A 109,998-nucleotide genomic window follows, 5' to 3' on the forward strand; every position below is an offset into this window, starting at 1 on the left:
CGCTGCCCGCCAACCACCCCTTGGGCGCGCAGAAGTCCATCTCCGCGGCCGAACTCAAGAGCGAGACCATGCTGCTGCTGGGTGCGGGCCACTGCTTTCGCGACCATGTGCTGGAGGTGTGCCCCGAGTTCGCGCGCTTTGCCAGCAATGCCGAAGGCATCCGCAAGTCCTTCGAGGGCTCGTCGCTGGAGACCATCAAGCACATGGTGGCCGCCGGCATGGGCGTGACCCTGGTGCCGCGCCTGTCGGTGCCGCGCGATGCGCTGCTCACGGTGTCGCGCAGGCGCAAGAGCGACGAGAGCTACATCCGCTACGTCCCCATCCGCGAAGACGATGGCAGCCCGCCGCCCATGCGCCGCGTGGTGCTGGCCTGGCGGCGCAGCTTCACGCGCTACGAGGCCATCGCGGCGCTGCGCAACGCGATCTACGCCTGCGAGCTGCCGGGGGTCACGCGCCTGTCCTGACAGCCCTTGCCGGACGCCCTGGCGCAAGGGGCCCCGGCAGCGATACACTTTCGCCGCGCGAGGCCCGCCGGCATTCCCGTACACGGGGCCCGGTGCTGCGGAGTTGCGCCACATGCAGCCCGCGCTTGTCCCGCGCTCCCCCATTCCCAAGGAAAGCTACAGAGATGAAGAAGATTTTGATGGCCGCAGGCCTTGCCGTGGGCCTGACCGCCTGCTCCAGCGTGGCGACCAACGCGCCGCAGGCGACTACGATCAAGAAGGCCCAGATGGACCGCCTGGTGGCTGCCTTGCCGGCCGCTGCCCAGGGCAGCTTTGACGAATTCCTGGCGCAGGCCGCGCGTGAGAACCCCCTGCTGCAGGCCAGCGTGGCCGGCTACAAGGCCAAGGCCCCGCTGGCCGGTGACGACCTGGTCAACATCAGCCGCCTGCTGGGCCTGTACAACCGGCTGCGCAACCAGGCTGCGGTGATCGATGCCACGGCGCGCATGGTGGCCATTCCCACCTTCCGCAGCGACAAGGTGCCGCCGCACGAGGACAAGGCCATCATCGCCTTCGGCGCACTGGTCGAAGGCATGGCCAAGGATTTCGGCCTGGAGTACCGCAACGTGGACAACCGCATCTTCGAAGTGAAGCTGCCGGGCACGGGCAAGGAAGAATTCGGCATCCTCACGCATGCCGACGTGGTGCCCGTGGTGGCCGACGAATGGGTGCTGGACGACGGCACGCGCCTGGACCCCTTCAAGCTCACGCGCGTCGGGGGCAACCTGTACGGCCGCGGCTCCATCGACGACAAGGGCTCCATCGCCACCGTGCTGTATGCAATGAAGGCCGTGAAGGAAAGCGGCCTGCCGCTGTCGCGCACCATCCGCCTCATGATCGAGACCACGGAGGAAACCGGTGGTGACGCCATGAAGTACTACCGCACCAAGACCGAGCTGCCCGAGTACAACATCGTGCTCGACAGCAAGTACCCCGCTGTGGTCGCCGAGAAGGGCTCTGGCGCCCTGCGCACCTCGTTCCCGCTGCAGGACGCACCGGCCGGCTACACGGCCATCACCGCGATGACCGGTGCCGCTTCCACCAATGCCGTGCCGCAGACCGCGACGATGCGCCTGGAGGGCGGTGACCTGGCCGCCGTGGCGGCCAAGCTGAACGGTGCCAAGGCCGCCTTCATCGCCAAGTACACGCCGCAGGGCGGGGCCTTCAAGGTCGACGTGGTGCAGGAAGCTGGCGCGGTGCAGATCAAGGTCACCGGCACCTCGGCCCACGGCTCGCGCCCCGAAGAGGGTGTGAACCCGCTGCCCCGCCTGGCACTGTTCCTGCGCGAGTCCGGCGTTGCGGTGGCGCCCACCGGCTACGCCAATGCCGTGCGCTACATCGCTGAACTGTATGGCACGGACTACCTGGGACGCACCATCGGCATGGCCTACAGCGATGATTTCATGGGCCCGCTGACCATGTCGCCCAACCTCGTGCGCGAAAAGGACGGCATGGTCGATGTGCTGGTCAACGTGCGCATGCCGCGCGGCATGACGCCCGACGCACTGGTCCATTCCGGCAAGGTCAAGATCAACGATTGGGCCGCCCAGGCCTCCGTCCCCGTGATCATCGACCACCAGCAGGGCAACTGGATGGCGCGCGATCCCAAGGGCGCCTGGCTGTCCACGCTGCTCAATACCTTCGGTGACACCACGGGCCTCGAAGCCAAGCCCGTGCCCACCGCTGGCAGCACCACGGCCAAGCTCATGCCCAACGCCATCAACTTCGGCCCCGCCATGCCGGGCAAGAAGTACACGGCCCACAACGCCAAGGAATTCAAGGAAGTCGTGGACCTCGACGCCGACATGCAGATGTTCACCGAGATGCTGGTGCGCATCGGAAACTTGGACCAGATGCAGTAAAGGGATTGGGGCTTGCGCTAAAGTGAACGTGAGCCGCCGCGCCAGTGCCCGGAGCCATCCGGCGCACACCGGCGCGGCGCATCCATCGATTGACTGCCATTCCAACGAAGGAGCCTCCATGGCCAAAGCCGCCAAGTCCACCGCCCCCAGCATCAACATCGGCATCAGCGAAAAAGACCGCGCTGCCATCGCCCAGGGCCTGTCGCGCCTGCTGGCCGACACCTACACGCTGTACCTGACCACGCACAACTTCCACTGGAACGTGACGGGGCCGATGTTCAACACGCTGCACACCATGTTCATGGCGCAGTACACCGAACTGTGGAACGCCGTGGACCCGATCGCCGAGCGCATCCGCTCGCTGGGCCACATCGCTCCCGGCTCGTATGCCGACTTCGGCAAGCTGGCCACCGTGGCCGATGCACCGAGCAAGCCGCCCAAGGCGCTGGACATGGTGCGCGTGCTGGTCGAAGGCCACGAGGCCGTGGCCCGCACGGCGCGCAGCCTGTTCCCCCTGGCCGACAAGGCCAGTGACGAGCCCACGGCCGACCTGCTGACCCAGCGCCTCACGGTGCACGAGCAGACCGCCTGGATGCTGCGCTCGCTGCTCGAGGAGTGAACTGGACGGGGCCGCAAGGCCCCGTTTCTTTTTGTGAGGGAGCCTCCTTTTTGGGGAGGCGTGCCGCACTTGGCATCCCGTCCTACAGGCGATGCCCCTGCTTTCCTGAATGATCCGGGCTGGTATTCCCGTCTCCTCTTTTCGCCACGCTCCGCCTTCCAGAACACGACCATCCCTATGCGAATCCTTTATGTGGAGGACAACCCCGAACTGCGCGAAACCATCGGCATGCTGATGGAGGGGGAGGGGCGCACGATCGTGACCTGTGCCACCGCCGAGGAGGCGCTCGAACTGGAGCGCGATGGCGTTTTCGACCTGCTGGTCACCGACGTGAGCCTGCCCGGGCTGTCGGGCACGGACCTGGCCCGCCAAGTGCTGGCCGTGGACCCCGGGCGCTGGGTGGTGCTGTGCACCGGCTATGACCTGGGTGCGCACCCCTCGGGCTGGGGCCCCCATGTGCGCACGCTGATGAAGCCCTTCGAGCTCGAAGACCTGGAGGCCTTGCTGGTCCAGGTGCACTCCACCCTCGACGATTCACCCTCCGGGCGCTGATCCGGCAACGCCGGGCCGTCGCTCAACCCGCCGCCGTGGGGTGGCGCGGTAGAACCACGTGGAAGCGGGTGGTGCCGTCTTCGGACTGCACATCGATCCGGCCTCCGTGCGAGCGCACGATCTGCTGCACGATGAACAGGCCCAGCCCCAGGCCCTGGTGGCGCCCCGGTGCCTGGTCACGCCCCCGGAAGGGACTGAACAACTGCGGCACAAGTGCCGGTGGAATGGTGCCACCGTTGGTCACGGTCAGGGCCAGGGTGTGCGGATCGCTGCCATCGAGCGCCACATGGATCGCCACCGCAGGGTCGCCATGGTGCACCGCGTTGCCGATGAGGTTGATTGCCAGCTGGCACAGCCGTTCTTCGTCTCCCATGCCGGCAAGATGGCCCTGGTCGCTGGTGCTGATCACATGGTTGGGAAAGCCCGTGCGTATCTCCTGCAGCGAGCGCTGCAGCACGGCACGCAGGTCCACGGGGGCCATGCGCATCGCCAGGCCGGTGCCCTGGCGGATGCGCGTCACGTCCAGCAGGTCCTCGATCATGCGCCCCATGCGCTGGCTGCTGCTGAGCACGCGGCCGGCCAAAGCCTGCGCCTTGTCGGGCGCCAGGGGCTGGCGTTGCAGGGCCGTGGCCGCCGCGCCGATGGACATCAGCGGCGTGCGCAGGTCGTGGCTGAGCACCGCCATGAACATCTCGTTGATGCGCAACGCCTCGGTGCGCTCGCGCAGTTCGCGGGCCAGGGTGCGCTTCTGGCGGAACAGCTCGAAGAACACGCCGGCCTTGGAGGTCAGCATCTGCGGATCAATGGGCTTGTACAGAAAATCCACGGCCCCGGTCTCGTAGCCGCGGAACTGCCAGTTCTGGTCGCGCGAGCCGGCGGTCATGAAGATCAGCGGGATGTGGCGGGTGCGTTCGCTGCCGCGGATCAGTTCGGCCAGCTCGAAGCCGTTCATCTCGGGCATCTGCACGTCCAGCAGGGCCAGCGCCACGTCGCCGTGGGAGAGCAGCAGCTCCAGCGCCTCGGGGCCTGACTGGGCCTTGAGCACCTCGATGCTGTCGCTGTGCAGCAGGGCCTCCACGGCCACGAGGTTTTCGGGCACGTCGTCCACCACCAGGCATTTGATGCGTTCGGTCGGAGCTGGCTGTGCAGGGAAGGTGGTGGGGCTCACAGGATTCTCCGCATTTGCAGTTCGGTCAGCAGGGATGCGATCTCCGAAGGGGGAAGGACGTGGTGCGGTGCCATCAGGTCCAAGGCGGACTGGGGCATGGCGGACATGGCGGCGCTGCCAGGGGATTGCACGATGGTGAGCCCTCCCGCAGCGCCGATGGCAGCCATGCCCCGCGCGCCGTCCTGGTTGGCACCGGACAGGAGCATACCGATCAAACGCTCACCATAGGTGTCTGCGGCCGATTCGAACAGCACGTCGATGGACGGGCGCGAGAAGTGCACGGGCTCATCGACCGAAAGCGCCAGCCGGGGGCCGGCGTCCACCAGCAGGTGGTAGTCGGGCGGCGCGAAGTACACCGTGCCCGCCTCGATGGGCTCCTTGTCCTGCGCCTCTGCCGTGCGCAGCGCGCAGCGGGGGCGAAAGATCTCGGGCAGCAGGCTCGGGGCCTCGCGCGGCAGGTGCAGCGTGACCAGCACCGCCACGCGGGTGTGTGCCTGCAGGGCCGGCAAGATGGTGGAGATGGCATCTATGGCGCCTGCCGAACCCCCGATCACGATGGCATCGAAGCCGCGCGGGCCGCGCTGGTGCACCGGGACAGCGGCCATCACGTGCCCACCTTCTTGCGGTAGATGCGGTCCTCGAGAACGAAGTCGTCGAAGGCCGGGGCCTGTTCGGTGAAGCGCATCGACTCCTTGGAGCCCAGCCCGAGGAAGCCGCGGTGGCACAGCGCCTCCTTGAACAGACCCAGGGCGCGGTTCTGCAGCTCGCGCTCGAAATAGATCAGCACGTTGCGGCAGGACACCAGGTGCACCTCGGCAAACACGGTGTCCGTGGCCAGGCTGTGGTCGGAGAACACCACCTGCTTGCGCAGCGCGCGGTCGAACACCACGCGACCGTACCCGGCCGAGTAGTAGTCCGACAGCGAGGTCTTGCCGCCCGAGCGCGCATGGTTCTCGGTGAAGGAGGCCACGCGGGAGAGGTCGAACACGCCGGCCTCGGCGGCCTGCAGGGCCTGCTGGTTGATGTCGGTGGCGTAGAGGATGGTGCGCTCAAGCAGCCCTTCCTCGTGCAGCAGGATGGCCAGTGAATACACCTCTTCGCCCGTGCTGCAGCCCGCCACCCAGACCTTGAGGGAAGGATAGGTGCGCAGGATGGGCAGCACCTGCTCGCGCAGCGCCTTGAAATAGCGCGGGTCACGGAACATCTCGCTGACCTGCACGGTGAGGTACTCGAGCAGTGCCGGGAACACGGCGGCGTCGTGCAGCACCTTGTCCTGCAGCTGAGACAGCGTCTGGCAGGAGAAGCGCGAGAGTGCCGTCTGCAGCCGCCGCTTGAGCGAAGCCTGCGCGTAGCCGCGAAAGTCGTAGTGGTAGCGGTAGTAGATCGCGTCGAGCAGCAGGCGCTGCTCGATATCGCCGATGCGGGCCGTCTTCAGGTGGTGCAAGCGGGGCTCCGGCGTGCTCACTTGGGCATCCACACCCGCACCAGCGAGAGCAGTTTCTCCACGTCCAGCGGCTTGGCGATGTAGTCGTTGGCACCGGCGGCCAGGCACTTGTCCTGGTCGTCCTTCATGGCCTTGGCCGTGAGGGCGATGATGGGCAGCCTGCGCCAGGCAGGCTGCTTGCGGATCTCGCGCATGGCGGTGTAGCCGTCCATCTCCGGCATCATGATGTCCATCAGCACCAGGTCCACGGCGGGGCCGGCACCGCCTGAGCGCTCGAGGAAGTCGAGCGCCTCGCGGCCGTTGCGCGCGATCTGCACCGAGATGCCCGTGGGCTCCAGGATGCTGGAGAGTGCGAACACGTTGCGCACGTCGTCCTCCACCACCAGCACGGTGCGGCCCTCGAAAGCCGCGTCGCGGCTGCGCGCCACCTGCAGCATCTGCCGGCGCTCCACCGACAATTCCGATTCCACCTGGTGCAGGAACAGCGTGACCTCGTCGAGCAGCCGCTCGGGCGAGCGTGCGTCCTTGATGATGATGGACTTGGAGAAACGGCGCAGCTGCTGCTCCTCGTCGCGCGTGAGGGCGCGCCCGGTGTAGACGATGACCGGCGGGAAGGAGACCTCCTCCTGCTCCGACATGGCCTGCAGCAGCTCGTAGCCGCTCAGGTCGGGCAGGTTCACGTCCATCACCATGCAGTCGAAGGTGCTGCTGCGCAGGTAGTCCAGGGCCGCGGTGGCGTTTTCCACGCACACGATGTCCACGCCGTCCGTGGCCAGCAGGGCGCGCACGCTCTCGCGCTGGCGCTCATCGTCCTCGACCACCAGCACGCGGCGCATGCCCTGGGTGAACTTGGCCTCCAGGCGCTGCAGCGCCTGCACCAGCTCTTCGCGCTTGACGGGCTTGAGTGCATAGCCGATGGCACCGCGGCCCATGGCCTCCTGCGAGTAGTCGGCCACCGAGACCACGTGCACCGGGATGTGTCGCGTGGCAGGGTTGCGCTTGAGCTGGTCGAGCACCCCAAGGCCCGAGAAGTCGGGCAGGTTCACATCCAGCACTATGGCGCTGGGCTGGTGCAGCGTGGCGGCCGCCAGGCCCTCGCTGGCCGTGTGGGCCAGGATGCAGTGGAAGTCCATCTCGCGCGCCAGGTCGTTCAGGATGTTGGCAAAGCGCACATCGTCTTCGATCACCAGGATGTTGCGCTCGCCCTTCGGTCGCGCGGCCACGGGCAGGATGGCCGGGGCCACAGGGGCCGGCCGGCTGGGCGCAGCGGCGGAAGAGGAAAGCGGCGCACTGGCCGCGCTCTGGGGCGCCTGCAAGGCCCGGCCGGTCGAGGGCTCGGCGGACTGCACCGCGTGGCGCGGTACGGTCAGCGTGAACTCGCTGCCCTGGCCCGGCGTGCTGCGGATGGCGATGCTGCCACCCAGCAACTGGGCCAGGTCGCGCGAGATCGACAGGCCCAGGCCCGTGCCGCCGTACTTGCGGTGGGTGCTGCCATCGGCCTGGCGGAAGGCCTCGAAGACCAGCTCCTGCTGATGCTCGGGGATGCCGATGCCGGTGTCGCGCACGGCAAAGGCCAGCATGTCGCCGGGCAGGGGCGAAACATGCAGCGCCACGCTGCCCTGTTCGGTGAACTTCACGGCGTTGGAGAGCAGGTTCTTGATCACCTGGCCCAGGCGCAGCGCATCGGTGTCCATGGTGGCTGGCACGCCCGGGTCCATGGTGAGTGCCAGGGTCAGCCCCTTTTCCTCGGCAATGGGGCGCAGTGGGTCCACCAGCGACTGCATGGCGCGGGCGATGTCCACGCTCTCGATGTCGATGGTGGCCTGGCCGGCCTCGATCTTGGACAGGTCCAGGATGTCGTTGATCAGCGCCAGCAGGTCGTTGCCGGCCGACGAGATGGTCTGGGCGTACTTCACCTGCTCGGCCGTGAGGTTGCCGGCCTTGTTGTCGGCCAGCAGCTTGGCCAGGATCAGCGTGGAGTTGAGCGGGGTGCGCAGCTCGTGGCTCATGTTGGCCAGGAACTCGCTCTTGTACTGGCTGGTCTGCTCGATCTCGCGGGCCTTCTCGGTCAGGTCGCTCTGGGCCGCCAGCAGCTCCTCGCGCTGGTTCTCGAGCTGCTGGGTCTGCTCTTCGAGCTGGGCATTGGTCTGCTCCAGTTCGGTCTGCTGCAGCTCCATCTGCGCCTGCGACTCCTGCAGGATGCGGCTTTGTTGCTCCAGCTCCTCGTTGTTGACGCGCAGTTCCTCCTGCTGGGCCTGCAGCTCCTCGGACTGGCGCTGGGTTTCCTCGAGCAGGGCTTCGAGCCGGCTGCGGTCCTGGCCCGAGCGGATGGCCACGGCCAGCATCTCGGAGGCCTGCTTGAACAGGCGGTGCTCGAACTCGTCCACCGCGCGGTAGAAGCCCAGCTCGATCACGGCAAACACCTCGCCGTTTTCGATGGCCGGCGCCACCAGCAGCTCGGCAGGTGCCGATGCGCCCGTGCTGGAGGACACGGTCAGGTGGTCGGCCGGCACATCGCGCACGTGCAGCAATTCGCGCGAGCGCGCACTCTGTCCCACGAGGCCTTCGCCGTCGATGAGTTTCTGCGCCAGGCGCTCGCGCGGCAGCGCGTAGCCGCCGAACAGCGTGAAGCCGCCGCCATGTTCGTTGACCGCGTAGGCCGCGCCCACCTTGGCATTGAGGTAGGTGGCCAGGTATTCGAGCGCCAGCTCGCCGATCTCTTCCACGCGGCGGTCGCCCTGCAGGCGCTGGGCCAAGCCGCTCAGGCCCGTCACCACCCAGTTCTGGCGTGCCTTGAGGCGGTGCTCGCGTGCCGTCAGTGCAGCCGAAATGCAGATCAGCGCCAGCAGCAACAGCGAGCCGCCCCAGGAGTAGTAGGCCGACAGCGAGGTGGCCTCCTCCCAGCCGCGGCGGCGGTCTTCCAGCTCCTGGGTCTGCAGGCCCGCCAGGTCCGAGGCCAGGTCGCGCACCCGGTCCATGATGTTCTTGCCCGCATCGGTGCGCACCAGGGCCATGGCGCCTTCCACGTTGCCGGCCTTGCGCAGGTCCACGGTCTCGGCCAGTTCGCTGCGTTTTTGCTTGGTCAGATCCTCGATCTGGACCACCAGGCGGCGCTGGCCAGCGTTGCCCTCGGTGCTGGCCTTGAGGGCCGTCAGTTGCCGGTCCAGCACGTTCTGCGCGAGCAGGTAGGGCTGCAGGTAGGAGGCATCCCCCGTGAGCAGGTAGCCGCGCTGGCCGGTCTCCAGGTCCTTGAGCGCCGAGTGCACCAGCGACAGCTGGCGCATGGCCTGCGAGGTCCGGTCCATCGCGGCAACTGCGTCGGCCCGCACCTCGGAGGCCCGGTAGTTGACGAAGGCAATGACCAGGGTGGCCAGGGCCGCGACGATGAAGCCCGCCATCAGGCTCTTGGGGATGGCAAAGCGCTGGGCAGCCTGGGTGCTCGGTGATCGGGGCATGCGTGGCAAGGTCCGGGTGGGGGGCAACCGGACAATGTAACGGGTTTGTACAAATGGCCGGTGTAGGACATTTCCTGCACGGCGGCTGTCCTGCCCGGGGGGCGGGGGCGGCGCAGGGGCGCGCGGCTGCTACATTCCCGGTGCCGCCCGTCCGATGGGCCAACCTCCCCCGCATTCGCCGCTTTCCTTGCCATGTCCGCACCGCCGCGCAGCCGCCTGTCCCTGTACCTCGACCTGATCCGCTGGAACCGGCCCGCCGGCTGGCTGGTCTGCCTGTGGCCCACGCTGAGCGCGCTGTGGATCGCGGCGGACGGCTTTCCGGGCTGGCACCTGCTGGCGGTGTTCATGCTCGGTACCTTTCTCATGCGCAGCGCGGGCTGCTGCGTGAACGATGTGGCCGACCGCGACTTCGACCGCCACGTCAAGCGCACGGCGGCCCGCCCCGTGACCACCGGGGCCGTTTCCGTCAAGCAGGCGCTGGCCCTGGGCGCGGTGCTGGCCCTGGTGTCCTTCGGCCTGGTGCTGACCACCAATGCGGCGGCCATCGCCTGGTCCGTGCCCGCCGTGCTGGTGGCCATTGCCTACCCGTTCACAAAGCGCATCATCGCCATGCCCCAGGCCGTGCTGGGCATCGCCTTCAACTTCGGCATCGTGATCGCCTTCGCCGCCGTGCAGGGCCAGGTGCCTGCCGTGGCCTGGTGGATGTGGCTGGGCAACCTGTTCTGGGTGCTGGCCTACGACACCGAGTACGCCATGGTCGACCGCGACGACGACCTCAAGATCGGCATCAAGACCTCGGCCATCACCCTGGGCCGCTTCGACGTGGCGGCCATCGTGCTGTTCTACCTGCTGTTCCTGGGCATCTGGGGCATGGCGCTGGCACCCTATGCCCTGGGCCCGTTGTACTGGCTGGCCACGGCCGCCGCCCTGGCCCAGGCAGTCTGGCACTGGACGCTGATCCGCGACCGCAGCCGCGAAGGCTGCTTCACCGCCTTCCGCGTCAACCACTGGCTGGGCGCCACGGTCTTTGCCGGCATTGCCGGCAGCTACCTGTTGCGCCAGCTTGCCATCAATTGAGTAGCGGGCGAGGAATTACTTGCCAAACTCATCGCCCAGTTCGTGGGCGCGGTGCTCGGCGGCTTGCATCGCACGCTCGAAAGCTTCGCCCACGCCCTCCTTTTGCATGGACTGCAGCGCCGCATAGGTCGTGCCGCCCTTGGAGGTGACGCGCTCGCGCAGCACGGCGGGCGGCTCATCCGAGCGGCGCGCCAGTTCCGAGGCGCCCACGAAAGTGCCCACGGCCAGCCGGTGGGCCTGCTCGGCCGACAGGCCCATGGCCGTGCCCGCACGCGCCATGGCTTCGAGGAAGTAGAAGACATAGGCCGGGCCCGAGCCCGACAGGGCCGTGACCGCATCGAGCTGCTTTTCGCTCTCCACCCACAGGTATTCGCCCGTGGTGGCCATGATGGCTTCCACGCTCTGGCGCTCACCCTCGGATACGCCGGGGCGGGCGTACAGCGCGCTCATGCCCTTGCCCACCAGGGCGGGGGTGTTGGGCATGGTGCGCACGATGCGCTCGCTTGCGAGCCATTGGGCGATGCTGTCCGAGCGGATGCCGGCGGCCACGCTCAGGTGCAGGGCGTCCTGCGTGTGGGCACGCGCCTGGGCGGCGGCGTCCTTGAAGGTCTGGGGCTTGACGGCCCAGACCACGATGCGGGCGCGCTGCAGGGCCGGGCCGGCCTCGGTCTGGGCGTTGATGCCGTAATTCGTGCGCAGGGCTTCACGCGCCTGTTCCCAGGGTTCGACGACCTCGATCTGGCTGGCCGGGTGGCCCTGGCGGACCAGGCCGCCGATGATGGCGCTGGCCATGTTGCCGCCGCCGATGAAGGCGATCACGGGGAGGGAAGGGGAGGCGGTGGTCTGGCTCATGGTGTGCACAACAGGGAATCAAACAGCAGGGCCATGATGGTAGCCGCACCGCCTGCGGCCCCTGTTCCTGTCTGCCCCGGGGTCACTCTGCCGTGGTCTGGCGCACGGCCCGTTCCCAGCGCTCCATCAGTTCGTGTGCACGTGCCTTGCCCAAGGTCGGCAGAAAGCGCCGTTCGGCCCGCCACAGCTGCGACAGCTCTGCCGTGCTGCCGTACACCCCGCTGGACAGGCCCGCCAGGTAGGCGGCACCCAGCGCGGTGGTCTCGATCACGGCGGGGCGCACCACCGGGATGCCCAGCAGGTCGGCCTGGAACTGCATCAGCAGGTCGTTGACACAGGCGCCGCCGTCCACGCGCAGCTCGCTCACCGGCGCGCCGCCGGCGGCCACGGCATCGCGGCTCATGGCCAGCAGCAGGGCGGCACTCTGGTAAGCGATGCTTTCGAGCGCGGCGCGTGCGATGTGGCCCAGGGTGGAGCCGCGCGTCAGCCCCGTGATGGTGCCGCGCGAGTCGGGTTTCCAGTACGGGGCGCCCAGGCCGGTGAAGGCTGGCACCATCATCACGCCGCCCGAGTCGGGCACGCTCTGGGCGAGCGACTCGACCTCGCCGCTGGTGGAGATGGCACGCAGGCCGTCGCGCAGCCACTGCACCACGGCGCCGCCGACGAAGACGCTGCCTTCCATGGCGAACTCGGTCTGCGCGCCGGCCTGGGCCGCGCTGGTGGTGAGCAGGCCGTTCTTCGAGGTCTGGAAGGTGGTGCCCGTGTGCATCAGCATGAAGCAGCCAGTGCCATAGGTGTTCTTGGCCATGCCCGCGCTGAAACACGCCTGGCCGAACAGCGCGCTCTGCTGGTCGCCTGCCACGCCGCCCACGCGGATGGCGTGGCCCAGCAGATCGGGCGCCACGTCGCAGAAGTGCGAGCTCGATGGTTGCACCTGCGGCATCAGCGATTTGGGAATGCGCAGCAGCGCCAGCAACTCGTCGTCCCACTGGTTGGTGTGCACATTGAACAGCATGGTGCGCGAGGCATTGCTCACGTCGGTCACGTGCACCTGGCCGTGCGTGAGCTGCCACATGAGCCAGCTGTCCACCGTGCCGAAGGCCAGCTCGCCACGCTCGGCCTGCGCGCGCGCGCCGGGCACATGGTCCAGCAGCCACTGCAGCTTGGTGCCCGAAAAATAGGCATCGATGAGCAGGCCGGTCTTGGCCTGGATGGTCGCGGCCTTGCCCTGCTCGCGCAACTGGGCGCAGGCGGGCTCGGCCCGGCGGTCCTGCCAGACGATGGCATGGTGCACGGGCTGGCCGGTCTGGCGGTTCCACAGCACCGTGGTTTCGCGCTGGTTGGTGATGCCCACGGCGCGGATGGCGCTGGCCTTTAGGTTCGCCTTCTCCAGTGCCTCGCGGGCCGTGGCCAGCTGCGTGCGCCAGATCTCCATCGGGTCGTGCTCCACCCAGCCGGGCTGGGGGTAGATCTGCGGCAGCTCGCGCTGGGCCTGGGCCACGATGTGGCCCTGCTCGTCGAAGACGATGCTGCGGGAGCTGGAAGTGCCTTGGTCGAGTGCGAGCAGGTAGGTCATGGCGGGCAAGGATAAGTCAGGCGGGGTGCAGCCAGGCGCTGCGCGGGATCAGGCGGCGACGGTGCAGATGACCTCGGCGTCCTGGAGCAATACGGGAAAGGGCTCGGGCGGCGGCGCATCGGTGAACAGCCGGTCGATCTGCTGCAGCGTGGCCAGTTGCACCATGGCCGGGCGGTTGAACTTGCTCTGGTCGGCCGCCAGCCAGACCTCGCGCGACTGGGCAATGATGGTCTGCGCCACCTTCACCTCGCGGTAGTCGAAATCGCGCAGCGAGCCATCGGGCTCGATGCCCGAGATGCCGATGAGCGCGATGTCCACGCGGAACTGGCGGATGAAGTCCACCGCCGCCTCGCCCACGATGCCGCGGTCGCGCGCACGCACCACGCCGCCGGCCACGATCACCTCGCACTCGGGGTTGCCGCTCAGGATGGCGGCCACGTTCAGGTTGTTGGTGATCACGCGCAGCCCGCGGTGGTGCAGCAGCGCCTTGGCAATGGCCTCGGTGGTGGTGCCGATGTTCAGGATCAGCGAGCAGTCGTTGGGCATCTGCTCGGCCACGGCGCGTGCGATGCGCGCCTTGCCCTCGGCATGCAGGGTTTCGCGCTGGGTGTGGGCCAGGTTCTCCACGGTGGAGCTGGGCACGCGCACGCCGCCATGGAAGCGCGTGAGCAGGCCCGATTCGGCCAGGCGCTGCACGTCGCGGCGCACCGTCTGCAGGGTCACGCCCAGGGTCTCGGCCAGCTGTTCGACGCTGGCGGACTTGCGCGCGCGCACTTCTTCAAGGAGCAGGAGTTGTCGGGGGTTCGTATTCACGCGGTCAAGGCAGCAAGAAAGAAGCCAGAAGGAAGCGCCTACTTTAAATGGAACAAAAAGGAACCCATTAAGGGTAAACCTTGATTTGAAACGATCACAAAAGAACAAGAATGAACGCAATCGAAAACAAACGACCGCTGTGCGCCTGCGCCGGCGGTTTGGCATAACAGGCCCCGTGGGGGCACTACGGAAAGGCATGCGGGATGCAGCTGGCACTGGACAGCATCAGCAAGAGGGTGGGGGCGCAGACCTGGCTCCATGACATGAGCATGGCGCTGCACAGCGGCGCCGTGACGGTGCTGCTGGGCGCCACGCAGGCCGGCAAGACCAGCCTGATGCGCATCATGGCCGGGCTCGATACACCCACCGCCGGCAGCGTGCGGGTGGACGGTGCCGACGTGACCGGCATGCCGGTGCGCGAGCGCAACGTGGCCATGGTCTACCAGCAGTTCATCAACTACCCCTCGATGAAGGTGGCCGACAACATCGCCTCGCCGCTCAAGCTGCGCGGCGAAAAGAACATCGATGCCCGGGTGCGCGAGATCGCTGCCCGCCTGCACATCGAGATGTTCCTGGACCGCTACCCGGCCGAGCTCTCGGGCGGCCAGCAGCAGCGCGTGGCGCTGGCGCGGGCCCTGGCCAAGGGCGCACCGCTGATGCTGCTCGACGAGCCGCTGGTGAACCTGGACTACAAGCTGCGCGAGGAACTGCGCGAGGAGCTGACCCAGCTGTTCGCGGCCGGCCAGTCCACCGTGGTGTATGCCACCACCGAGCCGGCCGAAGCCCTGCTGCTCGGGGGCTACACCGCCGTGCTCGACGAGGGCCGGCTGCTGCAGTACGGCCCCACGGCCGAGGTCTTCCATGCGCCCAACTCGCTGCGCGTGGCGCGTGCCTTCAGCGACCCGCCGATGAACCTGGTCGCCGCCACCGTGGCTGCGCAGGGTGTGCAGCTGCAGGGCGGGGCGATGCTCGCCATCCCGCTGCCCCAGGGCACGCCGGCCGGCGCCGTCACCGTGGGCGTGCGCGCCAGTGCGTTGCGCGTGCAGGCCCGTCCTGGCGACGTGAGCGTGAGCGGCACGGTGGAGCTGGCCGAGATCTCGGGCTCCGACACCTTCGTGCACGCCTCCACCCCCTGGGGGGACCTGGTGGCGCAGCTCACCGGAGTGCATTACTTTGAACTGGGCACGCCCCTGGCGCTGCACCTGGACCCGGCACAGGCCTATGTGTTCGGTGCCGATGGCCGGCTGGTGTGGGCGCCCGCGCGCCTGGGAGGGCGTTGAGATGGCACGTATCAGCCTGGACCTGGCGCATTCCTACAAGCCCAATCCGCAGCAGGACGGCGACTACGCGCTGCTGCCCCTGAAGATGGAGTTCGAGGACGGCGGCGCCTATGCGCTGCTCGGCCCCTCGGGCTGCGGCAAGACGACCATGCTCAACATCATGTCGGGCCTGCTCGTGCCCTCGCATGGCAAGGTGCTGTTCGATGGCCGCGACGTGACGCGCGCCAGCCCGCAGGAGCGCAACATCGCCCAGGTGTTCCAGTTCCCCGTGATCTACGACACCATGACGGTGGCCGAGAACCTGGCCTTTCCGCTGCGCAACCGCAAGGTGCCCGAGGACCAGATCAAGCAGCGCGTGGGCGCCATCGCCGAGATGCTGGAGATGAGCGGCCAGCTCAACCAGCGCGCGGCGGGCCTGGCGGCCGACGCCAAGCAGAAGATCTCGCTGGGCCGCGGCCTGGTGCGCTCCGACGTGGCGGCCGTGCTGTTCGACGAGCCGCTCACGGTGATCGACCCGCACCTCAAGTGGCAACTGCGCCGCAAGCTCAAGCAGATCCACCACGAGCTCAAGCTCACGCTGATCTATGTGACGCACGACCAGGTCGAGGCACTGACCTTTGCCGACCAGGTGGTGGTGATGACGCGCGGCCGCGCCGTGCAGGTGGGCTCGGCCGATGCGCTGTTCGAGCGCCCGGCGCACGTCTTCGTGGGCCATTTCATCGGTTCGCCGGGCATGAATTTCCTGCCCGCGCAGCGCGACGGCACGAACCTGTCGGTGGCCGGGCACCGCCTGTCGGTACCCGTAGGCCGCACGCTGCCCGAAGGCCCCCTGCAGGTCGGCATACGGCCGGAGTACCTGGCCCTGGCGCAGCCCGAGGAGGCTGGTGCGCTGCCCTGCACGGTGGTGCAGGTGCAGGACATCGGGACCTACCTGATGCTCACCGCCAAGGTGGGCGAGCACACGCTCAAGGCGCGCTTTGTGCCCGAAACCCGCCTGCCATCGGCCGGCGACACGGCGTGGCTGCAGGTGCTGGGCACGCACACCTGCTTCTACCAGAACGAACAATTGCTGGCCGCGGAGGTCACCCCATGAGCACCACGACCAAGCCCGTGAACCAGAAGGCCTGGTTCCTGATCCTGCCGGTGATCCTGTGCGTGGCCTTCTCGGCCATCCTGCCGCTGATGACGGTGGTGAACTACTCGGTGCAGGACATCATCTCGCCCGAGCGGCGCGTGTTTGTCGGCACCGAATGGTTTGCCGCCGTGATGCGCGACGAGGAGCTGCACGCCGCGCTGTGGCGCCAGATCACCTTCTCGCTGGCGGTGCTGGCCGTGGAGATCCCGCTGGGCATCATGCTGGCGCTGTCCATGCCCGCGCAGGGCTGGAAGTCATCGGCCGTGCTGGTGGTGGTGGCCCTGTCGCTGCTGATCCCCTGGAACGTGGTGGGCACCATCTGGCAGATCTACGGCCGGGCCGACATCGGGCTCATGGGCCGCATGCTGCAGGTGATGGGCATCGAGTACAGCTACACCGGCAATGCCACGCAGGCCTGGCTGACGGTGCTGCTGATGGACGTCTGGCACTGGACGCCGCTGGTGGCGCTGCTGGCCTTCGCCGGCCTGCGTTCCATCCCCGACGCCTACTACCAGGCCGCCCGCATCGACGGTGCCAGCAAGTTCGCGGTGTTCCGCTACATCCAGCTGCCCAAGATGCGCGGCGTGCTCATGATCGCGGTGCTGCTGCGCTTCATGGACAGCTTCATGATCTACACCGAGCCCTTCGTGCTCACAGGCGGCGGGCCGGGCAATGCCACCACCTTCCTGAGCCAGTACCTGACGACCAAGGCCGTGGGCCAGTTCGACCTGGGCCCTGCCGCAGCGTTCTCGCTGATCTATTTCTTCATCATCCTGCTGCTGTGCTTCATCCTCTACAACTGGATGCAGCGCGTGGGCACCGCCAGCAACGAAGGGGCCGGCCATGAATGAAAAGCGCTTTCACAAGCGGTCGCTGTTCCTGGCGGCCTACCTGGTGTTCGCCGTGCTGCCCATCTACTGGATGGTCAACATGAGCTTCAAGACGAACGCGGAGATCCTCTCCACGTTCTCGTTCTTCCCCCAGCACTTCACCTGGGACAACTACAAGACCATCTTCACCGACGAGTCCTGGTACTCGGGCTACATCAACAGCCTGATCTACGTGGGCATCAACACGGTGATCTCGCTCACCGTGGCGCTGCCGGCGGCCTATGCCTTCTCGCGCTACCAGTTCATGGGCGACAAGCATGTGTTCTTCTGGCTCCTGACCAACCGCATGACGCCACCGGCCGTGTTCCTGCTGCCCTTCTTCCAGCTGTACACCACCGTGGGCCTGATGGACACGCACATCGCCGTGGCGCTGGCGCACCTCTTGTTCAACGTGCCGCTGGCGGTGTGGATCCTGGAGGGCTTCATGAGCGGCATCCCGCGCGAGATCGACGAGACGGCCTACATCGACGGCTACAGCTTCCCGCGCTTCTTCGTCACCATCTTCCTGCCGCTGATCAAGGCCGGCGTGGGCGTGGCGGCGTTCTTCTGCTTCATGTTCAGCTGGGTGGAACTGCTGCTGGCGCGCACGCTGACCAGCGTCAACGCTAAACCCATCGTGGCCACCATGACGCGCACCGTGAGCGCCTCGGGCATGGACTGGGCGACGCTGGCCGCGGCCGGCGTGCTCACCATCGTGCCGGGCGCCATCGTGATCTGGTTTGTGCGGCACTACATCGCGAAGGGTTTCGCGATGGGCCGGGTGTAAGGAGGTATCGACATGTTCGAGTGGATGGCCTGGACCCTGCCCGTGGCGGTGTTCTTCACGTGCATCGTGCTGATGCTGATCGGCATGGCGGTGTGGGAAGTGAAATCCCCCACCACCCTGCGCAAGGGCTTCCTGCCCCTGGAGACGACGCGCGGCGACCGCCTGTTCATCGGGCTGCTCTCGGCAGCCTACGTGAACCTGATCTTTGTGGGCGTGAGCGGCAAGCTCGCGCAATGGTTCGGGCTGGGCGAGGACCCCTCGATCTGGTTCAGCTTCGTGCTGTCCATGCTGCTGCTGGCGCTGGTCATGCGCAAGGGCTGACAGCGCCTGGAAATGTTCCCGTTGCACGGCTCAACCCTTCCCCGGAGCCGGGCGACCCATGTGCATCCAAAGGGGAGTGATTAATGAGGAGACAGGCACTATGAAGACGCGGTATACAGCGCTGGCACTGGCGGTAGCGGTCCTGGCCGGGCAGTCGGCCATGGCCGGCGAGGCCGAAGCCAAGAAGTGGATCGACAGCGAGTTCCAGCCCTCCACGCTGAGCAAGGACCAGCAGATGGCCGAGATGAAGTGGTTCATCGAGGCGGCCAAGAAGCTCCAGGGCAAGGGGGTCAAGGAGATCTCCGTGGTCTCCGAGACCATCACCACCCACGAATACGAATCCAAGACCCTGGCCAAGGCCTTCGAGGAAATCACCGGCATCAAGGTCAAGCATGACCTGATCCAGGAAGGCGACGTGGTCGAGAAGCTGCAGACCTCGATGCAGTCGGGCAAGTCGATCTACGACGGCTGGATCTCGGACTCGGACCTGATCGGTACCCACTACCGCTATGGCAAGGTCATGAGCCTGACCGACTACATGGGCGGTACGGGCAAGGAATACACCAACCCGGGCCTGGACCTCAAGGACTTCATCGGCACCAAGTTCACCACGGCGCCCGATGGCAAGCTCTACCAGTTGCCCGACCAGCAGTTCGCCAACCTCTACTGGTTCCGCGCCGACCTGTTCGACCGCAAGGACATCAAGGACAAGTTCAAGGCCAAGTACGGCTACGACCTGGGCGTGCCGCTCAACTGGAGCGCCTACGAGGACATCGCCGAGTTCTTCACCAACGACGTGAAGAACATCGACGGCAAGCCGATCTACGGCCACATGGACTACGGCAAGAAGGACCCCTCGCTGGGCTGGCGCTTCACCGATGCCTGGCTGTCCATGGCCGGCACGGCCGACATCGGTGCGCCCAACGGCCTGCCGATCGACGAATGGGGCATCCGCGTGGCCGACGACAAGTGCACGCCCGTGGGCGCCTCGGTGGCCCGCGGTGGCGCGACCAACTCGCCTGCCGCCGTCTATGCGCTGACCAAGTACGTGGACTGGATGAAGAAGTACGCGCCCAAGGAAGCCACGGGCATGACCTTTGGCGAAGCCGGCCCCGTGCCCGCCCAGGGCCAGATCGCGCAGCAGATCTTCTGGTACACCGCCTTCACGGCCGACATGACCAAGCCCGGCCTGCCCGTGGTGAACGCCGACGGCACGCCCAAGTGGCGCATGGCCCCTGGCCCGAACGGCCCCTACTGGAAGCAGGGCATGCAGAACGGCTACCAGGACGTGGGTTCCTGGACCTTCTTCAAGGACCACGATGCCAACAAGACCGCTGCCGCCTGGCTGTACGCCCAGTTCGTGACGGCCAAGACCACCTCGCTCAAGAAGACCCTGGTGGGCCTGACCCCGATCCGCGAAAGCGACATCCAGTCCAAGGCCATGACGGACGCCGCGCCCAAGCTCGGCGGCCTGGTGGAGTTCTACCGCAGCCCGGCGCGCGTGGCCTGGTCGCCCACCGGCACCAACGTGCCCGACTACCCCAAGCTGGCCCAGCTGTGGTGGAAGAACGTGGCCCAGGCGGTCACCGGTGAGAAGACGCCCCAGGGCGCGATGGACACGCTGGCCGACGAGATGGACCAGGTGATGGCCCGCCTCGAACGCGCCGGCATGGCCAAGTGCGCGCCCAAGCTCAATCCCAAGAGCGCGCCCACCAAGTGGCTGAGCGACAAGCAGGCCCCATGGGCCAAGTTGGCCAACGAGAAGCCGAAGGGCGAAACCATTGCCTACGACAAGCTGCTGCAGGCCTGGAAGGACGGCAAGGCGCGCTGAGCGGCTGCCAGTCCAGGGAGGCCGGCCTTTCTCTCCATGTACATAGCTAGCCAGGAGAGGAGGGCGCAGGCCCCCGTTTCTTTCCCTCGAACCTGCGGCGGCGGATGGTCCACAAGGCCAATCCCGCTCCGCAGGTGTCAAGAATTTCAGGGTTAACCCTAGGCCCAACCCCGTGCCTGTGGACAATCGCTACCTATGACCCACGTTTCTTCCCCCCTGCCCACGCGGCGCTCCGATCTCCTCGACCGCCTTGCCGAACCCCGCCAGTACGACCTGGCCGTGATCGGAGGCGGTGCGACGGGCCTGGGCGTGGCGCTGGACGCGGCGGCCCGGGGCTTCAGCGTGGTGCTGGTCGATTCGCACGATTTCGCCAAAGGAACCTCCTCGCGTGCCACCAAACTGGTGCACGGGGGCGTGCGCTACCTGGCCCAGGGCAACATCGCGCTGGTGCGCGAGGCCCTGCACGAGCGCACCACGCTGCTGAACAATGCCCCCCATCTGGCCCAGCCGCTGGCCTTCGTGATGCCGTCCTACAAGGCCTGGGAGACGCCGTTCTACGGCATCGGCCTGATGATGTACGACGCCCTCGCGGGCAAGGCAGGCCTCGGGTCCACCCAGTTCCTGGGCCGTGCCAAGACCCTGCAATGCCTGCCCAATGCGCGCCAGGACGGGCTCAAGGGCGGCGTGAAATACTGGGATGGCCAGTTCGACGATGCCCGCCTGGCCCTGGCACTGGCCCGCACGGCCGCCACCAAGGGTGCGCTGCTGGTGAACTACTGCCCGGCGACTTCCCTGGTCCATGAAAACGGCAAGGTGGCGGGTTTCGTCTGCGAAGACAGCGCCAGCGGCCGCCAGTTCACCGTGCGCGCCAAGGCTGTGGTCAACGCCACCGGTGTCTGGGTGGATGCCCTGCGCCAGATGGACGGCGAGGCCATCGGCCGCCCGGTCAAGCCCATCGTGGCGCCCAGCCAGGGCGTGCACATCGTGGTGGACCGCGAATTCCTGCCCTCCGACCACGCCCTGATGGTGCCCAAGACGGCCGATGGCCGGGTGCTGTTTGCCGTGCCGTGGCTGGGCAAGCTCATCCTGGGCACCACCGACAGCCCGCGCCAGGATGTGGTGCGCGAACCCCTGGCCTTCAAGGAAGAGGTGGCCTTCATCCTCGACGAGGCCGCCCGCTACCTGACCCGCGCCCCCCAGGCGGCCGACATCCGCAGCATCTGGGTGGGCCTGCGCCCCCTGGTCAAGCCGCAGGACGATGACGGCGACAACACCAAGAAGATCAGCCGCGAGCACACCGTGCTGGCCAGCCGCAGCGGCCTGGTGACGGTGACCGGCGGCAAATGGACCACCTACCGTGCCATGGCCGAGGATGTGTTGCAAAAATGCTTCACTGTCGGCCTGCTGCCGGACAAGGCCGCTGGCGTCACCAACCGCCTGCCCCTGGTGGGCACGCCCGCCGAACCGGTGCGCCACCGTATCAGCGACGCCCAGGGCCTGCATTCCTACGGCAGCGAAGCCGCCGTCGTGCGCGAGCTGCAGGGCGCCGGGGTGGACCTGGGTGGCGGATTGACCGAGGCCATGGTGCGCTTTGCCGCCCGCCATGAATACGCCTGCACGGTGGAAGACGTGCTGGCGCGCCGCTCACGCATGCTGTTCCTGGACGCCCGCCAGGCCATCGCCACTGCCCCCCTGGTGGCAGCCCTCCTGCAGGAAGAACTGGGCACCGATCCACAACTGGATGCGTTTTTGTCACTGGCCGACCAGTATTTGCACGCTCCAGTGTGATAGGCGCTTGACTTCGGGTTTCCCCTTTGCAATAATCGAGGGCTTCGCGTTTCCTACGTGAAGTTTCTGCCCAGCGGGAAGTGCTGCAAATGGTTTGCGGTGCGGACGACGGGCCCAAGACTGACTGGCTGATCTGCAGCCCTTGAGAAGTTCTCTGGGGCCGTGGTCTTCTGGTGCAAGTTGGGAATATTGAAATGATCCAGACAGAATCTCGGTTAGAGGTTGCCGACAATACCGGCGCCAAGTCCGTCCTTTGCATCAAGGTGCTGGGTGGCTCGAAGCGTCGCTATGCAAGCGTTGGCGACATCATCAAAGTGAGCATCAAAGAAGCCGCTCCGCGTGGCCGCGTCAAAAAAGGCGAGGTTTACAGCGCAGTGGTCGTTCGCACCGCAAAGGGCATCCGCCGCGGTGACGGCTCGCTCGTCAAATTCGATGGCAACGCTGCAGTGTTGCTGAATGCAAAGTTGGAGCCTATCGGCACCCGCATCTTTGGACCCGTGACGCGTGAACTGCGTACCGAGAAGTTCATGAAGATCGTGTCCCTGGCTCCTGAAGTTCTCTAAGGACGCGCCATGAACAAGATTCGCAAGGGCGACGAAATCATCGTGCTGACCGGGCGCGACAAGGGCAAGCGCGGCACGGTGTCGCTGCGCAAGGATGACTCCTACCTCGTCATCGACGGCATCAATTTGGTCAAGAAGCACGCCAAGCCGAACCCCATGAAGGGTACGACGGGCGGCATCGTGGAAAAGGCAATGCCCATCCATCAGTCCAACGTTGCCATCTTCAATGCGGCCACCGGCAAGGCTGACCGCGTGGGCATCAAGGTGCAGGCTGACGGCGCGCGTGTTCGCGTGTTCAAGTCCAGCGGCGCCGAAATCAAGGCGGCCTAAGGGGCAAACATGGCACGACTCCAAGAAATCTACCGCGACAAGATCGCTCCCGAACTGACCAAGCAGTTCGGCTACACCTCGCCCATGCAGGTCCCCCGTCTGACCAAGATCACGCTCAACATGGGCGTGAGCGAGGCAGTCTCGGACAAGAAGGTGATGGACAACGCTGTGGCTGACCTGACCAAGATCGCTGGTCAGAAGCCTGTGGTGACCAAGGCCAAGAAGGCTATCGCCGGTTTCAAGATCCGCGAAGGCCAAGCCATCGGTTGCATGGTCACGCTGCGTGGCGTGCAGATGTATGAGTTCCTGGACCGTTTCGTGACCGTGGCTCTGCCCCGCGTTCGTGACTTCCGTGGTATCTCCGGTCGCGCTTTCGACGGCCGTGGCAACTACAACATCGGCGTCAAGGAACAGATCATTTTCCCTGAAATTGAGTACGACAAGGTCGACGCCCTGCGCGGTCTCAATATCAGCATCACCACGACGGCCAGGTCCGACGAAGAAGCCAAGGCTCTTCTGGCTGGTTTCCGTTTCCCGTTCAAGAACTGAGGCAGGGTATGGCTAAAGTAGCTTTGATCCAGCGCGAACTGAAGCGCGAAAAACTGGCCGCCAAGTACGCAACGAAGTATGCGGAACTGAAGGCGATCGCCGGTGACGCCAAGCGCAGCGATGAAGAGCGTGATGCAGCCCGCCTGGGCCTGCAGAAGCTTCCACGCAACGCGAACCCCACGCGCCAGCGCAACCGTTGCGAAATCACCGGTCGCCCACGCGGTACCTTCCGTCAATTCGGTCTGGCCCGCGCCAAGATCCGTGAACTGGCTTTTGCAGGCGACATCCCCGGTGTCACCAAGGCCAGCTGGTAAGCAGGCAGGAGAATTACAACATGAGCATGAGTGATCCTATCGCTGACTTGCTGACCCGCATCCGTAATGCACAGATGGTCGCCAAGGCCACGGTTCTGGTGCCTTCTTCCAAAGTGAAGATTGCCATCGCCCAGGTGCTGAAGGACGAGGGTTATATCGACGGATTCCAGGTCAAGACCGAATCCGGCAAGTCCGAACTCGAAATCTCCCTGAAGTACTACGCTGGTCGTCCGGTGATTGAGCGCATCGAGCGCGTCAGCCGCCCTGGCCTGCGTGTGTACAAGGGCCATGATTCCATTCCACAAGTCATGAACGGTCTGGGTGTGGCAATTGTCACGACGCCCAAGGGCGTGATGACCGATCGCAAGGCGCGTGCTACCGGTGTCGGTGGCGAAGTGCTCTGCTACGTGGCCTAACCCGCGGCATTGAGGAGAAACTGAAATGTCCCGAGTAGGAAAAATGCCCGTGACCATCCCCGCAGGCGTGGATGTGTCCGTTAAAGATGACCAGATCTCCGTCAAGGGGACTGGTGGTTCGCTGTCGCTGGCGCAGAACGTGCTGGTGAAGGTGTCGAGCAACGACGGCAAGCTCAGCTTTGAGCCCGTCAACGACTCCCGCGAAGCCAATGCCATGAGCGGAACGATCCGCCAGCTGGTCAACAACATGGTTGTTGGCGTGAGCAAGGGCTTCGAAAAGAAGCTGACCCTGATCGGTGTGGGCTACAAGGCCGCCGCATCCGGTGCCAAGCTCAACCTGGCTGTCGGTTATTCGCACCCCGTCAACATCGAGATGCCTGCTGGCATCACGGTGGCCACCCCCACGCCCACGGAAGTGGTCGTGAAGGGCGCCGACCGCCAACGTGTTGGCCAAATTGCCGCTGAGATCCGTGCTGTTCGTCCACCCGAGCCCTACAAGGGCAAGGGCATCCGCTATGCGGACGAGAAGATCACGATCAAAGAGACCAAGAAGAAGTAAGGAGCTGCAGCATGTTGACCAAGAAAGAGCAGCGTCTTCGTCGTTCGCGCCAGACCCGCATCCGCATTGCACAGCAAGGCGTGGCCCGTCTGACCGTGAACCGCACGAATCTCCATATCTACGCCAGCGTCATCTCCGGCGACGGCAGCAAGGTGTTGGCCAGTGCCTCCACCGCAGAAGCCGATGTGCGCAAGGAACTCGGTGGTTCGGGCAAGGGTGGCAATGCCGCCGCTGCCACGGCCATCGGCAAGCGCATTGCTGAAAAGGCAAAGGCAGCTGGCGTCGAGAAGGTTGCATTTGATCGCTCAGGCTTTGCGTACCACGGTCGCGTCAAGGCTTTGGCCGACGCAGCCCGTGAAGCTGGCCTGCAGTTCTAAGCGGAGCGGAATACAAAATGGCTAAATTTCAACCCAAAGTGCAAGACGAAGGTCGTGACGACGGTCTGCGCGAAAAAATGATCGCGGTCAACCGCGTGACCAAAGTCGTGAAGGGCGGCCGTATCCTCGGTTTCGCTGCACTGACTGTGGTCGGCGACGGTGATGGCCGCGTAGGCATGGGCAAGGGCAAGTCCAAGGAAGTGCCTGCTGCAGTGCAAAAGGCAATGGAAGAAGCTCGCCGCAACATGGTGAAGGTCTCGCTGAAGAACGGCACGATCTTCCACAATGTGACCGGCCACCACGGCGCTGCCGTTGTGATGATGGCTCCCGCTCCCAAGGGTACCGGTATCATCGCCGGCGGCCCAATGCGCGCTGTCTTCGAAGTGCTGGGCGTGACCGACATCGTGGCCAAGAGCCATGGTTCGTCCAATCCCTACAACATGGTCCGCGCCACTTTTGACGCCCTGGTGAACTCCACGACGCCTTCGCAAGTGGCAGCCAAGCGCGGCAAAGCGGTCGAAGACATCTTCGCCTGATTGGAAGCTGTAAATGACTACGCAACAAACCGTCAAGATTCAACTGGTGCGCAGCCCTATCGGCACCAAGGAATCGCACCGCGCCACCGTCCGTGGCCTGGGTCTGCGCAAGCTGAACAGTGTCAGCGAACTGCAGGACTCGCCCGAAGTGCGCGGCATGATTAACAAGATCAGCTATCTGGTCAAAGTCCTCTGAGAGATAGATCATGGAACTCAATAGCATCAAGCCCGCAGACGGCGCCAAGCATGCCAAGCGCCGTGTAGGCCGCGGTATCGGCTCCGGTCTGGGCAAGACCGCTGGCCGTGGTCACAAGGGTCAGAAGTCGCGTTCGGGTGGCTACCACAAGGTCGGTTTCGAAGGCGGTCAAATGCCTCTGCAACGTCGCCTGCCCAAGCGTGGCTTCAAGTCGCAATCGCTCAAGTTCAATGCCGAAGTCACGCTGACCGATCTGGACAAGCTGGGCCTGGCCGAAGTGGACGTGCTTGCCTTGAAGCAAGCCGGCCTGATCGGCGAGCTGGCCAAGGTGGTCAAGGTCATCAAGAGCGGTGCTCTGTCCAAGGCTGTCAAGCTGACGGGCGTGGGCGCTACTGCAGGTGCCAAGGCGGCTATCGAAGCTGCTGGCGGCAGCCTGGCCTGATTTTGGATCTGAAAGAAGGTACCTGTGGCTACTAGCGCGGCTCAAATTGCAAAAACCGGCAAGTTCGGCGACCTGCGTCGTCGCCTGGTTTTTCTGTTGCTTGCGCTGGTCGTGTACCGCATCGGGGCGCATATCCCCGTGCCCGGTATCGACCCAGCCCAACTTCAGCAGCTTTTCAGCGGCCAGCAAGGCGGCATCCTGAACCTGTTCAACATGTTCTCGGGTGGAGCGCTCTCGCGCTTTACCGTCTTTGCACTGGGGATCATGCCGTACATCTCGGCATCGATCATCATGCAACTGATGACCTACGTGGTCCCGACATTCGAGCAGCTGAAGAAGGAAGGCGAGTCCGGCCGCAGGAAGATCACCCAGTACACGCGCTACGGCACGCTGGGCCTGGCCATTTTCCAGTCGCTCGGCATTGCCGTGGCACTGGAGAGCTCGGCCGGCCTGGTGCTGAGCCCCGGCATGGGTTTTCGCATCACGGCCATGGTCAGCCTGACGGCTGGCACCATGTTCCTGATGTGGCTCGGTGAGCAGATCACGGAACGTGGTCTTGGCAACGGTATCTCGATCCTGATCTTTGCAGGTATCGCGGCCGGTCTGCCAAGCTCCATCGGTGGCCTGCTGGAGCTGGTGCGCACGGGTGCGATGAGCATTCTGGCAGCCATCTTCATCGTGCTGGTGGTTGCTGCGGTGACCTACTTCGTGGTGTATGTGGAACGTGGCCAGCGCAAGATCCTCGTGAACTATGCGCGTCGGCAGGTGGGGAACAAGGTCTATGGTGGTCAATCGTCCCACCTGCCCTTGAAGCTGAACATGGCAGGTGTGATTCCTCCCATCTTCGCTTCGTCCATCATCCTGCTGCCAGCCACCGTGGTGAACTGGTTCAGTGCCGGAGAGTCGATGCGCTGGTTGCGCGACATCTCTTCCGCCCTGACGCCTGGTCAGCCGGTGTACGTGATGTTCTATGCCGCTGCGATCATCTTCTTCTGCTTCTTCTACACGGCGCTGGTCTTCAACAGCCGTGAAACGGCAGACAACCTGAAGAAGAGCGGTGCGTTCATTCCCGGGATCCGTCCCGGTGAACAGACGGCCCGTTATATCGACAAGATTCTTGTGCGACTGACACTGGCGGGGGCGGTTTACATCACCTTCGTCTGCCTGCTGCCCGAGTTCTTGATCCTGAAGTACAACGTACCGTTTTACTTTGGTGGAACTTCGCTGTTGATCATCGTGGTGGTGACCATGGACTTCATGGCCCAGGTGCAGAACTACATGATGTCGCAACAGTATGAGTCGCTGCTCAAGAAAGCCAATTTCAAAGGCAATCAGGGCGGTTGACGGGTTGGAAGGGCCTGGGCGCACAGCGCGCCTGGTCCCCGAAAGCAAGGTTTAGGTTAGTTGGCGCCCCACGATTCTGTAGCGGGCACAAAAATTGTGTTCCGTGCAAGATAGCCGGGACGGATGGAAAAGTTTTAGGAGAATGCAATGAGAGTTTCGGCTTCGGTCAAAAAAATCTGCCGCAACTGCAAGATCATCCGCCGCAAGGGTGTGGTGCGCGTGATCTGCACGGATCTGCGTCACAAGCAGCGCCAGGGTTGATTGGAAAGTATTAGAGGACGCATATGGCACGTATCGCTGGCATCAACATTCCGCCCCACAAGCACGCGGAAATCGGTTTGACCTCCATTTTTGGAATTGGTCGCACACGCGCTCGCAAGATTTGCGAAGCCACCGGCATCGCTTACTCCAAGAAGATCAAGGATCTGACGGACAGCGACCTGGAAAAAATTCGCGAGCAGATCGAGCAATTCACCATCGAAGGTGATCTGCGCCGCGAAACCACCATGAACATCAAGCGTTTGATGGACATTGGCTGCTACCGTGGTTTCCGCCATCGTCGTGGTCTGCCGATGCGTGGTCAGCGTACCCGTACCAATGCACGCACCCGCAAGGGCCCGCGCAAGGGTGCTGCTGCACTGAAGAAATAAAGAGATTGAAAGATCAATATGGCCAAGTCTCCAGCCAATAACGCAGCACAGCGCGTTCGCAAGAAGGTTCGCAAGAACGTGTCGGACGGCATTGCCCACGTGCATGCTTCGTTCAACAACACGATCATCACGATCACGGACCGCCAGGGCAACGCCCTGTCGTGGGCCTCGTCGGGTGGCCAGGGCTTCAAGGGCTCGCGCAAGTCCACGCCTTTCGCAGCCCAGGTGGCTTCGGAAGTGGCTGGCCGCGCCGCCATCGACCAAGGCATCAAGAACCTGGACGTCGAGATCAAGGGCCCAGGTCCTGGTCGCGAATCCTCGGTGCGCGCACTGGGTGCCCTGGGCATCCGCATCACGTCGATCTCCGATGTGACGCCGGTCCCGCACAACGGCTGCCGCCCTCAAAAGCGCCGTCGTATCTAATTTTCACAAGCCCACCGCCGCCTGCGTACGCGAGAGCGACACAGGCGGCTCCCGCAATGGTTTGCGGTAGATGACATAAAGGAAGTTCAAGTGGCACGTTACCTCGGCCCCAAGGCCAAACTCTCCCGCCGTGAAGGCACCGACCTGTTCCTCAAGAGCGCCCGTCGCTCCATTGCGGACAAGTGCAAGTTCGACTCCAAGCCTGGTCAGCACGGCCGCACCTCCGGTGCCCGCACGTCCGACTACGGCCTGCAGCTGCGCGAAAAGCAGAAGGTCAAGCGCATGTACGGCATCCTGGAAAAGCAGTTCCGCCGCTACTTCGAGACCGCTGACAGCCGCAAGGGCAACACCGGTGCCAACCTGCTGTTCCTGCTGGAATCGCGTCTGGACAACGTCGTGTACCGCATGGGCTTCGGCTCCACGCGTGCAGAAGCCCGCCAGCTGGTGTCGCATTGCGCCATCACGGTGAACGGCAAGCCCGTCAACATCCCTTCGTACCTGGTCAAGGTCGGTGATGTCGTGGCCGTGCGCGAAAAGTCCAAGAAGCAGAACCGCATCGTCGAAGCACTGCAACTGGCTGCACAGGTCGGTATCCCCGCCTGGGTGGACGTCAATGCCGACAAGGCAGAAGGCGTGTTCAAGAAGGTGCCTGACCGCGACGAATTCGGTGCCGACATCAACGAATCGCTGATCGTTGAGTTGTACTCGCGCTAATCGCTAGTTCGAATCACATTTCGAAAAAACCGTACCTGAACCGCGAGGCATCGCGGTTTAGGCGCTTCACCAGCCTTACCGGTGTAACGAGCTGGGGGTATTGAGAGGAAGTCTGAATGCAAACCAATTTGCTGAAACCCAAGGCGATCAATGTCGAGCAGCTTGGCCACAATCGTGCCAAGGTCGCGCTGGAGCCGTTCGAGCGTGGCTATGGCCACACGCTGGGCAACGCCATTCGGCGCGTCCTGCTCTCGTCCATGGTGGGTTACGCAGCGACGGAAGTCACCATTGCAGGCGTTCTGCACGAGTACTCGTCCATCGATGGCGTTCAAGAAGATGTGGTCAACATCCTCCTGAACCTCAAGGGCGTGGTGTTCAAGCTGCACAACCGTGACGAAGTCACGTTGAGCCTGCGCAAGGATGGTGAAGGCGTGGTAACCGCCCGCGACATCCAGACGCCCCACGACGTCGAGATCGTCAACCCCGACCACGTGATCGCCACGCTGTCGGCTGGCGGCAAGCTGGACATGCAGATCAAGGTGGAGAAGGGCCGCGGCTACGTGCCGGGCAACCTGCGCCGCTATGCCGACGAATCGACCAAGTCGATTGGCCGCATTGTGCTGGATGCATCGTTCTCCCCCGTGAAGCGCGTAAGCTACACCGTGGAAAGCGCCCGCGTGGAACAGCGCACCGACCTGGACAAGCTGGTCGTCGAGATCGAGACCAACGGTGCCATCACGGCCGAAGACGCCGTGCGCGCCTCGGCCAAGATCCTCGTGGAACAGCTGGCGGTGTTCGCACAGCTGGAAGGCGGCGAGCTGGCTGCGTTCGACGCACCTGCAGGCCCGCGCGGCAATGCCACGTTCGATCCGATCCTGCTGCGCCCTGTGGACGAGCTGGAACTGACCGTGCGTTCCGCCAACTGCCTGAAGGCCGAGAACATCTACTACATCGGTGACCTGATCCAGCGCACCGAGAACGAGCTGCTCAAGACGCCTAACCTGGGTCGCAAGTCGCTCAACGAAATCAAGGAAGTGCTCGCATCGCGTGGTCTCACGCTGGGCATGAAGCTTGAGAACTGGCCACCAGCCGGTCTGGACAAGCGTTAAACAAACGCTATAATCCCGAGTTCCCCAGAAAATGGGGAACCCGAATTAGGGTCCTCCGCAAGGGGGACTTTTCGTTCCTGTAGCAGGGATTCATTTCTGCGGCAGGAAACAGTGCCTCGGACAGTACCTGATACGGCTGGCCCGATTTAATTACATAGACAGTAGAAGGAAAGCACCATGCGCCACGGTCACGGCCTCCGCAAACTCAATCGCACCAGCTCGCACCGCCTTGCGATGCTGCAGAACATGATGAACTCGCTCATCGAGCACGAAGTCATCAAGACCACCGTTCCCAAGGCCAAGGAACTGCGCCGCGTGGTCGAACCCATGATCACCCTGGCCAAGGTCGACACCGTCGCCAACCGCCGCCTGGCATTCAATCGCCTGCGCGACCGCGACAGCGTCACCAAGCTGTTCAACGACCTGGGCCCCCGCTTCAATGCGCGTCCCGGTGGCTACACCCGCATCCTGAAGATGGGTTTCCGCGTTGGCGACAATGCGCCCATGGCCCTGGTTGAATTGGTCGACCGTGCTGAAGAAAAAACTGAAAATTCTTCGGCCGCAGCCGCTGAATAAGGTATATAATTCAATCTTGCCGCGCGATGGAGCAGTCTGGTAGCTCGTTGGGCTCATAACCCAAAGGTCGGAGGTTCAAATCCTCCTCGCGCAACCAATATTGCAAAAAGCCCACTTTCGAGTGGGCTTTTTTGTTTTTGGGCCGAGCCATTGGCTGGCTGGCTGGCTGGCTGGCTGGTGGGTGGGACGAAGCAATGGCGGACCGCCGGTGCCGGCCGCCTGCACTCACTGGGGATGTTGGTGCCGGAACTCCTGCGTCTTGCCGCCATAGCCATAGGCCGTCGCGCGCACGTCCTGCACATAGATGTAGCTTTCCTCGTGCAGCTCTCCCAGCAGGCCCTGGAAGGCCGCGAACACCTCGGCGATGTAGCGTGCCTTCTCGGCCTTGGTGTTAGTCTCGTCGACGACCTTGATGTCGAGGTAGACGCTCTTCTTGCCCTGGGCGGCCAAGCTGCTGCCGCCCACGATCCAGTCCTCGGGGTGCACATAGGAAACGGTCACCGCCGTGATCTGGGGGTTCTTGCCCAGGATGCGGGTGGTCAGATCGAGCAGCGTGTCCGAGATGCGCTGCGACAGGGCGGCCGAGCGTTCGGCAGAGACTTTGACGTTGATGATGGGCATGGAAAACTCCTGGTCAGTGGATGGGTTGGTAGGTGCCTCCACTGTAGTTTTCGACCCGGTTTCCGGACACGGCGCCCGGCGGGAAGCGGCTTTGCAATGGCTGCAAAGCCCGCTTGGGGCATGCCTCAGGCGGGCGGGGTAGCCTGCCGGCGGATGAAGCGCCCGGCACGTGCCCCGGTGGCGCGGCCTTCTGCGGTGTAGCTCAGCACGCCGTTCACCCAGACCTGCTCGATGCCTTCGCTGAACTGCACGGGCTTCTCGTAGCTCGCGGTATCGCGCACGCGCGCCGGGTCGAACACCACCACGTCGGCCATGTGGCCTGCAGCCAGGCGGCCCCGCTCGCCGATGCGAAAGCGCTGCGCCGACAGGCCGGTCATCTTGTGGATGGCCTCTTCCAGCCGCAGCAGGCCCTTCTCGCGCCAGTAGCAGGCCAGCACGCGCGGGAAGGCGCCCCACAGCCGGGGGTGGGGGCGCTCGTCGTGCGGCAGCCCGTCCGAGCCGATCATGGACAGGGGGTGCGCAATCACGCGCTCCACATCGTCCTCGCGCATCTGGAAGTAGCAGGCGCCACCGGGTTGCAGCCGGTCGCACGCTGCCTGTTCGGTCGTGTCCCATTCCCGGGCGATGTCCTTGAGGTAGCGGCCCACCATCTCGGGATGGGGCTGGCTGCCGGTGATCAGGATGTCGATCACACCGTCGACCAGGTCGGTGCGCAGCACCGTCGAGCCCGCGGTGTAGGGGTACACATCCAGGCTGATGGGCTGGCCCTGGGCGAGTGACTCGATCAGCGGCAGCGTCTGGCGCGTGCGGCCCCAGTTCGAGGCGCCGGCGCACTTGTGGTGCGACAGCACCAGCGGCAGGCCGGCCTGGCGCGCCGTGAGCGCCGCCTCCTGCAGCGCCGGCAAAATGCCGGCCAGCTCGTCGCGGATGTGGGTCGCATACACGCCGCCATTTCGCGCGGCCACGCTGGCCAGCTCGGTCAGCTCGGTGAGATCGGCCGCATAGGCTTCCTTGTAGAACACGCCGGACGACAGGCCCAGCGCGCCCGCATCCATGGCCTCCTGCATGTCGGCGGCCATGGCAGCGCGCTCGCTGGCCGTGGCCGGGCGTCCCAGTTCGGGCAGGTGGCGCATGCGCAGGGCCGTATGGCCCAGCAGCGCAGCCACGTTCACGCCGGGCTGCGCGGCATCCACGGCGCGCGCGTAGTCGGCCATGCGCGCGTGGCGGAACTGGCGCTGGCCCAGCAGCGACAGCGGCGCCGCCGGTGCATCCGTCACCATGGGGGCCAGCGAGATGCCGCAGTTGCCCACGATCACCGTGGTCACGCCCTGCGACAGCTTGGGCAGCATGTCGGGCGCGTCGATGGCGGCCGCATCGTCGTGCGTGTGCACATCGATGAAGCCGGGTGCGATCACGCGGTCCGTGCAGTCAATGGTCTGTAGCTCCAGGCCGGCGAACAAGGCCGGGTCGATGGCGCCGGGCGCGGCCAGCGCCACGATGCGCTCGCCTGCCAGCAGCAGGTCGCCCACCCATCCGGGGCGGTCGGTGCCGTCGATGATGGTTCCGTTCTTCAGCAGGGTTGCTTGCGTTGCTACCATCAATTGTCTTTCTGGCCCGGCTTGTGCATGCCCGGGCCGTGGTCCATGGCGCCCGAATACTCGGCGCTGTCGAATCCGTGTTTGTGCAAAAGCTGCTTGAACTGCTGCAGGCCCCGCGTGGCCACCGGCCCCAGCTGCTGCGCCAGGCGCACCATCAGGATCTCGATCACCACCAGGTGGGCCAGGTAGGCCTCGGTGCCCACGCGCATCACCGCATCCTGCGGCACCGACACGGCCAGCACCAGGTCGGCCGTCTCGGCCAGCGGCGTACCGGGCTGGGTCAGCGCGATCACCGTGGCGCCCTGCGAGCGGGCGAAACGCGCCGCCTCCACCGTGTAGGGCATGCGCCCCACATGCGACACGACGAAGGCCACGCCCTCGGGGCCCAGGGTGCTGGCCGAGACCAGTTGCTGGTGCGCGTCGAAGATCGCGTTGGCCGTGAGGCCCAGGCGGAACAGCCGGCTCTGCAGCTCGCTGGCCGTGAAGGTCGACGCTGCGCCGACCGAATAGCAGTCGATGCGCCGCGCCTTGGCGAGCTTGGCGGCCACCTGGTCGATCACGTCCACGTCGATGCGCCGGCCCAGCTCGGTCAGCGAGGAGACAGCCGCATGGATGATCTTGCTGGAGACGTCCTGCGCCGTGTCCTCGGCCAGCACACTGCGGTGCAGGTAGGAGCCCGAGACCGCCAGGTCCTGCGCCAGCGCCAGCATGAACTCGCGCACCGAGTCGTAGCCGAAGCTGCGGCAGGTGCGCACGATGGTCGGCATGGACACGCCCGCCTGCTGCGCCAGCTGCTCCACCGTGGCCGCCACGGCAGCGCGCGGGTCTTCGAGCACGGCACGCACCACGCTGCGCTGCGCCTCGGGCAGGCTGTCCTGGCGCTCGCGCAATTGCTGCAGCAGGCCCGGCGTGGGGCTGGGCGGCTGGGTGGAGGACGACGGCGAAGGAGGCAGGCTGCTGTTCATGCGCTTCTCCGCGTCTCAGAACCGGGTGCTGATGGCGCCCGTGATGGCGCCATCGTCTTCCACCAGCGGCATCCAGCGCCACTTGTCGAAGGTGGTGCAGGGGTGCGAGATGCCCAGCGCCACGCGGTCGCCCACACGGGGCGCAGCGGCGTCGCCGGCTGCGGCATCGAAGCGCAGGTAGGCATGCTGGTCGTTCAAGGCGCTCACGCTCCAGCCGGCCGGGGCGGCCGCCGCCGTGCGCTCGCCGCGCCGCGCCAGCTGCACCGGGATGGGCATCTCCAGGTCGTAGGAGATGTCGCGGCGCCCGCAGGTCAGCAGGGCCAGGCCCGGCTCCGGCACCGACTGCACCATGGCCCAGACCGTGAGGGCCGGGCGCAGCGAGGTATCGAGCCCTTCGCGCTGCTCCACGTTCTTGAGGAAGCGCGCGTAGTTGCCATGGTCGTGCGTCACATAGCAGCCCGAGCGCAGCACGCCCTCCACGGGGCGCGACAGGCCCTGGGCCTGCAGCAGCGGCACCACCAGGTCGAACACGGCCGAGCCGCCCGCGGTGAGCAGGATGCGGTCCTGTGCGAACAGGTGCCCTGCATCGCAGGCGCGTGCCACCTCCATCACGCGGCGCACCAGGGCCGTCACCTCGCGGGCGTCGTGCTCGTTGTCGCAGCGCGCCACGCCGCCCTCATAGCATTCGATGCCATCGAACTGCACGGCCTGCGACGCCGCCAGCGCACGCGCCAGGGCCAGTGCCTCGTCCAGCGTGCGGCAGCCGGTGCGCTGGCCGGGGATGCCCATCTCCAGCAGCACGTTGAACACACGGGCACTGCCGCGGCGCTGCTTCCAGTCCTCCACCAGTGCGAGCTGCGCCAGCGAGTCGACAAGGAACCACACCGTGAGATCGGCGTGACGGGCCAGCAGTGCATCGAGCGCATCCAGGTCGGCATCGCAGACCACCTGGTTGGCGATGATGATGCGGCGCGCACCGGCTTGCACCCCCACCGCGACCTGGAAGGCCGTGGCGAAGGTCAGGCCCCAGGCACCGCCCGCCAGCTGCTGTGCAAAGAGCTGGGGCGACATGGTGGTCTTGCCGTGCGGCGCCAGGGCGATGCCCTTGCGCTTGGCAAAATCCTGCATCCAGGCCAGGTTGTGCGCCAGCGCCGTGCGGCTGAGCACTGCCAGCGGGAAAGCCAGGTCGTCGGCCAGCACATTCCAGCCGCGTGCGGCGATCTCGCTGGCGCGGCAGGGCGCCGCCGCGATGGGAAAGCTCTTGCTGGTGGCGTCCAGGGTGAAGTCAGTGGTGGTGTTCGTCATGTCGTTTCGTCATGTTGGAGGGACGCAGCGGGGCTGCGCCGGTCAGATGTCGTCGCGCCAGCAGGCCTTCCAGTGCTCGGTGCCCACGGGGCGCAGGGCCATGTCGGCGCTGGCGCATTCGGCCACCGCATGCGGGCAGCGCGTGCGGAACACGCAGCCCGAGGGCGGATTGGCGGGGCTGGGCAGGTCGCCCTGCAGCAGGGGGATGGTACGCCGCTGCGCCGGGTCGGGGATGGGGGCCGCGGCCAGCAGGGCGCGCGTGTAGGGATGGGCTGGCCGCGCATACAGCGCGCTGGTGGGCGCGATCTCCATCACGCGGCCCAGGTACAGCACCACCACGCGGTCGCACAGGTACTCCACCACGTCCAGGTCGTGCGAGATGAACAGCAAGGTCAGGCCCAGCTGCTGCTTGAGGTCGCCCAGCAGGTTCACCACCTGCGCCTGGATCGACACGTCCAGCGCCGACAGCGGCTCGTCCGCCACGATGAAGTTCGGCTGCACTGCCAGCGCGCGCGCAATGCCGATGCGCTGGCGCTGCCCACCCGAGAACTCGTGCGGAAAGCGGTCCGCATGCTCGGGCCTGAGGCCCACCTGCGTGAGCAGCTCGTGGATGCGCGGCAGGCGTGCCGCACCGCGCGCCTGGCGGTGCGTGTCCAGCGCCTCGCCCAGCACCTCGCGGATGCGCATGCGCGGGTTCAGGCTGGCGTACGGGTCCTGGAAGATGATCTGGATCTTCGAGCGCAGCGGGCGAAACTGGCCCTGGCTCATTCCGGCCAGGTCCTGCCCGCCAGCGTCGCTGCCGTGGTACAGCATCTGGCCCGCCGTCGGGTCCACCAGGCGCGTCAGCAGGCGGCCGATGGTGCTCTTGCCCGAGCCCGACTCGCCCACCAGGCCCAGGGTCTCGCCGCGCCGGATGGCAAAGCTCACGTCGTCCACCGCGCGCACCGGGTGCGGGCCGCTGCCGAAGTACTTGCGCAGGCCGCGCACCTCGATGAGGTTGTCGCCCGGGGTCGGGGCCATGGCCACGGCGTTCATGCGCTCACCTCCTGCTGCGCCTGCTCGCCCACACGGATGCAGCGCACCCGCCGGCCGGCCTCGGTGGCACTGCCGTCGGACAGGGCCGGCATGCGCGCATCGCAGGCCGCGATGCGGCGCTCGCAGCGCGGCGCAAAGGCGCAGCCCGGCGGCGGCGCGAGCGGGCTCGACACCTGGCCCGGTATGGCCACCAGGCGCGGGCGCTGCCCGGCCACCGCGACCGCATGGCGCCTGGCCACGCCGGGCAGGCAGGCCAGCAGGCCGCGCGTGTAGGGGTGCTCGGGCTGCGCGAACAGGTCGTGCACCGGGGCCGACTCGACGATGCGGCCGGCGTACATCACGGCCACCGCGTCGGCGTACTGCGCCACCACGCCCAGGTTGTGGGTCACGAACAGCATGCTCATGCCCGTCTCCTTCTGCAGCCGGCCCATGAGGGCCAGGATCTGCGCCTGGATGGTCACGTCCAGCGCGGTGGTCGGCTCGTCGGCGATCAGCAGCGTGGGGTTGCAGGCCATGGCCAGCGCAATCATCACGCGCTGGCGCATGCCGCCCGAGAGCTGGTGCGGGTACTCGTGCACGCGCTGCTTGGCGGCCGGTATCTCCACCAGCTCCAGCATGCGCTGGGCATGGGCCAGTGCAGCGCGGCGGTCGAGCTTGAGGTGCAGGCGCACCGATTCGGCGATCTGCTCGCCCACGGTCAGCACCGGGTTCAGGCTGGTCATGGGCTCCTGGAAGATCATCGCGATCTCGTTGCCGCGCAGCGCCCGGCGCTCGGCCTCGGGCAGGGCCAGCAGGTCCACGCGCCGGCCGTCGCGCCGGGTGAACCAGGCCTGGCCACTGACCTGGGCCTGCGAGGTCTTGGCGTGCAGGCCCATCAGCGTCAGGCTGGTGACGGACTTGCCCGAGCCCGACTCCCCGACCAGCGCCAGCGTCTGGCCCGGGTGGATGGCAAAGGACACGTCGGCCACGCTCTGGATGCGGCCGGCGTCGGTGGCGAACGAGGTGGACAGGCCCTGCACTTCGAGCCGGGCAGCCGTGGGGGTGGTCATGGGGTGGGTGCCTTCGTAACGCGCTCGCCAGGGGCGGGCGCTTGCGTGGGTCGGTGAAAGCTCATGCGGCCTTCTTGAGCTTGGGGTCGAGCAGGTCGCGCACGCCGTCGCCCAGCATCTGCAGCGACAGGGCGGTGAACACGATGGCCAGGCCCGGGTAGAGAATCGTCCAGAACGCGCGGTCGGCCGATTCCAGGCTGCCCGCGATCATGGTGCCCCAGGTGGGGATGTCGAGCGGCACGCCCACGCCCAGGAAGGACAGGCCCGCCTCGGCCAGGATGGCATAGGCGAAGATGAAGGTCACCTGCACCAGGATGGGCGAGACCAGGTTGGGCAGGATGTGCTTGAGCAGGATGCGCGGCGTGCGCACGCCCAGGGCGCGCGCGGCGTCCACGAACAGCAGCTCGCGCAGCACCAGGGTGCTGGCCCGCACCACGCGCGCCACGCGCGGCGTGTAGACGATGACCAGCGCCAGCATCACGTTCCACAGCGAGGCCCCCAGGATGGACACCAGGGCGATGCCCAGCAAGATGTCGGGGAAGGACATCATCGCGTCCACCACGCGCATCAGCGGCGCGTCCAGCCGCCGGAAGAAGCCCGCGAACATGCCCAGCAGCGTGCCGAACAGCACCGCGCCCGCGGCCGTGAGCCCGCCGATCAGCAGCGAATAGCGTGCGCCGTGCACGATGCGCAGCATCACGTCGCGCCCGAGCTCGTCGGTGCCGGCCCAGTGCGCGGCCGAGGGCGCGTTCAGGCGCTCGCTGATCGAGATGGCGTTGGGGTCGGCGTCCGACACCCAGGGGAACACCGTGGCCACCGCGACCACCAGGGCCAGCACGATGGCCGAGGCCAGCACCACCTTGCGTGCGAACAGGCGGCGTGCCAGTGGCAGCCAGTAGTCCTTGAGATTGCGAATCAGGCCTTGCACCATGTCACTTGCCCTCCAGCCGGATGCGTGGGTCGACCAGCGTGTACAGGAAGTCGATGGCCAGGTTGATGAATACATAGATGGCCGCGATGACCAGCAGCGTGCCCTGGATCACCGGGTAGTCACGGCGCAGCACGGCGCGCACCACCAGATTGCCCACGCCGGGCAGGTTGAACACCGTCTCGGTCACCACCGTGCCGCCGATCATCAGCGCCAGTGTCAGGCCCAGCACCGTGACGATGGGCACCAGCGCATTGCGCAGCACGTGCTTGACCATCACCGTGCCTTCGGCCAGGCCCTTGGCGCGTGCCGTGCGCACGTAGTCCTCGCCCAGGATGTCGAGCATCGAGGCGCGTGTGAAGCGGATGATCAGCGCCGAGTTCAGCAGCCCCAGCACCAGCGCCGGCAGCAGCAGGTGCGACAGGCGCTCGGCCAGCGGCGAGGCCGGGTCGCCATAGCCCGAGGCCGGGAACCAGCCGAGCTTGACCGCGAACAGCTGGATCAGGATCAGCCCGAGCCAGAAGCTGGGCACGCTGGCGCCCAGCATGGCCACGCCGCTCAGGGCCTGGTCACCGGGGCTGCCGCGCCAGATGGCGGCCGCCATGCCGCAGGGGATGCCGATCAGCGCCGCGATGCCCACCGCGAACAGCGCCAGGAACAGCGTGGGCTCGGCGCGCTCGAGCAGCGCCTGCGCCACCGGGCGCTGCAGAAAGATGGACTGGCCCAGGTTGCCCTGCAGCAGCTCGCCCACCCAGAGCACGAACTGCGTGGGCAGGGGCTTGTCCAGCCCGTACTGCACGCGCGCCGCGGCGATGTCCTCGGCCGTGGCCTGCTCACCCAGCAGCAGCGCCACCGGGTCGCCCGAGGCCAGGCGCGTGAGCGCGAACACCAGCACCGCGACAAGGGCCAGCACCACCAGGGCGCCGCCCAGGCGGGTCATCAGAAAACGCATGGCAACGAACCTTCGTGCAGTGGGGGCTTACTTGGCCAGGCCCGTGTTCCAGAAGAACGGCCAGATCGCCGGCGTGTAGCCTTCCAGCTTGGCCGAGCGCGCCGAGAGGCCGTTGAACTTGCCGACCTCGATGAAGGGCACTTCGTCGTACACCACCTGCTGCACGGCACCCCACAGCGGGCCGCGCTTGGCGACATTGGTCTCCTGGTTGAAGGCCGTGAGCGTGGCCTTCTTGGCGGGCGAATCCCACCAGCCCGGCGCGCCGTCACCGAGCTGCGGCGGCGAGAGCATGGGCTCGGGGAACAGGCCCGAGTGCGTGAAGTACACGTCCCACAACTTGGCATCGTTGCGCCGCTGCACCAGTGTGGCCCAGTCCACCACCTGCAGTTCGGTCTTGAAGCCGGCCTTCTTGAGCTGCTCGGCCATCACCAGCGCCATGTTGTAGTGGAACTCGTACTGCCGGCTGGCCATGATGCGCACCGGCTGGCCGTTGTAGCCGGCCTTGGCCGCCTGGTCCTTGGCGGCCTGCGGGTTGCGCTCGTTGTACAGCTTGCTGCCCGCGTCCGAGTAGTAGGGCGTGCCCTTGGGGAAGAAGTTGGGCTCCACCACGAAGAAGCGGTTGTCGCCAAAGCCCGCAGCCAGCAGCTCGCCCGAGCCCACGGCGGTCTGCACCGCGCGGCGCAGCGGCTGCGCGGCCAGCACGCCTTCCTTGGTGTTGAAGACGATGTAGGGGAAACCGAAGTTCTTGGTCACGATGGGCACCACGGCCGGGGCACCCTTGTCGATGCGGCTGGCCGCTTCCACGGGCAGCAGGTCGGCGTACTGGAACTGGCCCGACAGGGCGCCCTCCACGCGGGTGTTGGCGTTGGGCACGGGCACGAAGCGCAGTTCGTCGAGCAGGGCCTCGCGGCGGCCGGCATAGCCGCTCGGGGCCTCCTTGCGGGCGCTGTAGGTGTCGTGGCGCACCAGCACCGTGAACTGGTCGGGGCGGCGCTCCTTGAACTTGTAGGGACCGGTGCCGATGAAATCCTTGAGCTGCGGCGCGATGCTCTCCTTGGCCATGATGGCGGCCATGCCGCTGGGCAGCGCCAGCTGGGCCAACAGCGGTGCATAGGGCGCCTTGAGCTTGAGCTCCACCGACAGCGGGCCCTTGGCGGTGAGCGAGGCCACCTCCTTGCCCACGGCCTTGCCGCGCGGCGACAGCTCCATCCAGCGCTGCAGCGAGGCCACCACGTCGTCGGCATTCAGGTCGCGGCCGTTGTGCAGCTTCACTTCCTTGCGCAGGGCGATGGTGTAGGTCAGGCCGTCCTTGGACACGGAGGGCAGGCCCTCGGCCAGCATGGGCGCCACGGCCCAGTTCGCGTCGAAGGTGTACAGCGGCTCGTAGACGTGCTGCATGATGGTGCCGACCAGGTCGGCCGTGCTCACCATGGGGTCCAGCCCCTGGGGCTCGCCGACCATGGCCAGGTTGGCGGCGCCCCCCTTGGCGGGGGCGGCCAGGGCGGGCTGGCCCGACCCCAGGGCCACGAGCACGGCAGCACTTGCTGCCAGGCCCAGAACGCTGCGCCTGGCGGCCTGAACAGGCCTTCCGGGCGTCAACCAATCACGGATGGATGAGGATTGCATCGTGGCTCCATAAGTAATAACATTACATTTTTAATCGTAGATGACTCGTTTATGAAAGTCAAACGGGTTTTTTCCGATGATTTATGTAAATTCATTACACAAGGAGCTTGCATGAGCCATGTAGAACTGCTGGGCCAGTCCCCCATCGCATCCGACCGCCAGGCGCGTCCCCTGTCGCCCGCCACGCGCGCTGGCGACTTCGTCTTCGTCTCGGGCCAGGTGCCCACGGACGACCAGGGCCAGGTCATCGTCGGCGGCATCGAGGCCCAGACGCGCCAGGTGTTCCAGCGCGTCAAGGACGCCCTGGCGCTGGCCGACTGCACCCTGGCCGATGTGGCCAAGGTCAGCGTCTGGCTGGCCGATGCGCGCGATTTCGGCAGCTTCAACCGCGTCTACATGGAGTGCTTCGGCGAGCACCGGCCGGCCCGCTCCACGGTGGAGTCGCGCCTCATGATCGACGCCAAGGTCGAGATCGACGTCACCGCCTACAAGCCCCGTGCCTGAGCGTTCCACCACCTCCGTGGGCAAGACCTTCGACGTGGCCGCGCTCGGCGAGGCCATGGTCGAGTTCAACCAGGTCCACCCCGGCCAGCCGCAGTACCTGCGCGGCTTCGGCGGCGACACCAGCAATGCCGCCATTGCGGCGGCACGGGCCGGCGCGCGCGTGGCCTACCTCACGCGCATCGGGCAGGACAGCTTCGGCCAGGCGCTCACCGCGCTGTGGCGCGCCGAGGGCGTGGACACCCGCGCCGTGCAGAGCGACGGCGAGCACCCCACCGGCATCTACTTCGTCTCGCATGGAGCGGCCGGGCACGAGTTCAGCTACCTGCGCGCAGGGTCGGCCGCGAGCCGCATGGCGCCGCAGTGGCTGGCCGGCGAGCCCACGGCCGTGCTGCAGGCGGCCCGCATCCTGCACCTGTCGGGCATTTCGCTGGCCATCTCGCCGCAGGCCTGCGACACGGCCTTCGAGGCCATGCTTCTCGCGCGCGAGGCCGGCACCCTGGTGGCCTTCGACTCCAACCTGCGCCTCAAGCTCTGGCCGCTGGCGCGGGCCCAGGCCTGCATCGCTCAGGCCGTGGCGCTGTGCGACATCTTCCTGCCCAGCCTGGTGGACATGCAGGCCCTGACCGGCCTGTCCGATCCCGACGCCATCGTCGACTGGGGCCATGCGCGTGGCGCGGCCACCGTGGTGCTCAAGCTCGGTGCCGAGGGGGCCCTGGCCAGCGACGGCCAGCGCAGGGAGCGCATCGTCGGCCTGCGCGTCACGCCCGTGGACGCCACCGGTGCCGGCGACTGCTTCTGCGGCAACCTGCTGGCCCGCCTGGCCCAGGGTGACGACGTGTTCGCGGCGGCGCGCTATGCCAATGCCGCCGCAGCGCTGGCGGTGCAGGGCTATGGCGCCGTGGCGCCCCTGCCGTACGCGCGCCAGGTGCAGGTGCCGGCCGCCTGAACCGGTGGGGCAGGGCCGTCGGCACCTGCCCCGGTCATGCCGCGAACAGGTCGGACCGGGCGGCCTTGGTGATGGCGGCCACGCAGGGGTGGCTGATGCGCCGCTCCACCGAGATCGCAAAGAACTCCTCGACCAGCTCTGTGGAGCGACCGATCACCTCGACCCCGAACTGGGCCTGGGTCTCCTCTTCCAGCACCGTGGGCGAGGTGAACACCCCGCGCCCCTCGCGCCCGAAGGCGTTCATCAGCGCGCTGTCGTCGAACTCTCCCACCAGGCGCGGCTGCAGCTGGTGCTTGTTGAACCAGTGGTCGAGCTGCTGGCGCACCGAGGACATGGGCCCCTGGATCAGCATCGGCGCGCCATGCAGGCACTTGGGGAACGGGCCTTGCAGCTGGCTGCGCAGGGCCGGTGCGCAGAAGAAGCTCATGGAGCTGGTGCCCAGGCCGTGGTTGAAGGCCTTGACGCCGATCTTCCGGGAGACCGGCTCGTCCGCCAGCACCAGGTCCAGCCGGTTCAGGCTCAGCTGCGCCACCAGCTCGGGGAACTTGCCCTCGTGGCAGGTCATGTGCACCTGTTCGGCCAGGCCCATTGCCGGCTCCAGCAGGCGGTAGGCGACCGACTTGGCCACCGAATCCGCCACACCCACGCGGAACTCCAGCGGGCGCGATTGCCCGCGCGCCAGGCGGATGGACTTTTCCAGCTCGTCGCCCAGCGCAAAGATCTGCTCCGCATAACCGAGTGCCACCCGGCCCTCGCTGGTCAACTCCAGCCCCCGGCCGCGCTTCTTGAACAGGTCGTGGCCCAGCCATTCCTCGAGCTGCTTGATCTGGCCCGAGAGCGTCTGCGGCGTGGTGTTGAGCTGCTCGCCGGCGCGCATGATGCCGCCCGCCTTGGCCGTGGTCCAGAAGTAGCGCAGGTGCTTGAAGTTCATGCCGTCTCCTTGATACTTCGCAAAAAACGAAGTAAAAATCTCAATAAATCGAATATACGCGAAGTGTCAAGATCCCTAAAGTACGTCCATGGACAGATCGCGGAACGCCCCTTCGGGCACCGAACCCTGGCCATACAACGTTCACAAGGAGTCAAAGATGCGTATCACTACCCGAGGGCAACTTGCCGTGTCGGCCATGACCGATCTCGCACTGCGTCAGCAGATGCGTCCTGTGGCACTGTCGACCATCAGTGCACGCCAGGGCACCTCGCTGTCCTACCTGGAGCAGCTGTTCAGCGCGTTGCGGCGCGCCGGGCTGGTGGACAGCACGCGCGGGCCTGGCGGCGGCTACACGCTGGCGCGCCGCGCGGACCAGGTGTCCGTGGCCGACATCATCCTGGCGGTGGAAAACCTCAAGGGTGACGACACCCAGAGCCTGGCCCAGGGCCAGGCGGCGCAGATGAAGGCCATGACGGGTGAGCTGTGGATCACCTTCAACAGCCGGGTGATGGACTACCTGCAGTCCGTGACGCTGGCGGAGCTGGTGACGCAGGAGCTGGCCCGTGGCGTGGTGGTGGAGTCCGGCGAGCCGGCGCCGCAGCAACGTGCCCGCGCTGTGCCCAGCGCCAAGCCCAAGCCGCGCCTGGCCGGGCTCGGTGTGCCCAACTCGGTGTTCGCACTGGGGAGCATGCCGCTGATGCAGCGGCGCTGAGAGGGGTGCCGGGGAGGGGCGGCGGCTGCCGCCCCTGGCTCCCGGCGCGGTGGCGGCCTACGCCGCGTACACCTGTTCCATGGATTTGAAGCCCTTCATCTCGATCGGGTTGCCGCTCGGGTCGTGGAAGAACATCGTCCACTGCTCCCCGGGTTCGCCCTCGAAGCGCACCTGGGGCGCAAGCACGAATGGCGTGCCGGCCGCCTTCAGGCGCTCGGCCACGGCCTTCCAGGCGGGCAATTCAAGGATGGCGCCGAAGTGCGGCATGGGCACCAGGTGCTCGCCCACATGGCCGGTGGCGGCGCTGGTGAACGGCGTGCCCAGGTGCAGGGAGATCTGGTGGCCGAAGAAGTCGAAATCGACCCAGGTGTCGGTGCTGCGGCCTTCGCGGCAGCCCAGCACGCCGCCGTAGAAACGGCGGGCTGCGTCGAGGTCAGTGACGTTGAAGGCAAGGTGAAAAAGGCTGTGCATCGGTGCAGGATAGCAGCGGATGCGCTCCCCCTGGCGACGTCAGCCTTTCGGTCTGGCCAGCATCTCGGCCGTGTTGGTCTTGCGGTCGGCATTCACGCGCGCCACGTGGGGGCGCTCGTTCATGCGGGCCAGGTAGCCGCGCACCGGCAGCTCGGCCAGGAAGTCGCGGCCGTAGATGATCTTTGTGGCCGACGACACCAGCGGCAGGTGCACGATGGCCGCGCAGTCCGCCGCGGTGAAGCTGTCACCGCCGATGAAGGGGCTGAACTTCGTGAGCTGGGCGAAGGCGGCGATGTTCTTGGCCAGCTGGGCGCCGACCTTTTCGCGCGCCGCCTCGCTCACCGTGCCGCCGAAAAAGGCCTGCGGGTAGAGGTTGCGCGCCACCAGCTCCAGGTGCAGCTCCATGAAGGTGATCAGCTCGCGCACCTTGCCAGCGGCCAGCGGGTCGGCCGGGATCAGCGGGTGCTCGGGGTAGGCCGACTCGATGTAGTCGGCGATCACCGCCGACTCGCACAGCGTGCCGTTCGGGGTGCGCAGGTAGGGCACCTTGCCCAGCGGGCTGGCGCTGCGGTCGGTCTCGCCGATCCAGGCCAGTTCTTCGGTGAAGGGCACGCCCTTTTCGAGCAGCGCGAGCTTGACCTTGTTGTAGTAGTTGCTGGCCGAAAAGCCGCAGAGGGTGAGCATGGGGTGTCTCCTGTATCTCTTGGTAGGGGTCGTTGCCGGTTGCCATGCTAGGCGGTCGGCCGGGCCGGCCCGGTCGCGCAGATGACGCATGCGCCGGTCCTACAATGGTCCGCATCCGCCGCAGCGGGTGGCTGCTGCCCAGGGAGTTTGCGCCGCTCTGCCGCCGGCCGCCAGCCTTTGCCGCATCCATGCCGCGCGGTGCACCATCGTTTCCCAGGAGCCCACCACCCATGCCATTCCACAAGACCCTCCTTGCCGGCCTCGCCCTGTCGTCCACCCTGCTGGCCGCTTCCGCTCTGGCCCAGGCCTCCGACGTGAAGGTCGAGGGCGCCTGGGCCCGCGCCAGCGTCCCCGGGCAGAAGGGCACCGGCGCCTTCATGAAGCTCACCGCGCCACAGGGCGCACGCCTGGTGGGGGCATCCTCTCCTGCCGCCGGCGTGACCGAGGTGCATGAAATGAAGCTCGATGGCGACGTGATGCGCATGCGTGCCGTGCCGGTGCTGGAGCTGCCTGCCGGCAAGGCCGTGGAGCTCAAACCCGGGGGCTACCACGTCATGCTGCTGGACCTCAAGGCACCCCTGGCCAAGGACAGCACCGTGCCGCTCACCCTGACCTTCAAGGACGCCAAGGGCGTGGAAAGCAGGCTCGAGCTGACCGTGCCCGTGGCGACCAGCGCACCGGGCGCGCAAGCGGGTGCGCCAGCCCATGCGCATGGGCACAAACACTGAGGAACAAGCCCCCTGCATGCCATCGCCAGCAGCCATCCATTGGGGTAAGCTGTCAGGAGCGATCCCCCCACCCATTCTTGCGGAGCGGCCATGAGCGACACATCCAATTTCGGTTTCGGCAAATTCGTCCCCGGTTTTGATTTCCTGCAGAGCCTGGCCAAGGGGGCGACCAACAGCATTCCGCAATTGCCCAACCTGTCCAACTGGGTGGCCCCGACCATCAGCGTCGAAGAGCTGGAAAAGCGCATCGAGGAACTCAAGGCCGTGCAGTTCTGGCTGGAGCAGAACTCGCGCGCGCTGGCCGCCACCATCCAGGCGCTGGAGGTGCAGAAGATGACGCTGGCCACCCTGAAGGGCATGAACTTCAGCATGGGCGACGTGGCCAATGCCTTCAAGCTCAAGACGGCCGATACCGTGATGAGCGGCGTGCAAAAGGCCGCCGACACGGTCAGCGGCGCGGCAGGGGCCGTGGCCGGCGCTGCCGCCCGCGTCTCGGGCCGCGCGAAGGACGAGGCGCCGCAAGAAGAGGACGATGCCGAACCCGAGGAGGCGCCCACCAAGGCCAGGAAGAGCGGCAAGGCCGCCGCTGCGGCGCCCGAAGCCTCCGTGGTCGACCCGTTGCAATGGTGGGGCGCGCTCACGGGCCAGTTCCAGCAGATCGCCGCGAACGCCATGAAGGACGCGGCCAAGCAGACCGCCCTCGATACCACCAAGAACATGGCCACCGGCCTGGCCAAGGAGGCCATCAAGACGGCCACCGGCATGGCCAGCCAGTTCGCCGCCAAGGGCATGAAGAGCATGGCCGGCGAGCGCAAGCCCGCCGCCAGGAAGGCGGCAGCGGCCAAGCCCGCTGCCAAGCCCGCTGCCAAGGCCCGGCCGGCAGCGAAGAAGACCACGGCGGCGGCCAAGCGCACACCGCGCAAGAGCGCCCGCTGATCCCGGCCGTGCGTCGGCAGCGCGCACCGCCTGCGAGAAGACACACACCATGAAACTCTTTCCCTCCGGCCATGCCACCCATCCCCAGTGGCGCATGGCCGCAGCCCTGGCACTGGCGCAGTTGCGCGCGCAGATGGCCTTGCCCGAGTACGCCAGCGCTCCCACGCTGGGCCTGCTATACATCACCGACCACTATGCGGGCGAGGCCCAGGCCCTGCTCGACTACCTGGCCGGCGAACTGCCCGAGGTGACCGACTGGAGCGGCACCGTGGGCGTGGGCGTGGCGGCCAACAACGCCGAGTACTTCGACGAGCCGGCGCTGTCCGTGATGCTGCTCGACGTATCGCCCGACCAGTACCGTGTGTTCTCGGGAGTGGCCCCGCTGCCGCGCCAGCCGACCAGCGGTTTCGCGGCCCACACGGCGCTGGTGCATGCCGACGGCCACACGCCCGAACTGGCTGAGCTGCTGGCCGAGATGGCCGGCCGCACCGAGACCGGCTACCTGTTCGGCGGCCTGAGCGCCAGCCGGGGCGCGGGCGTGCAGTTCGCGGTCGCTGGCGACGGCAACATCGCCGGGCAGGGCGGCGCTGGCGGGGTCTTCGATGGTGGCCTGTCGGGCGTGGCCTTCGGCGCCGGGGTGGCCCTGGTCTCGCGCGTCACCCAGGGCTGCCAGCCCGTGGGGCCGTTGCGCAGCGTGACCGCCGCGCACGAGAACGTGGTGCTGCAGCTCGATGGCGAGCCCGCGCTCGACGTGCTGCTCGACACGCTGGAGGTGTCGCTCGACGGCGATCCGCAACCCGCGCTGCGCAAGGTGCGCGCCACGCTGGCCGGGCTGGTGGAAGCCGGGGCCCAGCCCCAGGGCCAGCAGCGCACCGGCCACTTCGGCACCGACACCCGCGTGCGCCACATCGTGGGGCTCGACGGGGCGCGCCGTGGCGTCGCGCTCGGTGACAAGGTGGAGCCCGGCATGCACCTGGCTTTCTGCCAGCGCAACGTGGCGGCGGCACGCGCCGACCTGATGCGCATCTGCGCCGAGATCCGAGAGGAACTCGAACCCGAGGAACTGGAGCCCGCGCCGCTGGAGGCGGGCCACGCGGACGCTGCGACGAAGGCCCCTGCACCCGCAACGGGCGCCCAGGGCCGGGCGGCGACGCAGCCCGGGCGGCGCATTCGCGGCGCCATCTACGTGAGCTGCTCAGGCCGGGGGGGGCCGCATTTCGGCGGGACCAGCGCTGAACTGCAGATCGTGCGGCATGCGCTGGGCGACGTGCCGCTGGCCGGCTTCTTTGCCGGTGGCGAGATCGCGCACCACCACCTGTACGGCTATACCGGGGTGCTCACGGTCTTCACCTGAGCGGCCGGGCCACGGCCGGCCTCAGCTGCTGCTTTCGGTCGGAAGCCCGTCGGCGTCCCACTCGGGCAGGCCGCCGCGCAGCCAGTACACCGTCTTGTAGCCCTTGCTGGCCGCCACCTTGGCCGCCTTGTAGGACTTCCAGCATTCGGCCCCGTTGCAGGCAAAGATCACGGGCTTGCTGCGGTCCACTTTCTCCAGGGCCTGGAAGTCGTCCTGGGCGGCATTGAAGGCCACGTCCTTGAGGCTCTTTTCCACGTAGGCCGCGAACACGGCACCGCGGATGCGCTTGGCCTTGAATTCCTTTTCGGTGCGCGTGTCGACCACCACGGCGCCTTCTGCCTGCAGCTTCTGCGCCTCGCGCGCCGTGATGCGGTTCACGCCAGGCAGGCTGTTGGGGGTGAACAGGCCGAGCTCCGCCACGCGGCGGTACTCTTGCGCCTGGGGTCGCAGGGCCACGGGGGCCAGCCCCGCTCCCGTGCCTGCTGCGAACCACTGCGCCAGGCGCGCCTTGACGTCGGCGGGCAGGTCCTTCTTCACCGTGATCGAGAAGCCGCCCGGCACCGGCTGCGAAGTGGCCAGCACCTGTGCCTGGCCCTTGTGGATGGCAGACCATTCGGCCCAGTCGTCGGCGCGCACCACGGTGGCATCGGTACTGCCCAGCACCAGCGCGCTGAGTCCGGCCTGCGGGTGCTTCTCGTGCAGCACCGACTTGAGGTCCTGGAACGACAGGCCGGCTTCGTTGAGCATGCCGCGTGCCATGTAGGTGTAGATCGAATCCTGCTGGGGCAGGTAAAGGCGCAGCCCCTTCATCGCGGCCACGTTGACCACCTGGGCCGAGCCCACGAGCAGGTACTGGTCCGATTTCTGGGTCGCGCCCACGAGCTCGTAACCGCGCTGCAGCGCCGAGGCCGCCACCTGGGCCGGGCCGATGAACACGTCGTAGCCCGCGCTGCGCGTGGCGCGCATCACATCGGCCAGGTCTTCGCTGGTGGCCACGGTGGCCGGCAGGCCGGCGGCCTTGGACAGGCCTGATTCGAAGGCGCTGCGCAGGATGCTGTGCGCCGCCTTCTTGGCCGTGGGCTCCACGGCCACGATGGCCGTGATCTGGGCCTGGGCCAGGGGACCGAGCGATAGCAGCAACAGGGACAGCAGGGCATGGCGTGTGGTGCGGTACATGGTGTCTCCTCCGGGGTCTGTCAGCCGATGTCAAATGTGCACCAGGGCGCTACGCAGCACACGTCCTTGCGCGGGTTGTTGCCATTTCTTACACCTGCTCTCCAAAACCCGCAGGGGCAAACCGCAGCGGCCATACCAGAATGGGACATGCCCCGCGCCTGCTGGCGGTCTCCCATGACCGGTGCGTGCAGCGGAAAAACACCTGAGCCTGACCAACCCCCGGAGGACCGTTCCATGAAGAATCCCGTGACCCTGCCGCGCCGACACCTGCTCACCGGCAGTGCTGCCGCACTCAGCGCCCTGGGGCTGGCCGCATGGACCCGGGGCGCGCATGCCCAGCCCGCACCGGCTGCGGCGGCCAAGCCGCTGCCCGCCTATGCGGGATGGAAGAACCCAGGCAGCCTGATCGTGCACAGCAGCAGCACCCTGGAGACGCGCCGGGCGGCCTTCGGCACGGGGGTGGTCACGCCATCGAGCCAGCTGTACATCCGCAACAACCTGCCTGCGCCCGATACCGCCATCGTGGCCGACCGCGATGCCTGGAGTGTTTCCATCGAGGGCGTGAAGGCACCGCGCGCGCTGACCCTGGCCGAATTGCGGACCTTGGGCATCGAGACCGTGACCACGGTGCTGCAATGTTCGGGCAACGGGCGCGGCTTTTTCCCCAGCAAGCCCAGCGGCACGCCGTGGACGGTGGGCGCCGCGGGTTGCGTGGTCTGGAGCGGCGTGCCGCTGCGCAATGTGGTGGCCGCCCTGGGCGGGCTGGCGGGCGGTGTCGCCTACCTCACCGGCACGGGCGGCGAGAAGCTGCCCGAGGGCGTGGACCCGCTCACGGTGGTGGTCGAGCGCTCGGTGCCCATCCAGGCGCTGGACGATGCCATCCTGGCCTGGGAGATGAACGGCGAGCCGATGCCGCTGGCGCATGGCGGACCGCTGCGCCTGATCGTGCCGGGCTACCAGGGTGTGAACAACATCAAGTACGTCAAGCGCGTGGCCTTCGGCGCCGAGCAGTCCCAGGCGCGCATCATGTCGCACGGCTACCGCATGTCGCCCCCCGGCACCAAGGCCAGCCCCGAGCAGCCCTCGGTGTGGGAGATGACGACCAAGTCCTGGATCAACGGCCCCCTGCCCGAGCAGGGCACGCTCAAGGCCGGGCTGGTGCAGGTGCATGGCGTGGCGTTTGGCGGCACGCGCGGCGTGAAGGGCGTGGAGGTGTCCGTCGATGGCGGCAAGACCTGGCAGGCGGCCCAGCTCATCGGGCCCGACCTGGGGCGCTTCGCCTGGCGCCAGTTCGTGCTGCCCGTGCGGCTGGCGGCGGGTTCGCACGAACTGCTCAGCCGTGCCACCGATACCGCCGGTCATGTGCAGCCCGAGCAGCGCGAGGAGAACCTGGGCGGCTACAACAACACGAGCTGGCGTGACCACGGTGTGACCGTGGTGGTCGCGTGAGGGGGCGCACGCCTTGCGTACTGCGCTGACCGCCGTGCTGCTGGCGCTGGCAAGCGGCGGCGCCTGGGCCGCGGATGCCGGCGAACTGGCGCGGGGCAAGGAACTGTTCGGCAAGATCCAGCCCGCCTGCAGCGTGTGCCACACGCTGCAGGCCGCGGGCGCCGAAGGCCAGGTCGGGCCCGTGCTCGACGAACTCAAGCCCAACGCCGAGCGCGTGCTGCGCGCGCTGAAGGCGGGCATCGGTGTCATGCCGTCCTATGCCGACAAGCTCAGCGACAAGGACATGCGGGCGCTGGCGAGCTTCGTCGCGCAGGCCTCGGGTGCCGCGCCCTGACCCGGCGCTTGCTCAGGCCTTCGACGCCGCAGGCAACAGGCTGGGCACGCTGCTCTGCGGCATGCCCGTGAACGCGAAGTCCAGCTCGGGCGCCAGGCCGCTCACGATGCGCGCCAGCGACTTGCCCGAGCCGCAGGCATGCGTCCAGCCCAGCGTGCCGTGGCCGGTGTTGAGGAACAGGTTGGCCAGCTTGGTCTTGCCGATCAGCGGCACATTGCTCGGCGTGGCGGGGCGCAGGCCGGTCCAGAACTGCGCCTGGCTGGCATCGCCGGCCCCCGGGAACAGCTGCTCCACGCGTCGCACGATGGCGTCGCAGCGCACCTGGTTCAGGTCTCGGTGGTAGCCGTTGAGCTCGGCCGTGCCGGCAATGCGCAGGCGGTCGCCGCGCTCGCTGGTGTAGCGCGAGAACACGAGCTTGTACTCGTCGTCGGTGAGGCTCACCTGGTGCGCCATCGATGCGTCCTTGACCGGCATGGTCACCGAGTAGCCCTTGGCCGGGTAGATGGGCAGGCGGATGCCCAGCGGCTGCGCCAGCAGCGGGCTGAACGAGCCCATGGCGAGCACGAAGGCATCGCCGTGCACGCGCTCGAAGCGGCCTTCGGCCGTGGTCACCTCCACATGGTCGATGCGCCCGCCCGCCTCGCGCAGCGCCGTGATGTGCTGGCCCAGGCGGAACTGCACGCCCGCGGCCTCGCACAGGCGCGCCAGCTCGCGCGTGAAAGTGTTGGCATCGCCCGACTCGTCCTCGGCGGTGTAGGTGGCACCGGCCAGTTGCGGGCGGATGTGGGCCAGGGCCGGTTCGATGCGCACCGCCTCGTCGGCGCTGATCACCTGGCGTTCACAGCCGAGCTGGCGCATCTGCTCGGCCGGGGCCAGGGCGCCGTCGAACTCCTTCTGGTTGGTGTAGAAGTGCAGGATGCCCTGCGTGCGCTGGTCGTAGGCGATGCCGGTGGCGGCGCGCAGCTGCTGCAGCGTGTCGCGGCTGTAGGTACCCAGGCGCACGATCTGCTCGATGTTGTGGCGCGTGCGCGCGGGCGTGCAGTTGCGCAGGAAGGACAGGCCCCAGAGCCACTGGCGCATGTCGGCGCGGATGCGGAACAGCAGGGGGGCGTCTTCCTTGCCCAGCCACTGCAGCACCTTGAGCGGCGCGCTCGGGTTGGCCCAGGGCTCGGCATGGCTCACCGAGATCTGGCCGCCGTTGGCAAAACTGGTTTCCGCACCGGGCGCACCCTGGCGGTCGATGACGGTCACCTCGTGGCCGAGCTGTTGCAGGAAATAGGCCGAAGTCACGCCGAGCAGGCCGGCGCCAAGAACGATCACACGCATTTTGAAAGCCTTTGGAAGGGCAATCGCCAGGCCTGTCGATGTCGCTGCGGGTATGGGTGTCCATAGCGCGCAGCGGGCACGTCATTGCCCGGCTGCCGCTCCCCCTGTCCTTGGTACCTGAGAGATTCACCGCCGCCCCTCATGGGCTGCGGCTTGCTCCTTCGGTGCGCTACATGGCGTAGCGGCTCTCCAGACGGCCTTGATGAATGGTGCAGTACGGAACCTGAGCGTGCATGGGAGTTTGCGCCTTCGGTGAAGCGGCCATTGCCGCCTGCTCTCCTGCGAAGGCCATTCTAGGGCGGCGCTGGCGCACAAAGACGAACGCCGCAGCTAATGTGCGGCGTTCGTTGCTGATACAAGGCCGGGCGCTAACCCGGTCAAGCGTCAGTTGCGGCGGGGATTGTCAGGGTTGCTGTCGCGGCGGTTTGATACGCCGTCGCCATCGCGGTCCCGGTCGTTGCGGTTGGAAATGCCGTCACCGTCACGGTCCCAGCCGCCACGGCGCATTTCCCAGCGGCCGTCGCGTTCCTGCCAGGTGGGCTGGCGGTAAGCGTAGCCGGGGCGGGCCTTCACCCAGTGGCCGGCGACCCACACATGGCGGCCGCCACGCCAATCCCAATGGCCCTCTTCCCAGACCTGGCCACGGCGTGGGCGCGGCACGGCTTCACGGCGGGGTGGCGGTGGCGCAGGGATGACCTGGTAACCCTGGGGTCCCGACTGGATCACCACGGTGCCTTGGTGCGCCGGCTGGGCCGTGGCGACCGAAGAGAGGCCTGCCAGTGCCAGCGTGGTGGCGATGAGGGCTGCGTAAGTGGTTTTGTAAGCCATGGATGACTCCTTTTTCAATGTTGTTGTGTCGCCTCTGTATGGTGGGCAAGCGGTGGCGACAGGTCTGTAGGCGCCGCACCTTGCCCCCTGTAGGCGGGCGGGGCCGGCACCTGTGGGGCAGCCGGCCTGCCGCCATCAGTTGCGGTAAGGGTTGTCCGGACGGCGGTCGTGGCGGTTGGGCACGCCATCGCCGTCACGGTCCCAGCCGCCGGGGCGCATGTGGTGGCGGCCATCGCGCTCTTCCCAGCGCGGCTCGCGGTAGGTATAGCCAGGGCGGGCCTTGACCCAGTAGCCCTGGATCCACACATGCCGGCCGCCGCGCCATTCCCAATGGCCGGGCACCCAGGCCATGCCACGGCGTGCGTGGGGTGGTGCTTCATAGCGGGGTGGGGGTGGCGCGTGGTACTGCACCGGGGTGACCTGCAGCGGGGCCAGGGCGGGGCGCTGCACCGGATGCTGGTAGTAGGAAGAAGGGGTGCCGGTCTGGATGACGACGGTGGCGCTGGGGGATGCCAGCGCCGGGGCAACGGCACCCAGCGACAGCAAGGCCAGGGAAGCGACGGCGAGGGCGATGCGGGCCATGAAGGTCTCCTTGGAAATGATTCCTTGCGGAACCGGAGCCTTGATCGTGGGCGCTTTGCGTCAAGCCGGTGTAGTGCCCGTGCGAAGAGTTGTAAGCGGGTGTTGCTGCGGCGCAGCTCGCGCACCCAAAGCGTGATTTATGTCACACAGGCGGTCCATTGCGCTGCGCGCCACCCGGGGCGCATGAAACTGGCGCGACCCACGCCAGCGTCCCCGCGCAAGGGCTGCCCCGCCGCGCTGGGGGCGTCCCCCTCGAGGGGAAGGCGCGAAGCGACTCAGGGGGCATTTCACCTGACCAGCAGCGCCAAGGCCGGCGGCAGCACCAGCCAGAAGCCCGACACCGGCATCAGCACCACGCCGGCCAGCACCAGGGCCAGCAGGCACCAGCCCATGGGCCGCAGCGCCTCGGCCGGCTGGCTGCGCTCGAGCGCCGTCACCTCCCATGCCAGCAGGGCCAGCACGGCACCGAACAGCAGGAACCAGACGGCGGCGCCCAGGTGCATGTCGTCTGCCACGGCGTTGAACACGCCACGCTGCCACAGGATCTGCCACTGGGGGGCGAACAGGACGACCGCCGCCAGCGTGTGCAGCAGGGCCACGGCCAGCAGCCAGAAGCCCTTCCAGGGGCGGGTCGCAAGGGTGGAGAGGGACCAGAGAAGGCTGTGCACGGAAGGCTCCTTGTAGTACGGGGGACGTAGGATGGTCAGCCGATCCAGCGATCGGCCTGCGTGTGGACCTGCGCCCGGATCTCGGTCAGCAGGTGCATGAGCCCGAGCCAGGCGCGCTCGAAAGCCGGCAGTTCGAGTGGCACGCCGGCCAGGTGCCTGGCCAGCACTTTTTGCTGCGCCGCCACGGGGGCGGGCGGGCGGCTCTTGCCTGCGAAGTCGAAGACCGGCTCCGTGAAGGGCTCGGTCTGCCAGGCCTGCATGATCGACAGGGCGGGCATCAGCTCGTCGGTGAAGGTGGCGAGGTCCATCGATGCATGGACCAGCCCCAGCGCCACGTAGGCCTGCAGCACGCCCTGGGCATGGTTCGGCGATGCGGGTTGCAGCAGTGCGCGCCAGGCCTGCAGCACCCCGCCGCGGAACGCGGGCGACAGCTCTCGCGTGCAGCCGAAATCGAGCACCCCGAGCTGCCCGTCCGGCAGGAACAGAAAGTTGCCCGGGTGCAGGTCGGCATGCATGTGGCCGAGGCCGAAGGTGCAGTGCATGAACCAGTCCCAGAGCAGTTGTCCGGCCTGGTTGCGCGCGGCCTGCGTGGGCTCGGTGCCCAGCCAGTCCGCCAGGTGCAGGCCCGGCAGATACTGCTGGGTGAGCACCTGCGCACGCGTGTGCGAGGCAATGGGCTGTGGCAGCACGATGCCCGGCAGCGCCGCATGCTCGGCAAACCACTGCAGTTGCCGGGCCTCGTGCAGGTAGTCCACCTCGCGCTGCAGCGTGCGCTCGATCTCCTGCATCACGCGCTCCACCACCACATCGCCGGGCAGGGGCAGGTCGCTGTGCGCCAGGGCACGCAAGGTGGTGCGCAAGAGGCGCATGTCCGAGGCGATGGTGGTGGCAATGCCCGGGTACTGCACCTTGACCGCCACGGCACCGTGCCCGGCCAGCTCGGCGCGGTGCACCTGGCCCAGGCTGGCGGCGGCAAAGGCCCGGGGCTCGAAGCGGGTGAACAAGGACTCGGGCTCCTGCCCGAAGGCCTGGCGGAACACCCGGCCGACCAGCGCGCGGTTGAGCGGCGTGGCCTGGTGGCAGGCGCGCGCCAGCTCGCGCCGCACGCCCTCGGGCAGGAAGCTGCTGTCCATGCTCAGAATCTGCGAGACCTTGAGCGCTGTGCCGCGCAACTGCCCCATGGCCTGGAACAGGATGCGGCCCAGGGTTGCCTCGTGCCGGGCCTGGGCATCGGCCTGTGCCACTTCGTCGGCGTGGGCGGGCCGCATGCGCTGGCCCAGTTGGGCCAGGCCCAGGCGTGCGGCCGTGATGCCGGTGATGGTGCCGCGCGCGAGCGTGCCCGTGCGGGGTGGCTTGGCGCCTGTCATGCGCGGGGCGGGCGTTGGGGGCTGGTAGAAGCCGGCGCGGCCGCATCCAACCGCGCCAGCAGGGTCCGCACGATGAGCCGGTGGAACGGTGCGATCGTGGCCATGTAGGTGTGGCCCAGCGCGTTGTGGATGTGCACCACGGAGGAAAGGGCCAGGACGGCCTGCCCGTCCTGCATGCGCTTGTGCAGCGATACCAGCACGTTCAGGTGGCGGTCGTCCACGCCCATCACCACCTCGCGTTCGCCCAGGTGGCGGATTTCGAAGAAACCCACCTGGTCGCCCACCCGGTAGCCTGCTGCGCTCCGGCGGGTGCCGTCGTGCAGTTGCCCCACGCCCTTGAGTCCGACCATGCTCACCAGGCGATTGCGCAGGGCCATGAGGGCACGCGTCCAGCCCGGCGTGCGGATCACCATGTCCAGCCATGTCTGCAGTGCGCTGGTGTCGGAAAGGGGGTCGGCGGTCTCGAAGCAGTCGGCAAACTGGGCGCCTGGCAGTTGCGTGGCGATCACGCTGCCCGAAGGGATGGCCGTGGCTCGAACAGTGCGGGCGGGGCTCATGGGGCGGCCTTGCGGGTGCGGGGTTTGCGGGCGGGCTTGGGCGCATCGGCCACGGGGGCCTGGGCCGGCGGGCGCGCACGCGGCGTGCGCGGTGTATCCACCGGGGACACCATCGTGTCGCCCAGGGCGTTCTTGGCCATGCGCAGCACCCCCACCAGGCCGCTGCCGTGCTGCATGAAGCGCGCCATCTGGCTGCGCAGCATGAAGCCGCCCAGATGCAGCACGCGGTTGACCAGGCCCGCGCGCAGCGCCAGCACCGCCACGCCCAGCGACAGGTCCACCAGCTGCGTGGTCTCTGCGAATTCGTCCGATTCGTCGGCCAGCCAGTAGGCCACCACGCCCGCCAGGTAGTCGCCATACAAACCACTGGCCACGCCCTTGAAGTCGCAGGGCTCGATCTCGCCGCTGGCTTCTGCCGCTTCGATGAAACCGGCCACGGCCTCGCGCAGGGCCTGGCGTGCGGCCAGCGGCTCGGCCAGCATGGACAGGGGGGAGCGCCGGGCCAGTGTGCGCAGCTCGGCGACGAACTCGCGGTCGGGCAGCAGGCGCTCCAGCACGGCATCGGTCAGGCGCTGCAGCTTTTCCTGCAGGCCGTAGTCCGCCAGGTCCGGCGTGGCCAGCGTATCGGCCAGCGCGGCGCGCACCGCCTCGTCCACATAGCCCAGCACGATGCGGTCCTTGGTCGGGAAGTACTTGTAGATCGTCGCATCGCCGATGCCGGCCGCACGCGCGATGTCCTTCATCGTCGTGCCGTCGAAGCCCTGGCGCGTCATCAGGTCGACCGCGCTGGCCACGATCTGGCGGCGCGTCGCGTCCTGCTGTTGGCGGGTGGTTTTCAATTGACTATCCTTAAATCAGTGAAATCTATGATTTAAAGAATAGTGATTTTTTATTGTGGCGTCAAGCAGGCACGCAATCGCCTGGCGTGAGCGCCCTCAAATCCACCGGAGGCGGGGGTTAGCGGCGCATGCCCGTGAAGGCCTCGAACTCCCAGCTGCGCAGCGCCAGCAGCAGGGTGTAGCCCTCAAGCTCGCGCGGTGGCAGTTTCTGGTCTGCCAGGTGCTGCTGGGCGAAGTCCTGGGCCACGCGCTGCATGCGCTCCATGAAGGCCGGGGCCAGGCTGCGGCTGATGGTGCCGTGCACCAGCAGCACGCCTTCGCCCGCGCCGTCGAAGCCACCGGCGAAGTAGTCGAGCAGCGCATGCTCGCGAAAGTAGTTCATCACCGGGCCATGGGGCCGCCAGCGGAAGGTCTTGGCCAGCTTGAGCCGGTAGCGATTGAGCGGGCGCAGCTCGATGATGCCGATGCGGTCGAGCTGGGCCAGGTACTTGATGCCCTCGGCCTCCGACAGGCGGTAGGTGCCGGTCACCTGCTCCAGCGTCCACTGGCTGAGTACGCAGATGGCCATGAGCAGCAGCCGCTTGTCGGCCACCACGGCCTTTTCCTGCTCCTGGGTGAGTTCCTTGAGCAGGGGCTGGCTTTCGGCCACGCGGCGCGCCAGGTCGGCGAAGTCCAGCGCCAGCGCGCGGCAGATGGCGTCGATGCGCGACAGCGGCATGTCCCCCTTGGCCAGCATGCGCTTGACGCTGGACTCCGCCATGCCCAGCTGCTGGGCCAGGTCGGCGTAGGTCATCTGCGCGGTCTTGAGTTCCTTCTTGAGGGCGGTAACGAGGTCGGCGGTGGTGCTCATGGGTATCGATTATCGGTACCTCTGGTGCATTTGGTAGCCCTTTGAACAGATTTCGGTACCGATCGAGCCCTCGGCGTTCCCACACTGCGCTCCATCAACCACTCCCGGAACCCGAACCATGCCGCTGCCACTCCCTTCGACCGCCCCAGGCGCCTCCCGCCCGGAGGCCGTGCTGCTGCTCGGCGCCTTTGCGCTGCTGGCGCTGGCCGTGTTCGGTCCGGTGCTGCAGGACAGCGCCCACCAGCACGGCTTTGCCGACCAGCGCACGCTGCTGGGCATTCCCTGCGCGCTCGACGTGCTGAGCAATCTTCCCTTCGCCATCGCCGGGGCCCTGGGCCTCGCGTGGCTGGCCCAGGTGCCGGTGGCTGCAGTGGAGGGCGTTGCACGTGCGCTGGCCGGCCTGTTCTTTGCCGGCCTGGTCTGCACCTCGGTGGGCTCGGCCTTCTACCACTGGGGGCCCAGCGACTTTGGCCTGATGTGGGACCGGCTGGGCATGGTGCTGCCGTTCGCGGGCCTGCTGGGGCTGGCGGCGGCGGGCCGCGTCAGCCAGCGTGCGGGCATCGCCACGGCGGGCGCCGTGCTGCTGGGCGGCACATCGGCCGTGCTGTGGTGGGCGCTGACCGGCAACGTGCTGCCCTGGGCCGTGGTGCAACTGGGCGGCATGCTGGTGGTGCTGGCCCTGGCCGCGCTGCCGCGGCGCGAAGGGGCCCTGGCCGTGCACCTGGGAGCGGTGATCGCTTTCTATGGCGTGGCCAAGCTGTTCGAGGCCGCCGACCATGCCATCCTGGAGGCCACGGGCCAATGGGTGTCCGGCCACAGCCTCAAGCACCTGGCTGCCGCCGCTGCGGCCCTGCCGGTGCTGTCGGCATTGGCCGCGTTGCTGCCACGCACCGAGGGCCATGGCGCTGTCGCCGCAACCGGGCAGAATGGCGGCCAGCACCGGCCGGGCAGCGGGCCGGCCACGGCGCGCAGCGCACGCCGCCAGGGTGCCTGAGATGCCGTTCGACTACACCAAGACGCAAGCAAGCGAGGAGAGACGCATGACCACTGAGACCCCTTCTGCGGGCGCGAGCCCCCTGCACGGCAGCCCTGGCGTCCAGGGCGGCCACGGCGGCCATGAAGACCCCAACCAGTTCGCCCTGCTGCGCCAGCGCCGTTTCGCCCCCTTCTTCTGGACGCAGTTCTCGGGCGCGGCCAACGACAACCTGTTCAAGTTCGCCTTCACGGTGATGGTGACCTACCAGCTCAGCGTGGGCTGGCTGCCGCCGGCCATGGCCGGGCTGGTGATCGGGGCGCTGTTCATCCTGCCGTTCCTGCTGTTCTCGGCCACCTCGGGCCAGCTCACGGACAAGTACGACAAGACGCGCATGATCCGCTTCGTGAAGAACCTGGAGATCGCCATCATGCTGGTGGCGGCCGTGGGCTTCGTGGCCGGCAACGTGCCCATCCTGCTCCTGTGCACCTTCCTCATGGGCATGCACTCCACGCTGTTCGGGCCGGTGAAGTTCGCCTACCTGCCCCAGGTGCTGACCGAGCGCGAGCTCACGGGCGGCAACGGCATGGTGGAGATGGGCACTTTCGTCGCCATCCTGCTGGGCAACGTGGCCGGCGGCCTGCTGGTGGCGCTGCCGGGCATCGGCCACACCACGGTGGCCATCGCCTGCGTGGCGCTGGCCCTGGTCGGGCGCCTGGTGGCGCAGGCCATTCCCTCGGCACCGGCCACCGACCCGGGCCTGGTCATCAACTGGAACCCGATCACCGAGACCTGGCGCAACCTCAAGCTCGCGCACGGCAACATCGTGGTCTTCCGCTCGCTGCTGGGCATCAGCTGGATGTGGTTCTTCGGCGCGGTGTTTCTGTCGCAATTCCCGAGCCTCGCCAAGGAGGTGCTGCACGGCAACGAGCAGGTGGCCTCGCTGCTGCTGGTGGTGTTCTCGGTGGGCATTGGCATCGGTTCGCTGCTGTGCGAGGTGCTCTCGCGCCGCCATGTGGAGATCGGCCTGGTGCCGCTGGGCGCCATCGGCATGAGCGTGTTCTCCATCGACCTGTACTTCGCCGCGCGCAGCCTGCCGCCGTCGGAGATCATGGGCCTGGGTGCCTTCCTCGCGCAGAGCCAGCACTGGCGCGTGATGCTCGACCTGGCGCTGCTGAGCCTGTTCGCCGGCCTGTACAGCGTGCCCATGTACGCGCTGATCCAGATGCGCAGCCAGCCCACGCACCGCGCGCGCATCATCGCCGCCAACAACATCCTGAACGCGCTGTTCATGATCGCCAGCTCGCTGATCGCCGGCGCGCTGCTGGGCGCGGGCTTCACCGTGCCGCAGATCTTTTTGTTCACCGGCCTGGCGAACGCGGTGGTGGCGTTCTACATCTTCATGCTGGTGCCCGAGTACCTGCTGCGCTTCGTGGCCTGGGTGTCCTCGCGCTTCGTCTACCGCTTCAAGGTGCAGGGCGACGAAAACCTGCCCACCACGGGTGCGGCCATCCTGGCCTGCAACCACGTGAGCTTCGTCGATGCAGTGCTGCTCATGGCGGCCAGCCCGCGGCCCATCTACTTCGTGATGGACCACCGCATCTTCCGCGTGCCGGTGCTCGGCTGGCTGTTCCGCCTGGCCAAGGCCATCCCCATCGCGCCCTACAAGGAAGACCCCGCCACCTACGAAGCCGCCTTCGAGCGCGCGGCCCAGGTGCTGCGCGAGGGCGATCTGCTGGCCATCTTCCCGGAAGGCGGCATCACCAAGGACGGGCAGCTGCAGGAGTTCAAGGGCGGCATCATGAAGATCATCGACCGGGCGCGCGAAGAGGGCATCAACGCCCCCGTGATCCCCATGGCGCTGACCAACCTCTGGGGCTCCTACTTCAGCCGCATTGAGCAGGGCGGTGCCATGGTGCGGCCGTTCCGCCGCGGGTTCTACAGCCGCGTCGGCCTGAACGTGGGGCACGCCGTGGCGTCGTCGGACGTGCAGCCCGCGCTGCTGCGTTCACGCGTGGCCGATCTGCTGGCCACCTGAGCATGCGCCATGCCGACGCCCAGCAGGCCTGGCGGCGCGCCGGACACCGCCACGGGAGCCTGCCATGAAGATGGTGCTGACCTCTGCCACCACCCCCGAGGGCTACATCGGCTGCCTCGAAGGCTGGCAGCGCAGCTACTGCGAGGCCCTGCGCACGCACGCGCTGGCGGCGTCGCCAGCGCTGCAGGAGCGGCTCAAGTGGGGCCATGTGGTCTTCGTCTCGAATGGCCAGGTGCTGCTGGTGCGCGCCGAGCCAAGGCGGGTGCTGCTGGGCTTCTGGCGTGGCCAGCGACTGCAGCATCTGGAACCCCGCCTCAAGGCTGGCGGCCAGTACGAGATGGCCACGCTGGCGCTGGCTGAAGAGACGCCGCTGGACCAGGCGGTCTTCGTCCATCTGGTCCGCGAGGCCACGGCACTCAACGCCGCCTTGGGAGATCCCACAGCCTTGCGGCGCTAGGCACGGCTCAGATCAGCGACAGCCCCGCCAGCTGTGCCAGGCGCTGGCCCTCGGTCTCGCTGCGATCAGCCGTTGCGAAAAAGAAAGCTGTAGGCGTTCAACGCCGGCACCCCTCCCAGGTGCGCGTACAGGACACGGGAACCTTCGGGGAATTCGCCCTTGCGCACCATGTCGATCATGCCGTGCATGGACTTGCCTTCGTACACCGGGTCGGTGAGCATGCCCTCCTGGCGCGCGCACAGGCGGATGGCCTCAAGCGTGCCCTCGCTGGGCAGGCCGTACTCGGGGCCGCCGTAGCGCGTGTCCAGCACCACGTCCTCGGCCGTGAGCTCCTGGCCCAGTTCCACCAGTTGGGCGGTGTTCTGCGCGATGCGCAGGATCTGCGCGTGCGTCTGCGCGGGCTTGGCCGAGGCATCGATGCCGATCACCTTGCGCGCCCGTCCGTCGGCCGCGAATCCCACCACCATGCCGGCCTGCGTGCTGCCCGTGACCGAGCAGACGACGATGTAGTCGAACGCAAAGCCCAGCTCCTTTTCCTGCTGGCGCACTTCCTCGGCAAAGCCCACGAAGCCCAGGCCACCGTAGGGGTGCTCGGAACAGCCCGCGGGGATGGGGAAGGGCTTGCCGCCGGCCTTCTTCACGTCGTCCATGGCCTGCTCCCAGCTGGGGCGGATGCCGATGTCGAAGCCCGCGGCATCCAGGCGCACGTCGGCACCCATGATGCGCGACATCTCGATGTTGCCCACGCGGTCGTACACCGCGTCGGAGTAGTTGACCCAGTTCTCCTGCACCAGCACGCACTTCATGCCCAGGTGCGCGGCCACGGCAGCCACCTGGCGCGTCTGGTTGGACTGGATGCCGCCGATGGACACCAGCGTGTCGTAGCCGCCGGCAATCGCCTCGGGGATCAGGTACTCGAGCTTGCGCGTCTTGTTGCCGCCAAAGGCCAGGCCGCTGTTGCAATCCTCGCGCTTGGCATACAGGTGCACCTTGCCGCCCAGGTGGGCCGACAGGCGGTTCAGGGGCGTGATCGGCGAAGGGCCGAAGGTCAGCGGATGGCGGGCGAATTTCTGCAGGTTCATGGCGGGCTCTCGTGTGCGATGGAAGGGGGGATCACGTGCAGGAACGCTTCGTTGGCGCCTTGCCTGCAGTGCCTCCATCGTAGAAAAAGCCGTCGTTAACGTGGTTGTGAAAATGGGTGCATATTTGGTGGTTTGGTATGCAAAAATGGAAATGGATTTCCATTGATTTCACAAAACAGACCATGTGCGCAACAAAAGTTCGTGGCAAGAGCGTGCCTGCCGCCGAAGGCATCACCGACGACCTGGACCGCACCGACAAGGCCATCCTGCGCCTGCTGCAGCGCGATGCCTCACTGTCCAACGTGGCCCTGGCCGAGAAGGTGCACCTGAGCCCGCCCGCCTGCCTGCGCCGCGTGGATCGGCTCAAGCGCCTGGGGCTCATCGACGGGGTGGTGGCGCTGCTCAACCCCAAGGCCGTGGGGGCTGGCATGCTGGTGATGATCGGCGTGGTGCTCGACCGCTCCACGCCCGAGTCCTTCGCGGCCTTCGAGAAGGCGGCCGTGAAGATCTCGGGCTGCATGGAATGCCACGTGGTGACGGGCGAGTTCGACTATTTCATGCTGGTGCGCACGCGCGACAGCGACAGCTTCAACCGCCTGCACGCCGAGCAACTGATCTACCTGCCGGGCGTGCGGCAGGTGCGCTCCTTCATGGTGCTGCGCAACGTGCTGTCCACCACGGAGCTGCCGTTGGCCCTCTGACCAACGGCCCAGGATTTACGGCGTCTCGACCGCGAACGCCAGGCCGGCGTTGGCCTGCAGGCGCGCGATCAGCGGCTCGCCCATGGCAGGCGCCGGGGTCCAGATGCCGCCCGGGGTGGCAGCGGCTTCCTGCAGCAGGCAGACCGCCGCCTCGGCGATCATCTTCGAGGTCGAACCGTAGCCCGGGTCGCGGTCGCCCTTGACGCCCACGCGCAGGGTGTGGCCCTGGCCGTCCTCGCCAAGGAAGAGCACGTCGTAGGAGCCGGCCTCGCGCTCCTCGCGCGAAGGGCCTTCGCCGGGCTTCGGACCCTCCTTGGAGCCCATGGACTTGTCGCCCGCCACCGCATTGGCGATGGCTTCGCCCTTCTCGCCAGGGCCGGTCACCAGCATCTCGTCGTAGACGAAGTCCGTGCCATAGGCGTGCTGCAGCAGGAAGTTGGAGCGGTGCACGTTGCGCGTGTTGATGGCCGCCATCACGAAGGGGGCGACCCACATGCCCAGGGCCTCGTCCTCCATGGGCTTGTGGCCCGTGGGCTGGCGCGGGCCCTCGAAGCCGGGCGTGAGCGAGAACGGGTTCTTGAGCAGTTCCAGCACCTTGGGGTCGGCCGCCGATGCGGCCATGGTGGCTTTCAGGCTGGCCGCCGTGCCGCCCGAGAAGGTGCCCTTCATCCTGCGCACACGGCCGCGCACGCGGCTGGCAGGGTGGCCGAAGCGCGCCTGCATCTCGCGCTGCAGCATGAACACGCCCAGGTCGAACGGGATGGAGTCGAAGCCGCACGAGAACACGATGCGCGCGCCGCTGGCCTTCGCCGCAGCCTCGTGCGCATCGATCATGTGGCGCATCCAGGCAGGCTCGCCGCAGAGATCCACATAGTCCACGCCCGCGGCGGCGCAGGCGGCCACGAGCTCGTTGCCGTAGAGCTGGTAAGGCCCCACCGTGGTCAGCACCAGGCGGGTTTGCGCCATCAGGGCCTGCAGGCTCTCCATGCTGGCGCTGTCGGTCACCACCAGGGGCGTGTCGGCAGGGGCGCCCAGCTCGTCGCGCACGGCGGCCAGCTTCTCGGCGCTTCGCCCGCCCATGGCCCAGCGCAGGCCGCTGCCGGCCGGGTAACGCTGCAGCAGGTACTCCACCACCAGGCGGCCGGTGAAGCCGGTGGCGCCGTGGACGACGATGTCAAAGGGTTTGGTCATGGCGGTTCTCCAGGAGATTCGGTAGGGCGGGCAGGCCCCGCAATCGCCGGGATTGTGAAAGACCCGGGCAGCATCGGCTGTCGCCCATGCGCTTCCTAGTGTCCCGAGTTGGAAGTTCGTTGAAGAAAGCAATCTGCCGAAATCGCTGCAAGGCTAGGCGCAAAGCACAGCCATGCTGGGAGCATGGCGAGCATTTGCAACGACGCATGGCGGGGATTGTCGGTAGATTGATTCAACGAATTTCCAACTCGGGATACTGGTGGTGGCTTGCGCGCAACTGTGGGGTCGGATAAGGGTGTCAAAGTGTGACCAAGTACCGTAAAACGATACTGAAGAGCCGGCGCAATGCCACTGTGGTGGTTCAATGCGGACACCCGGCTGGCGCTTTGCGACCATTCGTTCCGTGTTCAACAACGGCCCCAGGGCCACACCACCCGTATGTCAGCATCTTCCTTCGTCGTTCAGCGTGATACCCGTGCCTGGCAGCTCCAGGTCTGGATTTCGTTCGGCATTGCCGTGTTCCTGTGCGCAGTCGGCCTGGCCTGGCTGCCCGGGGAGCAGCTGGAGCGCGCGTTCATGGTGATGGGCTATGTGTTCTGCCTCTCGGCCGCCTTCGTGCTGGCCAAGTTCGTGCGGGACAACGAAAGTGCGGGCCGCCGCGGCGCTGGCGACACCCCCATGTGGAAGCTGGTGGTGTGGGGTGGCTTTGCGGTCGCGATGGGCCTGACGGGCTGGGGCCTGTTCAGCATGGAGGTCAACCAGACCTACAAGGCCTTCCTCGGTGTGAGCTGGCTGTACCTGATCACCACCGCGTTCACGCTGGCCAAGATGCTGCGCGACCGCCATGAAGCCGACCTGGCCGAAGCCCGTCTCCAGGGCCGCCGCGAAGCGGCCCAGGCAGCGTCCGGCAGCAACGGTTGAGCCGCGCAGTCCTTTCCTGAATGCATTGCCTGGCGCCTTGTGTGCGCCAGGCGCACCCAACCCTCTGGAGTGACACCATGTCGATGAACAAGACCCTGCAACGCACCCTGGCCCGCACCCTGCTGGCCGCCAGTTTCCTTGCGGCCCTGGCCAGCCTGCCGGCCCGCGCACAGAGCGAGGCCTCGGCCGCGCTGTCCCTGCTGCCCGTGGCCTCCGTCGTGGGCACGGCCTCGGTCGCCTCGACCGCTGCCGGCGCCGTCGTGGCCCTGCCCGCAGCCCTGTCGGTCGGTGGTGCCGTGCTCTCGGTGCGCGCCGTGGAGGTGTCGGCTGTCGGTACCGTGTACGTGCTCGAACGTGCCTCGGACGGCGCCCGCGTCAGCGTGGAGGTGCTGGGCCGCGGCATCGGTGCCTCGGCCCATGCCGTGGGCACGGTGGTGGTCTGCACCGTGATCGGCTCGGGCGTGGTGCTGTCGGTGGCCGGCGAGGCCCTGGCCTTCGTCCCCAACGCCATCGGCCGGGCACTGCTGCACAACGAGCGCCTGTGAAGAAGGCCGCAGCCATGCACACCACCACCACTTTGCACCAGCCCGGCCTGCGCTGGGCCCTGGGCGCGGCGCTGCTGACCGGCGCTGCCCTGCTGCCTGCCACCCAGGCCCATGCCGGCCGCTCGTGCGAGGCGGCCAAGCCGCCCCCCGCCAAGAGCGTGGAGCGCGGCATGCAGCTGGCCGAGCGCACCTCCCAGGCGCTGGACGCGACCGGTGCCCAGGTCGTGATGCTGGGCCGCGCCGGCCAGGACCTGGGCAAGTACGGCATACGCTACTCGCACCTGGGCTGGGCCTACAAGACGCCCGAGGGCCCCTGGCGCGTGGCGCACAAGCTCAACGAGTGCGGCACCGCCGTGGGCCATGTCTACCGCCAGGGCCTGGGCGAATTCTTCCTCGACGACCTGTGGCGCTACGAGGCCGTGTGGGCCGTGCCCACGCCCGAGGTGCAGCAGCGCCTGTACACGCTGCTGCAGGACAAGGGCCGCACCAAGGCCATGAACCAGCCCGCCTACAGCATGGTGAGCTACGTCTGGGGCACCAAGTACCAGCAGTCCAACCAGTGGGCGCTGGAGACCCTGGCCGCCGCCATGGAGCCGGCCACCGTCAACAGCCGCGAGCAGGCGCAGGCCTGGCTCAAGTTCAAGGGCTATGAGCCCACCACGCTCAAGATCGGGCCACTGACCCGCATGGGCGGGCGCGTGGGATCGGCCAACATCGCCTTCGACGACCACCCCAACGACAAGCGGTACTCCGACCGCATCGAGACGGTGACCGTGGATTCGATGCTCGCCTGGCTGCAGCGCGCGCAGCTGGGTGCGGCGCCCGCCACGCTGGTTCTGAAGTGACGTGACGATGCGCCTGGGCGACCCGGTCCGGGCGCGATCGGCAACCGGGAGAACTGTCCATGAGCAAATCCTTGCGACTGTCCGAGAAGTGGTTCCGCCGCGGCCTTTGGCTGGTGGCCTTCGTCTTCGCGGGTTTTCTGATCGGCCTGGGCGGCACCATCGTCGGCGACCTGCCCCAGGTGGAAAAGCGTCTGGTGGTCGAGGACTTCGTCGACAAGGCGGCCTACGACCGGGTGCGCGAGGAAGTACGCAGCTCGCGCAAGGCCGAGGAAGACGCCGAGACCGCGCTGCAGCAGGCCCAGCTGCAGCGCAGCAAGACGCGCAGCGAAAGCGCGGCCGAGCGCGAGACCTTCAACAACTGGCTGGCCACGCGCAGCGCCACGCAGCGTGCCGACCAGGACCCCGAGGTCATCGCCCGCACGCAGAAGCTCGATGTGCTCAAGCTCGCCGAGCGCAAGACCCAGCAGGCGGTCGAGGCGCAGCAGCAGGCCGCGCTCGATGCGCAGCAGGCCGCCAGCGCCGCCCAGCAGCGCCAGAGCGAGATGGAGCGCGAGGGCTATGGCCGCATGTCCATCGAGCAGCGCAAGCTCGAACTGCGCGTCTTCCTGTACCGCCTGGCGCTCACCCTGCCGCTTCTGGCCATTGCCGGCTGGCTGTTCGTCAAGAAGCGCAAGGGCACCTACTGGCCCTTCGTCTGGGGCTTCATCTTCTTCGCGCTGTTCGCCTTCTTTGTGGAGCTGGTGCCCTACCTGCCCAGCTACGGTGGCTATGTGCGCTACGTGGTGGGCATCGGCATCACAGTGCTGGTCGGGCGCTACGCCATCCTGGCTCTCAACCGCTACCTGGAGCGCCAGAAGCTGGCCGAGGCCCTGCCCGACCAGGAGCGCCGCAAGGAGCTGAGCTACGACGTGGCCCTGGCGCGCCTGGCCAAGAGCGTGTGCCCCGGCTGCGAGCGGCCGGTGGACCTGAAGAACGAGGCCATCGACTTCTGCCCGCACTGCGGCATCGGCCTGTTCGACCACTGCGGCGTGTGTACCACGCGCAAAAGCGCCTTTGCCCGCTTCTGCCATGCCTGCGGTGCCGCAGCAGCGGGTGCACCAGCACCCCAGGTGCTGCCGGTGATCCCGCCCACGCCACCGGTACCGCCAGGGCAGGTGGCGCCCGTCGGCGTGCCCTGATCTCAGGGCGCGGGCCGGGGCTCGTACAGGTGGATGCGGTCGCGGCCCGCCGCCTTGGCTTCGTAGAGCGCGGCGTCGGCATCGGACATCAGGGCACCCAGTGAATCCTGCGTGGATACGCCGGTGCGCACCACCAGGCCGATGCTCACGGTCGCGTGCAACGGCGCCTGGTGCCCCGGCAAGGCGAAGGGGTGGTTGCGCACCTGCTTGCACAGGCGGCGCGCCACCGCCATGGCATCGGCCTGGCGGATGCGCGGCAGCACCACGGCGAATTCCTCGCCGCCCAGGCGGCCGAACAGGTCACCGGGGCGCAGGGCCTCGCTGACCGTGGTGGCAAAGCCATGCAGCACCTTGTCGCCCTGGGCATGGCCATAGGTGTCGTTCACGCGCTTGAAGTGGTCCAGGTCCAGCATCAGCACGGCCACGCTGCTGCGCTCGCGTGCCAGGCGGGCCAGCAGCTTGCTGCCCTGGGCCATGAAGGCGCGGCGTGCCAGCGCATCGGTCAGGAAGTCATGGCTGGCCGCGCGGTGCAGGCGGCGCATGGCCTCGACACTCGCCGCCTTGGCCGTGGCCACCGAGAGCGGACCCAGGCCCAGCAAGGAGATCCCGACGCGCAGCGAGAACACCGCCCAGGCATGGGTGGGCGCGAACGCCAGGTCCAGCATGCCCGCACCCGCCGCGATCGCCAGGCCAAAGCAGGTCAGCATGGATAGCAGGCTGGTGGCAAACACACCATAAGTGAGCGCACACCACAGCAGCGCCGGAACCGGAAAGGCCAGCGCCCCGGGGCCGCCGATGGCGATCGCCGCCGCCTCGCTGGCCGCCAGCGCGAGCAGGGGCGCCGCGTATTTCCAGCGGCGCCGGGACCAGCGGCGCTTCTTGAGCGTGCGCCGCGCTTCCTGCGGGGTCGGCAGGCTCAGCATGACCGGCAGGATCAGCACGCTGTTGATCAGCTCCGTGCAGAACCACATGCCCAGCGCCGTCAGCCAGGTGGTGTTGAACAGCAGCGGGCCGGTGCCCGAACCGACCAGCGCAGCCAGCACACTGCTGGCCACGCAGATGCCGAACATCAGCACCACCGACATCTGCCGCTTGAGGAAGCGCGTGGCCACCGGCACCTGGCCGAAAAGCCACCAGCCCAGCGCCACGCCGCTCAGGTTGGCCGTAGCCAGCCACAGCGTGGCCAGGGGCGCGGTGCCGGTCACCAGGTCCGCGGCCACGTAGCCCACCGCGGCGGCCGCCCAGGTGCCTGATGCGGCCAGGCGCGGGTAGCGCACCAGCAGGCCCAGCAGCAGCGCATTGGCGGGCCAGAAGGCGGCCATGAAACCCAGGGGCCGGGTCACGATGCCCAGCAGGGAGGCGGCAAAGACCAGCAGTCCGATGGCCGCACACAGGCCCCAGCCCTTCAGCGGGCCGGCGGCGGTGCCGGGGGAGGGGGGGCGAAGCAAAGACGGCATGCGTTGAAGTTCAGGGGGCGCGGGGCGATTTGGACCCACTGTAGCCGCGAAACCCCTCAGCGCCCCAGCGGGGTCTGACCGCAGACGCCGCCGGCAACGGTGGAAAATTGTGTCCGGGCGGCATATTTCCAGGCACTCAGGCCCCTTGCACGGCAGTGCCAGCCGCCAGAACCACCTGGTTGCGCCCCGATTGCTTGGCCTGGTACAGGGCATCGTCGGCTCTCTTGAACAAGGTGTCCGCAGCGACGGGCGTGTCATGTACCCAGGCCAGGCCGATGCTTACCGTGACGGAAATCTGCGAGCCCTGTGCTTCGATGTGCAGCATGGAGACGCTGGCGCACAGCCGCTCGGCAATCGCCTGGGCCTCCGCCTGTGTCACCGCCGGCAGGTAGACCACGAATTCCTCGCCCCCCATGCGCGCCAGCAGATCCGAGCTGCGCAACTGCCCTTGCAGGCAGCGTGCAAACTCCACGAGCACCCGGTCACCAACAGCATGGCCAAAACGGTCGTTGATCTGCTTGAAGCGATCCAGGTCCAGCTGGGCGATGGCGCTCTGGGGTGCAAGCCGGGCGGGCAGCCGGGATTCCAGCCAGCGTCGGTTGCCAGTGCCGGTCAGCGGGTCGGTGTGGGCCGCCTGCTCCAGCCGGATCTCGGCGCGTTCATTGGACAATGCCGCCACCATGAGTGCCATGCCGAAGTGGCAGAACATCTGCACGGAGAACGCCCAGGCGAAGCCGGTGGAGCCTGCCGTGCCACCGAGGATGTAGGCGAGCCGCAACGCATAGATGCTGCCGCTCAATCCCAGAAAGGCGGCCATCAGTGCGCGCGAAGGCAGGGGTTCGGTGCGACAGTCGCGCAGTATCTCGAACGTGCAGGCGGCCAGTACCAGCGTAGCCGTGGCGTGAAAGGCCCCTGCGCGCAGCAGGTTCTGGAGGGGAAAACCCGTGGCGATGCCCGCCGCCAGGCATGCCAGTGGCAGCAGCACCACGGCCCGCCAGGGCACTCGCCTGCGCCCGCTGAAGCTGCGCACTCCTGCCCAGAAAAGGGCGTACCCGCCAGTGCCCAAGAGCAGGCTGCCATGGGTCCACATCCACATCGGCAGGGCTGCGCTTTCGCCGCGCCAGGCCAGGATCGCACCCACCGCCAGCATCAGATAGGCCGTAGCCAGCGATGCCAGGCCCTGGGGCCGGCATGAGTGGCGGCGAATGTGGAAGATGCTCAGGGCACCGGCGATGAGGGAGGTGTTGTAGAGAAGAAGAACGGTGGCCAGGTCGAGCTGGAAGTCCATGGAGTCTTGTGCGCAGAAATGTCGCACCGATTATCGAAGGGCTCTGTGACGCCGCCCTGGCAATCGCTTTTCAGCGCGGGCAGGTGCCTGGCGGGCCGAACCTGGCTTCTGGCTACCTGGCGCGCCAGGCTTGCCACCGCTGGCGCCACCGGCGCTTGAGCACCCGGCCCGCGCGCCAGGGCCAGGAAGCGCGCACGCGTTCGAGCAGCGCCGCCTTGGCGCGCATCCAGCGGGTGTACACCCAGGCGAACCAGCGCAGTTGCAGCAGTGCCGGCTGGGTCAGCGTGAACAGGCGGGCGAGTACCGCCGTGCCTGCCAGCTTGGCCACCACGATGATGAGCATGCCCAGCAGCACATGCCCCTGGCCGATGGTCCACAGCGCCAGCAGCTTGATGGGCAGCAGCATCAGCGAAGGCAGGGCAAAGACCAGCACCGCGGCCCAGGGCGGCAGGCCGCGCACGGCGCCCTCGATCCAGCGCAAGCCGGGCCAGCGGCCGATGCGCGCCAGGATTTTCTGCAGCGGCTCCCAGCCCCATTCCTCGAAGACGATGACCAGTGCCAGCAGCCAGCCGGCCAGGTGGCCGATCAGCCGCAGCGGCCACAGCAACAGCTTGCGCAGGATGGGGGGCACGGCGTGTGGGCTGTGGGGCCGGGGCTCAGACGCCGCGCGCCCGGTCGGCCTTGAACTTCGCGCGGAACTGGGCGAAGGTGCCCGCATCCAGCGCCTCGCGCACTTCGCGCATCAGGTTCAGGTAGTAGTGCAGGTTGTGGATGCTGGTGAGCATGGGGCCCAGCATCTCGCCGCAGCGGTCCAGGTGGTGCTGGTAGGCGCGGCTGAAGCCCTCGCGCCCGCCGGCTTCCCACGAGACACCGCTCTTGCCCGCGCAGGCGTGGCAGGTGCAGCTGGTGTCCAGGGGCTGGTGGTCGCTCTTGTGGCGCGCGTTGCGGATCTTGAGGTCGCCGTAGCGCGTGAACATCGTGCCGTTGCGCGCATTGCGCGTGGGCATCACGCAGTCGAACATGTCCACGCCCTGGGCCACCCCCTCGACCAGGTCCTCGGGCGTTCCCACGCCCATCAGGTAGCGCGGCTTGTGCGCCGGCAGCAGGTGCGGGGTGTGCGCCATGATGCGCAGCATCTCGTCCTTGGGCTCGCCCACCGAGACACCGCCCACGGCGTAGCCGGGGAAGTCCATCTCCACCAGCCGCTCGAGCGACTCGGCGCGCAGGTTCTCGTACATCCCGCCCTGCACGATGCCGAACAGGGCGTTGGGGTTGTTCAGGCGGTGGAACTCGTCCTGGCTGCGCCTGGCCCAGCGCAGGCTCATCTCCATGGACTGGCGCGCCTCGCGCTCGGTGGTCAGGTGGCCCTTGGTCTCGTAGGGCGTGCACTCGTCGAGCTGCATCACGATGTCGCTGTTGAGCGTGGTCTGGATCTGCATGCTCACCTCGGGCGACATGAACAGCTTGTCGCCGTTGACCGGGCTCGCGAAGGTCACGCCCTCTTCGGTGATCTTGCGCATGGCGCCCAGGCTCCAGACCTGGAAGCCTCCCGAATCGGTGAGGATGGGCTTGTTCCACTGCTCGAAGCCGTGCAGGCCGCCGAAGCTTTCCATCACATCCAGGCCCGGGCGCATCCACAGGTGGAAGGTGTTGCCCAGGATGATCTGCGCACCCATGTCGTGCAGGCTCTGCGGCATCACGCCCTTGACGGTGCCATAGGTGCCCACGGGCATGAAGATCGGTGTTTGCACCACGCCGTGGTTGAGCGTGAGCGTGCCCCGCCGCGCATGGCTGGTGGGGTCGGTGGTGAGGAGGTCAAACTGCAGCATGGGCCACATTGTCCCAGACCGCACGCTGCGGCCTCCGGCAGCCCCGAAAGGGGTATTGACAGGCCCTGGGTGAGGCCATGGGGTGCGGCGCACCCCGCAGTCTGTACACTGGGTCGCACACAAACGGAAGGAGAACCCCATGTTCAAGATCCTGATTGCCGTGGACGGCTCGGACCTCTCGCTGGACGGTGTGCACCATGCCCTGGGCCTCGTGCGCCAGGGGCTGTCGGCCAGCATCGTGCTGGCCAACGTGCAGGAACCGGCCACGCTCTACGAGATGGTCACCGCGCGCGATGCCGACCTGATCGCCGCCGCCAGCCTGGAAGCCGGCGAGCACCTCATGGCCCCGGCCCGGGCCCTGCTCGATGCGGCCGGTGTCTCCTACGAAACCGACATCGGCGTGGGCGACGTGGCGCACACCCTGGTGGACATGATCGAGCGCAGCGGCTGCGACCTGGTCGTCATCGGTGCGCGCGGGCAGGGGGCCATCAGCAGTGCCCTGCTGGGCTCGGTGTCCCAGGAAGTGGCCCATGCCAGCCCCGTGCCCGTGACCATCGTCAAGCATGTCGACGTGGCGCGGCAGCTGGAGCCCGAACCGGAGTCGGAAGACGGGACGGCGGACGCCCCGCTCTGACCGCGCGCTGCACCCCGCGCAGATGCGACAAGGGCCGCGTGAGCGGCCCCTTGGCATCATCCCCCGTTCGCTGCTGGCGGCTCAGGCCGCCTTGCGGAAGGGCTGCTCGGCCGCGCTGCGCTGCAGCTTGCCGTGCGGCAGGCTGGCCAGGCGCGAGAACATGCGCCGCACATAGCCGTTGACCCACAGGCACTTGTTGAGTTCGTCCACGGGCAGCGGGCCGGACACCACCACGATGTCGTTGGCCATGTCCTGCGCCCCGGCGGCGCGCAGGCGGCGGCGCGTGTTGTTGGCCCAGGACTGGATGCGGGTAGGACTGCCATGTTGGTGCACCTCGCCCGTGTGCGCATCAAAGGCGATGGCCACGGTATCGGTCTTGAGCTTGAACCTGCGCTCACCGGTCACGGCGCTGGGCGCCTCGCGCATGTCGTACAGGTAGTAGCTGCCGGCCTTGAGCTGGTATTGCATGTCCATGGTGGTTCCTCTCTGGGGGCATTGTCGAGGGCGCACCACAGGGCAATCGCAGGGAATGGGGCCGGAAAACGCCTCTTATCGGCGCGTGATCCGTGCTGGCATGCCAGTCGGTGCGCGTGCCATTGTGCGCGGCCCCTCGGCATGTGCAAATGAAACTTGACCGCAATTGAGTAACGGTTTGTGAGGGGGAGAGGCAAGCCACTTGAACGGCACCTGAGATGGCCTGTTGATGGTCAAAAGCGCGCGGCCAAAGCCAGTGCCCCCGTGCAAGGGCCGCCCCGCTGCACCGGGGGCGTCACCCTCAGGGGGATGGCGCGAAGCGCCTCACGGGGGAGCCTAGAAATCCACCAGGCTCAGCCCCAGGCTGAACACGGTGCGCTTGCGGTTGTAGTCGATCATGCTGTCACCATAGCCGCTGAACAGCTGGGTGTGCAGGCGCAGGTTGCTCTTGCTGCCCAGAAAGCCCGAGCCCAGTGTCTGCAGCCACTCCACGCGCAGCGAGCCGCGGTCGCTGTTGGCCAGCGAATGGCGCATCGTGGCGCCCAGGGTGTTGTCCTTGTCGTAGTTCCAGAACGCGGCCAGCTCGGCGCGGCCCATGTAGTCGCTGATGCCCGGGTTGTCGTCGCTGCCGCTGCTTTCGGGGATGCGCTTCCACAGGCGCGCGCGCACGTTGATGTCGTTGCCCAGCTCCAGCCCCGTCATCAGGTAGGCGCGGTTCCAGCTGCGCGACAGCGGCTTGCTCTGGCCGTTGGACTGGTGCACTAGGCCGATGCCGCTGTAGCGCCAGCGCCAGCCGAACGGCAGCTTGGCATCGGTGGGGTAGACGTACATGACTTCCGGCTCATGGTCGGTCGTGCGGAAGGGGCGCGAGAGTTCGGGTGTGAACAGCTGCCAGTACGACTGCTGGGTGTAGCCGAACCACACCGAATCCTTGAGCGTGGGGTGGCCCTGCGTGAGCAGGCCCTGCGCCACCTTGGTGCGTACCGACAGCTGGATGCGGTTCTCGGTGCGGCGGTAGGGCGTGGACTCGGTGGCCGAATTGCCGTCCGCGCCCGAGGTGGGCTGGCGGTTCACGTTGCTGCCGGCCGCCACCGACACCGTGATGGGGCGGTAGCCACGGAAGCTGAAGGTGCCGCAATCGCTGCCCGACTCCAGTTCCCAGAAACGCGAGAGGTCACTGTACTGCGGGTCGCGGCAGCCTTCGGTGCGCGCCACTTCGATGATGCGGGTGGCGGGCAGCGTCGTGTCCACCGGGGTGGGCACGGCATTGGCCGCCGCGGCCGTGGCCGCTGGTGACTGCCAGGCCTGCTGGCCGGCCCACTGGTCGAAGCAGGCCAGGCGGGCCTGGTTGTCGTCGGACAGCGCGGCGCAGCGGCGCCAGGCGGCCTGGTCGCCCGCGGTGGTGCTGCCAGGTGCCATGGCCGGGGTGGGGGTCCCTTGTGCGAAAGCTGCACCCGCCGGTGCCAGCACCGCCAGCGCCAGGGCCAGCGTGCGGTGGGCTGCCGCCATGCCCGGTGCAGTCGCCTGGGCAGGACGAAGGAATGGGAGAGAGGTGCTGTGAGCTTGTTGCATGTGCCTGGTATTTTCTTGCCGCGATGGCAGTGGGCGGCCTGGCTGGGCCAGGCCGCTGGGTTTCTTGCCGGTGCCCATTCTTTCAGAGACGGGCCGCCGCCGGATGTCGGTGGCGATCTTGACCTACATGCGGGTGTTGCGTGCGCGCGTCACAGAGATGCAGCGTCGCTGCTGGCCTTGGCCTTTGCCGCGAATTCGGCGCGCAGCGCCTTGAGCTTCTCGCGCGGGTCCTCGCGGGCGGTGGTGCGGTCCAGCCCCATCTCGGCGATGAAGCGGCTGGGGCGGGCCTGCACCATCTCGCGGCCCTTCTTGCGCCGCTTGGTCCAGCTCACTGCCAGGGTGCGCTGCGCGCGGGTGATGCCCACGTACATCAGGCGCCGCTCTTCCTGCAGGCGCTGCTGCGTGTCCTCGGCCACGACCTTCTGGCGGCCCTCGTCGTCGTCGAGCTTGAAAGGCAGCATGCCCTCGGTCACGCCGACCAGGATCACGTGCGGCCACTCCAGCCCCTTGGAGGCATGCAGGGTCGAAAGCACGACCATGTCCTGCTCCTTTTCGCGCTCCGAAATGGTGGACAGCAGGGCAATGGTCTGCGAGACCTCGAGCAGGCTCTTGGTCTCCGCGGCCACGGGCGTGCCCGAGGTGTCGTCGATCTGGCCGCCCGCGCGCTGGGCCATCCAGTCGCAGAACTCGAGCACGTTGGTCCAGCGCGCGGCGGCCACGGTCTCGCTGTCCTCGCCGTCGTACAGGTGCTGCTCGTAGCCGATCTCCTTGAGCCACTCGCCCAGGAAGGCGCGCGAGGCTTCGGCGCCATGCGTGTGGCGGGCGCGGTACTCCAGGTCGTTGATGTAGCGGCCGAACTCGTGCAGGCTTTCGAGCGCCCGCTTGGGTACCGCTGCCGGCAGCATGTTGTTGAACAGCGCCGCGAACATGCTCTGCTTGTGCTGGGTGGCGAAGGCCCCCAGCGAGCCCAGCGTGGTGTGGCCAATGCCGCGCTTGGGGCTGGTGATGCAGCGCAGGAAGGCCGGGTCGTCGTCGTTGTTGATCCACAGCCGGAACCAGGCACACAGGTCCTTGATCTCCGCGCGGTCGAAGAAGCTCGTGCCGCCCGACACCTTGTACGGGATGTTCACGCGGCGCAGCGCCTTCTCGAAGGGCTTCGCCTGGTGGTTGGCGCGGTACAGGATGGCGAACTGCTTCCAGTCCGGCTGCGGGTTGGTGGCGGCGCGCAGGCTCAGGATGCGCGCCACGGCGCGCTCGGCCTCATGCTCCTCGCTGTCCGCGTCGATCACGCGCACCGGCTCGCCCTCGCCCAGTTCGCTGAACAGCGTCTTGGGAAACAGCTTGGGGTTGGGGCCGATCACGTTGTTGGCCGCACGCAGGATGGCGCTGGTGGAGCGGTAGTTCTGCTCGAGCTTGATCACCTGCAGGCTCGGGAAGTCGATGGGCAGCTTGCGCAGGTTGTCCAGCGTGGCGCCGCGCCAGCCGTAGATGGACTGGTCGTCGTCGCCCACCGCCGTGAAGCGGGCACGCTCGCCCACCAGCAGCTTGAGCAACTCGTATTGCGTGGCGTTGGTGTCCTGGTATTCGTCGACCAGCACATGGCCGAGCAAGGCCTGCCACTTGGCGCGCACCTCGGGGAAATCGCGCAGCAGGCGCAGCGGCATGCCGATCAGGTCGTCGAAGTCCACGCTCTGGTAGGCCGCCAGGCGCTCCTCGTAGCGGGTCATGAGCACGGCGATGCTGCGCTCGTTGTCGTCCGCAGCCTCGGCCAGCGCCTGCTCGGAGGTCAGACCCTTGTTCTTCCAGGCGCTGATGGTCCACTGCCACTGGCGCGCCGTGGCCATGTCGACCGTGCCGCCCGCGGCGTCCTTGAGGATGCCGGTCACATCGTCCGAGTCGAGGATGCTGAACTGGGGCTTGAGGCCGAGCACCGACCCGTCCTCGCGCACCATGCGCACGCCCAGCGCGTGGAAGGTGCAGATCAGCACATCCTTGGCACGCCGACCGATGAGGCTCTTGGCGCGCTCGCGCATTTCGGATGCGGCCTTGTTCGTGAAGGTGATGGCCGCGATGCGCTTGGGATCGAGCCCGCGCTCGATCATGTGTGCGATCTTCTGCGTGATCACCCGCGTCTTGCCCGAACCGGCGCCGGCCAGCACGAGGCAGGGCCCGTCGGTGTAGTGGACAGCCTGGAGCTGGGCGAGGTTGAGACCGAAAGACATGGGGGAGGCAGCGACCGGGGAGGGGTGACGCGCATGCGCCGAAGGCGCGCGGCGTGGTTTGCAGCAGGGGAGTGGCAGATCATACCTTGGGCACCTCTCGGGCCCTGATGTGAACAATTGGCAACAGAAAGGTCAACTACTGTCACAAAACCTGACTGATACGGTTTTGTACTGGTTGCGAATGGAGTGCTCACTTAAACTGACCAGTTGCACCCTGCACTGCGGAGTATTTTGCGTGAAGACCAATCTGAAGGGGGATCTGGCGACCGGCCTGCTGGCCCCTGCATTGCGCACCCGGTTTTCCGAGTTGTTCGGGGTCGCGGCCCGCAAATCCGTCTTTGCCTGGCGCGAATCGCCGCTGGAGCAAGCCCAGGTGGCGGTGCTCGACGTGTCGTCGAACCTGGTGCGCCTGCAGCCTTTACCGCCCTGCGTGATCTGGATCGGGCGCGAGCAGGCCGCCGCGCGCTTTGCCGACGCCTGGGTGGGACGCCTGCCGCAGGACTACACCGTGGCCGATCTGATCGACATCCTGGACCGCGCAGCCGTCTTCCTGCTGGACTGGAAGGCACGCCGGCCCGCTGCGCCAGCCGTGGTCGCCGTGGCGGCGCAACCTGCGGCCATTCCTCCGGTGGTCCCTGTATCGACACCGTCGCGTGCATTTGCCCACAGCACCATCCAGCCCACACCCCCTGCGGCCGCTGGCACAGCCGCCATGGCCGCAGCCCAGGGCAGCCGCTACCGGCTGGGGGCCTGGGTGTTCCTGGGGCCGCCTTTCGACAGCTCCGGCTGCATCAGCGCACTGGCCTTGCTCGCGCGCCAGCCCGTGACCGCGCAGCAATTGCACGTCCACAGCGGCCTGGCCCCGGCGCAACTGGCCGAGCTGCTCAAGGAGCTGGCGCGCCGCAAGGTGCTGCAGGTGATCGCGCCCGCGCAGCCGGTGGCGCCCTCGTCAACTGCTGCCGAATCCCGCCGCCCGGCACCAGTGAACAAAGGCCTGGTGCGCCGCCTCTCCCACTGGATCAGTGGTGCCAGCCGGCCATGACCTCCCCTGCAATGACCTATTCCAGCACTTCCCCCATGCCGCGCATCGCCTTCATGGGGCCCATGGGCGTGGGCAAGACCACGGCCATCCGCGCGCTGTGCGGCGATGACATGGTGGCATCCGACGTGCCCAACCTGGACCGCCAGTCCCACGCCAAGGAATTCACCACCGTGGGCGCCGAGTTCGGTCAGATCGACCTGGGTGATGGCGAGTTCGTGCAGGTCTGCGGCTGCCCGGGGCAGGACCGCTTCGACTTCCTGCGGCAATGGGTGGTGTCCGCCTCGGTGGGCGTGTTCGTGATGGTCGACGTGAACGCGGCCGATGCCGTACACGCAGCCGGTGCTTTGCTGGCCGAGGCCGCAGCGGCCGAAACCCCGCCCCTGGCCCTGGTGCTGAGCGCCCGCCCGGCGTCTACCGCGGCCACCCAGGCCTTCGCCGATGGCCTGCAGGCTGCCGGCCATGGCGTGGTGCCCGTGCTCCAGGTCGATGTGCGAAAGCGTGCCGATGTGCTGCAGGCCCTGAGCGTGCTGGTGTCGATGTTGTCCCTTCGCAGTGAATCCCCATGAAAAGCAGTGCCCCCCTGATTTCCGATGCCCTGGCCGAGACGGCCCTGCGGGCCCTCGAAACCCATGCGGCCCCCATCAGCGGCCTGCAGCTGGCCTTGCTGGCCACTCCCGACGGTTTCGAGATCGCCTGCCTGCGCAACCGCAGCGAGCTGCAGGCCAGCCGGCTGTCGGCCATGGCCAGCTCGCTCATGGCCATGGCCCGCGCCGTGGGCCGCGAGATCCAGAGCCCGCAGTGCAAGCGCCTGACCTTCGAGGCCGAGGGCAGCACCGTGGTCTTCCAGTCCATCGATGCGCCCGTGCCCTGCATCCTGTGCCTGGTGCTGGGCAGCGATGCCTTGCTGGGCCGCGCCCTGTGGGCTGCGGGCGAAGTGATGCAAGAGATGTCCCGCGCCTGACGAACGCTCTTGCGACCGATTTCCGGGCGCGGGCGTTTCATTGGCAGCCTGCGCCCACTCACCCTTCCAGCCAGTGCGAATGAACCCCAAGGAACCCCAAAAAATGGCGACTCTCAATGAATCCCTGAACCAACTGCAGGCCGTGGAAGGCGCACTGTGCGCCGCCATCGTCGACAGCAGCAGCGGCATGCTGCTGGGCAGCATCGGCACGGGGGTGGACATGGAACTGGCCGCCGCCGGCAACACCGAGGTCGTGCGTGCCAAGAACAAGACCATGCAGGCGCTGGGCCTGCAGGACACCATCGACGACATCCTGATCACGCTGGGCAAGCAGTACCACATCATCCGTCCCATGGCGTCCAAGGAAGGCATCTTCATCTATGTGGTGCTCGACAAGGCGCGCGCCAACCTGGCCCTGGCCCGCCGCAAGGTGCAGGACGTCGAGAAGCTGATCGAATTCTGACGGCGCGCGCTGGCACGCGCCTTCCTGCGGGAAACCCCGCTGTCCCTGGCCTGTGGGCACTTTGATACTGCACGGACCAACGAGACAAGCCCGAAAGGCCGTGCCATGCCAACCAAGAGCCTCGCGCCACCGCGCTCCACCGCCGCCGCGCCGCAACGCGCAGCCCGGGGTGGGGCGCTTTTTCTTTTGGCCACGCTGGCGGCAATGGCCCTGGCCGCGCTGCCCGCCCGCGCGCAGATAGGCAGCACCGCGCCCGTACGCATCGGCGTGGTGGGGCCGTTCACCGGTGCCTCGGCCGACTTCGGCGTGCCCATGCTCAACGGCATCCGCATGGCGGTGGATGAGATCAATGCCGGTGGCGGCTACCTGGGCCGGCCGCTGGAGCTGGTGGTCAAGGACGACGCCGCCAACCCCGACCAGGGGCGCAAGGTCTCGCAGGACCTGCTGGCCGAGAAAGTCGTCGCCACCATCGGCTTTTGCAACACCGGCGTGGCCATGAAGGCCATCGACCTGTTCCAGGAGGCCAGGTCGCCGCTCATCGTCCCCTGCTCCTCGGGCACGGCCGTCACGGCCAAGTACCCGCCGGCCGAGAGCTACATCTTCCGTGTGCAGGGGCGAGACGCGCTGCAGGCCCCCTTCATGGTGGAAGACATCGTCAAGCGCGGCTGGGACAAGGTGGCCATCTTCGCCGACAAGACTGGCTATGGCGAAGGCGGCTACAACGACGTGGTGGCGGCGCTGGCCGCCAAGAACCTGAAGCCCGTGCACGTGGCGCGCTTCGACCTCGGGGTGAAGGACCTCACCGCCGAGCTGACGGCCGCGCGCAGTGCCGGTGCCAACGTGGTCTTCAGCTACACCGTGGGGCAGGAGAATGCCGTCATCGCCAATGGCAAGAAAACCCTGGGCTGGAAGGTGCCGCAGGTCGGGCCGTGGACCCTGTCGTTCCCGTACTTCCTCGACGGCGCGCGCGATGCGGCCGAAGGCGCACTCATGGTGCAGACCTTCATCGCCGAGCCCAGCAACGAGCGCCGTGCCTCCTTCCTGTCGAGCTACACGCGCAAGTTCCAGCGCAAGCTGGCCGTGCCCATGGCAGCGGCCAATGCCTACGACGCCACCTATTTGCTGATGTACTCCTTCCTCGGCATCCGGGACGGCAACCTCAACGGCCCGGCGCTCAAGGAGTCGCTGGAGGGCAAGATGAAGACCTACTACGGCGTGGTCGCCACCTACGACAAACCCTTCAGCGCCGCCGACAAGGACGCCATCACGCGCAACATGCTGGTGATCGGCGCGGTGAAGAACGGCGCCATCACCTTTGCCTACCCCGAGGATGCCAAGCGCAACCTGATCATCCAGCGCAAGCAATGAGCAACAGGCCGGCGGCTTCGCCGCTGGCGATGCCACCCGCCTGACTCTGCGCTGACGGTGCGGCCCTGCACGGCGCAGGCCGCCCGACAATATCTCCCGTGCTCTCCGTCCTGCTCGTCACCTTCCCCTTCTTCGCCCTCGTGCTGTGCGGCTACCTGGCCGCCCGGCGTGGCGTGCTGCCGCAGCCTGCCATTCCGGGGCTCAACGCCTTCGTGCTGTACTTTGCGCTGCCCTGCATGCTGTACCGCTTCGGCGCCAGCACGCCCATCGCGCAGCTGCTGGACCCGGCCGTGGCCGGTGTCTACGTGCTGTGCGCGCTGGTGATGGTGGCGGCCACGGTGGCGCTCACGCGGCGCGGGCGCATCGGCTGGAACGATGCGGCCTTCGGCGCGCTGGTGGCCGCCTTTCCCAACACCGGCTTCATGGGCGTGCCGCTGCTCGTGGCGCTGCTGGGCGCCCAGGCCGCCGGCCCGGCCATCGTCACCATCGCTGTGGACATGCTGGTCACCAGCTCGCTGTGCATCGCCCTGTCGCGCATGGACGGCGCGGGCACGCACGGCGTGGGCGTGGCGCTGCGCAATGCCTTCAAGGGCATGGCCACGAACCCCATGCCCTGGTCCATCGCGCTCGGTGCGCTGGCCTCGGCCCTGCATTTCAAGCTCCCGGGCCCGGTGGACCGCACCGTGGCCATGCTGGCCGATGCGGCGTCGCCCGTGGCGCTGTTCACCATCGGTGCGGTGCTGGCGCGCTCGCAGATGAACCAGCACGAGCAGGTACCCACGCGCGAATACGTGCCCGTGGCATTGGCCAAGCTGCTGGTGCACCCGGTGTTGGTCTGGGCAGCAGGCACGGCGGCCATGGCCGCCGGCGTGCCGCTCACGCCGTTTGCGCTCACCGTGCTGGTGCTGGTGGCGGCCCTGCCCAGCGCCAGCAATGTCTCGCTGCTGGCCGAGCGCTTTGGCGCCAACAACGGGCGTGTGGCGCGGATCATTCTGGTGTCGACGGCGCTGGCGTTTTTGAGTTTTTCAGGAGCAGTGGCGCTGCTGACCTGAGTCCGCTACAAAGCAAAACAGCCCACCGAGGTGGGCTGTTTTGTTGTCGGGCCGGCGAGATCAGTTGACGAAGGCTTCGCTGTTCTGGATCTGTGGGGCCCTCAAGGCAGCAGGTTTTTGCTGACTTTGAACCGGTGCGTCGCGACCCAGATTGGGCGGAACCGTCGTGTCCTTGTCCTGCAGCATTCCACGCAGCTTGTGCAGGCTTTCCTGGAAGCTGCCTGCAAGCCGATCCGCTTCTTCGCGGTTGTTGATGATGTACGGCGTGATGCTGATCAGCAGCTCGGTCTTGGTCTTCGTCTTGCTGGTGGTTCCAAACAAACCTCCCACAATGGGAATGTCCTTGAGCACCGGCACGCCGACGACGCCGTTTTCAGTCCTGTTCTCGATCAGACCCGCCAGCAGGATGGTCTTGCCGTCTTCAATGGTGGCATCCGTGGTGACCTTGCGCTTGAGAAAGCTGGGGTACTTGGCTCCGCCAGCATCCAACTGATCGCCCAGGCTGCTGACCTCCTGTGAAATGCTGAGGGTCAGCCTTCCAGTCGAGGTAATGCTGGGCTTGACTTCCAGCAAGATGCCAGTCGGACGGTATTGCACCGAGTTGGAGGTGGAGAACGAGTTGGTGAGCAGGCCGCTACTGGGGGTGGACACGGTCTGGGTAATGACGGGAACCTCGCTACCGACTTCAATCTTGGCGACCTTGCCATCGCTGGCAAGGACATGGGGTGCCGACAGGATGTTCACATTGGTGTCCCGGCCCAGTACGTTCAAGAGGCCGATGACCTGGCCGGCACTTCCAAACACGGCGTAGTTGAGGCCCGTGGAAGTGCCTGTCACCCGGGGAGTGGAGCCAACGATAGGTGTTGAGGTGCTTGATCCAACGGCAGATGTGTTCACACCCGTTGGGCCAATGGCACCGTCCAGGCCGAGAAAACCTGGCCAACTTTTACCCCCCGTGGTCAACGCAGACTTGATCCACCACTCCACGCCGTATTGCAGTGCATCGGTCAACGTCACTTCGGCCACCATCACTTGAACCATCACTTGGCGGGGCGAAGAGTCCAGACGCTCCAGCACTTTGCGAACCTGTTGGTAGTCCTGTGGCGAGGCGCGCACGATCAGCGTGTTGGTTTCCGTATCCGCAATCACTTGCACCGATCCGCCCAGACCAGGCGCGGTGCCCGTCGTTCCTTGCGAAGGCGTGTTGCCCCGCTCGATGGTGCGGGCAGCAGAGCTGTTGTTCTGGTTGTTGGTACCCGATGCGGCACCAGCCAGTCCGGTGTTGGTCCCCGTTGCGCCGCCAGAGGAGCCAAATGCCGTTCCCGTTGCCGACGACAACCCCGCTGCCCCCGTGTTCGCATTGTTCTGCGTAGGCGCCGACCCGCCAAAGATCTGCGTCACCAGGCTCGCCAGATTCGCCGCATTGCCATTGGCCACCGGGTACACATGCACGAACGACCCCAGCCCATTGCGCGGCTCGGCGTCCAGTGTCTTGATCCACTGCTCGGCCGTCTGCAGCAGGGCCGGGTTGGCCGCAGCCACCATCACGGCGTTCATGCGGGCCACGGGCAGGAAGAAGGTCTTGGTGGCGTCGGTGCCGGGCTTGTTGAAGATGCCCGAGGTCTTGAAGATCGCGTCGAGCTCCTTGGCCACGTCGGCCGCCTCGCTGTGCGCCAGCGGGAACAGCTTGATCTGCACCTGGCTCACGTAGTCCGAGTCCAGGGTCTTGACCATCTCGACGATCTTCTCGACGTTGGCGGCCTTGTCCACCACGATCAGGTAGCGGTTGGAGGGGTCGTTGGTGATGGCCGCCTGCGAGCCGACAAAGCCGCGCAGCGTATTGGCCAGCTGGTTGGCCTGCACGAACTGCACCGGGATGATCTGCATCACCGACGAGGCCGCGCCCACGCCCGGGCCCAGGCCGGCGTCGCGCACGGCGTTGGTGTCGCGCAGCACCTTGTAGAGCTTGCCCTGGCGCACGATGGAGATGTTGCTCGCCGCGAGCGCCGTCTCCAGCGTGCTGTAGATGTCGGCCATGCTGATGGCGCCGGTGCTCTTGAGCGTGACGCGGCCCTGCACGGTGGGGTCGATCACATAGTCGAGCTTGAGCACTTCGCCGAGCACGACCTGGATCACCTCGTAGATGTCGGCATTGTCGAACTTGAGCGTCACGCCCGGGTTGGGCGTGTTGGACAGCACCGCGCCGGGGTTGCCGCCAGCGGGCGTGGTGGCTGCCACAGCGCCGGGTGCAGGCATGGCCAGGGGGGCGGGCATGGAGGGCGCTGCTGCAGCACCGGTTGGGGTGGGCTGTGCCGCGGGTGTTGCGGCCGGAGCGGCCACGGCGCCGCCTGCCTGCGGTGCCTGGATGGTGATGCCGGGCATGCTGAAACCGCCGGGCACGGGGGTGCCGCCGCCGCTGGGCACTGCGGGCATGGGCTGGCCCGTGAAGGGGTTGATCGGTGGCTGCTGGGCCATCACCAGGTGCGTTGCCGTCAGCGTGGGCAGGAGCGCAATGCTCACAGCGGTCAATTTGCGCAGCATGGGAGGAATGGATTTGTTCATTGCAGTCTTCTGAAATTCAGCCGTGTTCGGTTTACTTGCGGGCGGCCGCAGGCGCGGCAGGGGCGGCGGCCTCGGGCAGCGGCTTCATGTGCAGGCCCGAGAAGCGCGCCACGACGTGCAGTTGCTGGCCGCCGCGCTGGGTGTCGTCCACCACCTTGATCTCGACCTTGTCCATGACCAGCAGCTTGGGCGACTGCGCCAGGGCGATCTGCAGGCGCGGCAGCTGCTGGGGCACGCCGTTGAAGCGCGCCGTGAGCGACATGCGCGAGACGCTGCCCTTGGGCGCGTCCGAGAACTCCGACAGGTCGATGTTGTCGAAGTACAGCCCCTGCAGCAGCTTGGTCACCTGCTGCTGCATGGCGTTGACGGACTCGGTGATGTCGTTGGCCACGAACAGCTGCTCCTGGATGGGCGTGTAGCTGCCGCCCACCTGCTCGCTGTTGGCCTGGACCTTCTTGTCGAGGTCGAGGGTGTTCTGGTTGCTTTCCAGCAGCGTTTGCAGGTCGCTGGCCTGCTCGCGGTGCTCCAGGTAGCCCGTGAGGCGCTGGTCCACCAGGGCCGCAATCAGCAGCAGCACGACGACGGGAAAGGCAAAGTACTTGATGCCGTGGGCGGCATGCACCCGCTTGAGATCGCGCTTCATCATGGTTGGGATGCCCCCGATGCGGGTGGCTTGGCCGGTGCTGGAACAATGGGTTTGGGTGCTTCCTTGCGCGCCTGCAGGTGGATCTGCGGGGTGCTGGCGGCCAGGTATTCCGGCACGGGGAAATCGGTCCAGGCGCCGAAGCCGGCCAGCGGCCGCTCCTGCAGCCATTTCACGCTGCCTTCGTTGCCCTGGCCTGCCAGTGCGACGACGCCATTGTCAGAGCTGAAGTACTGCAAGGTGGCGGGCGGCGGTGGGAAATACGCAACCAATTGCGAGAACGGGCCCAGCGCGGACGGTGCCTCGCGCGCCGTGTTGACCGCCTGCACCGCGTCGGCCATGCGCAGCGTGCGGGCCTTGAGCAGCTTGGCGGCTTCCACCTTGGGCAGGTCCTTGCGCACGCGGTCGCGGCCCTCCTCGATCTGGCGCACCAGCCGGCCATCGTGCCAGACCATGAGCGCCAGCCCCGCCAGGCCCACGGCACCCAGCCCGAGGCTGAACACCTTGAGCGCCTGCACCATGTCGTTGTGCGTGTGGCGCACGATGATGCCGCCCTGGTCCGAGCGCCAGAGCTTTTCGAGGAGGTCGCTGTGCGACGCCGCTGGCAGCACGTGGTGCTGGTAGTCGGCCCAGGTCTGCGGCTCGGCCGCGTAGCCCTTGGGGGTGGTCAGCTGCACCGGGCGGCCAGGGGCGGCATCGGCGGGCGCGCCCAGCGCGGCCAGCTCCATCTGCAGGGTCTGCGCCAGGTGTTCGTGGGTGTCGGCCGCGTCGAGCACACGGGTGCGCAGCATGGTGCCGTTGGCCGCGTAGACATGCAGGTACTGGTCGGAGGCATCGGTCTCGACCACGGCGCGCAGCGAGGCGGGCTGCCTGGCGGCGATGCGCTGGAACAGCTGTGCGCGGGCGTACAGCTCCACCAGGGCCAGGCGGCAGGCGCTGCTGATGCGCTCGATCTCGGTCACCCAGTCCTTGTGCATCCACATCAGCGAGGCGCCCTCGGCACCGCCGAAGGCGTCCACCTGCGTGCGCGTGTCGCTGGCCGGGAAGGGCAGCGAAGGGGGGGCGCCCGCCCCCTGGGTATTGGGCGGAACGATGCCCAGGATGTCGCCGCTCAGCACCCAGTGCGCGCGCGTGCCTGCCGGAATTTTCCAGCGCGCCACGTTGTCGGCGAGCTGCTGCTGCAACTGCGACGAGAAACCATCCCCTTCGGGCAGGGGCACCACGAGCTCATGCGCACGCTTCCAGCCCAGCAGCCCGCGGTAGAAATGCAGGATGCACAGGCTGTGCGGTGAGAGGGAGAGCACCAGCTGGTGCCGCCAGCTGGCTGAGGGGGAGAAATTGCGCATCGGTTGAGGTTTCAATCTGATCGGGATGTTCTTTTCGGGGCAGCCTTCGGGTGTCGGTCACAGGGTTGGCGGTTGTCAGCGGGCGCTCACATCGGCCACGGAATCCACCACGCTGAACTTTCCACCCTGCTGGACCAGGGTTGCCACCAGCGCTGCGCCGGTGGGCCGAGGTCCGCCCAGGCGCAACCGCGCCGTCACGGCCGTGGGCGGGCCCGCCATGTCGGCCGCGATCAGCCCCGTGCCGTTGGTCCATTGCTGGGCCAGAGCTGCCGTGATGGGGGTGCCTGAACGGCGCATGGCGGCCAGCCGCTGCAGGTGGTCGTCCGTGAGATTGCCCAGGGTCCGCAGCAGCACGATGGGGGTGGTGTCCAGCCGCACCTTGCGGTTCCTGGTGCCTACCACCAGCAGGTCCTGCAAACCCACGGGAACCTGGGTGGTGCCACCCCGCACCAGGGGGCGCGGTATCTCGTTCCAATCCAGCAATTCTCGCATGCTTGAAAATCCGGCCGTTCCGCGCGCGTCCATCACCCGGTTCTTGAACTCCATGGTCAGCAGCGCCAGCTCGCGCGCACGCGGCGGGGCCGTGCCCAGCAGGGCGAACAGCCGCTCCCATTCCTGGGCGGTCAGGTCGTTGGCATCGGGCAGGCCGCTGGCGTCCTGCAGCTCGGCGGTGAACGGCTGTCGGCCCAGTGTGGCTTCGTAGCGGGCCGTGGGCGTGGTGCCGGCGGCGGCGGCCGCGGCCACCCCCCGGGCAGAGGGGGCGGTGCCGGGGGCGGTTGCGGGCGGGGCGCCGGGCTCCGGCAGGCGCCACAGGGGCCAGTTGCGGCGCACCTCTTCGGGCAGGGGTGGGTTGGCACCCGCCACCGCCGAGGCCATGCCCAGCTGCAGGGCGGTGTAGGCGGCGGCAGACTGCAGCACATAGGCTTCCTGCAATGCCTCCTTTTCGCGGGCGAGCAACTGCGCATCCAGGCGCAGCGAGACCGAGACGCCCAGCACCACCGTGGTCACCACGGCCATCAGGCCCAGCGCAAACAGCAGGATGTAGCCGCGTTCGCCAGCGCGGCCGGCCCGGTGGGCACGGCGCTGCAGGGGCCGGGGGGGCTGCAGGGTGCGGGTGGTCATGGTGCGCCTGCCTCGCTGCGGGCCTTGTAGACCAGGGCTGGCATGTCGTCGCGCACGCCCGACAGTCCCATGCGCAGCAGGTCGGGCGGCTGGCGCAGTTGCTCCCACTTGGCCAGCCAGGTAGGGATGGGCTTGCCTTCGCGGTTGGGCAGGCGGGTCAGGTAGGAGAAGGCACACATGCGCAGGCCCGAGGCCAGCACCTGGGTGTCGAGCAGGGTCGGGGTGGGCCTGTTGCCGGTGTTCGTGGGGGTGGCGGGGGGCAGCGTTTTCACGCGATGCACCAGCGCCAGGCTGTTGCTGCCTTCGGCGGTTTCGCAGGCATATTCCACGCGCGCAATGGCCGGGGCCGCACCGGGCGTGCCCATCACCGGGTGCAGGGTGTCGAACTCCAGCGTGGTGGCACTGCCCTTGACGGAGATGCCGCGGGTCGTCCATTCGTGGCGCAGGATGCGTTCGGCCCCGCGCACTTCCTCGCGCGAGCGGGCGCGGTCGCCGTTGCGGCCGTAGAAATCGAGCGCCGTGGACATGGCCGAGGCGCCGATCACCGCCACCACGGCCGAGATGGCGAGCGCCACCATCAGCTCCAGCAGCGTAAAGCCGGTCTGGGTGCCTGGACGGGGATGGCTGTGATGGCGCCTCATGGCGTGGGCCGCACGGGGTTCTGCGGGTTCTGCGGCGTTGACGAGGTGGGCGCTGCCGAGCCGCCCGCAGTGCGCTCACCCGGCGGGGGCGGTGCCAGGCGGTAACTGTTCAGGCGGTAGACCTGCTGGTTGCCCTTGGGGCCCCAGAAGACCTCGACCTCCACCTCTTCGAGCTTCTGCCGGAAGGCCGGAATCCGCTCCTGCTGCGCGCGGGTCAGGGCCTCGAAGGGGCGCAGGTGGACGCGGTAGCCGAAATCGGTGCCGGCATAGCCCTGGTCCACGGCGTCGTCGGCCACGGCGAAGGTGGGGCTGGCCAGCGCTTCGTCGAGCTTGGCCTGGGCCAGCGCCATGGCGGCGGTGTGGCCGTTGATCTTGTCGTCCAGGCGCGCCGTGCCCGAGATCGCGGTGAACGCGATCGCCAGGCCGAAGCCGATCAGCACCATGGCCACCAGCACCTCCAGCAGCGTGAAGCCGTGTTGCTGCTGGGCGCGCGGCCGGGCGCGCACGGGCTTACTGTTCGGTCGGCGCGGCATCTTTTCTTTCAATGCGTCCGCTGACGCGGGCCATGCGGAACTGCTGCTGCACGCCCGAGGGGGTGCGCACCAGAAAGGCCGCCTCCTGCGCGGTGCCATCGGGGTAGAAGAGCAGCTGCAGGGTTTCGTCCTCGGCCCGGGTCGCCGTGGCCGCCGTGCGCGGGCGGTCAGCGGGGCTGGCAATGAGGCGGTAGTTGCCGGGCAGCTCCAGCACATTGCCGGCCGCCGTGGCGATGCGCCCCGAGTCAAAGTACACCGTGGCTTCCACCAGCGCCCCCCCGAGCACGGCCCGGTTGCGCAGGCGCTTGAGTTCCTGCTGCGTGCGGTCGAGCCAGCGGCGCTCCTCTGCGCGGCCGGCCAACTGGTCCACCGAGACCATGGCCAGGCCCGTGCCGATGCCGACCAGCACCAGCACCAGCAGCAGTTCGAGCAGCGTGAACCCGGCGGTCTTTTTCATGCGCAACCGCACGGAGTCGAGGCAGGTCTACTTATTCCCAGCTGCGGATGTCGGCGTCGTCCCCGCTGCCGCCTTCCTTGCCGTCGGCGCCCAGGGACGAGAGCTCGTAGTCGCTCTTCTCGCCCGGTGCACGGTAGACGTAGCTGTTGCCCCAGGGGTCCTTGTCCACCTTCTTCTTGAGGTAGGGGCCGCGCCAGCGGGCCGCCTCGGCCGCGTCGGCGGGCTTTTCCGACAGGGCGGCGATGCCCTGCTCGGTGCTCGGGTAGCGCGACATGTCCAGGCGGTAGGTATCCATGGCGGCGCCCAGCATCTCGATCTGGGTGCGCGCGGCCTTGACCTTGGAGGCGTCGAGCTGGCCGAACAGGCGCGGGCCGACCAGCGAGGCCAGCAGGCCCAGGATGACCATGACGATCAGCAGTTCGATCAGCGTGAAGCCGCCTGCGCGGCGCAGCGCGGGCTTGCGGGAGGGGAGCTTGAAGGGCATGTGCATTGGAAAAAACCTACTTACTTACTACGTCACTTGTTCATTTACAGGGGCATGTCGTTGATCGAGAAGATGGCGGTCAGCATCGACACCACGATGGTGCCGATCAGCCCGCCCATCAGCAGGATCATCATGGGCTCGAACAGCGCCACCAGGTTGCGGGTGGCCTTCTGGATGTCCTTCTCATACTGGTCGGCCACCTTCACGAGCATGGCATCGAGCGCGCCCGACTCCTCCCCCACCGCGGCCAACTGGCCCAGCAGGCGGGGAAAGAACGGGTCGGCGCGCACCGGGCCCGACACGCCTTTGCCTTCCTGCACGGCGCGCACCAGCCGGTCCAGCGCCTTGCGCAAGGGGATGTGCTCGGTCAGCTCGCGCACGATGCGCATGCCGGTGAGTATCGGAACCCCGCTGGCCAATAGAGTTCCCCAGGTGCGGCAGACATGGGCCAGCTGGATCTTGAGCAGCAGGGGCCCCAGGATGGGCATGCGCAGCAGCAGCAGTTGCCAGCGCTCGCGCCACTTGTCGTCGCGCAGGGCCATCACGAAGCCGGTAAGGGCCACGGCGATCACCCCCAGGATGTACAGGCCGTAGGCCTTCAAGAACTCGCCGGTGCCGATCAGCACGGCCGCCGCTGTGGGCAGCTCCTGGTGCATGTCGGTGAAGATCTGGCCGAACTTGGGCAGCACGAACACCGTGAGCCCGAGCAGCGCGCTGACGCCGAAGAAGAACAGCAGCACCGGGTAGATCGACGAGGTGACCAGGAACGAGCGGAACTCGATGCTGCGCGTGTAGAACTCCACCAGCCGCTGCATCACCACGGGCAGCACGCCGCCTTCCTCGCCGGCGCGCACCATGTTCACGTACAGGCGCGGGAACACCGAGGGGTGGCGCATGAAGGCATCGCCCAGCGAATTGCCCTTTTCCACGTCCACCACCACGGCCTGCATCACGCCGCGAAAGAAGGGCTGCTCGATGCTGCTCTGGCAGATGTGCAGTGCCCGGTCCAGCGGCAGGCCGGCGTCCAGCAGGGTCAGCAACTGCTCGGTCATGGCCAGCACGTGCTTGATGCCCACGCGTTTGCTGCCGCCGCCGAGCGAGGCGGTCCAGCGGATGCCGGAGGCGACCGGCTGCTGCTCGGACGCCAGTGGCAGGTGCTGGGCGGTGTCGGCTGGCACAGGGCTGCTGCCAGCGTCGGCTGCAATCCCCTGGCTGGCGGCACCTGAGCTACCCGGCCGCGGCCTCACGTCATCTCCTGGCGGGTGACGCGCGCCAGCTCTTCGAGGGTGGTGATACCGGCCAGCACCTTGCTGATGCCGTCGGCGCGCATGGTGCGCACACCCTGCTCGATGGCCTTGCGGCGCACGCCTTCGGCCGGCATCTTCTGGATGATGGCTTCCTTGATGGCCGTGGTCATGGGCAGCATCTCGTAGATGCCCGTGCGGCCGATGTAGCCCGACTGGCCACAGTGGTGGCAGCCCTTGCCGTGGAACAGCTCGGTCACCTGGTGGGCCTCGACACCCTCTTCGGCCAGGAACAGCAGGTCGGCCGAGGTGGGCGTGGTGCTTTCGCGGCAGTGCGGGCAGATCACGCGCACCAGGCGCTGCGCCACGATGAGCACCACCGAGGAGGCGATCAGGTAGCTCTCCACGCCCATCTCCATGAGCCGGTGGGGCGCGCCGAACGAGTCGTTGGTGTGCAGGGTCGAGAACACCAGGTGGCCCGTGAGGGCGGACTGGATGGAGATCTCGGCCGTCTCACGGTCACGGATTTCGCCGACCATGATGATGTCCGGGTCCTGCCGCACGATGGAGCGCAGCGCGCTCGCAAAGGTCAGATCGATCTGCGACTTGACCTGGATCTGGTTGATGCCGTCGATCTGGTACTCGACCGGGTCCTCCACGGTGATGATCTTGTTGCCCGGCAGATTCACCTGGCCCAGCGAGGCGTACAGCGTGCTGGTCTTGCCGCTGCCGGTGGGGCCGGTCACGAGGATCATGCCGTGCGGCTGCACGATGGCGGCCTCGAGCATGGCCAGCGCCTCGGCGTTCAGGCCGAGCGAGTCCATGCCCATCATGCCGGGGCCCTGGTCCAGGAGGCGGATGACCATGCTCTCGCCGTACACCGTGGGCACGGTGGAGACGCGCATGTCGATCTGGCGGCCACCGACTTCCATCTTCATGCGGCCGTCCTGGGGCAGGCGGCGCTCGGCGATGTTCATCTTGGCGCGCAGCTTCAGGTGCGAGATGGACGCCATGTACATGCGCCGCGGGGGCGATTCGGCGTCGAACAGCACACCGTCGATGCGGTAGCGCACGCGAAACTTCTGCTGGCTGACCTCCAGGTGCAGGTCGGACGCCCGGCTTTCCACCGCGCGCAGCAGCAGCGACTGCACCAGGCGCACCACGGGGGCGTCCTCGGCCAGGGCCTTGAGGGTTTCGAGGTCGTCGTCCTGGTTCTCGGAGCCCGATGCGTTCTCGTCGTCGAAGGCGGCCAGGTTGGCATTCTCGGGGCGGTAGACCTGGTCCAGGCCGGAGTGGATCCACATGCGCGGCGCCAGGTGCAGGCGCGTGGGCACGGAAAAGAACTGCTTCAGGGCATCGAGCGCGGCCAGCTGCACGGGCACGCTGGAGGCGATGTGCACCGCTTCGTCCGTGACCGAAAAAGGCAGCAGCGAGTTCGTGCGCAAAAAGGCTGGCGACAGGCCCTCGATCGGGGACACGTCCTGCAGCGCATGCGTCATGGTGTTGAGCAGCGGCACCTTGAGGTTGCGCGCGAACTGGGCCAGAAGCTCGGCTTCCTGGTTGCCGGCGTCATCGGTGCCGATGGGGAGACTGCTCATAGTTGCTGTGGGAATGGCCGGTTCGGCACTGGGGGCATGGGGTGGAAGGGGTTTGCCAGCGGCCCATGGCCTGCAGGATGGGCGCTGAACGGCCCGTGCGGCCACAGGCCTGGGGTGTTCTGGCACCACCCGGCATTGTAGTTTGTTCGCCTTTCGCGGGGCACCCCCTGCATGGGTGGGCTTGTGCCGGCGCGCGTAACAAAGATGAGTGCGTGTTAATGGGGGTCAGATCGTGGGGGTCAGATCGCGAGGGGGTCGACATCCACCAGCCAGCGGATCAGTCCCTTGTGGGCCGGATCGCTGCGCGTGGCCTGCAGCACCGGCTGCCAGGCGGCCAGAAAGCGCTGCAGGGCCGTGCGGCTCTCGCTCTCCAGCAGCATCTGGGCGCGCTCCACATTGGCGATGCGCTGGATGGTCAGCGGCACGGGCGGGTACAGGGTGACATGGTCCACGCCCGGCAGGCCGTGCTCCCGGGCGGCGGCGCTGGCCGCGGTCAGGAAGGCCTGGGCCACCTCCTGGGTGCGGGCGTCGGCGCGCACCAGGGCCTGGTAGGCGAAGGGGGGCATGCCTGCCTCCTGGCGCTCCTTGAGCTGCTGGGCCGCGAAAGCGGGGTAGTCGTGCGTGCGCAGTGCCTCGAACACGGCATGCGTGGGGTGGAAACTCTGCACCCACATCTCGCAGGGGGCGCCGCCCTGGGCCGCCATGTAGGCCGCGTCGCGGCCGGCGCGCCCCCCGGCCTGCATGAGCAGGGCGAACAGCCGCTCGGCCGAGCGGAAGTCGCTGGAGAACAGCGCGCCGTCGGGCTGCACGGCGGCCACCAGGGTGATGCGGCGAAAGTCGTGGCCCTTGGCGATCATCTGCGTGCCCACCAGCACGTCCACCTCGCCCGAATGCACCTGGGCCAGCTGGCTCTCGAGCGCGCCCTTGGCCTTGGTGGTGTCGGCATCGATGCGCGCGATGCGCGCGGGCGAGCCGTCGGGCCGCAGCACCTCGGACAGCAGGCCGGCGAGCTGCTCCTCGAGCTGCTCGGTGCCCCGGCCCATGGACAGGATGTCAGGGCTGCCGCAGGTGGGGCAGTGGCGCGGCACGCGCACGGTGTAGCCGCAGTGGTGGCAGCGCAGGGTGCGATCGGTCTTGTGGAACACCTGGTGGGCGCTGCAGTGCGGGCAGTCGCTCTTCCAGCCGCAGTCGGCGCAGTGCAGCACGGGGGCATAGCCGCGGCGGTTGAGCAGCACCATGCATTGCTCGCCGCGCTGCACGCGCTCGGTGATGGCGGCCAGCAGCGGCGCGGTGAACACCGCGCGCTTGGGCTGCTGGTTCATATCCACCCGCCGCACGCGCGGCAGTTGCCCGGCGCCGATGCGGCTGGGCATGTGCAGGCGCCGGTAGCGGCCGCCCTCGGGGTCCTCGGGTGTGGGCGGGCGGCTGGCGTGCCAGCTTTCCAGCGACGGTGTGGCCGAGCCCAGCAACACCTTGGCGCCCTGCTCGCGCCCGCGCCACACGGCCAGGTCGCGTGCCGAATAGCGGGCCCCCTCCTGCTGCTTGTAGCTGGGATCGTGCTCCTCGTCCACCACGATCAGGCGCAGGCCCGGCATGCTGGCGAACACCGCCATGCGCGTGCCCAGCACGATGCGCGCCGCGCCGCTGTGGGCGGCCAGCCAGCTCTTGAGGCGCTGCGGGTTGGTCATGCCGCTGTGCAGCGAGACCACGGCCTGGGCGCCGAAACGCGGCGCGAAGCGGGCGGTGAAGCGCTCTTCGAGCTGGGGGGTGAGGTTGATCTCGGGCACCATCACCAGGGCCTGGGCGCTCGGATCGGCGTCCAGCACCTCCTGCGCGCAGCGCAGGTAGACCTCGGTCTTGCCGCTGCCGGTGCTGCCGAACAGCACGAACGGGCCTTTTTCGGCGGCGATCTGCGCGCGCGCGCTTTCCTGCTCGGGTGTCAGGGCCACGCTGGGCAGGGTCTGGCCGGTGTCGCCAGCGGGTGCTGCCGGGCGGCGCAGGCGCCGGGCCAGCTGCTCAGGGCCCAGGTCGCGCAACTGGGGCGGCAGGGCGGCCAGCGCCACCTCGCCCAGCGCGCGCTGGTAGTAGCGTGCCGCAAACCCGACCAGGCGGCGCCAGGGCGCGTCGAGCGGCGCCACGCCGGCCAGCACCCCAGCGATGGGGCGCATGGTCGCGCCTTCGGGCAACTCGCCGGTGGCCTCTTCCGCGTCCCAGACCACGCCCAGTACCTCGCGGGTGCCGAAGGGCACCCGCACCAGCGTCCCGGGGGGCAGCGGATCGGGGCTGGCATAGCTCAGCAGATCGCCCACGCCGCTGTGCGAGGGGGCGTGCAGGGCCACATGGACGGTGGTGGTGGATGGAGGCGGCAAGGTCGGTGGTTCAGGGGCAACCGGGAATCGTACGCCAATCCTCCTGGGGGCTCGGGCTGTCCGCGGTGTGGGGAGGTTGCGCGTGCTACTTCATGTTCTGTCGCGGTGTCAGCGCTAAGTCGCTGATCATGCTGCGTTTTTCAAGTCATCCCACAAATCTGTGGATAACTTTGTTGACATCCTGTCTTCACCGTGGCCCAGGCCGCATGGATACTGGGCTGGAACAAACTGCCTGTAAATCCAGCAGAGAGAAAAAATCCATATGAATCAATCATCTGAAGATTTTTGGAGGGCTTTTTTGTGTTAATCGCCGGCGGGTGCATTTTTGCTGCGCCGCATCACGTTTTGTGTGCATAAGTCGAGCCTGCCCGGTTCGTCAAGGGGAGAATGGCCACCATTTCTGTGCTAGCCGATCGAGTCGGTATGCAGTGTTTTCTATGATGTCGCCCGCAAGTGCTTGATTTTGCAAGGCTTTTGCGAGAAGTTCAGAATTTCTGTGGATAACTTTGTTGATATCCCCTGCGCGCAGCCCGCCAGCCCTTGAAAAACCGTGCTTCCGGTAGGTTGCCCGTCAAAAGTGCAATCGAAGGATTTCCATATGAATCAACCACTTGCGTCGCTGCGAAAATAAAGTGGCGCCCCAGAAACAGTACGATTGAATTTTTCAAGGATGCGCCGCCAGTGTGCACAACTCCGGCTATTTCCCGCCTGCTGAAGGGCTTCGAGGGGCTCTCTCGATGCCCTCCGACGAGATGGCTGGACTTTTTTTGGCCAGCGCACCCGGGTGCTGGCGCACGGGTGGGATGGATTGCCTGGCCGGAGATTCCGGCCCCGCCCTGCCAAGTCATCCCGGAAATCTGTGGATAACTTTGTTGACATCCTGTCTCCAGTGCGCCGCAAGCCGCATGGATGCTGGGCTGCAACAGAATGCCTGTCAAAATGGCAGGGTTAAAAAATCCATATGAATCAATCATCTGATGATTTTTGCCGCACCTTCTTGTGCTAGTGCCGCAGCATTGGCTTTTGCTGCGCCGCATCACCTTTTGTGTGCATAAGTGCAGTTCGCGCGGTTCGTCAAGAGGACATTGCCCGCCATTCCCGTGCCCGCGGTGTAGGACGATGTCCACTGATTCTTGTGGTTCACGCCGCAAGTGCTTGATCTGTCACGGTTTTTTCATGAAGTTCAGAATTTCTGTGGATAACTTTGTTGATATCCCCTGTGTTCTGGCTTCCAGCCCTTGAAAAACCGTGCTTCTGGTAGATTGCCCAGCAAAAGAGCAGCGCATGAATGCCTATACAAATCAATGGCTTGCATGCGGTCCGAAAAAAAGGGCCGTCCAATGGACGGCCCGATAGATTTTCTTGCAGATGCACCACTGGTGTGCACAACCCAGGCTATCTAGGAGCCCGGGAAGGCGCTTTTCAACCCAGGCTGCGCTGATTGCGTGAATGGCTGTGCACGGTTTCCACCAGCGCCGCCACGTGCTCGGGTGGCGTGAACTGGCTGATGCCGTGGCCCAGGTTGAAGATGTGCGTGGGGCCGGTGGTGCTGCGGTCGGTGTGCGGCGTGCCGAAGCTGTCCAGCACCCGGCGCGCCTGGGCTGCGATCTGCTCGGGCGGCGCAAACAGCACGTTCGGGTCGATATTGCCCTGCAGGGCCTTGCCCGGGCCGCCCACGGCACCACCCACCAGGGCCCGGGCGCGCGCCAGGTTCGCGGTCCAATCCAGGCCCAGCACCTCGCAGTCCAGGGGCTTCATGTCTTCCAGCCACAGGGCGCCGCCCTTGGTGAAGACCAGGCGCGGTACATCGGTGCCGTCCACGCTGGTGCGCTTGAGCTGGGCCAGCACCCGCGCCGTGTAGGCCAGGCTGAACTCCTGGAAGGCCCCGTCGGCCAGCACGCCGCCCCAGCTGTCGAAAATCATCACCGCCTGGGCGCCCGCGTCGATCTGGGCGTTCAGGTAGGCGGCCACGGCGTCGGCATTGGTGGCCAGGATGCGGTGCATCAGGTCCGGGCGCGCATACATCAGGCTCTTGACCAGGCGGTAGTCGTCACTGCCCTTGCCTTCCACCATGTAGCAGGCCAGCGTCCAGGGGCTGCCCGAAAAGCCGATCAGCGGCACCCGGCCGTTCAATGCCTTTCGAATGCTGGTCACGGCGTCGAACACATAGCGCAGCTTGTCCATGTCGGGCACGGCCAGTTCGGCCACCGCGGCCTCGTCGCCTACCACCTTGGCAAAGCGCGGGCCCTCGCCCTCGGCGAACGACAGGCCCAGGCCCATGGCATCGGGCACCGTGAGGATGTCGCTGAACAGAATGGCCGCATCGAGCGGAAAGCGCTCCAACGGCTGCAGCGTCACTTCGGTCGCGTAATCCACATTGGTGGCCAGACCCATGAAGCTGCCGGCCTGGGCGCGCGTGGCCTTGTACTCGGGCAGGTAGCGCCCCGCCTGGCGCATCAGCCACAGGGGCGTGTAGTCGGTGGCCTGGCGGCGGCAGGCGCGCAGGAAGGTGTCGTTGGAAAGGGGGGCGAAGCTCATGCCCCGATTGTCGCAGGGCCCGGAAACTGGACTGAATCGCCAGAGCAGATGGTTTGGGTGTGCTGCCTGCGCAGGTGTCGCGGATGTCTGCAACAAGGTCCGTCATGGACAGGGGCGCGGCCCTGCCAGCGCCACCGTGGATCCGGCTTTGCCGGTCCACCGGAGGCGTCCCCCTCAGGGGGAAGACGCGCAGCGGCTCAGGGGGAGCTATCTCTCGGCGATGTAGTGCGACATGCGCACCACCTCGCCCGGCGCGAGGAAGGCGCGCACCTCGGTCTCCAGCGTCTGGTCGGCCATGGTGGCGCGGGCGCGCTGGTGCAGGTAGTCGGCCCAGGATTCGACGATGAAGCGCTCCACATAGCGGGTGGGATCGCCCAGGTCCTTGTAGACGCGCCAGAAGGTGGCGCCATCGCGCCGGCGCGGGGCCTTCATGCGGCTGATGGTGTCCAGGAAGGCCGCGTCCGTGCCTTCGGCGATGCGGTAGCTCACCTCCACGGCCACCGGGCCTGCCTCGGGCAGGGGTTCGGCCTCGATGAAGAGTTCGTCCCAGGGCGTGGCCTGGGTCACCTCGTGCAGGGCGCCCATGCGCAGCGGCATGGGGCGCGCGAGCAGCAGGCCCACGGCCATGCAGGCCGCGGCGGCTACCAGCGTGGGCGCCAGGCCCACGATGTCCGAGGCTGCCCCCCAGATGGCCGAGCCCATGGCGAAGGCGCCCAGGGCCGTCACCATGTGCATGGCCACGGCGCGCGAGCGCACCCAGGGTGGCGCGCTGGCCTGGGTGGCGGTATTGAAGGTGGACATCGCCGACATCCAGGCCGCACCGCCAAACATCATCGCCAGATAGACCACGATGGCGGTGTGCGAGAACGCGGCCACCAGCATGGCGCCTGCGAACACCACGCAGGCCACGTTGACGATGACTTCCAGCCCGAAGCGCGCGCGCAGCTTGCCAATGACCAGGCCCACGGCCACGGCGCCCGTGCCCAGGCAGCCCATGAGCAGGCCAAAGCCCTGGGCGCCTGCACCCAGCTGGCGCTGGGCGATCACCGGCAGCAGCGCCCACAGGGCCGAGCCGGCCGCGCTGAAGGCCGTCACGCGCACCAGCTGCGCCAAAATCATGTGCGAATGCCAGGCAAAGCGCAGCCCGCTCAGGGTGCCGCCCCACAGGCGCTCGGCCGGCAGCCGGGTGGGCGCATGCGGGCGCGGCGGCCAGCGGCGAATGGACTCCCACATCACCATGGTGGTGACGGCTGCGATGGCGAACACCCAGCCTGCGCCCAGCTGGGCGAACACCAGGCCGGCCAGCGTGGGCCCCACGGCGCGCGCCGCGTTGTAGGCGATGCTCACGGCGGTGATGGCCTGCGGCCACTCGTCGCGCGGCACCGGGTCGATGACCGAGGAGTTCCAGGCCGGCGTGAGCACCGCCGTGCAGCAGCCGCAGACGAACACCAGGAACAGCACCGAGGCCGGCCCGCCCTTGCCCGCCAGCACCAGTACCGCCAACAGGCTGCAGGCGGCGATCTGCGCGATCAAGGCGCCGGAGATCAGCCGGCGCCGGTCGGTGGTGTCGGCCAGCACACCGGCCGGCAGCGCCAACAAAAACATGGGCATGAACACGGCTGTCTGCACCAGCGCGGCCAGGAAGGACGAGCCCGACAGCTCCACCATCAGCCAGGCCGCCGCCATGGTCTGCATGCCGCTGCCGATGAAGAAAACCCCGCCGCAGATCCACAGGCCCCGGAAAGCAGGTTGGCGCAGCGGACTCCAGAGCGAGGTGGATGAGGACATGGATGGCGTGGGGCGTGGTTCTATAGATAGAGAAGACAGACAGGGCGTGTGGCGACCCCTTGCCACAGGATAGCGGCAGCCGACGCATTGCGGTGCGCCAAAGCCCGTTTTTCCTGTACGGCGGCCAATGGAGTGTGGGAATGGGCCTGCTGTGGGCGTACCGCTACTCCGGGTGCCGCCCGCCGCGCAGCCGGTAGGTGCGCGGCACGTCGGTGCGGGTGGCCACCAGGGCCTCGGCCTGGCGCTGCATGTGGACCAGGCTGGCATCGAGTGTGTCGAGGGCACTGGCATCCAGCCCGGTGAGCAGGGCCTGGTTGAGCGCCTTGATCTGCGGGAACAGGGCGTCGTGCACCGCCTGGCCAGCCGGGGTGAGCGAGAGCACCGCCTGGCGCCGGTCCCCCGGCATGGCCTCGCGCGTGATGAGCTTCTTGCCCAGGAGCGAGGTGATGGCGCGCGAGGTGCGGGCCCGGTCCAGGCCCAGGCGCTCGGCCAGTTCAGCCGGGGGCATGCCGGGTCGCTCGGCCAGCCACATCAACAGGCCCCATTCGCGCCGCGTGATGCCATAGCCGCCCTCGCACAGGCGCACCACCAGGCTGCCGGCCACGGCCAGCAGGCGGTTGAGCCGGTACATCAGCAGGTGCCGGGCCGCCTCGGGGTCGGCCAGCCGCAGCGGGTCATCGGGTTCGGGCATCAGGGTAAACACGGGCATGGATTGTTTAGATCAATCGATTGTGGCCCTTCTAAAGTGCGCCATTCCTTCTATCGATATCCATTCGGGAGCCTTGCCATGTGGAAACCCCTCGCCTCCGTGTTCACCGCCGTGCTGGCGCTATCGGCCGCACTGGCCCAGGCGCAGGAGGCACCACTGCGCATCGTCGTCGGCTATGCGCCCGGCGGCTCCAGTGACCGCGTGGCCCGCATCGTGGCCGACAAGCTGCAGGCCAAGCTGGGCTCGCCCGTGATCGTGGAGAACCGCACCGGCGCCGGCGGCCGCCTCTCGGCCCAGGCCGTCAAGAGTGCGCCGGCCAACCAGCCTGCGCTGCTGCTGGCCAACCCGGCCGTGATGCTGGTGGCGCCCCTGGTTTTCCCCGACGCGGGCTATGACGCGGAGCGCGATTTCCGCCCGGTGAGCCATGTCAACAGCTACGAGTTCGGCGTGGCCGTCTCCGCCGCCGTGCCCGTGCGCGAGCTGCCGCACCTGATCGCCTGGCTGCGCGCCAACCCCGACAAGGCCAACTTCGGCGTGCCCGCCACGGGCAGCCTGCCGCACTTCTTCGGGCTCATGGTGGGCGATGCCGCCAAGGTCAGCGCCGAGGTGGTCGGCTACCGCGGCTCGGCCCCGCTGCTCAACGATTTGATCGGCGGCCAGGTGCCCGTGGCCTTCGACACCTTCGACACGCTGCTGCCCCAGCACGAGGCGGGCAAGATCCGCATCCTCGCGGTGTCCAGCGCCAAACGCAGCCCGCTCGATCCCAAGATCCCGACCTTCAAGGAAGGCGGCCTGGACCTGGCCGCCACCGGCTGGAACACCTTCTTTGCGCCCATGAGCATGCCCAAGGCCCAGGCCGAGCGCCTGGCCGGCCTGATCCACGAAGTGATGAAGGACCCCGACACGCGCCGCAAGTTCGAGGCCGCCAAGATGGAGCCCGTGGCCAGCAGCATGGTGCAGACCGAGGCCATGCTCAAGGCCTACCGCGCCCAGTGGGCACCCGTGGTGCAGCGCTCCGGCTTCAAGCCCTGAGGCAGCTTCATGAGCCATACACGTCCCAACATCGTCTTCATCGTCGCCGACGACCTGGGCTATGCCGACCTGGGCTGCTACGGCGGGCGCGAGGCCGCGTTCGGCCCCGTCTCGCCCGTGCTCGACGGCCTGGCCGCACAAGGCCTCAAGCTCACGCAGGGCTATTCGAACTCGCCGGTGTGCTCGCCCACGCGCTTCGGGCTGATGACGGCGCGCTACCAGTACCGCCTGCGCGGCGCGGCCGAGGAGCCCATCAACAGCAAGAGCCGGGGCAGCAGCACCCTGGGCCTGCCGCCCTCGCACCCCACGCTGCCCTCGCTGCTGCGTGCTGGCGGCTACCGCACGGCGCTCATGGGCAAGTGGCACCTGGGCTACCCGCCGGCCTTCGGGCCGCTGCAGTCGGGCTACGAGGAGTTCTTCGGCCCCATGTCGGGCGGGGTGGACTATTTCACGCACTGCAGCTCCGCTGGCCAGCACGACCTGTACCTGGGCGAGACCGAGCAGCAGGAGGACGGCTACCTCACCGACCTGATCACCGACCACGCGCTCGATTTCGTGGAGCGCATGGCGCCCGGTGCTCAGGCGGGCACGCCCTTCTTCCTGAGCCTGCACTACACGGCACCGCACTGGCCCTGGGAGACGCGCGACGACGCGGCGCTGGCCGAGGAGGTGCGCCAGAATCTGTTCCACCTGCACGGCGGCAACATCGAGGCCTACCGCCGCATGATCCACCACATGGACGAGGGCATCGGCCGCATCATGGCCGCCCTCGCCCGCCATGGCATCGATCGCGACACGCTGGTGGTCTTCACCAGCGACAACGGCGGCGAGCGCTTCTCGGACAACTGGCCCCTGGTGGGCGGCAAGATGGACCTGACCGAGGGCGGCATCCGCGTGCCCTGGATCGCCCATTGGCCCGCCGTGATCGCTCCGGGGGGCGAGAGCGTGCACAGCTGCATGACCATGGACTGGTCCGCAACGATGCTCGATGCGGCCGGCGTGCCGGCCGATGCCGACTACCCGCTCGATGGCGTCTCGCTCATGCCGTTGCTGCGCGATGCCGGGTGGGACTGCGAGCGCCCGCTGTTCTGGCGCATGAACCACCGCGGCCAGCGCGCCATGCGCCTGGGCGAGTGGAAGTACCTGCGCGTGGATGGCAACGACTACCTGTTCCACCTGGCCGACGACGAGCGCGAGCGCGCCAACCGCGCCGGAGTCGATCCCGAGCGCCTGGCCGCGATGCGCGCGGCATGGGAGGCGTGGAACGCCACCATGCCGGCCATCCCGGAGGACGCCACGGTCAGCCTTGGTTACTCAGTCAAGGACATGCCGCAGCGGTAGCTCTCTCTACTAGACAGTTGGCGCAGCCACATGTTCGCGCCGCTGCACGATCACGAAGCGGTCGGCCACGAAGGCCAGGTTGGTGTAGCTGGCGTTGGCGGCCGGGTTGCCGCCCGTGGCGTGGTAGTCCGAGAACGACGCCGACTGGTTCACGAACACCCCCTGCGTGAGGTTGATGGACAGGGCCACGCGCGTGCGCCGGCCCAGGGCGATGGCGGCGTCGATGTAGGCGCGGTCGGTGGAGTACACGCCCAGCGTCAGCGCGCCATGCGCGCGCAGCGTGGCCTCGGCCACCTGCAGGCTGGCGGCGCCCGAGTCGGTGGCCACCAGGTAGGACACGGGGCCGAAGCATTCCTGGCCGTAGATGGCGCTGTCGGCCTGCTCCAGCGCCACGATCACCGGCGTGTGGATCTGCGCGTTCGCGAACTCGGGGTGGGGCAGGGCACGCGAGGCCAGCACCAGGCGGCCCTGGCCGCTCGCCTGCTGCATGCGGGCCACGGTCTCGGGCGAGCCCACGGCGCCCAGCACCGAGGTGGCCACGCGCGGGTTCGAGGCCAGCTCGGTCACGGCGGCGGCCAGGTCCGCACCCACCTGCTCGAAGCTCTTGTGCCCTTCGTCGGTGGCGATGCCGCTACGCGGCACCAGGAGGTTCTGCGTGGTCGTGCACATCTGGCCGCTGTACAGCGACAGCGTGAACGCCAGGTTGCGCAGCAGGGCCGCGTACTGGTCGGTGGATTCGATGATCACCGTGTTCACGCCGGCCATCTCGGCATACACGCGCGCCTGGCGGGCGTTGTCGATGAGCCAGCGGCCGAACTGGTTGCTGCCCGTGAAGTCGATGCTGGCCACCGCGCTGTGCGTGGCCAGGGCCTGGGTGTCTTCGGCACGGGGGCTCAGTGCCAGGGTCACGGTGTTCGGGTCCAGCCCCTGCTCGGCCAGCACCTCGCGCAGGATGTTCACCGAGATCGCGGCCGGCAGCACGGCATTGGGGTGCGGCTTGACGATGACCGGGTTGCCCGTGGCCAGCGCGGCGAACAGGCCGGGGTAGGTGTTCCAGGTGGGGAAGGTGGCGCAGCCCACCACCAGCGCGACGCCGCGGCCTACGATCTCGTAATGCTTTTGCATCACCAGCGACGGGTTCTTGCCCTGGGGCTTGTCCCACAGCGCCTGGCCTGGCACGTCGGCCATGGCCTTCCAGGCGTAGGCGATGGCTTCGAGTGCACGGTCCTGCGCATGCGGGCCGCCGGCCTGGAAGGCCATCATCGGGCCCTGGCCGGTGGTCAGCATCACGGCGTGCGCGATCTCGTGGCTGCGGCGGTGTATGCGCACCAGCGCCTCCAGCAGCACGCCCGTGCGGCCCTGCGCGCCCAGTGCCTGCCAGGCGGGTTCGGCCGCCTGGGCCGCATCCAATAGGGCATGCACGTCGCAATCGGGGTAGCGCACGTCCAACGCCACGCCGTAGGGCGAGCGCTCGGTGGCCAGGCGGCCTTGCTCGCCGGGCTGCTGCAGCGCAAAGTCCTTGCCCAGCAGGGCGTTCACGGCCGCCTGGCCGTCGGCCTGGCCGGTCTCGCCATAGACCTTGGGCGAGGGCGATTCGGGGAAGGGCGTCCAGTGGCCACGGGTGGCCAGGGCGGCAAGGGCTCCCTCCAGGAGGGCACGGTGGGTTTCGAACAAGGGCATCAATTTGTCTCCGCTAGGGTTTGCCCTGATGGGTTTGACTTGCATCAGGATTCGGGAAAGTTTATTCTCTACCGAACGGTCGGTCAATAATGTTTGCGATCGCTCAACACCAGATTTCCCCACCTTGATAGGCAGGAGCATCCATGTCTGAACCCCTGGTCCTCGTGACGCAGTCGGGCGCCGTGCAAACGCTGGCGCTCAACCGGCCCGCCGCGCTCAACAGCTTCACGGCGGAGCTGCATGCCCAGCTGCTGGCGGCGCTGGAGGCAGCCGCAGCCAATGCCGAGGTGCGCTGCGTGGTGCTCACGGGCTCGGGCCGGGCCTTCTGCGCGGGGCAGGACCTGGCCGATCCCGCCGTGGCGCCCGATCTCACGCCGGGCGCCGCGCCCAAGGACCTGGGCGAGGTGATCGACAAGCTGTACGGCCCCCTGTGCCTGCGCATCCGCAGCATGCCCATCCCCGTGGTGGCCGCCGTCAACGGTGTGGCCGCCGGCGCGGGCGCCAACCTGGCGCTGGGTTGTGACCTGGTGCTGGCCGCGCGCTCGGCCAGCTTCATCCAGGCCTTCACCAAGATCGGCCTGGTGCCCGACACCGGCGGCACCTGGCTGCTGCCGCGCCTGGTCGGCCGCGCCCAGGCCCTGGGCCTGGCGCTGCTGGGCGACAAGCTGCCCGCCGCCGATGCCGAGCGCCTGGGCCTGATCTGGCGCTGCGTGGACGACGCGGCGCTGCAGGACGAAGCCCAGGCCCTGGCCCAGCGCCTGGCCGCCATGCCCGTGAAAGCGCTGGTCGCCACGCGCAATGCGATGGATGCCGCCGCGCAGATGGACTACGGTCAGGCCCTGGCCCGCGAGGCGGCCGCGCAGCGCACGCTGGGCGCCTCGGCCGACTACCGCGAGGGCGTCGAGGCCTTCATCGGCAAGCGCGCCCCTGTGTTCAAAGACCGCTGATCGAGTAGCCCGATGGATTCCTCCACCACCGCCATGGACCCCCAGGCCATCGCCGAGCATGTGCGCGCCGGCATGCTCGCCAACGACCGTGCCACGCAGGGCCTGGGCATCGCCATCACGGCCATTGCACCGGGCCGGGCCACGCTCGAGATGACCGTGCGTGCCGACATGCTCAACGGCTTTGCCATCTGCCACGGCGGCTTCATCACCACGCTGGCCGACTCGGCGTTCGCCTTCTCGTGCAATGCGCGCAACGAGATGACCGTGGCCTCGGGCCTGTCCATCGACTTCCTGGCACCCGCACGCGAGGGCGACCGCCTCACGGCCGTGGCCAGCGAGGTCTCGCTGGCCGGCCGCACCGGCGTGTACGACGTGAACGTGCACAACCAGCGCGGCGAGGCCATCGCCGTGTTCCGCGGCCGCTCGTACTGCATGAAGGGCAAGCCCACCGTGCCGCTGGACGCTGCCGCCCGCTGACCCCCTTACCCAGAACCCACAGGAGACATCCATGGCCGTGCGCCAACCTGCCCCAGGCGACCTGGAGCCCATCGAAACCGCCAGCCGCGACGAAGTCCAGGCCCTGCAGCTGCAGCGCCTGCGCTGGACGCTGCAGCACGCCTACGACAACGTGCCGCACTACCAACGCGCCTTCGATGCCAAGGGCGTGCACCCGTCGGACCTCAAGCAGCTGTCCGACCTCTCCAAGTTCCCCTTCACGGTCAAGAAAGACCTGCGCGACAACTACCCCTTCGGCATGTTCGCCGTGCCGCGCGAAAAGGTGGCCCGTATCCACGCCTCCTCGGGCACCACGGGCAAGCCCACGGTGGTGGGCTACACCTTGAAGGACATCGATACCTGGGCCGACCTGGTGGCACGCTCCATCCGCGCGGCCGGCGGGCGCGCGGGCGACCTGATCCACATCGCCTATGGCTACGGCCTGTTCACGGGCGGCCTGGGCGCGCACTACGGCGCCGAGCGCGCGGGCTGCACGGTGATCCCCATGTCGGGCGGCCAGACCGAAAAGCAGGTGCAGCTGATCCGCGACTTCGGGCCCAGCATCATCATGGTCACGCCCTCGTACATGCAGGTCATCAACGAGGAGTTCGTGCGCCAGGGGCTGGACCCGCGCGAGAGCTCGCTCAAGGTCGGCATCTTCGGTGCCGAGCCCTGGACCGAGGCCATGCGCCGCGAGATCGAGACCAAGGCCGGCATCGACGCGGTGGACATCTACGGCCTGTCCGAAGTGATGGGTCCGGGCGTGGCCAGCGAGTGCATCGAGAGCAAGGACGGCCCCGTGGTCTGGGAAGACCACTTCTACCCCGAGATCATCGACCCCGAAACGGGCGAGGTGCTGCCCGACGGCCAGGAGGGCGAACTCGTCTTCACCTCGCTGAGCAAGGAGGCGCTGCCCATGATCCGCTACCGCACGCGCGACCTCACGCGCCTCTTGCCGCCCACCTCGCGCGCCTTCCGCCGCATGGGCAAGATCGTGGGCCGCTCGGACGACATGCTCATCATCCGCGGCGTGAACGTGTTCCCCACGCAGATCGAAGAGATCGTGCTGCAGAACCAAAAACTCTCGGGCCAGTACCAGATCCTCGTGGCGCGCGACGGCAACCTCGACCAGGTGACCGTGCGCTGCGAGTTGCAGCCAGGCGTGGCCGATGGCGAGCGCCCGGACCTCACCGGTTGGGTGCAGCAGCGCATCAAGACCCTGGTGGGCATCACCTGCCAGGTCGAGGTGCTGGCCACCGATTCCATCGAACGCACGCTGGTGGGCAAGGCCCGCCGCGTGATCGACCAGCGCGCGCGCTGAAGCAGCCCCCCGAACGAAAGGACACCACCATGTACACCCAGGCCATGGACACCATGGGCAAGGAAGGCGGCGACGCCAAGGCCCTGCGCAGCGCCGAGGAGATGCAGCGCCAGGAGGCCTTCGATGCGCGCATCGACGCGGGCGAATTCATCGAGGCCAAGGACTGGATGCCCGACCACTACCGCAAGACCCTGCTGCGCCAGATCAGCCAGCATGCGCACTCGGAGATCGTCGGCATGCTGCCCGAGGGCAACTGGATATCGCGCGCGCCCACGCTCAAGCGCAAGGCCATCCTGCTGGCCAAGGTGCAGGACGAGGGCGGCCATGGCCTGTACCTGTACGCCGCGGCCGAGACCCTCGGGACCTCGCGCGACCAGATGCTGGATGCCCTGCACACCGGGCGAGCCAAGTACAGCTCCATCTTCAACTACCCCACGCTGACCTGGGCCGACATGGGCACCATCGGCTGGCTGGTCGATGGCGCGGCCATCATGAACCAGGTGCCGATCTGCCGCTGCTCCTACGCGCCGTATGCACGGGCCATGGTGCGTATCTGCCGGGAAGAGAGCTTCCACCAGCGCCAGGGCTACGACGCGCTGCTCACCATGATGCAGCAGGGCACCGACGCCCAGCGCGCCATGGTGCAGGACGCGGTGAACCGCTGGTGGTGGCCCTCCATCATGATGTTCGGCCCGCCCGACGACCAGTCGCCCAACTCTGCGCAGTCCATGCGCTGGGGCATCAAGCGCATCTCCAACGACACGCTGCGCCAGAAGTTCATCGACGCCACGGTGGAGCAGGCCCGCGTGCTCGGCGTGGCCCTGCCCGACCCCGACCTGAAGTGGAACGAAGAACGCCAGGCGCACGACTACGGCGCCATCGACTGGAGCGAGTTCTGGCGCGTGATCGGCGGCGACGGCCCCTGCAATGAAGAACGCCTGGGCGCGCGCGTCAAGGCCTGGGACGACGGCGCCTGGGTGCGCGAAGCCGCCCTGGCCCATGCCGCCAAGCACGCCCCGGTGCGCGCTGCCGCCTGATTCCACCGAGATCCGAGATTTCCCCATGACGACCCCATCCTCTCCCTCCACCCCCGCCGCCGATCCCGCGATGGCCACCGAATGGCCGCTGTGGGAAGTCTTCGTGCGCAGCAAGGCCGGCCTGGACCACAAGCACTGCGGCAGCCTGCACGCGGCCGACCCGCGCATGGCCATCCAGCTGGCGCGCGACGTCTACACCCGGCGCCAGGAAGGCACCAGCGTCTGGGTCGTGCGCTCCGACCAGATCGTGGCCAGCGACCCCGGCGAGAAGTCCATGTATTTCGACCCGGCGCAGGACAAGGTCTACCGCCACCCCACCTTCTACGTGCTGCCCGAGTCCGTGGACCACATGTGAGCGCCACTGCCATGCAAGCCACCAGCATCCACATCAGCCAGGACCCGGGCGTGCAGTACCTGCTGCGCATCGGCGATACCTGCCTCGTCCTGGCCCAGCGCCTGTCCGAATGGTGCGGCCACGGCCCTGTGCTCGAAGAAGACATCGCCCTGTCCAACATGGCGCTGGACCTCGTGGGCCAGGCGCGCGCCGTGCTCACCCGGGCCGGCCAGATCGAAGGCCGCGGCCACGACGAGGACCAGCTGGCCTTTCTGCGCGACGAGCGCGACTATGTCAACGTGACCCTGGTGGAGCTGCCGCGCGGTGACTTCGCCTTCACCATGGTGCGCAATGCCATGGTGGCCACTCTCTTCAAGCTGCTGTGGGAGCGCCTGGCCAGCTCCAGCGACACGGAGCTGGCCGCCATCGCCGGCAAGGCCCTCAAGGAGGCGCGCTACCACCAGCAGCATGCGGCCGACTGGGTCGTGCGCCTGGGCGACGGCACGGCCGAATCGCGCCGCCGCACCGAAGCGGCCCTCAAGGCCCTGTGGCGCTACACGCCCGAGCTCTTCGTGGTCGATGCGGTGGACGAATCCGCCCACGCCACGGGCCTGGGCCCGCGCTGGGCCGACCTCAAGGACGCCTGGACCGGCGAGATGGCACAGATCCTGGCCGCTGCCAGCCTGGCCACGCCCCAGGAGTCGGCGTTTCGCAGCACTGGCAAGCAGGGCGTGCACAGCGAGCACATGGGCTACATCCTGACCGAGATGCAGTACCTGCAGCGCAGCTTTCCCGGGGGCGTGTGGTGATGGTGGCCGAAGCCATCGACCTCCCGGACGCGGAGCAGGCACCCGACGCGCGCATTGCGCGCGCGTGGGAGGTGCTCGACAGCGTGCCCGACCCCGAGGTGCCCGCGGTCTCCGTGTGCGAGCTGGGCATCGTGCGCGACGTGCGCCTGGCGGGCGATGGCCTGGAGATCGTGCTCACCCCCACCTATTCGGGCTGCCCGGCCACCGAGGTGATCGAGCACGACGTGCTCGCCGCCATCGTGGCGGCCGGCCTCGGCCCGGCCCACGCCACGCTGCAGCGCGCCCCGGCCTGGACCACCGACTGGATCACCGAACGCGGCCGCG

The 109,998-nt window shown here is 67.4% G+C and carries 113 protein-coding genes, 1 tRNA gene and 1 riboswitch (2 of these 115 only partly in view); of the genes, 62 read left to right on the forward strand and 52 right to left on the reverse strand.

What is annotated here, in order from left to right; translation table 11 throughout:
• The 4 genes from AC07PF_RS17940 to AC07PF_RS17955 form a co-directional block, all read left to right on the forward strand.
• On the forward strand, positions 1 to 464 hold the 3' end of the coding sequence (locus AC07PF_RS17940) for a LysR substrate-binding domain-containing protein (RefSeq protein ID WP_007861670.1). 502 nt of this gene lie to the left of the window's left edge; the window shows 464 of its 966 coding nt (coding positions 503–966); its start codon lies off the left edge, out of view; the stop codon is at positions 462 to 464.
• A gap of 164 nt (positions 465 to 628) precedes the next feature.
• Positions 629 to 2,365: a dipeptidase gene (locus tag AC07PF_RS17945; RefSeq protein WP_494612768.1), complete on the forward strand. Its 1,737-nt coding sequence runs from the start codon at positions 629 to 631 to the stop codon at positions 2,363 to 2,365.
• 118 nt (positions 2,366 to 2,483) lie between these two features.
• Complete coding sequence (locus AC07PF_RS17950; RefSeq protein WP_007861672.1) at positions 2,484 to 2,984, forward strand: Dps family protein; 501 nt, start codon at positions 2,484 to 2,486, stop codon at positions 2,982 to 2,984.
• 177 nt (positions 2,985 to 3,161) lie between these two features.
• Entirely contained in the window at positions 3,162 to 3,536 is a 375-nt protein-coding gene (locus AC07PF_RS17955; protein WP_007861673.1) for a response regulator, read from the forward strand.
• 22 nt (positions 3,537 to 3,558) lie between these two features.
• Here AC07PF_RS17955 and AC07PF_RS17960 read toward each other — a convergent pair whose 3' ends face one another.
• Genes AC07PF_RS17960 through AC07PF_RS17975 form a run of 4 tightly spaced genes read right to left on the reverse strand, consistent with a single transcriptional unit; the run spans position 3,559 to position 9,603 of the window.
• A complete protein-coding gene (locus AC07PF_RS17960; protein ID WP_494612769.1) occupies positions 3,559 to 4,704 on the reverse strand; it encodes a hybrid sensor histidine kinase/response regulator in 1,146 nt (381 codons plus the stop codon).
• Positions 4,701 to 5,309 (reverse strand): chemotaxis protein CheB, encoded by a 609-nt coding sequence (locus tag AC07PF_RS17965; protein WP_494612770.1) that lies wholly within the window; start codon positions 5,307 to 5,309, stop codon positions 4,701 to 4,703. Before AC07PF_RS17965 ends, AC07PF_RS17960 begins: the two co-directional genes overlap by 4 nt.
• On the reverse strand, positions 5,309 to 6,148 hold the full coding sequence (locus AC07PF_RS17970) for a CheR family methyltransferase (protein ID WP_007861676.1): 840 nt from the start codon (positions 6,146 to 6,148) through the stop codon (positions 5,309 to 5,311). Before AC07PF_RS17970 ends, AC07PF_RS17965 begins: the two co-directional genes overlap by 1 nt.
• A gap of 17 nt (positions 6,149 to 6,165) precedes the next feature.
• Entirely contained in the window at positions 6,166 to 9,603 is a 3,438-nt protein-coding gene (locus tag AC07PF_RS17975) for a response regulator (protein WP_494612771.1), read from the reverse strand.
• Between the two features lie 192 nt (positions 9,604 to 9,795).
• Here AC07PF_RS17975 and ubiA point away from each other — a divergent pair, with 192 nt between their 5' ends.
• Entirely contained in the window at positions 9,796 to 10,680 is an 885-nt protein-coding gene (gene ubiA, locus AC07PF_RS17980; RefSeq protein WP_494612772.1) for a 4-hydroxybenzoate octaprenyltransferase, read from the forward strand.
• Between the two features lie 15 nt (positions 10,681 to 10,695).
• On the opposite strand, the gene proC is transcribed toward ubiA, so the two are convergent.
• The 3 genes from proC to AC07PF_RS17995 form a co-directional block, all read right to left on the reverse strand.
• Positions 10,696 to 11,532: a pyrroline-5-carboxylate reductase gene (proC, locus tag AC07PF_RS17985; RefSeq protein WP_494612773.1), complete on the reverse strand. Its 837-nt coding sequence runs from the start codon at positions 11,530 to 11,532 to the stop codon at positions 10,696 to 10,698.
• A gap of 82 nt (positions 11,533 to 11,614) precedes the next feature.
• Complete coding sequence (gene glpK, locus AC07PF_RS17990) at positions 11,615 to 13,108, reverse strand: glycerol kinase GlpK (RefSeq protein ID WP_494612774.1); 1,494 nt, start codon at positions 13,106 to 13,108, stop codon at positions 11,615 to 11,617.
• Positions 13,109 to 13,156: 48 nt separating this feature from the next.
• A complete protein-coding gene (locus tag AC07PF_RS17995; protein WP_494612775.1) occupies positions 13,157 to 13,921 on the reverse strand; it encodes a DeoR/GlpR family DNA-binding transcription regulator in 765 nt (254 codons plus the stop codon).
• A gap of 203 nt (positions 13,922 to 14,124) precedes the next feature.
• Between AC07PF_RS17995 and AC07PF_RS18000 the strand changes: the two genes are divergently transcribed.
• From AC07PF_RS18000 to AC07PF_RS18120, 25 genes are all read left to right on the forward strand, one after another.
• Positions 14,125 to 15,201 (forward strand): ABC transporter ATP-binding protein, encoded by a 1,077-nt coding sequence (locus AC07PF_RS18000; RefSeq protein ID WP_494606852.1) that lies wholly within the window; start codon positions 14,125 to 14,127, stop codon positions 15,199 to 15,201.
• A gap of 1 nt (position 15,202) precedes the next feature.
• The gene (locus AC07PF_RS18005) at positions 15,203 to 16,294 is read left to right on the forward strand and encodes an ABC transporter ATP-binding protein (protein WP_007861690.1); all 1,092 of its coding nucleotides are present in this window, start codon (positions 15,203 to 15,205) and stop codon (positions 16,292 to 16,294) included.
• Positions 16,291 to 17,187 carry a carbohydrate ABC transporter permease gene (locus tag AC07PF_RS18010; RefSeq protein ID WP_007861691.1) on the forward strand — a complete coding sequence of 299 codons (897 nt, stop codon included), beginning with the start codon at positions 16,291 to 16,293 and terminating at the stop codon, positions 17,185 to 17,187. The genes AC07PF_RS18005 and AC07PF_RS18010 overlap by 4 nt, the downstream gene beginning before the upstream one ends.
• On the forward strand, positions 17,180 to 17,992 hold the full coding sequence (locus AC07PF_RS18015; RefSeq protein WP_007861697.1) for a carbohydrate ABC transporter permease: 813 nt from the start codon (positions 17,180 to 17,182) through the stop codon (positions 17,990 to 17,992). The genes AC07PF_RS18010 and AC07PF_RS18015 overlap by 8 nt, the downstream gene beginning before the upstream one ends.
• Before the next feature lie 12 nt (positions 17,993 to 18,004).
• Positions 18,005 to 18,313, forward strand: coding sequence for a DUF2160 domain-containing protein (locus AC07PF_RS18020; protein ID WP_494606855.1), 309 nt, complete (start codon positions 18,005 to 18,007; stop codon positions 18,311 to 18,313).
• A 100-nt stretch (positions 18,314 to 18,413) separates the two neighbouring features.
• Complete coding sequence (locus AC07PF_RS18025; RefSeq protein ID WP_007861699.1) at positions 18,414 to 20,144, forward strand: ABC transporter substrate-binding protein; 1,731 nt, start codon at positions 18,414 to 18,416, stop codon at positions 20,142 to 20,144.
• A 195-nt stretch (positions 20,145 to 20,339) separates the two neighbouring features.
• Positions 20,340 to 21,932 carry a glycerol-3-phosphate dehydrogenase/oxidase gene (locus AC07PF_RS18030; protein ID WP_145697095.1) on the forward strand — a complete coding sequence of 531 codons (1,593 nt, stop codon included), beginning with the start codon at positions 20,340 to 20,342 and terminating at the stop codon, positions 21,930 to 21,932.
• Between the two features lie 194 nt (positions 21,933 to 22,126).
• Complete coding sequence (gene rplN / locus AC07PF_RS18035) at positions 22,127 to 22,495, forward strand: 50S ribosomal protein L14 (protein WP_007861702.1); 369 nt, start codon at positions 22,127 to 22,129, stop codon at positions 22,493 to 22,495.
• Positions 22,496 to 22,504: 9 nt separating this feature from the next.
• Complete coding sequence (rplX, locus tag AC07PF_RS18040; protein WP_145697096.1) at positions 22,505 to 22,825, forward strand: 50S ribosomal protein L24; 321 nt, start codon at positions 22,505 to 22,507, stop codon at positions 22,823 to 22,825.
• A gap of 9 nt (positions 22,826 to 22,834) precedes the next feature.
• The gene (rplE, locus tag AC07PF_RS18045; protein WP_007861706.1) at positions 22,835 to 23,374 is read left to right on the forward strand and encodes a 50S ribosomal protein L5; all 540 of its coding nucleotides are present in this window, start codon (positions 22,835 to 22,837) and stop codon (positions 23,372 to 23,374) included.
• 8 nt (positions 23,375 to 23,382) lie between these two features.
• Positions 23,383 to 23,688: a 30S ribosomal protein S14 gene (gene rpsN / locus AC07PF_RS18050; protein WP_007861712.1), complete on the forward strand. Its 306-nt coding sequence runs from the start codon at positions 23,383 to 23,385 to the stop codon at positions 23,686 to 23,688.
• Positions 23,689 to 23,708: 20 nt separating this feature from the next.
• A complete protein-coding gene (rpsH, locus tag AC07PF_RS18055) occupies positions 23,709 to 24,104 on the forward strand; it encodes a 30S ribosomal protein S8 (protein WP_007861717.1) in 396 nt (131 codons plus the stop codon).
• A gap of 25 nt (positions 24,105 to 24,129) precedes the next feature.
• Entirely contained in the window at positions 24,130 to 24,663 is a 534-nt protein-coding gene (gene rplF / locus AC07PF_RS18060; protein ID WP_007861719.1) for a 50S ribosomal protein L6, read from the forward strand.
• An 11-nt stretch (positions 24,664 to 24,674) separates the two neighbouring features.
• A complete protein-coding gene (rplR, locus tag AC07PF_RS18065; RefSeq protein ID WP_007861721.1) occupies positions 24,675 to 25,040 on the forward strand; it encodes a 50S ribosomal protein L18 in 366 nt (121 codons plus the stop codon).
• A 17-nt stretch (positions 25,041 to 25,057) separates the two neighbouring features.
• Complete coding sequence (rpsE, locus tag AC07PF_RS18070; protein WP_007861723.1) at positions 25,058 to 25,576, forward strand: 30S ribosomal protein S5; 519 nt, start codon at positions 25,058 to 25,060, stop codon at positions 25,574 to 25,576.
• A 13-nt stretch (positions 25,577 to 25,589) separates the two neighbouring features.
• Positions 25,590 to 25,772 (forward strand): 50S ribosomal protein L30, encoded by a 183-nt coding sequence (rpmD, locus tag AC07PF_RS18075; RefSeq protein ID WP_007861725.1) that lies wholly within the window; start codon positions 25,590 to 25,592, stop codon positions 25,770 to 25,772.
• A gap of 10 nt (positions 25,773 to 25,782) precedes the next feature.
• Positions 25,783 to 26,214 (forward strand): 50S ribosomal protein L15, encoded by a 432-nt coding sequence (gene rplO / locus AC07PF_RS18080; protein WP_007861727.1) that lies wholly within the window; start codon positions 25,783 to 25,785, stop codon positions 26,212 to 26,214.
• Between the two features lie 24 nt (positions 26,215 to 26,238).
• Positions 26,239 to 27,558: a preprotein translocase subunit SecY gene (gene secY, locus AC07PF_RS18085; RefSeq protein ID WP_007861729.1), complete on the forward strand. Its 1,320-nt coding sequence runs from the start codon at positions 26,239 to 26,241 to the stop codon at positions 27,556 to 27,558.
• A gap of 147 nt (positions 27,559 to 27,705) precedes the next feature.
• A complete protein-coding gene (gene rpmJ / locus AC07PF_RS18090; protein WP_005793651.1) occupies positions 27,706 to 27,819 on the forward strand; it encodes a 50S ribosomal protein L36 in 114 nt (37 codons plus the stop codon).
• Positions 27,820 to 27,842: 23 nt separating this feature from the next.
• Positions 27,843 to 28,208 carry a 30S ribosomal protein S13 gene (rpsM, locus tag AC07PF_RS18095; protein ID WP_035206424.1) on the forward strand — a complete coding sequence of 122 codons (366 nt, stop codon included), beginning with the start codon at positions 27,843 to 27,845 and terminating at the stop codon, positions 28,206 to 28,208.
• An 18-nt stretch (positions 28,209 to 28,226) separates the two neighbouring features.
• Positions 28,227 to 28,631, forward strand: a complete 405-nt coding sequence (gene rpsK, locus AC07PF_RS18100; protein ID WP_005793662.1) for a 30S ribosomal protein S11 — start codon at positions 28,227 to 28,229, stop codon at positions 28,629 to 28,631.
• Between the two features lie 90 nt (positions 28,632 to 28,721).
• Entirely contained in the window at positions 28,722 to 29,345 is a 624-nt protein-coding gene (rpsD, locus tag AC07PF_RS18105) for a 30S ribosomal protein S4 (RefSeq protein WP_007861733.1), read from the forward strand.
• A 116-nt stretch (positions 29,346 to 29,461) separates the two neighbouring features.
• Positions 29,462 to 30,454 carry a DNA-directed RNA polymerase subunit alpha gene (locus tag AC07PF_RS18110; RefSeq protein WP_007861735.1) on the forward strand — a complete coding sequence of 331 codons (993 nt, stop codon included), beginning with the start codon at positions 29,462 to 29,464 and terminating at the stop codon, positions 30,452 to 30,454.
• Positions 30,455 to 30,631: 177 nt separating this feature from the next.
• Complete coding sequence (gene rplQ, locus AC07PF_RS18115; protein WP_007861737.1) at positions 30,632 to 31,030, forward strand: 50S ribosomal protein L17; 399 nt, start codon at positions 30,632 to 30,634, stop codon at positions 31,028 to 31,030.
• 20 nt (positions 31,031 to 31,050) lie between these two features.
• Positions 31,051 to 31,127, forward strand: a tRNA-Met gene (locus AC07PF_RS18120).
• A gap of 128 nt (positions 31,128 to 31,255) precedes the next feature.
• Here the strand turns inward: AC07PF_RS18120 and AC07PF_RS18125 are convergent.
• From AC07PF_RS18125 to AC07PF_RS18165, 9 genes are all read right to left on the reverse strand, one after another.
• On the reverse strand, positions 31,256 to 31,651 hold the full coding sequence (locus AC07PF_RS18125; protein ID WP_007861738.1) for a tautomerase family protein: 396 nt from the start codon (positions 31,649 to 31,651) through the stop codon (positions 31,256 to 31,258).
• 125 nt (positions 31,652 to 31,776) lie between these two features.
• Positions 31,777 to 33,249 (reverse strand): N-acyl-D-amino-acid deacylase family protein, encoded by a 1,473-nt coding sequence (locus AC07PF_RS18130; RefSeq protein ID WP_007861740.1) that lies wholly within the window; start codon positions 33,247 to 33,249, stop codon positions 31,777 to 31,779.
• A complete protein-coding gene (locus AC07PF_RS18135) occupies positions 33,249 to 34,214 on the reverse strand; it encodes a MurR/RpiR family transcriptional regulator (RefSeq protein WP_494612776.1) in 966 nt (321 codons plus the stop codon). Before AC07PF_RS18135 ends, AC07PF_RS18130 begins: the two co-directional genes overlap by 1 nt.
• 15 nt (positions 34,215 to 34,229) lie before the next feature.
• Positions 34,230 to 35,519: an amino acid deaminase gene (locus AC07PF_RS18140; RefSeq protein ID WP_007861743.1), complete on the reverse strand. Its 1,290-nt coding sequence runs from the start codon at positions 35,517 to 35,519 to the stop codon at positions 34,230 to 34,232.
• A 42-nt stretch (positions 35,520 to 35,561) separates the two neighbouring features.
• On the reverse strand, positions 35,562 to 36,554 hold the full coding sequence (locus tag AC07PF_RS18145) for an oligopeptide/dipeptide ABC transporter ATP-binding protein (protein WP_199234340.1): 993 nt from the start codon (positions 36,552 to 36,554) through the stop codon (positions 35,562 to 35,564).
• Positions 36,551 to 37,603, reverse strand: a complete 1,053-nt coding sequence (locus AC07PF_RS18150; RefSeq protein ID WP_007849591.1) for an ABC transporter ATP-binding protein — start codon at positions 37,601 to 37,603, stop codon at positions 36,551 to 36,553. Before AC07PF_RS18150 ends, AC07PF_RS18145 begins: the two co-directional genes overlap by 4 nt.
• A gap of 61 nt (positions 37,604 to 37,664) precedes the next feature.
• The gene (locus AC07PF_RS18155) at positions 37,665 to 38,534 is read right to left on the reverse strand and encodes an ABC transporter permease (protein ID WP_494612777.1); all 870 of its coding nucleotides are present in this window, start codon (positions 38,532 to 38,534) and stop codon (positions 37,665 to 37,667) included.
• Position 38,535: 1 nt separating this feature from the next.
• Positions 38,536 to 39,483: an ABC transporter permease gene (locus tag AC07PF_RS18160; RefSeq protein WP_007849607.1), complete on the reverse strand. Its 948-nt coding sequence runs from the start codon at positions 39,481 to 39,483 to the stop codon at positions 38,536 to 38,538.
• Between the two features lie 27 nt (positions 39,484 to 39,510).
• Positions 39,511 to 41,109, reverse strand: a complete 1,599-nt coding sequence (locus AC07PF_RS18165) for an ABC transporter substrate-binding protein (RefSeq protein ID WP_494612778.1) — start codon at positions 41,107 to 41,109, stop codon at positions 39,511 to 39,513.
• Positions 41,110 to 41,220: 111 nt separating this feature from the next.
• Between AC07PF_RS18165 and AC07PF_RS18170 the strand changes: the two genes are divergently transcribed.
• Together AC07PF_RS18170 and AC07PF_RS18175 are read left to right on the forward strand one after the other, a co-directional pair.
• Positions 41,221 to 41,613, forward strand: coding sequence for a RidA family protein (locus tag AC07PF_RS18170; protein WP_007849612.1), 393 nt, complete (start codon positions 41,221 to 41,223; stop codon positions 41,611 to 41,613).
• Positions 41,606 to 42,559: a sugar kinase gene (locus AC07PF_RS18175; protein ID WP_494612779.1), complete on the forward strand. Its 954-nt coding sequence runs from the start codon at positions 41,606 to 41,608 to the stop codon at positions 42,557 to 42,559. The genes AC07PF_RS18170 and AC07PF_RS18175 overlap by 8 nt, the downstream gene beginning before the upstream one ends.
• A 34-nt stretch (positions 42,560 to 42,593) precedes the next feature.
• Here AC07PF_RS18175 and nhaR read toward each other — a convergent pair whose 3' ends face one another.
• Entirely contained in the window at positions 42,594 to 43,490 is an 897-nt protein-coding gene (gene nhaR, locus AC07PF_RS18180; protein ID WP_007849621.1) for a transcriptional activator NhaR, read from the reverse strand.
• A gap of 157 nt (positions 43,491 to 43,647) precedes the next feature.
• On the opposite strand from nhaR, the gene AC07PF_RS18185 reads away from it, so the two are divergent.
• Positions 43,648 to 44,202: an Rrf2 family transcriptional regulator gene (locus AC07PF_RS18185; RefSeq protein WP_007849624.1), complete on the forward strand. Its 555-nt coding sequence runs from the start codon at positions 43,648 to 43,650 to the stop codon at positions 44,200 to 44,202.
• Positions 44,203 to 44,259: 57 nt separating this feature from the next.
• Here the strand turns inward: AC07PF_RS18185 and AC07PF_RS18190 are convergent, their stop codons facing one another.
• Together AC07PF_RS18190 and AC07PF_RS18195 are read right to left on the reverse strand one after the other, a co-directional pair.
• Positions 44,260 to 44,673 carry a VOC family protein gene (locus tag AC07PF_RS18190; protein WP_494612780.1) on the reverse strand — a complete coding sequence of 138 codons (414 nt, stop codon included), beginning with the start codon at positions 44,671 to 44,673 and terminating at the stop codon, positions 44,260 to 44,262.
• A 39-nt stretch (positions 44,674 to 44,712) separates the two neighbouring features.
• The gene (locus AC07PF_RS18195; RefSeq protein WP_494612781.1) at positions 44,713 to 45,357 is read right to left on the reverse strand and encodes a glutathione S-transferase; all 645 of its coding nucleotides are present in this window, start codon (positions 45,355 to 45,357) and stop codon (positions 44,713 to 44,715) included.
• 230 nt (positions 45,358 to 45,587) lie between these two features.
• Between AC07PF_RS18195 and AC07PF_RS18200 the strand changes: the two genes are divergently transcribed.
• From AC07PF_RS18200 to AC07PF_RS18210, 3 genes are all read left to right on the forward strand, one after another.
• Positions 45,588 to 46,085, forward strand: coding sequence for a copper chaperone PCu(A)C (locus AC07PF_RS18200; protein WP_494612782.1), 498 nt, complete (start codon positions 45,588 to 45,590; stop codon positions 46,083 to 46,085).
• A 90-nt stretch (positions 46,086 to 46,175) separates the two neighbouring features.
• The gene (locus AC07PF_RS18205; protein WP_494612783.1) at positions 46,176 to 47,021 is read left to right on the forward strand and encodes a PhaM family polyhydroxyalkanoate granule multifunctional regulatory protein; all 846 of its coding nucleotides are present in this window, start codon (positions 46,176 to 46,178) and stop codon (positions 47,019 to 47,021) included.
• 49 nt (positions 47,022 to 47,070) lie between these two features.
• Positions 47,071 to 48,375 carry an FIST signal transduction protein gene (locus tag AC07PF_RS18210; RefSeq protein WP_494612784.1) on the forward strand — a complete coding sequence of 435 codons (1,305 nt, stop codon included), beginning with the start codon at positions 47,071 to 47,073 and terminating at the stop codon, positions 48,373 to 48,375.
• Between the two features lie 21 nt (positions 48,376 to 48,396).
• Here AC07PF_RS18210 and AC07PF_RS18215 read toward each other — a convergent pair whose 3' ends face one another.
• Complete coding sequence (locus AC07PF_RS18215; RefSeq protein WP_145697107.1) at positions 48,397 to 49,551, reverse strand: rhodanese-like domain-containing protein; 1,155 nt, start codon at positions 49,549 to 49,551, stop codon at positions 48,397 to 48,399.
• Positions 49,552 to 49,785: 234 nt separating this feature from the next.
• Between AC07PF_RS18215 and sorT the strand changes: the two genes are divergently transcribed.
• Both sorT and sorU read left to right on the forward strand, forming a co-directional pair.
• Positions 49,786 to 51,000 carry a SorT family sulfite dehydrogenase catalytic subunit gene (gene sorT, locus AC07PF_RS18220; RefSeq protein ID WP_494612785.1) on the forward strand — a complete coding sequence of 405 codons (1,215 nt, stop codon included), beginning with the start codon at positions 49,786 to 49,788 and terminating at the stop codon, positions 50,998 to 51,000.
• Between the two features lie 13 nt (positions 51,001 to 51,013).
• Complete coding sequence (gene sorU / locus AC07PF_RS18225; RefSeq protein ID WP_007849651.1) at positions 51,014 to 51,334, forward strand: SorU family sulfite dehydrogenase c-type cytochrome subunit; 321 nt, start codon at positions 51,014 to 51,016, stop codon at positions 51,332 to 51,334.
• Between the two features lie 12 nt (positions 51,335 to 51,346).
• On the opposite strand, the gene AC07PF_RS18230 is transcribed toward sorU, so the two are convergent.
• From AC07PF_RS18230 to AC07PF_RS18265, 8 genes are all read right to left on the reverse strand, one after another.
• On the reverse strand, positions 51,347 to 52,660 hold the full coding sequence (locus tag AC07PF_RS18230) for a D-amino acid dehydrogenase (RefSeq protein ID WP_494612786.1): 1,314 nt from the start codon (positions 52,658 to 52,660) through the stop codon (positions 51,347 to 51,349).
• Between the two features lie 94 nt (positions 52,661 to 52,754).
• A riboswitch (glycine riboswitch) is annotated at positions 52,755 to 52,863 on the reverse strand.
• 181 nt (positions 52,864 to 53,044) lie between these two features.
• Complete coding sequence (locus AC07PF_RS18235; RefSeq protein ID WP_007849657.1) at positions 53,045 to 53,488, reverse strand: YXWGXW repeat-containing protein; 444 nt, start codon at positions 53,486 to 53,488, stop codon at positions 53,045 to 53,047.
• A 135-nt stretch (positions 53,489 to 53,623) separates the two neighbouring features.
• Positions 53,624 to 54,070, reverse strand: a complete 447-nt coding sequence (locus AC07PF_RS18240; protein WP_145697110.1) for a YXWGXW repeat-containing protein — start codon at positions 54,068 to 54,070, stop codon at positions 53,624 to 53,626.
• 287 nt (positions 54,071 to 54,357) lie between these two features.
• Entirely contained in the window at positions 54,358 to 54,738 is a 381-nt protein-coding gene (locus AC07PF_RS18245) for a DUF6463 family protein (RefSeq protein ID WP_494612787.1), read from the reverse strand.
• 35 nt (positions 54,739 to 54,773) lie between these two features.
• Complete coding sequence (locus tag AC07PF_RS18250) at positions 54,774 to 56,105, reverse strand: ABC1 kinase family protein (RefSeq protein ID WP_494612788.1); 1,332 nt, start codon at positions 56,103 to 56,105, stop codon at positions 54,774 to 54,776.
• Positions 56,102 to 56,662 carry a DUF2867 domain-containing protein gene (locus AC07PF_RS18255; RefSeq protein WP_494606891.1) on the reverse strand — a complete coding sequence of 187 codons (561 nt, stop codon included), beginning with the start codon at positions 56,660 to 56,662 and terminating at the stop codon, positions 56,102 to 56,104. The genes AC07PF_RS18250 and AC07PF_RS18255 overlap by 4 nt, the downstream gene beginning before the upstream one ends.
• Entirely contained in the window at positions 56,659 to 57,501 is an 843-nt protein-coding gene (locus tag AC07PF_RS18260; RefSeq protein ID WP_494612789.1) for a TetR/AcrR family transcriptional regulator, read from the reverse strand. Before AC07PF_RS18260 ends, AC07PF_RS18255 begins: the two co-directional genes overlap by 4 nt.
• Before the next feature lie 118 nt (positions 57,502 to 57,619).
• On the reverse strand, positions 57,620 to 58,351 hold the full coding sequence (locus AC07PF_RS18265; RefSeq protein WP_007849667.1) for a helix-turn-helix domain-containing protein: 732 nt from the start codon (positions 58,349 to 58,351) through the stop codon (positions 57,620 to 57,622).
• Between the two features lie 118 nt (positions 58,352 to 58,469).
• Between AC07PF_RS18265 and AC07PF_RS18270 the strand changes: the two genes are divergently transcribed.
• From AC07PF_RS18270 to AC07PF_RS18280, 3 genes are all read left to right on the forward strand, one after another.
• Entirely contained in the window at positions 58,470 to 59,345 is an 876-nt protein-coding gene (locus AC07PF_RS18270; protein WP_494612790.1) for a hypothetical protein, read from the forward strand.
• A 46-nt stretch (positions 59,346 to 59,391) separates the two neighbouring features.
• Positions 59,392 to 61,362 carry an MFS transporter gene (locus AC07PF_RS18275; RefSeq protein ID WP_007849672.1) on the forward strand — a complete coding sequence of 657 codons (1,971 nt, stop codon included), beginning with the start codon at positions 59,392 to 59,394 and terminating at the stop codon, positions 61,360 to 61,362.
• Positions 61,363 to 61,426: 64 nt separating this feature from the next.
• A complete protein-coding gene (locus AC07PF_RS18280) occupies positions 61,427 to 61,819 on the forward strand; it encodes a DUF1801 domain-containing protein (protein ID WP_494612791.1) in 393 nt (130 codons plus the stop codon).
• 65 nt (positions 61,820 to 61,884) lie between these two features.
• Here the strand turns inward: AC07PF_RS18280 and AC07PF_RS18285 are convergent, their stop codons facing one another.
• Positions 61,885 to 62,901, reverse strand: coding sequence for a 1-aminocyclopropane-1-carboxylate deaminase (locus tag AC07PF_RS18285; RefSeq protein ID WP_007849678.1), 1,017 nt, complete (start codon positions 62,899 to 62,901; stop codon positions 61,885 to 61,887).
• 182 nt (positions 62,902 to 63,083) lie between these two features.
• On the opposite strand from AC07PF_RS18285, the gene AC07PF_RS18290 reads away from it, so the two are divergent.
• Entirely contained in the window at positions 63,084 to 63,602 is a 519-nt protein-coding gene (locus AC07PF_RS18290) for an Lrp/AsnC family transcriptional regulator (protein ID WP_494612792.1), read from the forward strand.
• A gap of 15 nt (positions 63,603 to 63,617) precedes the next feature.
• Here the strand turns inward: AC07PF_RS18290 and AC07PF_RS18295 are convergent, their stop codons facing one another.
• The gene (locus tag AC07PF_RS18295) at positions 63,618 to 64,793 is read right to left on the reverse strand and encodes a saccharopine dehydrogenase family protein (protein WP_494606899.1); all 1,176 of its coding nucleotides are present in this window, start codon (positions 64,791 to 64,793) and stop codon (positions 63,618 to 63,620) included.
• A 438-nt stretch (positions 64,794 to 65,231) separates the two neighbouring features.
• On the opposite strand from AC07PF_RS18295, the gene AC07PF_RS18300 reads away from it, so the two are divergent.
• The 4 genes from AC07PF_RS18300 to AC07PF_RS18315 all read left to right on the forward strand — a co-directional run bounded on the left by AC07PF_RS18300 (position 65,232) and on the right by AC07PF_RS18315 (position 68,282).
• The gene (locus tag AC07PF_RS18300) at positions 65,232 to 65,714 is read left to right on the forward strand and encodes a YiaA/YiaB family inner membrane protein (protein WP_035202208.1); all 483 of its coding nucleotides are present in this window, start codon (positions 65,232 to 65,234) and stop codon (positions 65,712 to 65,714) included.
• Positions 65,715 to 65,791: 77 nt separating this feature from the next.
• On the forward strand, positions 65,792 to 66,259 hold the full coding sequence (locus tag AC07PF_RS18305) for a hypothetical protein (RefSeq protein WP_007849688.1): 468 nt from the start codon (positions 65,792 to 65,794) through the stop codon (positions 66,257 to 66,259).
• A gap of 14 nt (positions 66,260 to 66,273) precedes the next feature.
• Positions 66,274 to 67,104 (forward strand): DUF2145 domain-containing protein, encoded by an 831-nt coding sequence (locus tag AC07PF_RS18310; RefSeq protein ID WP_007849690.1) that lies wholly within the window; start codon positions 66,274 to 66,276, stop codon positions 67,102 to 67,104.
• 59 nt (positions 67,105 to 67,163) lie between these two features.
• On the forward strand, positions 67,164 to 68,282 hold the full coding sequence (locus AC07PF_RS18315; protein ID WP_494612793.1) for a serine endopeptidase: 1,119 nt from the start codon (positions 67,164 to 67,166) through the stop codon (positions 68,280 to 68,282).
• Positions 68,283 to 68,284: 2 nt separating this feature from the next.
• Here AC07PF_RS18315 and AC07PF_RS18320 read toward each other — a convergent pair whose 3' ends face one another.
• The 4 genes from AC07PF_RS18320 to tgt form a co-directional block, all read right to left on the reverse strand.
• Positions 68,285 to 69,739, reverse strand: a complete 1,455-nt coding sequence (locus AC07PF_RS18320) for a GGDEF domain-containing protein (RefSeq protein WP_494612794.1) — start codon at positions 69,737 to 69,739, stop codon at positions 68,285 to 68,287.
• 136 nt (positions 69,740 to 69,875) lie between these two features.
• A complete protein-coding gene (locus AC07PF_RS18325; RefSeq protein ID WP_007849697.1) occupies positions 69,876 to 71,027 on the reverse strand; it encodes a GGDEF domain-containing protein in 1,152 nt (383 codons plus the stop codon).
• Between the two features lie 112 nt (positions 71,028 to 71,139).
• Entirely contained in the window at positions 71,140 to 71,658 is a 519-nt protein-coding gene (locus AC07PF_RS18330) for a hypothetical protein (RefSeq protein WP_238541795.1), read from the reverse strand.
• Positions 71,659 to 71,683: 25 nt separating this feature from the next.
• Positions 71,684 to 72,856, reverse strand: a complete 1,173-nt coding sequence (gene tgt, locus AC07PF_RS18335; RefSeq protein WP_007849702.1) for a tRNA guanosine(34) transglycosylase Tgt — start codon at positions 72,854 to 72,856, stop codon at positions 71,684 to 71,686.
• A gap of 139 nt (positions 72,857 to 72,995) precedes the next feature.
• Here tgt and AC07PF_RS18340 point away from each other — a divergent pair, with 139 nt between their 5' ends.
• Positions 72,996 to 73,490: a universal stress protein gene (locus AC07PF_RS18340; RefSeq protein WP_007849704.1), complete on the forward strand. Its 495-nt coding sequence runs from the start codon at positions 72,996 to 72,998 to the stop codon at positions 73,488 to 73,490.
• Positions 73,491 to 73,571: 81 nt separating this feature from the next.
• Here AC07PF_RS18340 and AC07PF_RS18345 read toward each other — a convergent pair whose 3' ends face one another.
• The 3 genes from AC07PF_RS18345 to AC07PF_RS18355 form a co-directional block, all read right to left on the reverse strand.
• A complete protein-coding gene (locus tag AC07PF_RS18345; RefSeq protein ID WP_007849707.1) occupies positions 73,572 to 73,964 on the reverse strand; it encodes a hypothetical protein in 393 nt (130 codons plus the stop codon).
• Positions 73,965 to 74,300: 336 nt separating this feature from the next.
• Complete coding sequence (locus AC07PF_RS18350) at positions 74,301 to 75,473, reverse strand: phospholipase A (protein WP_494612795.1); 1,173 nt, start codon at positions 75,471 to 75,473, stop codon at positions 74,301 to 74,303.
• A 212-nt stretch (positions 75,474 to 75,685) separates the two neighbouring features.
• A complete protein-coding gene (locus tag AC07PF_RS18355) occupies positions 75,686 to 77,758 on the reverse strand; it encodes a UvrD-helicase domain-containing protein (RefSeq protein ID WP_145697128.1) in 2,073 nt (690 codons plus the stop codon).
• A 235-nt stretch (positions 77,759 to 77,993) separates the two neighbouring features.
• Between AC07PF_RS18355 and AC07PF_RS18360 the strand changes: the two genes are divergently transcribed.
• From AC07PF_RS18360 to AC07PF_RS18385, 6 genes are all read left to right on the forward strand, one after another.
• Positions 77,994 to 78,800, forward strand: a complete 807-nt coding sequence (locus AC07PF_RS18360) for a hypothetical protein (RefSeq protein ID WP_007849719.1) — start codon at positions 77,994 to 77,996, stop codon at positions 78,798 to 78,800.
• 11 nt (positions 78,801 to 78,811) lie between these two features.
• Positions 78,812 to 79,366, forward strand: coding sequence for a GTP-binding protein (locus AC07PF_RS18365; protein WP_494606911.1), 555 nt, complete (start codon positions 78,812 to 78,814; stop codon positions 79,364 to 79,366).
• Entirely contained in the window at positions 79,363 to 79,761 is a 399-nt protein-coding gene (locus tag AC07PF_RS18370) for a roadblock/LC7 domain-containing protein (RefSeq protein ID WP_145697130.1), read from the forward strand. Before AC07PF_RS18365 ends, AC07PF_RS18370 begins: the two co-directional genes overlap by 4 nt.
• 103 nt (positions 79,762 to 79,864) lie before the next feature.
• Positions 79,865 to 80,224, forward strand: a complete 360-nt coding sequence (locus tag AC07PF_RS18375) for a hypothetical protein (protein ID WP_145697131.1) — start codon at positions 79,865 to 79,867, stop codon at positions 80,222 to 80,224.
• A 204-nt stretch (positions 80,225 to 80,428) separates the two neighbouring features.
• Positions 80,429 to 81,592, forward strand: coding sequence for an ABC transporter substrate-binding protein (locus AC07PF_RS18380; RefSeq protein ID WP_494612863.1), 1,164 nt, complete (start codon positions 80,429 to 80,431; stop codon positions 81,590 to 81,592).
• Between the two features lie 98 nt (positions 81,593 to 81,690).
• On the forward strand, positions 81,691 to 82,644 hold the full coding sequence (locus AC07PF_RS18385; RefSeq protein WP_007849729.1) for an AEC family transporter: 954 nt from the start codon (positions 81,691 to 81,693) through the stop codon (positions 82,642 to 82,644).
• Between the two features lie 60 nt (positions 82,645 to 82,704).
• Here AC07PF_RS18385 and gspD read toward each other — a convergent pair whose 3' ends face one another.
• The 14 genes from gspD to AC07PF_RS18455 all read right to left on the reverse strand — a co-directional run bounded on the left by gspD (position 82,705) and on the right by AC07PF_RS18455 (position 100,678).
• Positions 82,705 to 85,185 carry a type II secretion system secretin GspD gene (gene gspD / locus AC07PF_RS18390; RefSeq protein ID WP_494612796.1) on the reverse strand — a complete coding sequence of 827 codons (2,481 nt, stop codon included), beginning with the start codon at positions 85,183 to 85,185 and terminating at the stop codon, positions 82,705 to 82,707.
• Between the two features lie 52 nt (positions 85,186 to 85,237).
• Positions 85,238 to 85,852: a hypothetical protein gene (locus AC07PF_RS18395; protein ID WP_145697134.1), complete on the reverse strand. Its 615-nt coding sequence runs from the start codon at positions 85,850 to 85,852 to the stop codon at positions 85,238 to 85,240.
• Positions 85,849 to 87,195, reverse strand: a complete 1,347-nt coding sequence (locus tag AC07PF_RS18400) for a hypothetical protein (protein ID WP_494612797.1) — start codon at positions 87,193 to 87,195, stop codon at positions 85,849 to 85,851. The genes AC07PF_RS18395 and AC07PF_RS18400 overlap by 4 nt, the downstream gene beginning before the upstream one ends.
• 75 nt (positions 87,196 to 87,270) lie before the next feature.
• On the reverse strand, positions 87,271 to 88,317 hold the full coding sequence (locus AC07PF_RS18405) for a hypothetical protein (protein ID WP_494612798.1): 1,047 nt from the start codon (positions 88,315 to 88,317) through the stop codon (positions 87,271 to 87,273).
• A complete protein-coding gene (locus tag AC07PF_RS18410; protein WP_494612799.1) occupies positions 88,314 to 88,958 on the reverse strand; it encodes a PulJ/GspJ family protein in 645 nt (214 codons plus the stop codon). Before AC07PF_RS18410 ends, AC07PF_RS18405 begins: the two co-directional genes overlap by 4 nt.
• Positions 88,955 to 89,491: a type IV pilus modification PilV family protein gene (locus AC07PF_RS18415; RefSeq protein ID WP_494612800.1), complete on the reverse strand. Its 537-nt coding sequence runs from the start codon at positions 89,489 to 89,491 to the stop codon at positions 88,955 to 88,957. The genes AC07PF_RS18410 and AC07PF_RS18415 overlap by 4 nt, the downstream gene beginning before the upstream one ends.
• Entirely contained in the window at positions 89,469 to 89,948 is a 480-nt protein-coding gene (locus AC07PF_RS18420) for a prepilin-type N-terminal cleavage/methylation domain-containing protein (RefSeq protein ID WP_007852037.1), read from the reverse strand. The genes AC07PF_RS18415 and AC07PF_RS18420 overlap by 23 nt, the downstream gene beginning before the upstream one ends.
• 31 nt (positions 89,949 to 89,979) lie before the next feature.
• Entirely contained in the window at positions 89,980 to 90,432 is a 453-nt protein-coding gene (gene gspG, locus AC07PF_RS18425; RefSeq protein ID WP_108016485.1) for a type II secretion system major pseudopilin GspG, read from the reverse strand.
• A gap of 44 nt (positions 90,433 to 90,476) precedes the next feature.
• A complete protein-coding gene (locus tag AC07PF_RS18430) occupies positions 90,477 to 91,610 on the reverse strand; it encodes a type II secretion system F family protein (RefSeq protein ID WP_494606928.1) in 1,134 nt (377 codons plus the stop codon).
• A 65-nt stretch (positions 91,611 to 91,675) separates the two neighbouring features.
• Positions 91,676 to 93,274, reverse strand: a complete 1,599-nt coding sequence (locus AC07PF_RS18435) for a GspE/PulE family protein (protein ID WP_052024349.1) — start codon at positions 93,272 to 93,274, stop codon at positions 91,676 to 91,678.
• A 239-nt stretch (positions 93,275 to 93,513) separates the two neighbouring features.
• Positions 93,514 to 95,643: a replication restart helicase PriA gene (priA, locus tag AC07PF_RS18440; RefSeq protein ID WP_494612801.1), complete on the reverse strand. Its 2,130-nt coding sequence runs from the start codon at positions 95,641 to 95,643 to the stop codon at positions 93,514 to 93,516.
• Positions 95,644 to 97,065: 1,422 nt separating this feature from the next.
• Positions 97,066 to 98,181 carry a uroporphyrinogen decarboxylase gene (gene hemE / locus AC07PF_RS18445; RefSeq protein ID WP_494612802.1) on the reverse strand — a complete coding sequence of 372 codons (1,116 nt, stop codon included), beginning with the start codon at positions 98,179 to 98,181 and terminating at the stop codon, positions 97,066 to 97,068.
• Positions 98,182 to 98,388: 207 nt separating this feature from the next.
• Positions 98,389 to 99,969: an MFS transporter gene (locus AC07PF_RS18450; protein WP_007852057.1), complete on the reverse strand. Its 1,581-nt coding sequence runs from the start codon at positions 99,967 to 99,969 to the stop codon at positions 98,389 to 98,391.
• A gap of 163 nt (positions 99,970 to 100,132) precedes the next feature.
• Positions 100,133 to 100,678, reverse strand: coding sequence for a MarR family winged helix-turn-helix transcriptional regulator (locus tag AC07PF_RS18455; protein WP_494612803.1), 546 nt, complete (start codon positions 100,676 to 100,678; stop codon positions 100,133 to 100,135).
• 78 nt (positions 100,679 to 100,756) lie between these two features.
• Here AC07PF_RS18455 and AC07PF_RS18460 point away from each other — a divergent pair, with 78 nt between their 5' ends.
• Positions 100,757 to 101,710, forward strand: coding sequence for a tripartite tricarboxylate transporter substrate-binding protein (locus tag AC07PF_RS18460; protein WP_494612804.1), 954 nt, complete (start codon positions 100,757 to 100,759; stop codon positions 101,708 to 101,710).
• A 9-nt stretch (positions 101,711 to 101,719) separates the two neighbouring features.
• On the forward strand, positions 101,720 to 103,051 hold the full coding sequence (locus AC07PF_RS18465) for a sulfatase family protein (protein ID WP_494612805.1): 1,332 nt from the start codon (positions 101,720 to 101,722) through the stop codon (positions 103,049 to 103,051).
• Positions 103,052 to 103,060: 9 nt separating this feature from the next.
• Here AC07PF_RS18465 and paaN read toward each other — a convergent pair whose 3' ends face one another.
• Entirely contained in the window at positions 103,061 to 104,731 is a 1,671-nt protein-coding gene (gene paaN / locus AC07PF_RS18470; RefSeq protein WP_494612806.1) for a phenylacetic acid degradation protein PaaN, read from the reverse strand.
• 143 nt (positions 104,732 to 104,874) lie between these two features.
• Here paaN and AC07PF_RS18475 point away from each other — a divergent pair, with 143 nt between their 5' ends.
• The 7 genes in view from AC07PF_RS18475 to paaD are tightly spaced (at most 31 nt apart) and all read left to right on the forward strand, a layout consistent with a single transcriptional unit that may run on beyond the window.
• Positions 104,875 to 105,678, forward strand: a complete 804-nt coding sequence (locus tag AC07PF_RS18475) for an enoyl-CoA hydratase-related protein (protein ID WP_494612807.1) — start codon at positions 104,875 to 104,877, stop codon at positions 105,676 to 105,678.
• A 12-nt stretch (positions 105,679 to 105,690) separates the two neighbouring features.
• Positions 105,691 to 106,155 carry a hydroxyphenylacetyl-CoA thioesterase PaaI gene (gene paaI, locus AC07PF_RS18480; protein WP_494612808.1) on the forward strand — a complete coding sequence of 155 codons (465 nt, stop codon included), beginning with the start codon at positions 105,691 to 105,693 and terminating at the stop codon, positions 106,153 to 106,155.
• A gap of 31 nt (positions 106,156 to 106,186) precedes the next feature.
• On the forward strand, positions 106,187 to 107,494 hold the full coding sequence (paaK, locus tag AC07PF_RS18485) for a phenylacetate--CoA ligase PaaK (protein WP_494612809.1): 1,308 nt from the start codon (positions 106,187 to 106,189) through the stop codon (positions 107,492 to 107,494).
• Between the two features lie 29 nt (positions 107,495 to 107,523).
• Positions 107,524 to 108,531, forward strand: coding sequence for a 1,2-phenylacetyl-CoA epoxidase subunit PaaA (paaA, locus tag AC07PF_RS18490; RefSeq protein WP_494606949.1), 1,008 nt, complete (start codon positions 107,524 to 107,526; stop codon positions 108,529 to 108,531).
• Between the two features lie 25 nt (positions 108,532 to 108,556).
• A complete protein-coding gene (gene paaB, locus AC07PF_RS18495) occupies positions 108,557 to 108,886 on the forward strand; it encodes a 1,2-phenylacetyl-CoA epoxidase subunit PaaB (RefSeq protein ID WP_186457925.1) in 330 nt (109 codons plus the stop codon).
• An 11-nt stretch (positions 108,887 to 108,897) separates the two neighbouring features.
• Positions 108,898 to 109,674, forward strand: coding sequence for a 1,2-phenylacetyl-CoA epoxidase subunit PaaC (gene paaC / locus AC07PF_RS18500; protein ID WP_494612810.1), 777 nt, complete (start codon positions 108,898 to 108,900; stop codon positions 109,672 to 109,674).
• Positions 109,674 to 109,998: the 5' portion of a 1,2-phenylacetyl-CoA epoxidase subunit PaaD gene (gene paaD / locus AC07PF_RS18505; protein WP_494612811.1), read on the forward strand. The gene runs 227 nt beyond the window's last position; 325 of the gene's 552 nt are visible here — the first part of the coding sequence; it begins with the start codon at positions 109,674 to 109,676; its stop codon lies beyond the right edge, outside the window. Before paaC ends, paaD begins: the two co-directional genes overlap by 1 nt.

This window comes from Acidovorax sp. GW821-FHT10A04 (assembly GCF_059415825.1).

Coding starts and splice junctions, on each gene's coding strand:
- AC07PF_RS18170 (WP_007849612.1), top strand. CDS start 41,221: ATGAGCCATGTAGAACTGCTGGGCCAGTCCCCCATCGCATCCGACCGC.
- AC07PF_RS18230 (WP_494612786.1), bottom strand. CDS start 52,660: ATGCGTGTGATCGTTCTTGGCGCCGGCCTGCTCGGCGTGACTTCGGCC.
- nhaR (WP_007849621.1), bottom strand. CDS start 43,490: ATGAACTTCAAGCACCTGCGCTACTTCTGGACCACGGCCAAGGCGGGC.
- rpsK (WP_005793662.1), top strand. CDS start 28,227: ATGGCCAAGTCTCCAGCCAATAACGCAGCACAGCGCGTTCGCAAGAAG.
- AC07PF_RS18195 (WP_494612781.1), bottom strand. CDS start 45,357: ATGCTCACCCTCTGCGGCTTTTCGGCCAGCAACTACTACAACAAGGTC.
- AC07PF_RS17945 (WP_494612768.1), top strand. CDS start 629: ATGAAGAAGATTTTGATGGCCGCAGGCCTTGCCGTGGGCCTGACCGCC.
- AC07PF_RS18255 (WP_494606891.1), bottom strand. CDS start 56,662: ATGAGCCCCGCCCGCACTGTTCGAGCCACGGCCATCCCTTCGGGCAGC.
- AC07PF_RS18250 (WP_494612788.1), bottom strand. CDS start 56,105: ATGACAGGCGCCAAGCCACCCCGCACGGGCACGCTCGCGCGCGGCACC.
- rpsE (WP_007861723.1), top strand. CDS start 25,058: ATGGCTAAATTTCAACCCAAAGTGCAAGACGAAGGTCGTGACGACGGT.
- gspD (WP_494612796.1), bottom strand. CDS start 85,185: ATGCTGCGCAAATTGACCGCTGTGAGCATTGCGCTCCTGCCCACGCTG.
- AC07PF_RS18010 (WP_007861691.1), top strand. CDS start 16,291: ATGAGCACCACGACCAAGCCCGTGAACCAGAAGGCCTGGTTCCTGATC.
- AC07PF_RS17950 (WP_007861672.1), top strand. CDS start 2,484: ATGGCCAAAGCCGCCAAGTCCACCGCCCCCAGCATCAACATCGGCATC.
- hemE (WP_494612802.1), bottom strand. CDS start 98,181: ATGAGCTTCGCCCCCCTTTCCAACGACACCTTCCTGCGCGCCTGCCGC.
- AC07PF_RS18455 (WP_494612803.1), bottom strand. CDS start 100,678: ATGCCCGTGTTTACCCTGATGCCCGAACCCGATGACCCGCTGCGGCTG.
- AC07PF_RS18280 (WP_494612791.1), top strand. CDS start 61,427: ATGAAGATGGTGCTGACCTCTGCCACCACCCCCGAGGGCTACATCGGC.
- AC07PF_RS18450 (WP_007852057.1), bottom strand. CDS start 99,969: ATGTCCTCATCCACCTCGCTCTGGAGTCCGCTGCGCCAACCTGCTTTC.
- rplF (WP_007861719.1), top strand. CDS start 24,130: ATGTCCCGAGTAGGAAAAATGCCCGTGACCATCCCCGCAGGCGTGGAT.
- AC07PF_RS18235 (WP_007849657.1), bottom strand. CDS start 53,488: ATGGCTTACAAAACCACTTACGCAGCCCTCATCGCCACCACGCTGGCA.
- AC07PF_RS18435 (WP_052024349.1), bottom strand. CDS start 93,274: ATGAGCAGTCTCCCCATCGGCACCGATGACGCCGGCAACCAGGAAGCC.
- AC07PF_RS18015 (WP_007861697.1), top strand. CDS start 17,180: ATGAATGAAAAGCGCTTTCACAAGCGGTCGCTGTTCCTGGCGGCCTAC.
- ubiA (WP_494612772.1), top strand. CDS start 9,796: ATGTCCGCACCGCCGCGCAGCCGCCTGTCCCTGTACCTCGACCTGATC.
- AC07PF_RS18395 (WP_145697134.1), bottom strand. CDS start 85,852: ATGATGAAGCGCGATCTCAAGCGGGTGCATGCCGCCCACGGCATCAAG.
- rplO (WP_007861727.1), top strand. CDS start 25,783: ATGGAACTCAATAGCATCAAGCCCGCAGACGGCGCCAAGCATGCCAAG.
- AC07PF_RS18030 (WP_145697095.1), top strand. CDS start 20,340: ATGACCCACGTTTCTTCCCCCCTGCCCACGCGGCGCTCCGATCTCCTC.
- AC07PF_RS17955 (WP_007861673.1), top strand. CDS start 3,162: ATGCGAATCCTTTATGTGGAGGACAACCCCGAACTGCGCGAAACCATC.
- AC07PF_RS18410 (WP_494612799.1), bottom strand. CDS start 88,958: ATGAGGCGCCATCACAGCCATCCCCGTCCAGGCACCCAGACCGGCTTT.
- AC07PF_RS18370 (WP_145697130.1), top strand. CDS start 79,363: ATGAAAAGCAGTGCCCCCCTGATTTCCGATGCCCTGGCCGAGACGGCC.
- AC07PF_RS17965 (WP_494612770.1), bottom strand. CDS start 5,309: ATGGCCGCTGTCCCGGTGCACCAGCGCGGCCCGCGCGGCTTCGATGCC.
- AC07PF_RS18345 (WP_007849707.1), bottom strand. CDS start 73,964: ATGGACATGCAATACCAGCTCAAGGCCGGCAGCTACTACCTGTACGAC.
- AC07PF_RS18210 (WP_494612784.1), top strand. CDS start 47,071: ATGAAACTCTTTCCCTCCGGCCATGCCACCCATCCCCAGTGGCGCATG.
- AC07PF_RS18320 (WP_494612794.1), bottom strand. CDS start 69,739: ATGCCGTCTTTGCTTCGCCCCCCCTCCCCCGGCACCGCCGCCGGCCCG.
- AC07PF_RS18340 (WP_007849704.1), top strand. CDS start 72,996: ATGTTCAAGATCCTGATTGCCGTGGACGGCTCGGACCTCTCGCTGGAC.
- AC07PF_RS18375 (WP_145697131.1), top strand. CDS start 79,865: ATGGCGACTCTCAATGAATCCCTGAACCAACTGCAGGCCGTGGAAGGC.
- AC07PF_RS18125 (WP_007861738.1), bottom strand. CDS start 31,651: ATGCCCATCATCAACGTCAAAGTCTCTGCCGAACGCTCGGCCGCCCTG.
- AC07PF_RS18420 (WP_007852037.1), bottom strand. CDS start 89,948: ATGAAAAAGACCGCCGGGTTCACGCTGCTCGAACTGCTGCTGGTGCTG.
- rpsN (WP_007861712.1), top strand. CDS start 23,383: ATGGCTAAAGTAGCTTTGATCCAGCGCGAACTGAAGCGCGAAAAACTG.
- AC07PF_RS18290 (WP_494612792.1), top strand. CDS start 63,084: ATGTGCGCAACAAAAGTTCGTGGCAAGAGCGTGCCTGCCGCCGAAGGC.
- AC07PF_RS18155 (WP_494612777.1), bottom strand. CDS start 38,534: ATGGTGCAAGGCCTGATTCGCAATCTCAAGGACTACTGGCTGCCACTG.
- AC07PF_RS18160 (WP_007849607.1), bottom strand. CDS start 39,483: ATGCGTTTTCTGATGACCCGCCTGGGCGGCGCCCTGGTGGTGCTGGCC.
- rplE (WP_007861706.1), top strand. CDS start 22,835: ATGGCACGACTCCAAGAAATCTACCGCGACAAGATCGCTCCCGAACTG.
- AC07PF_RS18025 (WP_007861699.1), top strand. CDS start 18,414: ATGAAGACGCGGTATACAGCGCTGGCACTGGCGGTAGCGGTCCTGGCC.
- AC07PF_RS18315 (WP_494612793.1), top strand. CDS start 67,164: ATGAGCAAATCCTTGCGACTGTCCGAGAAGTGGTTCCGCCGCGGCCTT.
- proC (WP_494612773.1), bottom strand. CDS start 11,532: ATGAGCCAGACCACCGCCTCCCCTTCCCTCCCCGTGATCGCCTTCATC.
- AC07PF_RS17975 (WP_494612771.1), bottom strand. CDS start 9,603: ATGCCCCGATCACCGAGCACCCAGGCTGCCCAGCGCTTTGCCATCCCC.
- AC07PF_RS18305 (WP_007849688.1), top strand. CDS start 65,792: ATGTCGATGAACAAGACCCTGCAACGCACCCTGGCCCGCACCCTGCTG.
- rpsH (WP_007861717.1), top strand. CDS start 23,709: ATGAGCATGAGTGATCCTATCGCTGACTTGCTGACCCGCATCCGTAAT.
- AC07PF_RS18190 (WP_494612780.1), bottom strand. CDS start 44,673: ATGCACAGCCTTTTTCACCTTGCCTTCAACGTCACTGACCTCGACGCA.
- sorT (WP_494612785.1), top strand. CDS start 49,786: ATGAAGAATCCCGTGACCCTGCCGCGCCGACACCTGCTCACCGGCAGT.
- AC07PF_RS18275 (WP_007849672.1), top strand. CDS start 59,392: ATGACCACTGAGACCCCTTCTGCGGGCGCGAGCCCCCTGCACGGCAGC.
- rpmD (WP_007861725.1), top strand. CDS start 25,590: ATGACTACGCAACAAACCGTCAAGATTCAACTGGTGCGCAGCCCTATC.
- AC07PF_RS18110 (WP_007861735.1), top strand. CDS start 29,462: ATGCAAACCAATTTGCTGAAACCCAAGGCGATCAATGTCGAGCAGCTT.
- paaC (WP_494612810.1), top strand. CDS start 108,898: ATGCAAGCCACCAGCATCCACATCAGCCAGGACCCGGGCGTGCAGTAC.
- AC07PF_RS18215 (WP_145697107.1), bottom strand. CDS start 49,551: ATGTACCGCACCACACGCCATGCCCTGCTGTCCCTGTTGCTGCTATCG.
- AC07PF_RS18150 (WP_007849591.1), bottom strand. CDS start 37,603: ATGACCACCCCCACGGCTGCCCGGCTCGAAGTGCAGGGCCTGTCCACC.
- AC07PF_RS18200 (WP_494612782.1), top strand. CDS start 45,588: ATGCCATTCCACAAGACCCTCCTTGCCGGCCTCGCCCTGTCGTCCACC.
- AC07PF_RS18405 (WP_494612798.1), bottom strand. CDS start 88,317: ATGACCACCCGCACCCTGCAGCCCCCCCGGCCCCTGCAGCGCCGTGCC.
- AC07PF_RS18020 (WP_494606855.1), top strand. CDS start 18,005: ATGTTCGAGTGGATGGCCTGGACCCTGCCCGTGGCGGTGTTCTTCACG.
- AC07PF_RS18165 (WP_494612778.1), bottom strand. CDS start 41,109: ATGCAATCCTCATCCATCCGTGATTGGTTGACGCCCGGAAGGCCTGTT.
- AC07PF_RS18465 (WP_494612805.1), top strand. CDS start 101,720: ATGAGCCATACACGTCCCAACATCGTCTTCATCGTCGCCGACGACCTG.
- paaK (WP_494612809.1), top strand. CDS start 106,187: ATGGCCGTGCGCCAACCTGCCCCAGGCGACCTGGAGCCCATCGAAACC.
- AC07PF_RS18415 (WP_494612800.1), bottom strand. CDS start 89,491: ATGCCGCGCCGACCGAACAGTAAGCCCGTGCGCGCCCGGCCGCGCGCC.
- glpK (WP_494612774.1), bottom strand. CDS start 13,108: ATGACCTACCTGCTCGCACTCGACCAAGGCACTTCCAGCTCCCGCAGC.
- AC07PF_RS18145 (WP_199234340.1), bottom strand. CDS start 36,554: ATGAACGCCGTGGCCATGGCCCCGACCCCGGGCGACAACCTCATCGAG.
- AC07PF_RS18000 (WP_494606852.1), top strand. CDS start 14,125: ATGCAGCTGGCACTGGACAGCATCAGCAAGAGGGTGGGGGCGCAGACC.
- paaA (WP_494606949.1), top strand. CDS start 107,524: ATGTACACCCAGGCCATGGACACCATGGGCAAGGAAGGCGGCGACGCC.
- gspG (WP_108016485.1), bottom strand. CDS start 90,432: ATGCCCTTCAAGCTCCCCTCCCGCAAGCCCGCGCTGCGCCGCGCAGGC.
- AC07PF_RS18300 (WP_035202208.1), top strand. CDS start 65,232: ATGTCAGCATCTTCCTTCGTCGTTCAGCGTGATACCCGTGCCTGGCAG.
- rplN (WP_007861702.1), top strand. CDS start 22,127: ATGATCCAGACAGAATCTCGGTTAGAGGTTGCCGACAATACCGGCGCC.
- AC07PF_RS18350 (WP_494612795.1), bottom strand. CDS start 75,473: ATGGCGGCAGCCCACCGCACGCTGGCCCTGGCGCTGGCGGTGCTGGCA.
- AC07PF_RS18130 (WP_007861740.1), bottom strand. CDS start 33,249: ATGGTAGCAACGCAAGCAACCCTGCTGAAGAACGGAACCATCATCGAC.
- AC07PF_RS18270 (WP_494612790.1), top strand. CDS start 58,470: ATGCCGCTGCCACTCCCTTCGACCGCCCCAGGCGCCTCCCGCCCGGAG.
- AC07PF_RS18380 (WP_494612863.1), top strand. CDS start 80,429: ATGGCCCTGGCCGCGCTGCCCGCCCGCGCGCAGATAGGCAGCACCGCG.
- AC07PF_RS18265 (WP_007849667.1), bottom strand. CDS start 58,351: ATGAGCACCACCGCCGACCTCGTTACCGCCCTCAAGAAGGAACTCAAG.
- AC07PF_RS18205 (WP_494612783.1), top strand. CDS start 46,176: ATGAGCGACACATCCAATTTCGGTTTCGGCAAATTCGTCCCCGGTTTT.
- AC07PF_RS18240 (WP_145697110.1), bottom strand. CDS start 54,070: ATGGCCCGCATCGCCCTCGCCGTCGCTTCCCTGGCCTTGCTGTCGCTG.
- paaI (WP_494612808.1), top strand. CDS start 105,691: ATGGATTCCTCCACCACCGCCATGGACCCCCAGGCCATCGCCGAGCAT.
- AC07PF_RS18460 (WP_494612804.1), top strand. CDS start 100,757: ATGTGGAAACCCCTCGCCTCCGTGTTCACCGCCGTGCTGGCGCTATCG.
- AC07PF_RS18400 (WP_494612797.1), bottom strand. CDS start 87,195: ATGCGCAATTTCTCCCCCTCAGCCAGCTGGCGGCACCAGCTGGTGCTC.
- AC07PF_RS18135 (WP_494612776.1), bottom strand. CDS start 34,214: ATGAACAGCAGCCTGCCTCCTTCGCCGTCGTCCTCCACCCAGCCGCCC.
- AC07PF_RS18185 (WP_007849624.1), top strand. CDS start 43,648: ATGCGTATCACTACCCGAGGGCAACTTGCCGTGTCGGCCATGACCGAT.
- paaB (WP_186457925.1), top strand. CDS start 108,557: ATGACGACCCCATCCTCTCCCTCCACCCCCGCCGCCGATCCCGCGATG.
- AC07PF_RS18325 (WP_007849697.1), bottom strand. CDS start 71,027: ATGGACTTCCAGCTCGACCTGGCCACCGTTCTTCTTCTCTACAACACC.
- rpmJ (WP_005793651.1), top strand. CDS start 27,706: ATGAGAGTTTCGGCTTCGGTCAAAAAAATCTGCCGCAACTGCAAGATC.
- rplX (WP_145697096.1), top strand. CDS start 22,505: ATGAACAAGATTCGCAAGGGCGACGAAATCATCGTGCTGACCGGGCGC.
- AC07PF_RS18005 (WP_007861690.1), top strand. CDS start 15,203: ATGGCACGTATCAGCCTGGACCTGGCGCATTCCTACAAGCCCAATCCG.
- rplQ (WP_007861737.1), top strand. CDS start 30,632: ATGCGCCACGGTCACGGCCTCCGCAAACTCAATCGCACCAGCTCGCAC.
- AC07PF_RS18475 (WP_494612807.1), top strand. CDS start 104,875: ATGTCTGAACCCCTGGTCCTCGTGACGCAGTCGGGCGCCGTGCAAACG.
- AC07PF_RS18295 (WP_494606899.1), bottom strand. CDS start 64,793: ATGACCAAACCCTTTGACATCGTCGTCCACGGCGCCACCGGCTTCACC.
- rpsM (WP_035206424.1), top strand. CDS start 27,843: ATGGCACGTATCGCTGGCATCAACATTCCGCCCCACAAGCACGCGGAA.
- AC07PF_RS18355 (WP_145697128.1), bottom strand. CDS start 77,758: ATGTCTTTCGGTCTCAACCTCGCCCAGCTCCAGGCTGTCCACTACACC.
- AC07PF_RS18310 (WP_007849690.1), top strand. CDS start 66,274: ATGCACACCACCACCACTTTGCACCAGCCCGGCCTGCGCTGGGCCCTG.
- rplR (WP_007861721.1), top strand. CDS start 24,675: ATGTTGACCAAGAAAGAGCAGCGTCTTCGTCGTTCGCGCCAGACCCGC.
- paaN (WP_494612806.1), bottom strand. CDS start 104,731: ATGCCCTTGTTCGAAACCCACCGTGCCCTCCTGGAGGGAGCCCTTGCC.
- tgt (WP_007849702.1), bottom strand. CDS start 72,856: ATGCTGCAGTTTGACCTCCTCACCACCGACCCCACCAGCCATGCGCGG.
- AC07PF_RS18365 (WP_494606911.1), top strand. CDS start 78,812: ATGACCTATTCCAGCACTTCCCCCATGCCGCGCATCGCCTTCATGGGG.
- AC07PF_RS18285 (WP_007849678.1), bottom strand. CDS start 62,901: ATGAACCTGCAGAAATTCGCCCGCCATCCGCTGACCTTCGGCCCTTCG.
- AC07PF_RS18140 (WP_007861743.1), bottom strand. CDS start 35,519: ATGACGAACACCACCACTGACTTCACCCTGGACGCCACCAGCAAGAGC.